Genomic DNA, 115,343 nt, shown 5'->3' with positions numbered 1-115,343 from the left:
CTGGCTCATTTCGTTTTCCAAAAACAACAGGAACAACCCACAGAATTATTGCAGAGTTAATAGATCTTGGCGTAGAAAATACCGTAATTCCAACATTATTATTTGATAACAGCTCCTACAATCGTCTGCAATTACTGGGAAGAGCATTGCAAAATATGAAAGTAATGATGGATCACAAAACATCATACACCTCATTGACGCAAGAGGAATTAAATTCATTTGATTATATAAAAGGAGATACTGAAGGCATTGTCAATTATGGATTAAGTATAAAAGGCATTGTATTTACTGCTATTTTTATCGAAAACAAGGAAGAAGGAATTATTAAAATTTCATTCCGTTCTCAAGGTAATTTTGACGTCAACCAGTTTGCCAGAGACCATTTTCAAGGTGGAGGGCACAGTAATGCTGCAGGAGGAAAATCTGAAGTTTCTATGGAAGAAACTTTAACTAAATTTGAAAGTTTAGTACACAATTTAAAAATAGAATAGCCCATGAAAATTTTTAAAATCTTAGTAATTCTAATTTTTACAACCTTGTTTTTTTCGAGTTGTAAACAACAACAAGAAGCCAGAAGACCTATATCGCAATCATCAGGAAGCTTTATGAAGCAATCAATTGCCCGAAACAAGAAAATGATTGCTGGAGAAGAAGATCAAATTCAAGCCATTATAAAAAGTAACCCAAAAATACAATATGTAGCATCCAAAAAAGGGTATTGGTATTACTATGAATCTAGAAATTTAACAGATAGTCTAACTCCTAAAAAAGGTGATATTGCTTTTTTTGATTACGAAATAAAAGACTTACAAGGTAATATCATTTACTCTCAAGAAGAATTAGAACCGCAAATTTACAAAGTAGACAAGCAAGAAATCATGATGGGATTGAGAGATGGAATAAAATTAATGCGAAAAACAGAAAAAGTAAACTTTCTTTTTACCTCACATATGGGATATGGTTATCATGGCGACAACAACAAAATAGGCACGAACCAACCTTTAATTTGCACTGTAACGCTAAATGATTTCATGCCTGAATCTAAGTATACTGAGCAAATCCAAACCAATACTGTAGCAAAAATCAATACTCCTATTAAAGTAAAAGCTATAAAAAAAGACACCATAACTAACTAATAAGAATAAAAAACTAATAGTAACTAAACATGAAAAAGAATATTTTATTTGCACTACTACTAATTACATCATTCTTCTCTTGCAACAAAGAACACAGCAATTTACCTGACGGGTTATATGCCGAAATAGAAACAAATAAAGGAAGTATTTTATTAGCATTAGATTATAAAAAAGCGCCAGTAACGGTAGCTAACTTCATAACATTAGCTGAAGGTGAAAATAATTTTATTGTAAATGACACTTTAAAAGACAAACCTTTTTATAATGGATTGAAATTTCACAGAGTTATCAAAGATTTTATGATTCAAGGAGGAGACCCTTTAGGTACAGGATCAGGAGATACTGGTTATAAATTCAAAGATGAGATAACTGATTTAAGATTTGACAAAGGTGGTATTTTGGCTATGGCCAATAATGGACCTGGAACCAATAGTAGTCAATTTTTCATAACCCATTTAGAAACACCTTGGCTTGATGGTAAGCATACAATTTTTGGCCATGTAGTCGATTATAATCTTGACGTAGTAAATAAAATAGAACAAGATGATTTTATAAAAAGTGTAACTATCATTAGAAATGGAGAAGAAGCTAAAAAATTTAACGCTAAAAAAGTTTTTTCAGACTATTTCAAAATAGAATCGGAAAGCCAAAGACAAAAAGTAGAAGCTGAAGCATTGGCAAAAAAAGAATACGAAGCCAAATACAAAGCAGTTTGTGAAGAAAAAGTAGCCTATTACAATTCTATAAAAGGAAAATCTATTAAAACTTCAACTGGCCTTCAATATGTAATCACCAAAAAATCAGGCAGCAAAAAGCCTTCTATAGGATCAACTATATACATTCATTATGCTGGATTCTTAGAAAATGGAACATTATTTGATTCCAGTCTTGAAGATGTTTCCAAAACTTTTGGAAAATTTGACCCAGCACGAGCAGCTGCAAACCAATATATCCCAATTCCTTTTCAGGCTGGAAAAAAAGATGGACTGATACCCGGTTTTATTGAGGGAATAGAAAAAATGGCAATCGGAGACAAAGCAGTTTTATTTATCCCATCCCATCTTGCCTATGGAGAAGCTGGAGCTGGAGATGTAATTCCTCCAAATTCAAATATTATTTTTGAAATTGAATTATTGGATAAAATGCCTAATTAATGCAACGAGGCTAATAAACTAATAATCTTAATGTCTATTTAACATCAAAAATGAACCCATTAAATTTTAAAAAAAATGAAATCTAAATTCGTATTATTACTCTTTTTAGGGCTATTTAATTTACATGCACAAAATGCGAAGAAAACCGTAACTGCAAAAAAACCGAGCACAAGCCTTAAAGCCACTGTTGCAGATGGAATTTTTGCAACAATCGCTACCAATAAAGGCAACATTACTATTCAATTATTTTATACAAAAGCACCTATTACAGTTGCCAATTTCATAAGCTTAGCAGAGGGTAAAAATCCATTTGTAACAGTTGAAAGATTAAAAGGAAAACCTTTTTTTGATGGTTTAAAATTCCATAGAGTTATAAAAGACTTTATGATACAAGGTGGAGACCCAGACGGCAATGGATCTGGTGGACCAGGTTATGCTTTTAAAGATGAATTTAACGATTCTAAATTTGATAAAGCTGGAATTCTTGCCATGGCCAACTCAGGTCCTGCTACCAATGGAAGTCAATTTTTTATTACTCATAAAGACACACCTTGGTTGAATGGAAAGCACACAATTTACGGACAAGTAACTCAAGGAATGTCAGTTGTAAACAGCATTGCTCAAGATGACGTTATCACAAAAATCACTATTGTAAGAAAAGGCGAAGCCGCTAAAAAATTTAATGCTGCAAAAGTTTTTACTGATTATTACGCTAATAAAGCAACTGAAGAAAAAGCCAAATTAGAGAAAGAAGACAAAGAAAGATTAGCTGCAAATGAAATTGCACTAAAAGAATTTGTAAACGGACAAACAACTACAAGTGGTTTAAAATATATTGTTTTAAAAGAAGGTACTGGTGCGATCCCATCTTTAACAAGCAATGTAAAAGTACATTATACAGGAACCTTTACAAACGGAACTATTTTTGACAGCAGTGTTAAACGCGGAGAACCAATTGATTTTAATTTAAACCAAGTAATTAAAGGTTGGACAGAAGGCCTTCAATTGATGAAAGAAGGCTCTAAATACAAATTTTACATACCTTATACTTTGGCTTATGGAGAACGAGGCTACCCTGGTGCAATTCCTCCAAAAAGCGATTTACTTTTTGAAGTGGAATTGATTAAAATAAATCAATAAATACAAAAAAACAAACCCTTTCAGAGTTTAAAACTGTGAAAGGGTTTTTTATAGGAAATAAAAGGAATGACTACTTTTTAAACTTCCAGTCAAATTCATCTTTGGCATTTATTATAGCTCCAATTTCGAATTTAACAACTTCTTCAAATTCTGTTTGTAGAATTATCCAATTTTCTTCATTGAAATAATTTTCAAAAGTATCAAACTCTTCTTGAGTAAATTTAGTTATGCCTTTTTGAGCCAAATCTTTTTTTACTTCTGTAATTTTTCTATTGATTACTTTATTATCAAACAATTCTAAATCTGGGCTTGACGCAACAAGATATCCCAATTTCAACTCTTCCTCTTTATAGAATGTCAAACGAATTTTAAGCGCATTGTAAGCAAAAATCACATTATCATCTTCGTCTTTGTAGTTTCTATTGGGTTTACCATAAATGGCAATAACATCATTTTGTTTCATTCCAAAAATGAGTTTATCAATACCGTTTTTAGGATTTATTTTCATTGTGTACTTTTTTCTAGTTACTTTATTATTTCAGCAAAGGTATTCTTTTTTTAAATAAAATATATTCTTAAACTTGCTCGTTACCATTCAATTTTAAAATCCAATTACAGCCAATCTAATTATTTAAAAAACAAGATTAAAGTTTATGAAGCTTCAATAATTAAACCAGAAAGAGAAAAATTCCATTTCAACCCAGATTTCAAAAAAGGCAGCTATCATTTGTCAAGGATACTGACTTTCTTGAAATCTAGGTTTAAAAAATAACTATACTTACTATTAAATTACAAAGAATATACAATTAAGAAATTAGCATAAGGAAAGATCAAAATAGTAGTCTATTAAAAAAATTTAAAACCCTAAATTTATAATTAAAATACCAAAAGCAGAAAAAAATAATATCAACATAAACAATGCTATATTAAGATATTAAACACATAATCTTATAAAAAAAAATTCAAGATAAAGTGAAAAATTACAAAAAAGTAATTTAAAACAAACTAAACAGAAAATTAGGATTTAAATTATAAAGAATAAATTATAAGCATAAAAATATAGATAATTTGATCAAAAAATGAGGAGGACAAATGTTCTACTTTTATATTAATTTTAAACATGCTATTTCATAAATTAGTGTATTTTTGAAAAAAATATAATTAATGATTCAAAAAATTACCCTAATATTCCTTTTCACTTTCCTGTTTATCATTACTCAAGCCCAAAGTCAAAATACTAACACCAAGACAATTGATTCTTTAAAATTAGAATTAAAAAAAACAAATAGTATTTCAAAAAAAACAGATTTATTATTATCTATTTCTTCCTATCCTGATTATATTGATACTGATGAATCATTAAATTATGCAAAAGATGCACTTATTTATGCAAAAAAAGGCAATAATCTATTAAAAATGGGAGATGCCTATAGTAAAATGGGCATTGCTTATGAAATCAAATCTGATTTTGTTAGTGCATTAAAAAACTTTTATAAAGCACAAGTTATTTTTGAAAAATTAAATGACACAAAAAGACTTGTCGGTTTATACAATAACATTGGACTGATATATGTTGATCTCAAAAATTACAATCAGGGCCTTTATTTTTATGACAAAGCACTTCAACTAAGCTACAAATCAAAAGTTCACCGTAACATTTCTTTATTATTAAATAATATTGGTGATGTTAATTTACAGAAAAAACAATATAATAAAGCGCTTAATTATTTTTACAAAGCGCTAATTATGAATAAAAAATTGAATGATATTGAGGGTATAAGCTTAAATCTGACTAACATCGGTATTTGTTATGTAAATTTGAAAAAATACGATAAAGGATTGGAAATGATAAATCAATCTGTTTTGACATACACGGATAAAAACAATTTTTATACAACCTATAATACTTACGAACTTGGTAGAGTTTATTACTTCAAGTCGCTAAAAGAACAGAATAAAGTTGACAAAAAAAAATACATTGAAAAATCTATTGGCTTCTTTAATCAAACACTAGTCAATTTTAAAAAATATAAATCTTTAAAAGACATTCAAGACACCTACTTTTATTTAGCTAAAGTGAATAAAGAATATGGCAATCCAGTTATTGCATTAGACTATTATGAAAAATATTTTGCCATAAAAGACTCTTTGTTTTCAAAAGAAAGTGAAAAAAGACTAGCTAATCTAGAGTTTCAAAGAGAAATTGATTTAAGAGACAATCAAATTGAAATTCAGAAACTAAAAATAAATAGAAATTCCAGACAAGTTTATTTTCTTATTACAATAACAATTTCAGTACTGTTACTTTTGATATTGCTATTATGGCTGTATTTATCTAAAAGGAAAGCAAATAAAATAATTTCGAATATTAATACACAAAAAGACCGGTTTTTCTCCATAATTGCACATGATTTAAGAGGTCCTTTTAATGGTTTTCTGGGTTTAACCGAATTAATGGCTGAAGAAATTGAGAATATGTCTTCAGAAGAAATAAAATTTGCCGCAATAAATATGAGAAGTTCTGCCAAGAATCTTTTTAACCTGTTAGAAAATTTATTGGAATGGTCTCGTATGGAACAGAATTTAATTCCATTTGATCCAAAAAATTTAGAATTAATCCCTCTTTTATCTGAAAGTATACTAACAATGTATGACAATGCTTTTAAAAAAGAAATAACCATAAATACTGATATTGAAACCGTTAAAACAATTCATGCAGATAAAAATATGTTTCAAGCATTAATTCGCAACATTGTAATGAATGCTATAAAATTTACGCCTAAAAAAGGGAGTATTGATATTTACACAAAAGAAAACTTTACTGACACCATTATCTGTATTAAAGATTCTGGAATTGGTATGAATCCGAAAATATTACATAATTTATTTAAACTAGATATTCAAAACAATCGAATAGGGACAGAAGAAGAACCAAGTACAGGGTTAGGATTGATTTTATGCAAAGAATATATTGAAAAACATAAAGGAAAAATCTGGGCTGAAAGTATAGAAGGAAAAGGAAGTACTTTTTATATTAGCTTTCCAAAAAAGTAATAAATCAAGATTTTGATTCCATTTCACTTCATGCTATAACTTTCGTTTTAAATTTTCTTTTACCTCATCAAACCATTCTTTTTTGAGGATACTCAATACAATACTATCTCTACGAATATCACTATCTAGCGTTGGCATGTGACTTCGAAGAACTCCTTCGATTTTGCAACCAATACTTTTCATTGCCGCAATACTTCGCTGATTGTTGTTATCGGCACGAAACTCTACGCGCTCCATTCCAAGGGTTTCAAATGCAAATTGTAACAATAGGAATTTGCAATGTTTATTAAGACCAGTTCCCCTAAAGTCTTTTCCGTACCAAGTATATCCCAACTGCAAGGTTTTAAATTCCAAATTAATATCATAAAACCGAGTACTTCCAGCATATTTTTGCGATTTTTTATCAAAAACAATAAAAGGGAATTCCGTTTGATTCTCTTTATTTTTTATGGCTAACTGAATATAGTTTTCTAGATTTTCTTTCCCATTGGCGCGAACTAAAGAGTATTCCCAAGTTTCGGGCTCATGAAGTGAAATATCCAGAAGATTATTGACATCCGTTATTTGAAGTGGACGAAGCAAAACCATTTCGTCTTCGAGTATAGTATCTTGAATGAAAGGAGAAGTTGTCATTATTCTTTTTTGGGCTAATGTATAAAAATAAAGACAAATCACAGCCTTTTTTGCTATTGTTCACTGATGCCATAGCCCAGATAAAAATGGAAAGCCCACAGTATAAAACACTAATTTTTCTTGTTATAAAAGAGCGACCAAAGGAAGCTCCTTTTATGACATAGAAAAATAGTGTTTTATACGCGGACTTGTAATGGATAGCTGGATAAGCTCCTGAAAATATTATTCACTCATTTCATCATAACGCTCGGGAACTTGAGGGTCATATAGCGGGCATTTGAATTCGGCCATGGTATCTACAAGAAGATTCATGGTTTTTCCTTCGGTCCCGTAACAATCTATTTTGATGCTTTGTGGTGTTGTTTTTATTTGAAAAGCGCCTTTGCCGCTGGTGTTTTTCCAACTATTGTCATCTACTTTTTCCCATTTTGAAAAAACGGTATTGAATCTATTAAGAATTACCTCAATTGGAAGTATTTCCAGACCTTCAACTTCTAGTTGCTCATCGATGGCTTCATACACTTCATGATGGTTTAAGTACACTTCTTCTAAGTATTTCCAAAATAGTAATTCGTACATTTTAAAAAAGTTTAATGGTTTAAAAGTTTAAATCGTTTAATCTATAATACAGTTAAACCTTTAAACGATTTAACAACTAAGCAATTTAATATTTTTTAATACTCAAAAGTACCGTATTCACTTGTAATTGTAAGTTTTTTTGAATCACAAGCTTCTACCCTACCTACTATTTGTGCCTCTACATTGAATGATTTTGAGATAGCAATAATGTCCTGAGCAATGGATTCCGGTACATAAATTTCCATACGATGACCACAGTTGAAAACTTGATACATTTCTTTCCAATCAGTTTTGGACTGTTCTTGTATCAATTGAAACAAAGGCGGAACTGGAAATAAATTATCTTTTATGATATGCAGATTTTGTACAAAATGCAAAATTTTGGTTTGAGCACCACCACTGCAATGTACCATTCCGTGAATATCTTTGGACGTATATTTATCTAAAATTTTCTTGATTATTGGTGCATAAGTCCTGGTTGGAGAAAGCACTAATTGGCCTGCATCAATAGGTGAATTTTCAACAGCATCGGTCAATTTTACTTGTCCGGAATAAATTAATTCACTAGGAACTGCCGCATCAAAACTTTCTGGATATTTGGTTGCTAAATATTTTGAAAAAACGTCATGGCGAGCAGAAGTTAATCCGTTACTTCCCATTCCGCCATTATATCCTTTTTCGTAAGTTGCTTGACCAAAAGAAGCCAATCCTACGATGACGTCTCCTGCTTTTATATTTGCATTATCAATTACTTTGGAACGTTTCATTCTAGCTGTTACGGTAGAATCTACGATGATCGTTCTGACCAAGTCGCCCACATCGGCAGTTTCACCACCTGTGGAATGAATGGTAACGCCAAAAGAATTTAACTCTTGGATCAATTCTTCGGTTCCGTTGATAATTGCTGACAAAACTTCACCGGGAATAACATTTTTATTTCTTCCAATAGTTGAAGAAAGCAAAATATTATCAGTTGCTCCTACACACAATAAGTCATCAATATTCATAATTAAAGCATCTTGAGCAATACCTTTCCAAACCGAAATATCTCCAGTTTCTTTCCAATACATATATGCTAAAGAGGATTTGGTACCAGCGCCATCGGCATGCATAATCAAGCAATAATTTTCATCCTGCGTTAAATAATCAGGAACAATTTTACAAAATGCTTGAGGAAATAATCCTTTGTCTATATTTTTGATGGCATTGTGTACATCTTCTTTGGATGCCGAAACACCGCGTTGTGCATATCTTTTTGAAGTATCTGAACTCATTTTTATGTTGTGTAGTTGTGGGACAAAGATAATTTTAATGTGACAATTAAACAATTATAAAAGGAATCAATTTCAATGGCAATTATTATACCAATTTCAAAAGTATAATTTATGAAATCTTAATTCCACTATCTAAGATTCTGCAATCTGAAAATTTCTTCTAATTGGCTAAGATTTCAATCTCAACTCGACGATTTGATTCCCGTTCCGGCTCTGATTTTTCGGGCAAAGGAAACAATGGTTTTGAGCTTCCAAAACCTATAAATGTCATTCTACTTTTATCAATTCCGTTGAATTCTAAAAACTTATAAATGGCTTTAGCTCTTTGGGTACTTAAATCCCGAATATCTTTTTGTACACAGCAAATATGTCCTTGAATTTGAATTTTTAAATCGGGACAACTTTTCATTACGGTCAATAATTCGAACATAACCGACCTGGATTGGGGCATAATGGCAAAAGTATCAACAAAAAAGTTCATACTCTCCAATTTAAGTTTCTCCCCAACATTGGCAACGCTAACCTTTTTCATAAAAACAGTGTCGATTTTTATATTTAATAGTGATCCGTCTGGATTTTCATAAACATAAACATCTGAGAATTTAACTTTAGGTCTTATCTTTTCAACTACAACTTCTTTCTTTTTTGCAATTATTTTTTCTTCATTTACAAAATCTTTTGGCTGAATGAAGTAAAGTGTAACTTTTCTATTTTCAGCTTTAACAGCGGAGGAAGTATGCAGTTCCCCAAAATTTATTGTTTTGAAATCTGATCTAATTTTCACTCTGTTTTTTATGATACCAAAAACGTAATCGATTCGTTTTTTGGCCAAAGTATCATTGTACCCAACGGATCCTTCTTCATCACAAAAACCATATACACCTATTACTTTAATGTCTTTATTAACAGTCAACCATTTGTTTAATTTTGATAATTCTTCTTTTTGCAATACAAACTTATTACTTTCAAAAAAATACGAAACTTGTTCTTGTGCCATAACACAAGAAACCGAAAAGCAAACGAACAAAGCGATAAAAAACTTCATAATTTGAGTATATTTTACTCAAATTTACAATAAAATTAATTGAAAAATAATTGGCCATAATAAAATTCAATTTTAGCTCTATTACTAACCAAAAAAGAAATACGTCTAAATTATTCTTGACTGCACAAGAAAAACTCAAACGTATTCCAACCTTTATATTCTAATAATTTAAACTATATTTACTTCCATTCCGGCATAGATCCTCCTGTAAAAAGTGTCGTTCTACTGTTACTTGTATTCCCACTACTGGAAGTTGATGTTTTCAAAATATTTTTTATGGATATTCCGTCATTCGATGTGTTTGTAAAAATGACTTCGGCTTCATTTGGCGAAAACTTCACATCCAAATCATTATATCCATTTGCTTTACTGCTATTTAATTCCGTTGATGTATTTGTTGCTTTATCATAGATAAAAATCCTTGAATCAAACCTTCTGTAGGTTGAATTTTCATTACCCGAAACATCTCGTGTATACACAATTTTCTGCATATTAAAAGACATATTCAAGCCACTTACGGCACCCGTTATTCCTGACAATACACTATATAAAACTTGACCATTCCACTTAATTACATAAATTTCTACATTATAACCTGATATATCATTTACTTTTAATACAATTTCTTTACCATCTTGACTCCAATCACATTCTGAAATAAATTTACCATTTGGTGTTTTAAACATTTCAATTAAACCACCACCATCAATATTTATTCGGTATAATTTATCAAAATTGGGATAAATAATCTGACTTCCATTCGTACTCCAACAAAAGTTAATATTCTCCATATTGAAGCCTGCGATAGGAACCGTATTTGTAATTTTCTTTACACCAGAACCATCAAGTTCCATGGTATAAATTTGATTTTGAGATCCATCGGAACTGATATATGCAATTTTATTGGTTTGCAAATTTTTTCTTGGTCTATAACTATTTACAGAAGACGAAGTCAATTGCAATTCATTACCTGCTTCATCAGCTGTAAAAATCACATTATTAGTGTTTACTTTTTTGATATATAAAAACCTAGGGTTTGGAAAAGGTAAAGTTGTAAAAGAACTTGTGAGACTATTAGTTGGAGTATTTATCGCATCAGATGAAGCTACTTGCCAATAATATTTGGTACTGTATTTTAGGTCTTTCAATTCCAAACTTCTTGTTGTTAAATCTTTATACGTTTTAATTTCGTCTGTAGTTCCATTTTTAACTGTAACTACATAGGTTAATGAATCTTTATCCACATCGGTTGCAGTCCAAGTTAACTTTAGATTTATGGCTTGATTTTTTGATAAATCTGTTGGCGAAGTCAAAACTGGAATATCTGGCGGCCTATTATCGGCAGTAGAAACTTTCAATTCAAATATAATTTGATTGGTTTTATTCAACTCTACAGTTGCAGCTTCAAACTTAGCAATGTATTTATCTTTTCTGGCTTCAAATGTGTATTTTCCAATTGCTATTTTATCAAAAGTAAAATAGCCATCTTTATCTGTAAAATAGGTACTTGTTGAAGGATTTGAAGAAATCCTTGCATTCTCAATAGGTGCAAAAGTAACAGCATCAACTACTCTTCCTTTTACAGTACCAGTTCCGCCATCTGAAATTTTTTCTTCAGAACAGGAAGTTACGATAATTAAGCATATTAAAATTCCAATTTTTAACTTTTCCATTTGTAGGCTTTTTATAAATAGTATAGACTTCACTATAATCGAATTACAATCACTTTACTTAAAAATTCTATTTGCTTATCCTTTTGCTAATTCGCTGCGGTAAATAATAGCTCAACCCTAATCCGAAACAATAAAAATAATCGTCTCTTTTGCCAGCTTTCATATAATCAACATTGTCTGAAAAACACATATTAAACTCGCTATATGCATTAATACCTAAATTATTTGTAATTAAATATTCCAAACCTAATCCACCTTGTATTTTGCCTTGTATATTTTCGTAAGCACTATTAAAAAAAGTACCAGTTCCTACATAAACAAAAGGACTAAAACTATCAAAAGGGAGAATTAAAAAATTTAGGTTAATGTCAATTGAACCATAACCAACATCCAATCTGTCTTTATTTCCAACACGAAAAACACTGGCAGCTCCATTAATGCTAAAGTTTGGGGTAAAAAAATATTTGACACTTGCTTTTACTAATGGTTTAGGAACAGGATTAACATAATCACCATCGATATAGGCAGTACCTCCATCAATTTCGAATCCTACTTTACCTCTTTTTTCATAACGATCACGGCCATAAAGTAATGCCAAATCTGCAGCTTCTTTTTCTTTTTCATACGCTGTTAAAAAATCTGTAACTTCTTTATTTGTAGCTTTAACTTCCCAAATTTTATCTTTTATACCATCAACAACTAGTCCTTCAACCGCTTTTTCTATAGCTTCAGTCACTGCAAGTTGAACCGGTTCATTTCTGGTAAATCCAGTTTCAACTTCTAAAAGCCTATTGAGATTTACATATCGAAACAAACTAGCATCAATACTTTGGGAAAGTATAGTCTTAGAAACATACACAGTGTTAAGAATTTTACCGTTTGATGTTGATACTAATCGAAGATAAATAGAAACTCGATCTTGCCTGTATTGTGTAGAAGCTCCCGCGCCAAAATATCGTGCTCCATATCCCCCCGTAATAATATTGGAATCATAGGATATAATTCCTCCTTCCAATAGTACTCCCGCAAATAATAGAGGTGTTAACGGTGCATCTTTTGTATTGGCATCTGTTGCATATTCTTGACGAGTAGACCGAATTATATTTCTCTCATTTAAGAGATTACTCAAATTCTCTCGCTCAATAGGAACAAACCAATTTGAATCCTGAAGGGCTTTAATTAATATCGAAGTCGCTCCTTGAGTTACTGCTGTACTAAAGGTGCTTCCTATCTCTGTAGGTTTATATTGACCCGTTTGATCTTTAAACTTATAGACACCAACAACTACTTGTTCTTTTGGTGGTGGTAAATTTTTTAAAGTAATTGTTGCCGGAGTGTTTTCTCCAAAAACAGCTTTTTGAACTCCAACAGGCTGATTAAAGTAAGCACCACAACTTGTTAAAAGAAGTACATAAAAATACAGTATAATAATTTTTTGTTTCATGAATAAGGCTATTAAAAATGAGGCTATAGAACAGTATCTTAAATATTCATAAATTAAAAAATCAATTACCAGGAACAATCACCTGTGTTTGTTCTCCCGTTTCTATGTCTAGAATATCCACAATCAATCCTAGATTTGAAGGATAAACATCAACAGATAATGTTCCAAAATCATAGGTTCCTACGGAAATTCCATTACTTCCAAACTGTTCATCAAATAAAGAATTTGAAATTTTATTCAACAACTGATTGTTTAAATTTTCTTTGAATCGTTCCAATTGCGTGGGCTGTTTGAATCCAGAATTTGCGGTTTCTTTAAAATCATTCTGAGCTTCAGCCGAACTCATTAACATTTGATAATTAAATGTATCACCTCCAAAATTTGGATTCATCGGTTTATACACTAAAGCTTGAGCATTTACATTAAAATAGAATCCTAGAATACAAACTAAAAATAAATATGCTTTCATGATATTCTGATTAAGTAATTAAAACAATACTAGTTTTTATATGTGAGTTACTATTTTTCAATACCTCATTATCATTTTATTTTGTTTCTCAATATTTTTAAAATATTTAAAAACATCAGAAGAAACTGTTTCCGCCATGTACTTCAAGTAATCTTCATCAGGTCTTGAAATAAACTCATTGATAACTTCACCATCCACCAAAACCATTATTTTTGTAGTTCTACCAAATGTTAATTCTTCCTGAACAGCCACTATTTTACTTGAATTTAGCTTTAGCTTTGTGTATTCTTTATAAAATAATTCATAAAAATCATTCCCTAATTTTGTCTTAGTGTCATTGGACACAATACCCATCATTTCTAAACCATCTTTAGGCTTAGTTTCTCCAACTTTAGATTCATCATCAATTCCTATTTCAATTCTATCTTTCCCAACAATCGCATTATTCTCATCATAGATAATCAACAGTATAATAATTTGATCGTCTTTACTTTCATTTATTTGTGTTTTTGATAATGTTACTTTTTGTTGCGGATCTAAAATTACTCTCCCATCTTGAGCATTTTTCGAACTATTTGAATTGAGTTTGTTTTTTTTAAACACGGTCAACTTATAAGATATACTCTTATAAACAGTTTTTAAATTCTCTGCAGTTCCACGTATAAAAAGAATATTTTCAATTTTTTCTACTTCAATTTTGGCTTTAACTTCTTTATAAACAACTTGAGAATAACTAAATTGGCAGCAAAATAGTAAAGCGAATAAAAAATATTTTACTTCAAAAAGTTTCATCTTTTATCTATTATAAATGTAAACCGTTCCAGAATTTCCTGTTTGATTGATTTGCAAGTTTTTAGAAATTGAATTGGACCCATTACTAATAATGGTCAAATTATTACCTTCTTGATTGTATGTGGTATTTATTGGATCTTCTGAATACATAGAAAAATCACTAATAAAATTATTGTTACCGGTTTGAATAATATTTTCATTTAATTCATATGCATTTTTATAGACAGATGCATAATTATTGTTACCAAATTGATTGACATCCACACTCCCATTATAGGTACGGACACTTATATCAGCATAATTGTAATTACCAATTTGTTTGATTTGAACTAAATTATTATTTTGAAGAAATTGGTTGGTATTTTGAGACTTATCTAAGTATATTTTATTTTGATTATCCAAGTATTCTTTTGTAATCAAATTTGTTTCGTTTAATGAAGTACGAATAATTTCTTCTTGTGCATTTATTTGAAATGTACAAAAAGCTAAAAGAAAAAATAAGATTATTTTACATTTTAATCTCATGACTTTTTATTTATCTAACAGTTTTTATTTATGATTTAAAAAAAACCACAAGCTTTATATTATTATTTTAAAGTATTCTTCAAACATTGTATACTGTAAATATTTATTAAAATCCTGTTTTATCTGTTTTTATAAAATTATTAAAAACAAAAAAAGGTAGAACCTATACAATTCTACCTTTTTTCTACAATTTTAAATTAGTTTGATTGATAAACCAATGCATAATTACCTTCACCAACTTGAGTAATAGTACTTACATGACAATCTCCATATTGAAGTGTCAAAGCATTATTATCCATTCCCCACTGAGTAACTTCAGAAAAGTTGTCAGTACCAAATTGACCAGTACCTGCTCCATTATCTTCTCCAGTTTGAGAGATGTTTGATGTATTAAACCAATCTCCTTGCAAAGAATAAGCATAATTACCATCACCATCTTGTACTATTGTAGAAGAGTTTCCTACCCAAAATTGTAATGAAGTTGCATCATTATCATTTCCAGTTTGAGTAATAGAAGAATAGTTAAAACCTCCTAATTGGCCTATAACTGCATCATTGCCTGTACCAGTTTGATCAATCATTGCTAAGTTTGCCAATCCTAATTGTCCTACATAAGCATCATTTGAAGTTCCATCTTGAAAAACTGCAGCTGCATTAAACAGACCACCTTGATTAATGTCGGTTTCATTTGAATCTCCAGTTTGATCGACCAATGCTAAATTTGCAAGCCCCATTTGCAATATATCAGAATCATTCATAGTTCCTACTTGAGAAACTGCTGCTCCGTTAATAAAGCCATACTGACTCACATTACTTACGTTTGCTTGTGCAAAACCTACTACTGAAACGAGCATCGCGGAGATGCTTAAAATAACTTTTTTCATAATAAATATATTTAATTGGTTGTTAATACAAATTATTATGTAGGTTTTTATATAATAAAAATTGGGTAATTTTATTATAATACAAGTAGGTTTATGAACAATGAAATTGGGTTTTTCACTATGGTAATCTTAACTATAAAATTGCTTTTATCGAATTATTACATGACAAATTTATAAAATGTTTTGAATAAAAAGAAAAGATAATATGCTATTTAATAGATAGTTATTACTTTTTCGATGAAGTGCAAAACTAAACCGATGAAGGGTTAAAGCATCAAAAATAAAAGTAATCATTACCTTGTTAATGCATTTGGTTTGCAAAAATAAAAAAAGAGGCATTTCTAAAAACACCTCTTTAAAATTATAAATAGAAATTATTTAGTCAATAATAGTTCTCGGTATTTTGTTAATGTCCACAATTCATTATCTACCAATAATTCTAGTTTATCACAATGGTTTCTAATAATTTCGAAATATGGTTTAACATTATTGCAATACGCTTCGGCCATTGCTTGAGCATCAGTCAAATTATTGGCTTTTTTTCTTTCTTCAGTCATTTCTTCTACTTTAGAATTGATGCCTTCTATATGTCCTGAGATTTCTTTAATCAATACAATTTGCTCTTTGGCAATAGATTCAAATTCAGAACCAAAAATATCTTTTAATCCTTTTACGTTTTCAATCAATGTATTTTGATATTTGATTGCCGTTGGAATTACATGATTTTTAGATATATCACCAAGAACTCTACCTTCAATTTGAATTTTCTTAGTGTATTCTTCCAATTCAATTTCATATCTCGCTTCAACTTCAATATGATTCATAATACCCATTTCACTAAACAAATCGATAGCTTGTTTAGATGCTCTTGCCTTCAATGCTTCAGGAGTGGTTTTAAAGTTGCTCAGTCCTCTTTTGGCTGCTTCCTTTTGCCAAGCTTCGCTGTATCCATCTCCTTCAAATAAGATTTTCTTTGATACTTTTATATATTCTCTTAAAACATTAAAAATAGCATCATCTTTTTTCATGTCTTTAGATTCAATCAATTCATCAACTGCCACTTTAAAATCTCTTAATTGTTTTGCAACGATAGTATTCAAAGTAGTCATGGCGTTCGAACAGTTGGCAGAAGAACCAACAGCTCTAAACTCAAATTTATTACCGGTAAATGCAAATGGCGAAGTTCTGTTTCTATCGGTATTGTCCAAAAGAACATCTGGAATTTTACCTACTACATTTAGTTTCAAATCTGTTTTTTCTTCTGGGGATAACTTCCCAGTTGAAACACCTTCTAGTTCTGCCAATACTTTTGTTAATTGTTCTCCAATAAAAACAGAAATAATTGCTGGCGGAGCTTCATTGGCTCCCAATCTGTGGTCATTACTTGCTGTGGCAATAGAACCTCGCAACAAAGCTTCATAATCATTTACCGCTTTTATCGTATTGATAAAGAATGTCAAAAACTGCAAATTAGTCATTGGTGTTTTGCTTGGACTTAACAAATTAACCCCAGTATCCGTAGCCAATGACCAGTTATTGTGTTTTCCTGAACCATTTACACCTTTGAAAGGCTTTTCATGAAGTAAAACTTTTAGATCATGACGCTCAGCTACTTTTTGCATGATATCCATTAACAAACAATTATGATCTACTGCCAAATTGGTTTCTTCAAAAATAGGGGCAAATTCAAATTGGTTTGGAGCCACTTCGTTGTGACGCGTTTTTACAGGAATTCCCAATAACATACATTCTTGTTCCAAATCTCTCATATAAGTTAAAGCCCGAGTTGGAATTGAACCAAAATAGTGATCATCAAGTTGTTGCCCTTTTGCAGAAGTATGCCCTAACAATGTTCTTCCTGTCATTACAATATCGGGACGAGAATTTGCCAATGATTTATCAATAAGAAAATATTCTTGTTCCCATCCTAAAGTAGCTGTCACTTTTTTGACATTTTTATCAAAATATTTACAAACCTCTGTTGCAGCCTCATCCATTGCAGATAAAGCTCTTAACAATGGAATCTTATTATCTAATGCTTCACCGGTATACGAAATAAAAATTGTAGGTATACACAAAGTTGTTCCAAATATAAACGCAGGAGATGTAGGATCCCATGCCGTATATCCACGCGCTTCGAAAGTATTTCGAATACCTCCATTAGGAAAACTGGAAGCATCTGGTTCTTGTTGAACCAATTGAGCTCCACCAAATTTCTCCAATGGATCGCTCCCATCATAAGAAGTCTCAAAAAAGGCATCATGCTTTTCTGCCGTAGTTCCGGTCAGTGGCTGAAACCAATGTGTATAATGAGTCACACCTTTAGACAATGCCCACTCTTTCATCCCCATGGCAATATAGTCTGCTAATTTTCTATCAATTTTAGTACCATGTTGTACTGCACCTTGTACTCCTTTAAAAGCATCTGAAGTCAAATAATGCTTCATTGCTTTATCATTAAAAACATTATTCCCAAAAAGAATTGATTTTCTACCTGATTCATGAAAATCGATTAACTTTCTATTGGAAGCTTCTTTTAAAGCTTGAAAACGAATTGACGACATAATTATATAATTTTTAATTAATACAAATTTCAAATACCCTCACAAATATAATTCATTCTTTTTATAAATAATGACACTTTGAAATAACTCAAACTTAGTTTTTTAAAACTAAAGCGGAATAACATTTAAACACCATTAAAAAGCACAACTCAAATAAATTAGCAATACAAATCTTAACTTTTTATTAATATATAAAAATTTACTATTATGAATTTAATTTTATAACCCCTCTAAAATTATATTTTTTTACAATATACCCCACCTAAAATGCAGTAATGTCAAAAATAACAAAGAGTATAATAAAAATCACCCCCTAATTTCTAGACCTAAACAAAATATTTTATATTTGCAAAAGAAAAAAAATCAAAAAACAATTTATAATATTATGGCTAAAATAAAATTAGAATACCTTTGGTTAGATGGTTACGAACCAACACAAAATTTAAGAAGCAAAACTAAAGTTGAAGAGCATGAAAATTTTCAAGGAACTTTAGCAGAAATAGGAAACTGGTCTTTTGACGGTTCTTCTACAAGACAAGCAGAAGGTGGTTCATCTGATTGTTTATTAGTTCCAGTTGCTATTTATCCAGATCCAACTCGTATCAATGGTTACCTAGTAATGACTGAAGTTATGAATGCAGATGGTACTCCGCACCCTTCAAACGGTAGAGCAACTATCGAAGATGATGGAGATTTCTGGTTTGGATTCGAACAAGAGTATTTCATCATGGATACTAAAACTTTATTGCCATTAGGATTCCCAATTGGAGGCTACCCAGCACCACAAGGAATGTACTACTGTTCAGTAGGTGGAAAAAACACACACGGAAGAAAATTAGTTGAAGAGCATGCAGATTTATGTATCGCAGCAGGAATCAACTTTGAAGGAATAAATCAAGAGGTTGCTTGTGGACAATGGGAATTCCAATTATTCGCACAAGGAGCTAAAAAAGCGGGTGACGAAATCTGGGTTGCTAGATATTTATTAGACCGTTTGACTGAAAAATATGGCTACTATATTGAGTACCACCCAAAACCACTAGGAGATACTGATTGGAATGGTTCTGGAATGCACGCTAACTTCTCTAACAATGTATTAAGAACTTGTGGTTCTCAAGAAATTTATGAGAAAATATGTGAAGCTTTCCGTCCAGTTACTGCAGAACACATTGCAGTTTATGGTGCATACAACGACCAACGTTTGACTGGTAAACACGAAACTGCTTCTATTCATGATTTCTCTTACGGAGTATCTGATAGAGGATGTTCAATCCGTATTCCATTAATGACTGTTCAAAAAGGATGGAAAGGATGGTTAGAAGACAGAAGACCAGCATCTAATGGTGATCCATACAAAATTGCTGCAAGAATCATCAAAACTGTAAATTCTGCATTATAATTGTAATCAAACAATACTAAAAGTGCCTTCCAAAAAGAAGGCACTTTTTTTATACAAATAAATCTATCAAATCTTTACTCATTTCTATAGTAATTTAGAAAATCAAATCTACATTTGCACTACATATATAAAAAATACAATTATGACAGTTTGGATCTTATTTATAGTTTTAATTTTAATTTTTCTAGCCTTAGATTTAGGAGTATTCAACAAAGACCCTCATATTATAAGCTCCAAAGAAGCCAGTAAATGGACTGCCATTTGGTTTACCTTATCCATGCTATTTTCAGGCGTAGTGTATTGGCTTTATTCAACAGATTATGTTTTAAATCCAACGCAAATAAAGCCATCTGTAGCTGCGATGAAGTTTATAACTGGATATCTTATAGAATTGTCTTTAAGTATTGACAATATATTTGTTATAGCATTAATTTTTGCTTCATTTAAAATTCCAAAAAAATACCAACATCGCGTTTTATTTTGGGGTATATTGGGAGCGATAGTCTTTAGAGGATTAATGATTTATTTTGGCGTTTTAATCATTAATAAATTTACATGGGCAACCTATATATTCGGAGCGTTCTTGTTATTTACCGCCATAAAAATGCTTTTCACAAAAGATGATGATGAATTTGACCCAAAAAAATCTATAGTATATAAGATCCTAGGAAAAATAATTCCAATCTCGACACATACAGAAAAGGAACATTTTTTTACAAAAACAGAAAGAGGCAATGCAGCCACCCCTCTATTTGTTGCTTTAATAATTATTGAAGTAATGGACGTAGTTTTTGCGGTAGATAGTGTGCCTGCTATTTTAGCCATCACCTCTGATCCTTTTATTGTATTTAGTTCTAATATCTTTGCAATTTTAGGATTGCGTTCCTTATATTTCTTTTTAGCTAATATGCTAGAGAAATTCAGTCATTTAGAGTATAGCTTAATTGCTATTTTGAGTTTTGTGGGCTTGAAAATGATATTCCACGATTACATTGAAGTTCCCGAATGGGCTTCATTGGGTTTTATTGCTTTGTCCCTTATTATCGGAGTAGTTGTTTCTTTACAAATTAGTAAAAGCGAAAATAACTTAGAATAGGAAATTGTTTGAAATCTAATCTATATGCATTTTATAAAAAAAAGGAAATCTCTCGATTTCCTTTTTTTTATTCTAAAAATCGGGTATTATAGATCAATTTTTTGAATTTGACTTTCACTTATTTTTAAAACTGACATCACTTCATTATAATTATTTTTATTAACAGCTGCTGCTAAATTAGAAGGAATGATTACAACTCTAAAAGTTTGATTATTTATATAACTTGGAGTATTCAACAAATTATAATTCCCCCTAGCGGTAATTATAAAATCTACTTTACTAAAATCATAATCATAATCCAATTCATCACCATTACTAAAATAAATTGTTCTTGGAATCAATTGCCAAATCGGGGTATTTGAATTAATAAGACCTGTTAGTCTGTATACCAAAACTGTTTCATCATCAAATAAATTTCCTCCAATTTCAAATTGAAAAGTACTTTTTAAATTATACTCATTATCAGCAACCTTCCCTAAATTAAGATTTTTAATTTCGAAAGCTTCTGGCACTAATGCATCCGATCCCGGAGGCCCTTCTGGTCCCTCACAACCTTGAAAACCAAACATTCCTATAACCGCTAAAAGTGTAATTATTTTTTTCATCTTATTTATATTTTAAAGTTCTATAAAGGTATTTCAAAAATCAAGCCAAAAAAATTATTTTTTAGAATTTCATTCAAAATAATTCAATATTTTTTTATTTATAAATACAATAATGAGTCAAAACCTAGAATTAATTATGAAAATGGTTTTTGGTAAAACTCCTTTTTTATTTGTAACTAATTCATATTTAACATTTTAAAATACAAAACTATGAAAAATTATGCTTTTCAAAAAGTAACTTCTTAATTAACAACAACTCCATTACTTTTTAAAATTTTTTTGATTGTCCGTAATCACTCATAATTAATAAAAAGTGTTATATTTGATAAAAAAAAGCGATGAATTTATTCAGTTTTACAGCAAATTTCGGGAGTGAAGAATCTTGTAGACTTCATTTTAAAGAGGAAAGAGATAAAATCGGAGTTCAATGTAAATGCGGATGCAAAGAACATTTTTGGATAAAAAGCAGATGGAGTTATGAGTGTAAAAAATGTAGAAGTAGAATATCATTACGAAGTGGTACGATAATGCAAAGCTCTAATTTGTCATTTTTGATTTGGTACAAAACCATGTTCTTATTAACGGCAACTAAAAAAGGTTTTTCAAGTAAAGAAATTCAAAAACAATTGGGATTGAAGCGATACGAACCGGTTTGGTCTATGGTTCATAAGTTGCGAAAAGCAATGGGCAATAGAGATGCGCGTTATACTTTGGAAGGGATGATTGAATTTGATGAAGGATATTTTACAATTGAATCTACCGAAATAGAACAAGAAAAAGGAATTCGTGGACGTGGTGCTGTTGGTAAATCTAACGTTGCAATTATGGCTGAGTCGACTGTTTTAGAAGATATTGAAACTGGTAAAAAATCAAATCAATGCAGGTATTTTAAAGCAAAAGTTTTGACTGATCACACATCAGAACTGATAAATCAAACAATTCAGGAATCCATTTCGGAAAAAAGTATTCTTTTTACAGACAAAAGCACATCATATATAGATATTGCAGATTACGTGGAAATTCATATTACTGAAAAATCGAATAAAGAAACAACTACGGAAACTTTAAAGTGGGTGCATATTGCAATTAGTAATGCTAAAAGGAATTTTCTAGGAAATTATCATAAAATTAAAGGCAAATATCTTCAACTGTACCTAAATGAGTTCGTCTACAAGCTTAATAGAAGATATTTTGAGGAACAATTATTCGATAGGCTAGTAATAGCAAGTATTACAGGGTTATGACTAAAAACGGACAATCAAAAAAATTTTACTAAAAAACAAAACTTGATAGGACAACGCATTTTCCCAATATTCCCAAGTGTGTACCCCAGGGCGCTCTGTGTAATCATGAGGAACCTTGTTATACACTAATCTTCTATGCAACTCTCTATTGGACTCAATAAGAAAATCATCAACTCCACAATCGATAATCAATGCTAGTTTATTGTTCTTAATTTTATCAATCATGCCAAGTACAGCATTTTGTGTATACAAATCTTGATTTGTGCTTTGCTCGCCAAAGACTGGCTGCATTAATTTTACAACTTGGTCGTTTGGCTCTCTACCCAACATTGTTCCCATATCCACAGCTCCACTCATGCTTCCTGCTGCGCAAAACAATTCGGGGTGTTTAGCAGAAAGAGACAAAGCGCCATGACCTCCCATAGAAAGTCCAGCAATGACGCGACCTTTTCTATCATTTACCGTTCGATACGTCTTGTCAATCTTTTGGATGACTTCTTCTGTTATATAGGTTTCAAACTGACTTCCTTTATTTACAGGACTATTGAGATAAAAACTAAACGTTTCTCCTTCAGGCATCACAATAATAATATTATATTGGTCGGAAAGATTTTTTACGGTATTCTTATTTGGAGTACTTGACAACCAATCCGAAAAATGTCCATAAGCACCATGCAAAAGATAAAGTACAGGGTATGTTGCCTTTCCCTTTACATATGAATTAGGAAGTACTACCGCAGCCTTATAGGTTTTATTCATGGCAATACTAGGAATTTGCAAAGTATCAACTGTTGAAGCGTAAGACAATATTGTATTGCAAAATAAAAATGCAACACACACAATTAGTATTTTTTTCATAACAATCATTTATATTGATGAATTGTAAATATACAATTTCAAAAAATGAAAAGATAGCATACTCCTTTTTTGATTTCAAAACAAAAAAACAGTAACATTCTAAATTACAACACCTTCCTTTAAAATTGATTTGTTTTTGTAGTATAAAAAATTTGAAACCTAAATTCTATTTCATTTTAAGCTTTTCCTAAAAAACATATTAGATTAACCCAATGTGGTGCAATTATTTTTTAACACCTATAATTTTTAGTATTTAAAAGAATAAAATATGGATATAACAATTCACATAGCTACTCCATGTAAGAAAAAAAGCTTATTCCCTATTTATTCTTTACATTTTTAGATTAAATCTATACTCCTATGTTATTTCATTTTTTTTTTAATTTCAACGAACGTGTTATGTTACTACAAAATTAGTTCATAAAAGTTTTCAATTCTTGTCTGTATTGAGAAGCGCTTTTACCGGTATACGCTTTAAACGATTTATTAAAATGACTAAAATTATTAAATCCGCTTTCAAAACAAATTTCAGTTATACTTTTTTTATTCTCTGCCAAAAGTTTTGAAGCATGAACCAAACGGTATTCATTGACAAAAGTGGTAAATGTTTTTTTTGTGATTTTTTTAAAATAGCGACAAAAAGAAGGGGAAGTCATACTCACCATTTCCGATACTTCATCCAAATGAATGGGTTCTTGAAAATGGTCTTTTACATGATTAAAAATAACATTAATTCGATCATTATCCTGGACTTGCAATTCCAAAGAAAACCCATCTGCGTTCAAAATAGTATATTCGTTGGTTGTTTCTAAGGTATTGAGCACTCTAATCATTCTCAATAATCTATCAAAATGAGATTGATTTTCCATGTCTTCCATTAAAGTTGCTACAAGCTTTTTGGTATTAGGTCCAAAAGCAATTCCACCTTTAGCTTTTATTAATAGATTTTGAATGTTTTTTAATTCTGGGATACTCAAAAAATCATTTCCTAGAAAATCAGGAGGCATCTGAATTACGGTTTCATTTTTATTACCCGTTTGCTCATTTGTAAATCCACAATGTGGCAAATTACTCCCAATAAGCACTAAATCACCATCTGAATAATAAGAGATATGACTACCTATTTGACGTTTTCCCGAGCCGCCATTTACAAAAACCAATTCGATTTCAGGATGGTAATGCCATAAATCGGATTTGCAATTGGAGTTTTCGACAAACCTTGAAAAAGAAAATGAACTCCCAAAAGTAGGAGTAATAACTTCGAGTGTTGGATTCATTTTTTTCATTTGCACAATTTTAAAACTATTCAAATTTAGCTAAAATAGAATCTATATTATCATATTTTAACATACAACGTTTTCGTAAAGACAAAATAACACATAAATAGGAAAAAACAGTTGTGTTATCAATTGAATATAGTCTCTAAGTTTGTATCAGAAATTTAAATACAAATTTAAAACAACAGTATTATGAAAACGATCTTAAAATTAAGTCTAGCAGTATTAGTAGGATTGACTTCTATTAATGCTTTTGCAATCAACGGTGATTTTTTACTAAACGTAAAAAACGGAGCAAACAACGAAATTAGTTTTTCAGTAAATGAAATTCAAAAAGCTAATATAACTATCACAGATAAATTTCATAATGTAATTTATACTGAAATAGCAACTGGAAAAGGCGGAATATTAAAAACATATAGCCTTGAAGAATTTCCAGAAGGAGTTTACTTTTTGGAAGTAGAAACAAATTCAAAAAAAGTAACACACGAAATTGTTGTATCTAAAGAAAAATCAATATTATCAAGAAAATCTGTAGCTGAAGTACAAAAAACAGATTTAAAAATGAAAAATCAAAACGTAGTTATCAACTAATAAAATATTTTCCACTTACTAATTCAGGAATATTTATAGTTATTAAAACAGCTCCAATAACGGAGCTGTTTTTTTTTATACAGTATTGAAAATTTTAATATTTAAAAAAAATAACACCAAAAAACAGTCTTAAAAATTACTAGCCCATAAAAAAACACATTCAGTCAACCATTAGTCAACCAAATGTGTTTTTTGAATATAATTTCGATCCCATAAAGTAACAAACATTACTTTATCATATAAATAATCAATTTTACATATTCCTTCTGTACTGCCCTCCTACTTCAAACAAAGCTTCGGTGATTTGCCCCAAAGAACAAACTTTAGTTGCTTCCATCAAGTGTTCAAATAGATTTTCGTTTTTAATGGCTGCTTCCTGTAAAGTATTCAAATGTTCAATCACTAAATCCTGATTGGCTTTATGCAAATGATCCAACATTGTAATTTGGTATTGTTTTTCTTCTTCGGTGGCGCGAATTACTTCGGCTGGAATAACCGTTGGTGAGCCTTTTGAACTCAAAAAAGTATTTACACCTACAATTGGGAATTCCCCAGTATGTTTTAATGTTTCGTAGTACAAACTTTCTTCTTGAATTTTAGAACGTTGATACATCGTTTCCATGGCACCAAGAACTCCACCTCTTTCTGTAATTCTGTCGAATTCCAATAAAACTGCTGCTTCAACCAAATCTGTCAATTCTTCTATAATGAAAGAACCTTGAATAGGATTCTCGTTTTTGGCAAGCCCCAATTCTTTATTGATAATCAACTGAATCGCCATAGCTCTTCGAACAGACTCTTCTGTTGGAGTTGTAATCGCTTCATCATACGCATTGGTATGCAATGAATTACAGTTGTCATAAATTGCATATAACGCTTGCAAAGTGGTGCGAATATCATTGAAATCAATTTCCTGTGCATGCAAAGAACGTCCCGAAGTTTGAATATGGTATTTCAACATTTGGGCTCTTTCATTAGCGCCGTATTTATTTTTCATGGCTTTCGCCCAAATTTTACGAGCTACACGACCAATAACGGCATATTCAGGATCGACACCATTCGAGAAAAAGAAGGATAAATTTGGTCCAAAATCATTGATATCCATTCCACGACTCAAATAATATTCCACATAAGTGAAACCGTTGGAGAGTGTAAATGCCAATTGTGTGATTGGATTAGCACCCGCCTCTGCAATATGGTATCCTGAAATAGAAACCGAATAAAAGTTTCTTACTTTTTTGTCAATAAAATATTCCTGAACATCTCCCATTAATCGCAAAGCAAATTCGGTAGAAAAAATACAAGTATTTTGAGCTTGGTCTTCCTTTAAAATATCGGCTTGAACCGTTCCTCGAACTTGCGAAAGTGTTCTAGCCTTGATATCATTATAAATGTCAAGAGGCAAAACTTGATCACCAGTCACTCCCAGTAGAAACAATCCCATACCATTATTCCCCTCAGGTAATTCACCTTGATAATGTGGTCTTTCAACACCTTTTTTCTTGTAGATTTGATTGATCTTTTCAGAAACCTCATCTTCTAGATTGTTTTCTTTTATATAATATTCACACTGCTGATCAATGGCTGCATTCATAAAAAAACCAAGCAACATAGGTGCTGGGCCATTAATTGTCATACTTACCGAAGTCATGGCATGAACCAAATCGAAACCGGAATATAGTTTTTTGGCATCGTCCAAGCAGCAGATAGAAACTCCTGCATTTCCGATTTTTCCATAAATATCAGGACGAATGTGAGGATCATTTCCGTATAAAGTCACACTATCAAAAGCGGTTGACAATCTTTTGGCTGGTAATCCTGCACTTACATAATGAAAACGCTTGTTGGTTCTTTCTGGACCGCCCTCACCTGCAAACATTCGTGATGGATCTTCTCCTTCTCTTTTAAAAGGATACAAACCAGAAGCATAAGGAAATTCACCAGGAACATTTTCTTGTAAACACCAACGTAAGATATCACCCCAAGCTTTATACTTTGGCATGGCTACTTTTGGAATTTGAGAATGCGAAAGTGACTCGGTATGCGTTGCCATCTTAATTTCTCGATCACGAACTTTAAACGTATAAACTGGATTTTTATATTTATTAACTTTTTCATCCCAAGTTAAAATCATTTCCCAATTATAAGGATCCAAATCCATTTTTACTTTATCGAATTGATTCAGTAAAAGATTTAAAAAGATTTTATTCTCAGCTGCACCTTGCTTTTCTAATTCTAAAGCATTTGGCAAAACCGAATCTTCATCAATACCCGCTTTAGTAATCACAGGAATTTTTCCAGAAACACTTTCTATGGTTTTGAAGATTCCGTAAAGTTTTTGAGCCACTTGTTCTTGACCCAAAGCCGTAGCATCGTATTTTCTGTTGCTTTCGGCAATCTCAGATAAATAACGTGTTCTATGTGGCGGAATAACGTAAATTTTCTCACTCATTTCACGAGTGATCTGAAAAGTTGATTTCAAATCAGAATCCGTTTTCTCCACAATTTTATCCATAATAGATTTATACAACGTATTCATCCCGGGATCATTGAATTGAGAGGCAATGGTTCCAAAAACTGGCATTTCATCTGGATTGACATCCCAAAGATTATGATTGCGCTGGTATTGTTTTTTTACATCCCGAATAGCATCGAGAGCACCACGTTTGTCAAATTTGTTTAAGGCTACCAAATCGGCAAAATCAAGCATGTCAATTTTCTCCAATTGGGTTGCGGCACCAAACTCCGGAGTCATTACGTATAAAGAAACATCGGAGTGATCCATAATCTCCGTATCGGATTGACCTATACCTGAAGTTTCAAGGATGATGATATCGTATTTAGCCGCTTTTAAAACCTGAATGGCTTCCGCTACGTATTTTGACAAAGCCAAATTGGATTGGCGAGTTGCCAACGAACGCATATAAACTCTAGGATTATTAATAGCATTCATACGAATTCTATCACCAAGTAATGCTCCACCTGTTTTACGTTTTGATGGATCGACTGAAATCAATCCGATGGTTTTTTCAGGGAAATCAATCAAGAAACGACGCACCAGTTCATCAACCAATGATGATTTTCCTGCGCCACCAGTTCCTGTAATTCCAAGAACTGGAGCCCCGACAGCCCCCCCCGCCCCCGAAGGGGGAGCTGCTGATAGTGGTGTAAAAAATTTATGGAAATCTTCTGGATTGTTTTCTGCTAATGAAATTAATCTTGCAATTGTATTTACGTCTTTTTTAAGTAAATTATCCGCAATCTGAGAAACTCCCCCTTCGGGGGCTGGGGGGCTGGTATCAGCTCTTTGTACCAAATCATTGATCATTCCTTGCAATCCCATCGCGCGACCATCATCTGGCGCATAAATTCTGGTGATTCCGTACCCTTGCAATTCGGCTATTTCCGAAGGCAGGATTACTCCTCCACCTCCACCGAAAATCTTGATATGACCCGCTCCTTTTTCTTGAAGTAAATCATACATGTATTTAAAGTATTCATTGTGTCCGCCTTGATAGGAAGTCATAGCAATGGCATTGGCGTCTTCTTGAATGGCGGTATTGACCACTTCTTCGACACTTCTGTCATGACCCAAATGAATTACCTCAACTCCTGTGGACTGAATAATTCTTCTCATTATGTTAATTGCTGCATCGTGACCATCAAATAGCGATGCGGCAGTTACAATTCGAACTTTATTTATGGGTACATACGGTTTTACTAATTCCATTTTATGAATATGATAATTTATGGGTGCAATTTACATAATTTTTAAAATAAAAATCACTAATAACAACATAAAACACAAAATATGATAATGATGTTTTTTATGTTAAAAATAAGCTTAGTTTTCATAAAAATTTGGTATTTTCGAGGAATAGCCCCGATGGAAACGAAAAGCCCGGAATGGGTAAAATTAATTTTTCTTGGACCAAAAAAGCGACTAAAAGAAGCTCTTTTTGGGGCTTAGAAAAATAGTTTTACCCATGAGGACTTGCAGTGTACAGCGGGATAAAGCTCCTAATTATTTTTTAGAAAACTTAAACAAATGCAAAAGATTACGATACTTATCCATTGTGAAGACAAAAAAGCAATTATTGCCTCGGTGACCAATTATATTGCTTCAATAGATGGAAATATTATTTACCTAGACCAACATGTGGATGCTGATGAAAATGTGTTTTTTATGCGATTGGAATGTGAATTCAGTAAAGCCACTTGGAATCTAGAAGCCATAAAAGAACATTTTCAGGCCAATCTTGCAACTCCCTTTAATATGACTTGGGCAATGTATCCACAAGCACAAAAACCAAAGATGGCGTTGTTTATCTCGAAATATGACCATTGTTTGTATGATATTTTGGGACGATATTGCGCAGGTGAATTACCTCTTGAAATCCCTTTAATTATAAGCAATCACGAAGATTTGAAACCGATTGCTGAGCGTTTTGATATTCCGTTTTTTCATGTTCCTTTTACCAAAGACAACAAAGAAGAAGGCGAAAAAACCCAAATTGAATTATTAAAAAAATACGACATCGATTTTATTGTTTTGGCGCGCTATATGCAAATTATCACGCCCAATTTGATAGCGCTTTACCAAAACAAAATCATCAATATTCACCATTCTTTTTTACCGGCTTTTCCAGGAGCCAAGCCCTATCATTCAGCTTTCAAGCGTGGAGTAAAAATTATTGGTGCTACTAGTCATTATGTTACAGAGGGTCTAGATGAAGGACCAATTATTGAGCAAGATATTTCGAGAGTTTCGCACAGCCATTCGATAGAAGATTTTATTATGAAAGGGCGCGATCTCGAACGTATGGTTTTGGCAAGAGCAATAAAACTGCATGCAGAGCGAAAAACGATGGTGTACAATAACAAAACGGTTGTATTTTCTTAGGGATATGGCCGTTTATTTTGTCCGATTCCGTAAAAAACTGAAAAACATTTGCATTTTTTTGGGAAAATTTCAAATAGACAGAACCCTTCATTTCCCTACTTTTGAAAAAAATTAAAACCCAAAATGAAAAAAGCCTTAATCCTACTCCTTATTCTTCCTGCAATAAGCAATGCACAATTCAAAAGCATTCTGACAAAAGCTAGCGAAAAAATCAATTCGGTTTCAAAATCCAATAGTAGTCTAGATATTGCAGCTGGATTAAAAGAAGCACTTAACAAAGGAATCACCGAGCAAGTTTCCAAACTAACCGCCACCGATGGATTTTACAAAAATGAAGCCGTGAAGATCCTAATGCCCGAAGAATTAGCCAAAGTCGACAAAACCCTTCGAAAAATAGGAATGTCAAAATTGGCCGATGAAGGCATATTAGCATTGAATAGAGCCGCAGAAGACGCTGTAAAAGAAGCAACACCCATATTTGTATCGGCTATCAAAAACATAACAATAACGGATGCCAAAAGCATTTTGCTTGGAAAAGAGAATGCCGCAACAGCATATTTGCAAACAGCAACCACAACACCTCTTTATGCAAAATTCAGTCCTGTAGTCCAACAATCCATTGGAAAAGTTGGAGCCGATGTGGTTTGGACAACAATTATCAAACAATACAATACAATTCCTTTTGTATCCAAAGTAAATCCAGACATAACCGATTATGTTACAAACAAAGCACTGGATGGTGTCTTTAAAATGATTACCGTGGAAGAAAAAAACATCAGAACCAACTTGAATGCCAGAACATCGGATGTTTTAAAGAAAGTTTTTGCGATGCAGGATAAGAAATAAAAGGAGAACCCATTTTTAATACCAATTTCCAATCTTTAGGAAACACAATAAAGGACCGAAAAAAGAATAAACAACTATCAATCAAACAATTAAGCAATCATATATCTAAATGTTAAAATTGATTTGCAAAACTTAACTTTTTTCAAATAACTAATAACAATTCCTTAACAACAAAAATTAAACATTATGCTGATCTTTGCAATGTAATAAACTGGTTATTTATTACTTTGGTTTTGGTTAGTTATAAAAATGCCTGCTATCGTTAAGATGCAGGCATTTTTTAGTTGGTGTAAATTGTATTTATTTAGTGGTATGTATAAAAGATAAAACAGCCGAATTAAAAGCATTGGGTTGCTCCACATTGACTACATGTCCACAGTTTTCAATTACAAATAACTTTGATGATTTATAATGACTCTCCACCACTTTGCGAACTGAAGGCAAAAACATATAATCTTCTTCTCCCATGACATAAAGCGTAGGGATGTTCAGCTCTACTTGTCGGAACCATTTTAATACTGGGTTAATCTCTGCTGTGAGTTTAAACCATTTGATAAATTCTTTTTGATATAATTTTTTGGCTTCGTTTATAAAAAGTGAGCGGGATTGTTTGTGACTTTTTTTGGGCATGATCACAAAAGCGAAAAACTTGTATAAAACCAAATAAGGCAATACATATTTGAACGTATTTCCCAAACGCATTAATATTTGAGATCTAAAATTCATTTTCAGGATAGCCCCTCCCAATATCATACTTTGCACTCTGTTTGGATACATTTCTGCCAATTGTCGGATAAGAATGGTACCTAATGAAATTCCAACAAAATGTGATTTTTCAATTTTAAGATGATCCAAAACCTCCAGAATATCATTGGCAAGAGCCGAAAAAGTATACTTTTGTTTGAAGGCCGTTTTCAAAGTCGCTTTGGATTCTCCATGTCCTCTTAAATCCAATAACAAAATATTGTAACTTTTTTTAAAATCTCTAATTTGTTTGAACCAAATAGATGAACTTCCACCTGCGCCATGCACAAAAGTGACCCATTCCGTACTATTTTCGTTCTTATATATTGTGTAATTAATCACTTAGCTTTTTTTTATTCGACAAATATAGTTTTTTTTCAGACTTAATATCGACTTCTTCGTTTTTTAGACTTTAGGATTTGATTGACTAACTATCAATATTTGATTCACTTTTTTGCTATTTCCAATATTAAATACTCGTATGCAAATATTTAAAATAATCAAAAGCTTTGAGCAGCCTACTTCCATACCAAGAAAACATTTCACCATCTACTAGAATCGTTCGGGTATTATTTGTGTAACTGGCAATTTCATAACCGTCATCGGCTTTAAAAGGATACGGTTCTGAGGAAAGTAAAATTAAATCCAAAACACTTTCATCATCCATTTTTTCAAGATCAATTTCAGGATAGCGCTCTTGGTTTGAAAAGTGGTTTTGAAAATGATTCAATCGTAATAATTCGTCAATAAAAGTCCCCGAACCAGCCGCCATATATGGATTTTTCCAAATAAAATAAGCAACTTTCTTAACTGGAATGTCTTTGATAAAATGTTTAAAATCGCTCAGGGCAAAAGTCAATTTGTCGTTCCATTTTCGAGCTTCAATTCGCTTATCAAAAAGCTGACCGAAGTCGGTTATCATTTGGAAATTATCCTCGAGAGTAAAAATATCGGTTACCCAAACTGGACAAATTTTACGCAACTCTTCTACTATTTCCTGTGTGTTTTCTTCTTTATTGCAAATGATAATATCGGGTTCTAGCAAACGGATTTTATCATAATTAACCTTCTTGGTCCCTCCTACTATTTTCTTGGTTGACTTGAGATGGTAGGGATGCACACAAAATTTAGTGATCCCCACTATATTTTCTTCTAAGCCTAAATCGTATAACAATTCGGTTTGGGATGGCACAAGAGAAATAATTCGCTGAGGCGAAGATTCAAAAGAATGCGAAGTTCCAAGTTGATCTATAAATAGTTTCATTTTTTTTTACCGCAAAGAGCGCAAAGGTTTTACGCAAAGTTCACAAAGCTTTAAATTATTTCGTTTAAAATTCAATACAGAACTACTTTAAACAATTTAAATTCTTAAAACTTTAAACCCGTTAAAATCTCCTCCATCTCCTTTTGCATTTTCAAGGCTTCGGCTCTCGCTACTTCGGCATAATCGGTTCCATTGGAAGCATAAATAATCGCTCTTGAAGAATTAATCAACAAACCTACAGTATCATTCATACCATATTTACACACTTCCTGAAGACTTCCTCCTTGCGCTCCAACTCCCGGAACAAGCAAGAAACTATCCGGAACAATTTTACGAACTTCGGTAAAATATTCGGCTTTGGTCGCACCAACCACATACATTAGATTTTCGGAATTTTTCCAAGTTTTGGATGTTTCTAGTACCTGTTTGTACAATTCTTTACCATTCACTTGTAACGTTTGAAAATCAAAAGCACCTTCATTTGAAGTTAAAGCCAACATAATGGTATGTTTATTTTCGAATGCCAAAAATGGCTCCACTGAATCTTTTCCCATATAAGGAGCGACAGTTACGCTATCAAAGTTTAAGTCTTCAAAAAAAGCTTTCGCGTACATTGACGAAGTGTTTCCAATATCTCCACGTTTAGCATCGGCAATGGTGAAAATCTCTGGATATTTTTCATTGATATAGTTAATGGTCTTTTGCAATGACATCCATCCTTTTATCCCATAGGCTTCAAAAAATGCAATATTGGGTTTATAAGCAACCGCCAAATCATGTGTGGCATCAATAATAGCTTTGTTAAACTCAAAGATTGGATCTTCAGTTGCTAATAAATACTGTGGAATTTTATTTAAATCTACATCTAAACCAACGCATAGAAATGATTTTTTTATTTTAATTTGATCGATTAATTGTTGTGTAGTCATTTCTATATATGTTAAATGCTATTATTTTACGAGAATTGGTTCTCTTTTTGAAAGCATGCAAAAATAAAAAAAGCCATTCAATAATGAATGGCTTTTTTTTAGAATTAAAAACAAATTTACAATTTGCCTTCATATATAGTTCCTACGTGTATCACTTCGGTTCTTCTGTTTTGGGCTCTTCCTTCGGCAGTTTTATTATCTGCCACCGGCTTAGTTTCTCCATAACCAACATAGGTTAAATTTGCTGGGTTAACTCCTTTGGCTACTAAAGCGTCCATTACCACTTTGGCTCTAGCTTCAGAAAGTTTTTGATTTGCCTTGTCATTTCCTACACTGTCGGTATGCCCTTCAATAGAGAATTTTGCATTTGGATAATTTTTGATAATATCTTTAATTGCATCCAATCTACCATCTGTTTCTCCTTTGTCAGCCGTTTTCAAAATTGCTTTTCCAGTTACAAAGAATACAGCTCTTGCCTGAATCTTAAGTTCTTTCAACACTTCTTGAGTTACTTCGGGACAACCTTTATTACTTACAGGACCAGGAACAGTAGGACATTCATCCTCTTTGTCTACTACACCATCTTTGTCTGCATCATTTTCTGGACAACCAAAATTAGCTACCAATCCTTTTTCGTTTGGACATTTATCGTCTTTATCCAAAACCGTATCTCCATCCGTATCTGGCCATGGGCATCCTTTGTTTTCAACTGGCCCTGCAACAGTTGGACAGGCATCAACATTATCCATCACAGTATCTTTGTCGGCATCTCCCCAAGGACAACCTTTGTTCTCAACTGGACCAGCAACGGTTGGACATGCATCATCTTTATCAACTACAGTATCCGCATCGGTATCTGGCCATGGACAACCTTTGTTTTCAATAGGTCCTGCAACTTTTGGGCAATCATCATCACTATCCAAAATACCATCCTCATCGGTATCTTTAAATTTATGCTGATATACTGGGATTTTCAAACCAAAATACACATCTGCTCCTTTTGATTCTTTCGAAAGCCAGTTGGTAATTACAGAGCTTGAACCCACAAACATTGGTCCAAATCGCAAACCTGTCCCTACTTGCATTCCGCTATATTCCATGTAATTTACTGGAAGCGAAAACGTAAACCATTTGGTTTCGTATCTTGGTGTTAAAATATAAGTATTTGCTGAACTGGTTTTACCCATAGCTGATTTGTCTACCATACTAATATTCCCATTCAAGTTCAAATAGAATTTTTTGTACATATTCCAATCTGCATCCAAATGCAATACGGTTGGCAAATTGGCTTTTATATTTTTATAAACCGTTACAGGAGTTCCATAATGAAGTTCCAGAAAATCACCAAGATTATCTGCGTCATCAATTTCTTGTTGAGTAACCACCCCATTAATAGTATACAAATCTTCTTTCGAATTTTTATATGTAATAGAACCAATATCTGTAATAGACAAACCAAAACGCAATTTGTATTTGTTTAGGTCTTTAAAATTATTGTCTACCGCTTTGGCATTATTCAAATCATACGATGCATAATCCGGTCTCCATTCGTAAATAAAACCCAAATCAGCTCCGAAACCAGTTGAGTTTGTATCAAATTTATAATCTGCATCTCCAACAATAACATCCTGACTGCTTCCTATTGTAAGAGTCCCTGTTGTAGCCAAAAAACTTGTCAAAGGATTGCTTGTCTGAACAAATGCTGATGTTACATTACTCCCTTTTACATACGAATTAAAGCCACCGATCAAATATTTCGCAGTCAAACCACCTTTTAGAAAATGTTGATTATTTTGCCATAGAACAGCTGCATAAGAAGCACCAACCTCACCCCATGTTTGACCTGCCGTATTTGGGCTTCCTACATTAATATTAAAGCTATTGGCATCATCCAAACCATCTTTTAATTGATTGTATAGATCCCCATTGATATCCGTTGCATTCACTACTGCTCTAGCTCTAGTAAAAAAAACAATCGCATGTTTTGGCGCAATATTAAACATGAAAGAAGGTCCCATCACATCTGAATACAAAATTCCTCCATTTTTTTTCAAAGGCGTTTGAACACCGTCTTTATTGGCATCATAACTGCTTTTTGACAAATCAAATAAGCTTAGCCCATAAAAATCATTGTTTAAGGAACCGCTAACAGAAAAAATATTAATGTCGGTTTTAAAACGAGAATCTACAATAGACGCTGGGTTAAAAAGTACGCCTTGCACTCCAGCATAATTATCCGTAATATAACCCATATACGACTGGGCATTTATTTGCAAAACTGAAAATAGAACGATTAAAAAAAGTAATGATTTTTTCATCAAGTTGATTTTAGGTTAATTTAGATTTAATTTTGTAATTTATTTAGTAGGAATTTATACAAAATGAACAAAAAAAACACTTAATTGATTTTTTCTTCAATTAAGTGTTTGGTTTGAATACGGCTTAGCATTAAAAAACTTCGCTCGCTTCTTTTAATTTTTCCATGTTGTTCACCAGTTGTAATTCGTCAACAATTTTCTGAATATCACCATTCATGATGTTACCCAAATCATATAATGTCAATCCTACACGGTGATCTGTTACACGACCTTGCGCATAATTATAGGTACGAATTTTAGCCGAACGGTCACCAGAACTTACTTGCGAAGTACGTTTTGTGGCATCTTCTGCTTGTTTCTTGGCTAATTCTTGTTCGTATAAACGGGAACGCAATACACCAAAAGCCTTGTCTTTGTTTTTGTGTTGCGATTTTTGATCTTGACATTGTGCCACCAAACCAGTTGGAATGTGTGTCAATCGTACTGCCGATTTCGTAGTATTTACCGATTGTCCACCAGGTCCAGACGAACAAAAGAAATCCACACGTACATCATTCATATCAATTTGTACATCAAATTCCTCTGCTTCCGGAAGCACCATAACCGTTGCTGCCGAGGTATGTACACGCCCTTGCGTTTCCGTTTGAGGCACACGTTGCACACGGTGCACACCAGCTTCAAACTTCAACGTACCGTATACATCTTCTCCTGTAACCTCAAAGATCACCTCTTTGAAACCACCAGATGTTCCTTCGTTCATATCCACAACCGAAGTTCTCCATCCTCTGCCTTCACAATATTTAGTGTACATTCTAAATAAATCTCCCGCAAAAATACTTGCCTCATCGCCACCAGTACCTGCACGAATCTCTACCATCACGTTTTTAGCATCTTCCGCATCTTTAGGAATCAACATAAATTTGATTTCTTCTTCCAATTTTGGCAAACGTTCTTTGGCTTCTTCCAATTGCATTTTGGCCATTTCGGTCATATCCGCATCACTACCATCGGCAATAATTTCGTTGGCTTCGTCAATATTGGCCAGTAACAAAATGTATTCTTCTCTTTTATCTACTAATGCCTTAATACTTTTGTATTCTTGGTTGAGTAGTACATAACGTTTTTGATCCGCGATCACATCAGGCTGAATAATCAAATCTGATATCTCGTCGAAACGTTGTTTTGCATATTGAAGTCTATCTAACATCTTTATAAATCTTTATTTCTTCTAAAATATATTTTTTTAGCCAAAAGGCTGAAGGAACCTCGAATAGGATTTTCTTATATTCATTACATAAAAAACCCTAATTCAGTTCGGACTGCAAAAGTACAAAAAAAAGCTTTCCTTTTATAGTGTTCTTTTCTGGAAATTTAGCAGGCCAAAACACCCCACTTTTTTTAAAGCTCAAGACAGGAAACCGTTTGCCATTCCTATAAAATCTGTTGCAATTTCAATTTCAAAATCACATAAAAAACAACTTAAAACCGCAACTTCTCATTCCGCACATCACATAACTAAAAATTAAAACACCCTTTTTTCGACACAATCAATACCAAAACAACAATAAGGAGCTTTTTCCCATCATCCGTTGCAAGCTTTTCGGTTTCAAACCCTTTTTCTAGGCGCTGGCAGGAGCTTCCGTTGGTCGCTCTGCCACCACCAGAAAAAAGTGGTTTTCAACTCTCAAAGGCTTTCCACTACTACTGGGGCTAGGCATTTTTGGTCAAAAACAACATTTTAAAAATATCAAAATCAGAAAATTTAAAAGGTGCTGTCTAAAAAAAACAAATGAACCCCTTTAGACAATCGTCATTAAATTATACCTTTGGAGCAATGCAAAAATTTTAAAATTTAGTGATCGTAAAACAATTAAACTCAACATCATTATTTTACAATTAAACTCAACATCATTTTAATAAAAGGCAATCCAAATCAAGAAAAAACAAACAGGAAGTGAAAAAGGTAAAAAATTCAGCCACAAGCTGGACTATTTGTCCCGAATGTCAGGGACGCGGCAAAAAAAGTCGAGGACTCAGCAGCAAAGCACGCCGCCAATACCAGATAGCATTCGAGCAATTTGAAAAATCGAATGGCGAAGGAACTGCACCCGTTCGTCCAAAAGGACACCTGCACACCTGCACAAACTGCTCCGGATCTGGATTGATTCCTACCGATAATCCCACACTGGCAGACAAAGAAAACTACCCACACATTGCCATCATTGGTGGCGGCATCGGAGGAGTAGCTTTGGCTGTGGCTTGTTTGCACCGCGGAATCCCTTTTACCCTTTATGAACGCGATACCCATTTTGAGGCTCGATCTCAAGGCTACGGACTTACTTTGCAACAGGCCAGTAAAGCAATCGAGGAATTGGGAATTTTTTCGCTTGAAGAAGGAGTCATTTCGACAAGGCACGTAGTTCATACAACAGAAGGAAAAGTAATTGGGGAATGGGGAATCCGAAAATGGATACAGTCGGAAGTAAAACCAGCTCCCAAACGCACAAACATACATATCGCTCGGCAGTCCTTGCGTTTAGCTTTGCTGGAGCAACTCGGCGGGCATACCGCAGTACAATGGGGACATCAACTACTCGGTTTTGAGGAACGGAAGGGTGACGGTGTTGATTTGAGTTTTCAAGTCAACGGTACAATAAAGAGCGCCAAAGCAGATCTTGTGGTGGGTGCCGACGGTATTCGGAGTTCGGTGCGAAAATTACTGATTGGTGATGACAGCACCCCATTACGTTACCTAGGATGTATTGTGATTTTGGGTATTTGCCCATTGCAAGCGCTTGAAGAATTTTCTAGTTCTTTACTGGATTCGGCCACTGTATTTCAAACGGCCAATGGCCATGAGCGCATCTACATTATGCCTTACACGTCAGACACAGTGATGTGGCAACTGAGTTTCCCAATGCCAGAAAAAGAGGCCAAAGCCTTAAGCGCCAAAGGCCCTCGAGCACTCAAGGAAGAAGCATGTCGGAGAACGCAATGGCACGAGCCTATCCCGGCCATTTTGACCGCAACTTTAGAAGCCCAAATTTCGGGCTATCCGGTGTACGATCGCAAATTACTGACTACCGATTTATTGGCAACAGCAGGACAAGTGACTCTGATTGGTGATGCGGCTCACCCAATGAGCCCCTTCAAAGGTCAGGGAGCAAATCAAGCATTGCTGGACGCGCTCTCACTGGCTCGTGAAATTTCAAAAGGATGCAACTCTTCATCGCATTGGCGATTGTCCGGAATACGAAAAAGTGTCTTAACCACATTTGAATCCGAAATGGTCGAGCGTTCTGCTTCAAAAGTAAAAGGTTCAGCAGAAGCCGCCGCATTCCTGCATTCCGAAATCGTGCTATATGAAGGTGACGAACCCAGAGGACGCTGCATCACGAAAAATGAAAATGAATAAGGCTATAAAACTACTACTACAGTTTCCCGTAATCTCCTTAGAACAAAAGGACTGATTTTTTTAAAAAAACAATTCAGTATTTCCCACACTGGTATTCGTTCGCAACTCGGATACTTTGTCCTAAAATTTAATACGTTCAGTTTTTTTTATATTTAGAATATAATGTTATAAAAAAACTAGAGTATTGTTTTTAAAACACTTAAACTGTAGTGAACTGCTTTGCAAACACTACAATTTATCTTTACAATTTATACAGGTACTCTCTGCACAAGTCACCAGAAAAAAAGAACAAAAGATTACTAGTCTGAAGTATATCATTCTGAATTTATATGAAAAACATTTTTTATAGCATATTCTTATTGTAAAAATGTATTTTTAAGTTAGCCAAAAATAAAAAGGTACTCGTATTAAACGAGTACCTGAGTGAGCTTAATAAAATTGCAGTGTAATTAATCCAATTCAAAAGTGATTTTTAGATTTACACGAAATTCAGTTACTTTTCCATTTTTAACTGAAGCACTTTGATCTTGTACATAAACAGAGCGGATGTTTTTTACAGTTTTTGATGCTTTTTCAACTGCTGTTCTAGTTGCATCTTCCCAGCTTTTTTCTGAACTAGAAAGTACTTCGATAACTTTTAATACTGACATAACTTTTTGATTTAGAATTAGAACATTAAATTTAAATAAAAAAAATAAATTATTAGCATTTTTTCAACCTAAATAACTACTATTCAATACGATGCGTTTACCCCTGCTGCTGCAACGGATACCTATTTCAATTAAAAGTTAAATCATTATATTAATAAAGTGGATCGCTAAAATAGAAGTGTTTTTAATAACTATGCTTCTATTTGTCATTTTTTCATAAATACTACATTTAAAATAAGACAATATTAGAGAACATAGCACTTTTGCTCCAAATTAAATATCTGGAGAATACCAAGATTAGCATACAAAAGGAAATTGCTATTCTGTAAAAACGAACAGTAGAGGAAGAATTAAATTTTCCCTAAATAAGATAGTCCTTTTTTAAGGCAAAAATTTACGTTGACTCAGCATCCAATTGTAAATTTTGTCTTCTCTAAAAAAACGTTCTACACTACCGTGATTACCGCCTTTAACAATGGTAAAAGTAAGGTTAGCATCGGGCTTGCAGGTCTGAATCGCTTTGACCATTTTTTTGGATGCCGAAATTGGTACTATGTAATCTCTGTTACCGTGAATCACCCACAAAGGAAGTGTGGCCAGATTGCAAGCATCTTTTGTGTTACCGCCTCCACAAATTGCGACTGCAGCAGTAATTTTGTCGGGATATTTCCCTGCAAAATCAAAAGTACCGTAACCACCCAAACTCATTCCGCATACATAAACGCGAGACAAATCGGTATTGTAGTTGTTCTGCACATATTCTAAAAGTTTCAAAAGCTTGTCTGGATTCCAAGCTCCCGACGACACTTGTGGAGCAACGACTATAGCAGGAATTTCTTTTCCGCTTTCGATGGCTCGAATGACCCCGTACCGTTTTACACGATTCAAATTTGTGCCAGACAAACTTTTCCCGTGCAAAAATAAAATGATAGGCGCTTTGTTATCCAAAACCTCCTGATTGGGCAAGTTAATCCAAAAAGGATAATCGGTCTTATCTGTAATTGCTTGTAATTGCGCTTGGACTGTAGGAATGGAACCAAGGATAAATAGGTAAAATAAAAAATAAAATCGCATTAATTTGGGTTGTTATTTTGGTTTGGGTGCGCAAATTAAGTTTTTATAATCAATGGCACCAATTTTTTTGAAATTTAATCCGGATAAACAGCGTATACCATCGCTAATTTTTCCAAAGGTGGTGTCTAATTTTATACATAGTTGTATTTAAACATTGTAATGTTTGAGTTTGATTTATTGCATTTCCTATCCCAATTATAACGTGCCGCTTCTCAAAATATAATTTATCCAATCGATTTCATATTGTGGATTATCGCTTTTTGAGGACTATAAGATTTGATATCAAAGACCAACAATTATTTTATCTTTAAAAAAATATTTACTTATCCCCGTTCATAACTCCATTAAATTTCATTTCAATACCAATTTCTAAATTCCTAATTTGCGGCTTCAAATAAGAAGTAAAAAATGAAGGTCTGTATTGCCGAAAAACCAAGTGTAGCACGCGAAATCGCATCCGTTTTGGGAGCCAATACCAAACACGATGGCTATTACGAAGGCAATGGCTATCAGGTCACTTATACTTTTGGGCATCTTTGTACCTTAAAAGAACCGAACGATTACAAACCCCACTGGAAAAGCTGGGACTTGAACAACCTGCCCATGCTTCCCGACAAATTTGAAACCAAAGTTGTCGAAAATTCAGGAATACAAAAGCAATTCAGAATTGTAAAATCTTTATTTGATAAAGCCGAATTGGTTATTAACTGCGGGGATGCTGGACAAGAAGGAGAACTCATTCAGCGCTGGGTTATGAATGAAGCGAATTACAAAGGGGAAGTAAAACGCTTGTGGATTTCATCCTTAACCACCGAAGCCATCAAAGAAGGTTTTGACAACCTAAAACCATCTGCCAACTACGATAATTTATACTATGCAGGGTTTTCCAGAGCCATTGGCGACTGGTTATTGGGTATGAACGCCACGCGTTTGTATACCGTAAAACATGGTGGATACAAACAAGTGCTGTCTATCGGACGGGTGCAAACGCCAACCTTAGCCATGGTGGTAGACCGCTTTTTGGCCATTGAAAATTTCAAACCTCAACCCTACTGGGAATTACAAACTTTATACAGAGAAACACTTTTTAGTTATGAGGAAGGTCGTTTTCTAAATAAAGAAGATGGTGAACTTCTCGCCGATAAAGTTAAAGAAAGTGACTTTGAAATTGTTACTGTCGAAAAAAAGAATGGTAATGAGTATGCCCCTAAATTATTCGATTTAACAGGTTTACAAGTATATTGCAATACCAAATTTGGTTTTACAGCAGATGAAACACTAAAAATCGTTCAGACATTGTATGAACAAAAAGTAGTCACTTACCCGAGAGTCGATACCACGTTTTTACCAAACGATATCTATCCAAAAGTACCTGGTATTCTGCAAAATTTAACCAATTATGCCGCATTAACGCAGCCACTTTTGGGAAAAAAGATTAAAAAATCGCCTAAGATTTTCAACGACAAAAAAGTAACCGATCACCATGCAATTATCCCGACTGGCATACAATCCAATTTGCAATACAATCAGCAGCAAGTGTATGATATTATTACAAAACGTTTTATTGCGGTCTTTTATGATGATTGTTTAGTAGCCAACACTACTGTAACTGGAAAAGCAGCCGATGTATTATTTAAAACCACCGGAAAAGAAATCTTAAAAAAAGGATTTCGAATTGTCTTTGAAGACCCAAACGCCAAAGAAAAAGAAGCCGATATTCTGCCAAGTTTTGTTGTGGGTGAAAAAGGACCACACGAACCCTCCTTTTTAGAAAAAGAAACCAAACCACCCAATCAGTTTACCGAGGCTACCCTATTGCGTGCCATGGAAACTGCTGGCAAGCAAGTCGATGATGAAGATTTGCGTGAACTAATGAAAGAAAACGGTATTGGACGACCATCTACACGGGCCAATATTATTGAAACTCTTTTTAGACGCCAATACATCATTCGAAACAAAAAACAAGTTTTACCAACACCAACAGGGATTCAGTTGATTGAAACCATTCAAAATGAATTAATAAAGTCGGCAGAGCTTACTGGTTCTTGGGAAAAACAATTGAAAGATATTGAAAAAGGGGAGTTTACCGCTGGTGCATTCATAAACAATATGAAACAGATGGTAGAAGCCTTGGTATACGAAGTACGAAGTGAAACTAAGCGTGCCAATATTTCGCATGCAGGAAGTATTCAAAAACAAGTTGCCACCATAGAGAAAAAGAAAGCGGCCGGAATTCTGGCGGAAATCTGTCCGAAATGCAAAAAAGGAAGCTTGATAAAAGGGAAATCGGCTTATGGTTGCAGTGAATACAAAGCGGATTGTAGTTTTGTATTGCCGTATAGTTTTGCCGAGAAAAAAATATCAGAGAATCAATATTTGAGATTGCTTCAAAAAGGTTCTACCGTAAATTTAAAAGATTTCAAAACCGATATCGGCACTGTGGAAGGTTTGCTCCGTTTTGATGAAAATTTCAAATTGATATTAGAACCAAAGAAAACTGCCCTAAAACCAACACCTGATGAATTAACGTGTCCGAAATGCAAAAAAGGAACAGTTCTAAAAGGAAAAACGGCTTATGGCTGCGGCGATTATAAATTGGGATGTGATTTTAAAGTGACTTTTGATGTAGTTAGAGAAAAACTGAAAGACCAAAAACCAACTAAAGAACTGGTTTACAAAATTTTAATAGACAACATTTAAAACATATAAGCCATATAAGTAAAAAACAAGTTTGTTAGATTATCCAAAAGAAAATAGAAGTGAATACCTTGATTGTAATAGGTAACTTTTATTAAATGAACTGTTTTTACCTTTATTCTATTCAAATTAAAAACTTATATGACTTATAGAGTAAGCCTTTGATTCAAAAATTTAAAGACATCACTAATCTATTTTTTCTTAATTTAGCCTTTCTAACAACATTAAATAGTTACTCAAATGTTTCAAAAAATAACCCTTATATTGCTTTTATTAGCCATTGTTTCCTGTAAAAACTCGGAATCAAATGAAAAAGACAAAATAAAATCGGCCAACTGGTTGCTTGGAAAATGGGAAACCAAAACCGCTGATGGCACGCTTTCCGAAAGCTGGAAACAACTCAATGACAGCACTTTTCAAGGAGAATCTTTTTTTATCAAAAACAAAGATACTTTGCATTTAGAGACAATAAAATTGCAACAAAAAAGAGAAGAATTATTTTATTACGCCAAGGTAAAAGGACAAGACAATGATAAACCTGTTCCTTTTAAAATGACAATTGCAACCGAAAAACAACTGGTTTTTGAAAATCCTAAACACGATTATCCGCAAAAAATCAACTATAACCAAATAACAAAAGACAGCATGATTGCTGAAATTTCTGGAGTTCAACTCGGGAAACCAACTTCGGAAAAATTTGGAATGAAGAAAATAGAATAAAAGACAACTTTTTAATCCAGTACCAAAACGCAACTACAAAACACTGTTTTTTTTTATAAATAAAATTAAAAAGACGTTTATGTATGCTTTTTTATTTTTTTTAAAACCTTTTAAAATACCTTCTTATTTTAAATCACTTGTTTTTAGTTAAAATTAACTCGTTGGGTGTAATTCATAAAATTTTTATAAAACACATAAAAACATAGACTTTATTTTAAAAAAGAATATCAAAAAGAAATATATTTCTTACGCATAGATCACTATGTGTGTTTAAAATAAGTGAAACGCCTCTTTTTTGAACTTAGAAAATCTAAGTTTCTAAGTGTTTAAAATAATTGCACCCAACGGGTTAAACTTAGCTTTCATTAATGACAAACAAAAAATGCAAAAATTGTTTTTAAAATAATTAATAAAGAACAACCAAATTACCAATAATTCCATTACAACTTTAAACCTTTTTATTTTTTAGTAGTCCAAAACAAAAAATTAAACCCATAAAACAATTGTCAATGTATTATTTATTTTTACATTTGTATTATTTTTATTTATTCTAAATAAGAATATTATCGATTTAATTTTTTTCAAACAAAGAAGAAAACCCATTATATGAGCTATCTCAATTAAGGGCAATTCTTCAAAAAAAATAACTCTTATGAAAAATATTTTTTTAATTTCTTTTTCCATTTTCATCGTTGTATTTGCAAATGCGCAACAAAAAAATACGCTTTTGGAACAATCCTTTTGGAAAACGTCCCCGGATGTTGCAACAGTACAAACTGAAATCGCAAAGGGCAACAATCCTTCTGCATTAAATGACAGATCCTTTGATGCAGTAGTCATGGCAATTAACAACGATGCTCCTAACGCCACTATAAAATTCTTATTGGAACAACCTGGAAATGGAGTCAATAAATCGACACACGATAATCGTATTTACTTGCACTGGGCCTCTGGAAAAGGAAATCTAGAAATCATAGAATACCTTATCGCCAAAGGTTCAGATCTTACTTTAGAAGACAGTCACGGTGCCTTGCCAATAACTTCCGCAGCAAATAATGGCGTAAACACTACCGCTGTTTATGAAGCTTTTTTTAAAGCTGGGGTAGACCCAAAGAAAAAATACGCCAATGGAACCAATTTGTTACTAATGGCTATTCCTTTTGACAAAGACTTAACACTTTCCAACTATTTCGTTTCCAAAGGAATGTCTTTCAAAGATATAGACCAAGATGGCAGTACAGCATTTGATTGTGCTGCAAGAACTGGAAACTTAACTTTATTAAAATTAATTTTAGAAAAAGGGGTTCAACCAACCGATAATGCAATACTATTTGCTGCTCAAGGTTCACGAAGAGATGCTAATACATTAGAAACCTACAAATACCTGATTGAAGACTTAAAACTTAAGCCAACTGTTACTAACAATGACGGACAAAATGCACTTCATTTTTTAGTAACAAAAGCCAAACAAACAGAAATCATCAATTACTTTCTAGCAAAAGGAATTGATGCAAACAAACCTGATAACGATGGCAACACACCGTTAATGATTGCCGCTTCGGGAAGAGATTACAATGGAACTTTAGAGCAATTCCTACCGATTATAAAAAATATAAATGCACAAAACAAAAAAGGAGAATCGGCTTTAACTAAAGCCATTCAAACTGGAACTCCTGAAAACGCATCGCTACTTTTGGATAAGGGTGCAGTTATAAATGTTTTGGACAAAAACGGTAATAATTTAGCCTTTTATCTGATTGATTCGTATCGACCACAAATGGGAATGGGCCGAGGTCCTGAAACTAGTAATGGTCAAAAGCAAGATCCTTTTACTTCCAAAATAAAACTACTTCAAGATAAAGGATTAAACTTGGCAACTCCACAAAAAGATGGCAATACATTATACCATTTTGCAATTATCAAAAATGATATAAATTTACTTATAAAAATAGCTGATCTAAATATAGATGTAAATGCCAAAAACAAAGATGGTTTAACCGCATTGCACAAAGCTGCAATGATTTCTAAAGATGATAGCATTCTAAAATACCTACTAACTATTGGAGCAAAAAAAGAAATTAAGACCGAGTTTGACGAAAGTGTATATACTTTAGCAAAAGAAAATGAATCCCTTACAAAAAATAAAATCGATTTAGAATTTTTAAAATAACAATGAAAAAGTACTAAATAAAAAATACGTTCCAAACTCAAAATCCATAATTCAAAACATAAATGAAATCAATACTAAAAATAAGCCTAATTGCATTAATCTGCATTTCATCTTTCCAAGCCTCAGCACAAACCAGCAAATACAAATGCATGCTACAAATGTCTAATTATATGGGGGAAGGAGCCTATATCGTGGTTTCAATTGTTAATGCCAAAGGCGAATACGACAAAACCCTTTATGTAATGGGGGATAACAAAAAATGGTATAAAACCCTTAAGGAATGGCATAAATTCTATTCTAAAAAACCAACGGATATCAGTGCGAAAACTGGCGCCTCTGTTACTGGTGGTGACCGTAGCATTACAACTCTGGAAATTGAAGACAACAAAATTAACAAAGGATATAAATTACGCTTTGAAACAGCAGTAGAAGACAATAAATACTACACATCGGATCTTGAAATCCCATTAACTACCGAAGGAATTGCGGCAAAGACCGAAGGCAAAGGATACATCCGATACGTAAGATTGAATAAAATATAAATGTTAAACTTTTTTATCTGCTAAAATTTGCTAAATCTGAGTGTTATTGTTTTTACTAAGATTTAATAGATTTTAGCAGATTTTTTTTCCAACCAATAATTCCTAAAACACAATTTATCAATGACTCTTTCTTTTTGGCGTTATTCACACTTGGCTTTGGCTTTGTTTTCATCTTTGTTTTTGATATTGGCATCCATTACAGGAACCTTGCTTGCGCTAGATGCTATTCAGGAGAAAACACTACCCTACAAAGTTGAAAATTTCGAAAAAATAACACTTGGTGAAACCTTACCGATACTGCGCAAAACCTATCCAGAAATAACCGAATTAAGCATTGACCACAATCATTTTGTTACACTTCAAGCCATTGATCAAAACGACAATGATGTAAATGCATATATTGACCCAAGAACTGGCAAAATAATAGGCAGTCCCATAAAAAAAAGTGAATTTATCCATTGGGTTACAGCACTACATCGTTCTTTATTCCTCAAAGAAACTGGGCGGTTTATTGTCGGGGTTATTTCGTTTCTGTTAGCTCTCATTTCTATTTCGGGATTTGCATTACTACTTAACCGACAAAGAACTATTCGCGGGTTTTTCTCAAAAATCATAAAAGAAAACTTTGCTCAATATTTTCATATCATTTTAGGAAGATTATCTCTTATTCCTATTCTGATACTTGCCCTTTCGGGAACATATTTAACCCTAGAAAAGTTTAATTTCTTTATCGAAAAAAAAGAAACCAATTCAGAAGTCAAAACTATTGATTTAAAAGAGGCTCCTGTTCTCAATAGTATCTTATTGGCAGATATCCAGAAAATAGAATTTCCTTTTTCAGACGATCCCGAAGAGTATTATAATATTAAATTAAATGACCGTGAAATCGAAGTCAATCAAATCACTGGGATAATCATTAGGAAAACAACATCTCCCATTACAACTCAATTATCAAACTTGAGCCTTGATTTACATACAGGTAGAGCCAGTATTTTATGGGCTATACTTTTAGGAATAGCGAGTTTAAATATTCTCTTTTTTATCTACTCCGGTTTTGCCATGACCCTAAAACGAAGGTCGAATCGCATTAAAAACAAGTTCAAAGCCGAAGAAAGCAAATTCATTTTATTGGTTGGTTCAGAAAACGGCATTACACTTCGATTTGCAAATGCCATTCAAAAACAATTACTGGCCTATGGAGAAAAAGCTTTTATTGCGGAGTTAAATGCTTATTCGTCTTTTCCAAAAGCAGAACATCTTCTCCTATTTACCTCGACACATGGATCGGGAGACGCGCCTTCGAATGCAAGTAAATTTTCAGAATTGCTTAACAAAATTGAACAAAAGCAAAAAATCAAAGTTTCAGTGATTGGTTTTGGTTCAAAAGCCTATCCTGATTTTTGCGGTTATGCTCGTGAAATTGACAACTTGTTGGCTAAACAAATTTGGACCGAACGCATTTTAGAATTACAAACGATAAACGATAAATCGGCTGTAGAATTTGTAAGGTGGGTTAAATTATGGAGTGCCAAAACTGGAATTTCACTTTCTACTACCCCGTCAATATACAATGATGTTCCGAAAGATTTGGAAAAATTGGTGGTACTAGAAAAAACAACTATTGCAAGTAACGGATTTACCTTTATACTAACTCTTAAAACGAATAGAAATACAAAATTTGAATCAGGTGACTTACTGGCTATTTATCCAGAAAATGACTCCCGAGAGCGTCTCTATTCCATCGGAAAGAGCAATGGCAACATACAATTGGCAGTCAAACTGCATCCTTCTGGTATAGGTTCTGGCTATTTATACAATCTCGAACCCGGTGAAGTCATAAAAGCTAGAATCATCAAAAACCCCACTTTTCATTTCCCAAAAAAAGTTACCAAAGTAGCGTTGATTTCAAACGGTACTGGCATCGCACCATTTTTAGGAATGATTGATCAAAACAAGAAAAAAACAGAAATTCATTTGTATTCTGGGTTTCGAAAAGCAACTGAAACCGTTTTAGGGTATAAAAAGTTCGCCAATAAAATGATTGAAAAACAGCAACTCAAAAGTTTTAATTTGGCTTTATCCCGAGAAGAAGAACATCACTATGTAATGGATTTAATAAGACGAGATACCCAATTTTTTATCGATTTGTTAATGAATGGTGGTATTGTAATGCTTTGCGGATCGCTTGCTATGCAAAAGGATGTGGAATCTGTACTTGATGAATTGTGTTTAGCCAAATCAAATACTGGAATTGCATATTATAAATCAAATGGACAAGTGCTATCGGACTGTTATTAGTTTTAAAAATATTGCCACAGATTTAAAATATACTTTATGTCAGTCAAACACCAATTTCTATGTCTTTTTTTAATCCTTTGCTCCTTCACAAGCAACTGCCAAGTCTTACGTAAAAGAACTACCTTACTCATGGGCGGACGATTCGACATTACGATTGTAGCCCAAGATTCGCTTTCGGCAGAACAAAATATAGACGAAGTTATTGCCGAAATCACCCGAATTGAATATGTAATATCCGATTGGAAATCGACCACCCAAATATCCGAAGTAAATCAAAATGCGGGAATTCGTCCTGTGAAAGTAGATCGAGAAGTTTTTGAATTAACACAAAGAGCCATTCATTTTTCTGAAATTACAAATGGAGGCTTCGACATCAGCTTTGCGGCAATGGACCAAATCTGGAAATTTGATGGCTCGATGACCGAAATGCCTTCTGCGGAAGCGATTCAAAAATCGATTGAAAAAGTGGGATATAAAAACATCATATTGGACAGTGATCATTCTACTATTTTTTTAAAATTAAAAGGCATGAAAATTGGATTTGGCGCCTTAGGAGAAGGATATGCAACTGATAAATGCAGAGCTATCATGCGGGAAAAAGGAATCAAAGCCGGAATTATAAATGGATCTGGAGACATGAGCACTTGGGGAAAACAGCCTAATGGAAAAGATTGGAATATTGGCATTACAAATCCCTTTAAAACTGATAAACTTATTGCTATTGTTCCAATAAATAATGGTGCAGTTACCACCTCAGGAAACTATGAAAAATTTGTGGTTCTTGATGGGAAACGCTATTCTCATATTATCAATCCAGCAACTGGCTACCCAGCAACAGGCCTATGTAGTGTGACAGTTATTGGTCCAAATGCTGAAACAGCAAATGGCTTAAGTACTTCAATAATGGTATTGGGGAAAACTGCAGGTTTGGAATTACTCAACCAATTTCCAGATTATAGTTGTGTAATGATTACAGATGATGGAAAAGTAGTAAAATCAAAAAACTTCCGCATCAAGAAATTTAAGGCAAAACTTTAATATTCGCTTTATCTACTTTCTGTTTTATAGCTTATACTGAATCAAAGATTAAACTAAAATAATCTTATTGTTCAATCTCAATAGAACACCTTTAAAAAATCCTTTTGGTCTTCAGTAAAACCCAGAAGTCACATCCTAACCTTTGATAGGTATTATTCACTTTTTTTTATTGAAAATCATATAAAAAAAGTCTATCTATTAGTAACTACTTTCCTTAAATATTAGAGTTTTGAAAGTAAAACTCCAAAAAATAAAATGGCCAAATATTGAAATTCAACAATACAATTTCAATCACACCTCTCATATCCTTGAATTCAAAGCTCAAAAAAAAACACAATATCCTGTTTTTCAGTAAACTAAATAATTTATAAAATATTATTAATATTTAGTCTAAATAAGTTTGCTGAATTAAAATGTAGGTTTTATATTTGCATTATTATTTTTACTTATTCCAAATAAACGATATGAAATATATTTTACTACACACCATTTTAATACTTTTTAGCTTTTCTCTACAAGCCCAAGAAGTAGCAAATAATACTTCCAAATCCAATGATAATGAATTGTATTATTTCTCAAATGATAGTTTAAAATCAATTAATGATACTGTAAAAAACAAAAAAGGAAATCAATTAAAAGAAGTTATAGTTACAGCAAACAAACTACCAAAACCAGTTAGCGCAATTCGTTCCGGTTTAAAACCAATGGACACACCACAAAGCGTACAAGTAATTGGATCCGAAATTATCGAACAACAGCAATCTATCCGCTTGAGTGAAGTTTTAAAAAATGCCAATGGAGTTTATGTTGGTTCCGCACGTGGTGGTGCTCAAGAATCATTTTTTTCAAGAGGCTACGACATGACTGCTAACAACATGTTCAAAAATGGTTTCCGATATAATGCAGGGTCTATTCCAGAAGTTTCTTCCCTTGACAAAGTAGAATTTCTAAAAGGGAGTTCGGCTTTATTATATGGAAATGTTGCTCCGGGAGGCATCTTGAATTTGGTTACCAAAACACCTTCTTTCAAAAGTGGTGGCGAAATTACAATGCAGTCAGGAAGCTATGCTTATTACAAACCTTCAGTAGATTTTTATGGTCCTTTAAATAAAAATATTGCATACCGTTTTACGGGTTCATACGAAAATGCAGAAAGTTTTAGAGATGTTGTCAAAAGTGAGCGTATCTATTTTAATCCTTCATTTCTTTTTAATATTAGTAAAAAAACACAAATTACATTGCAAGGTGATTATTTAGATGCCGATTGGACACCTGATTTTGGAACTGGAATTATTGGAAAAGAAATTTTAGATTTACCAAGATCAAATTTTTACGGAGCGCTTTGGTCAAATGGAAAAACTAAATCATCAAGTGCATCAGTATTGTTAAATCATGATTTTAATAAAAACTGGAAACTAAATTTTAATAGTTCTTTTCAAAATTACGATAGACAATCAAAATCGACGGCACAATTATCTGGTCTAGAAACTTATCCAACCCCAGGTGACTGGAACAGATCATTAGTTCAGAATAAAAACTTAGAAAAAATATTTGGTAACCAATTAAGCTTACAAGGCACATTCAAAACTGGAGGTATAAATCACCAAGTATTTACTGGTGTTGATTATGAAAATTCATTTGCTACTGCTTATACTTTTCTTTTTGATGAAAAAGCAGTAATGGTTAATGGAAAATATGTTGCCAATCTTTATGACACCATTAATCTTTATACTTTCGATCCTTCAACACAAAGAAACGATATTCCAAATGCTAGAGTTTCAGCAATAGCAAACACAAACACAGATCGTTTTGGTATTTATTTTCAAGATTTAATTTCTTTTTCTGAGCAAATCAAACTTTTAGCTGGTATTCGTTGGTCTTGGCAAGAATCTCAAGTAATTACAGATACCTATACTATCAATCCAACTTCTGTAAAGACTGTAGAGGCTGAAAAGCGAAAAGACCAAGCCTTTACTCCAAAATTAGGATTGGTATATCAACCTACTAAAGAGTTATCATTGTTTGCAAGTTATTCTAGCTCTTTTACCCCAAATACAGGGCTTACAGTTGATGGTGATGTAATAGAAGCTTCAATAATTGACCAATTTGAAATCGGAATAAAAAAAGATTTCTGGAAAGGTATAGTAAGCACCAACGTTACAGTATATCAAATTAACAACAATAATCTAGCACAAACCGCACCTTTTTTGGCTGATGGAGTAACGGTAAACACAAATTCTGCAATTAAACTTTTAGGAGGAGAAACCAAAAGCAAAGGAGTTGAAATTGACATTACAGCCAGACCAATTGAAGGATTTGATATAGTGGCAGGATATAGTTATAATGACATGCGATACACCAAAACTTCAGGAACGAGCGGAAGTTTTGTCGAAGGAGATCGCGTAGCAAGAACGCCAAAAAATACCGCAAATTTAAGTTTCTTCTATACGCTACCATCAGGTATGTTAAAAGGTCTTTCATTTGGAGCCATTGGGAATTATATCGGTGACCGATTAGGTGGTTGGAATGACGATTATCTTTGGACAGAAAATAAACCATCAACTAACCCAAAAACCTATACAGTAACAATCAGAGACCGTGATATTCCCCTTCAAGGATATGCTACAATAGATGCAACTTTAGGATATACTTGGAAAAACATCTCTATCCTATGTAAGTTATCAAATATCACAAATGAATTGAATTATACCGTTCATGAAAATTACAGTGTAAACCCAATTGCACCACGTCAGTTTTTAACAAGTTTGCGATATAGGTTCTAAAACCTCAAGTTTAGTTATATTTTTTTTTAAACTTTTTCTGTCCCTTTCATTTTTTTGAAACACAGAAAAAGTTTTTTTTTAATATTATTTTAAAATGATTTACAATTCTCAAAGCTCAGATTCTAGATTAGACTTAACAGACAAAACTAAATTATTCAATAAATGCAATAGCTAACGGACTATTTAAAAAAAAGAAACAAAGTTCATCGAAAAGCCAATAAATTAAACCACTATAAACTTAAAGTCCATAGATTGGCTTGGCCAACTGAAAGTCTGCGATGTTGAAAAGTAAAATCCACCGCAAATTCGCAAATGTAAAGACTTTGAAAGAAAAAAAATTGCGAATTTGCGGTGGATATTTTTATAACCTGAAAGGAAAATACACTAAAGTACATAGTTTCAACTATTTTTGAGACCAATAAAAACTAATGTGTTATTACAATTGCTTTTTGAAATTAAAAACTTAATTTTGAATAATGCATCGAAGATTCCTTTTGACTAAATAAAAAAGCAAATAATTCAGTTGCAATAGATTTCCAATACAGTTCTGTATTTAATCCATAGCAGATTATAAGCCAAAAAAAATCCCAATCCTGAAAATATTCAGCATTGGGATTTTAAGTTTTAAAAAAATATAGCAACTATTTCAATCCAGCTAAACTATGCTCGATTGTCTCAATTTTTGAAAGGGCATCTGCTTCTTTTTGTCTTTCGTTTGCCAAAACTTTCTCTGGCGCACCAGCCACAAATTTCTCATTTGAAAGTTTATTTTGAACGGATTTTAAGAATCCTTGCGTATAAACCAACTCAGCAGTAAGTTTTGCAATTTCTTCTTCTACATTGATATTTCCTGTAATAGGTATAAAATATTCATTCGATTTTACTCTAAACGATAATGCTCCATCCACTTTATCCGCTACATATTCCAATGAAGTAATGTTCCCTAATTTGGTGACAACCGAATCAAAATAAGTTGAAACTTTATCGTTGTTCATCACTTTCAATTCGATAGTATCTTTAAATGGAATGTTCTTGTCCTTACGAATCGTTCTAATTCCAGAAATCACCTCGATTGTATTTTCAAAATCAGTAATTAATTGCGCATCAAACGGTTTCATTTCTGGCCAAGTCGAAACAATTAATGCTTCCTCTGTTGTTCGTTCTGCCAATATTTGCCATATTTCCTCTGTTAAGAATGGCATAAATGGATGCAATAATTTTAGATTATTTTCTAACATTTCTATCGCTTTCGCAAATGTTACACTGTCAATTGGCTGTTGGTATGCTGGTTTAATCATTTCTAAAAACCAAGAACAGAAATCATCCCAAACTAATTTGTAAATCCCCATTAAAGCATCGGAAATTCTGTATTTTTCAAAATTATCTTCAATCTCCAAAAGAGTCTGTTGCAATTTTGCTTCGTACCATTCGATAGCTACTTTTGAAGACTCCGGTTGAGAAATAGTTGCAGATACTTCCCAACCTTTTATCAATTTGAAAGCATTCCATATTTTATTGGTAAACCCTTTTCCTTGGTTACACAATTCTTCGTCAAACATAATATCATTTCCGGCAGAAGCACTCAAAAGCAACCCAACACGAACTCCATCGGCTCCAAACTTTTCGATTAACTCTAATGGTTCAGGTGAATTCCCTAAAGATTTAGACATTTTTCGACGTTGTTTGTCACGAACTAATCCGGTCAAATACACATTCGTAAAAGGTTTTTTTCCAGTATATTCATATCCTGCAATAATCATTCGCGCCACCCAGAAAAACAAAATATCCGGACCAGTCACTAAATCATTGGTTGGATAATAGTATTTAAAATCTTCACTCTCCGGATCCATAATTCCTCCAAAAACGGACATTGGCCATAACCAAGATGAAAACCAAGTATCTAATGCATCCACATCTTGTCTTAAATCAGAAACTTGAAGTTGAGAATTAGAAGTTTTCAATTTCGCTAAAACCAAAGCTTCATCAATAGTTTCTGCAACCACAAAATCTTCTTTTCCATCTCCATAGAAATAAGCAGGAATTTGTTGTCCCCACCACAATTGACGAGAAATATTCCAATCACGAATATTATTTAACCAGTGTGCATACGTATTGTTAAAACGAGCAGGATGCAATTTAACATCGCCATCTACCAATACGGATTTAATGGCCGGTTTTACTAATTCCTCCATTTTCAAAAACCACTGATCAGACAAACGTGGTTCAATCACTGCTTTGGTTCTTTCTGAAGTACCTACTTTATTTAGATGTGTTTCAGTTTTTGCCAAAGCACCACTATTTTCTAATTCTTGAGTAATCTCGGCACGAACCACAAAACGGTCTTTTCCTTGATAGTGCAGTCCAAAACTATTTAAAGTCGCATCTTCATTAAAAATATCGATAATCTCCAAATTGTGCTTCTCTCCTAGTGTCTTATCATTCATATCATGAGCTGGAGTCACCTTTAAACATCCAGTTCCAAACTCAACATCTACATATTCGTCCTCGATAATCGGAATCACTCTTCCACAAATAGGAACAATCGCTTTTTTTCCTTTCAAATGAGCAAAACGCTCATCATTTGGATTGATACAAATAGCTGTATCCCCAAAAATAGTCTCTGGACGAGTCGTTGCAACTGTCAAAAAATCTTCGCTTCCTTCAATTTTATATTTTAGGAAATATAATTTTCCTTGTTGTTCTTCATAAATAACTTCTTCGTCAGACAAAGTCGTTTTAGCTTCGGGATCCCAATTTACCATTCTATATCCACGATAAATCAACCCTTTATTGTATAAATCCACAAAAGATCGAATTACAGAAGCCGACATATCTGGATCCATAGTGAACTTAGTGCGTTCCCAATCACAAGAACATCCCAATTGTTTCAGTTGATCTAAAATAACTCCACCGTATTTATCCGTCCACTCCCAAGCATGTGCTAAGAATTCCTCACGAGTTAAGTCATTTTTATTAATTCCTTCGGCTTTTAATTTGGCTACAACTTTTGCTTCTGTAGCAATAGAAGCATGATCCGTTCCAGGAACCCAACAAGCGTTAAATCCTTTCAAACGGGCTCTTCGAATCAAAACATCTTGAATGGTATTGTTCAACATGTGTCCCATATGCAATACACCTGTCACATTGGGTGGCGGAATTACAATAGTATATGGTGTTCTATGATCAGGCTCCGAATGGAAATAGTTATTTTTCATCCAGTAGTCATACCACTTATTTTCAATAGTTTTAGCGTCAAATTGTGCAGGAATTGTCATAAAAAAGCAACTTTTAAAACCAAAATTATACTTTGGTTCGATTTTTGTTATTCATATAGAGGACAAAAGTAAATAATTAAGTACAGTATAAAAAGAGAAATAAAAGATTGTGTATTAATTAAAAGATACTATATTTACTTAGCCCACAAAAAACAACAAAATGAAAAAAATAACAGCTTTTATCGTATTGCTATTTTCAAGTAGCTTTATCTTTGCTCAAAGTGGACCAAAAATTGACATTCATCAATCTGAAAACACAGTTGACTATGGAAAAGTGTACAAGTCTAATGACAATGGAATTCGAAACTTTACTTTTACAAATACAGGAGATGCTCCATTGAACATCACTGGAATTCAGTCAACCGCTAGTTGTACCATATTATACAAACCAACTCAAGCCATTGCTCCTGGTAAATCAGATCGAATTGAAATAAAATACAATATGGTTCCGGGGCCAATTCGTAAAACTATTACAGTCGAAACTAACGCTGTGAATTACGAAGAAGGGCGTGTACCTTTAAAAATCAAAGGAGAAGTACTTACAAACTAAAAAAAAGTAAAAAACGTTTTTCAAACTAATTGAAAAACGTTTTTTTTACAACACATCTTTCAATTGAAAAGAAAATTTCAAAACTTGATTATTCCTTTCCACTTCTAAATAAATCCATTTATCCTCTTCTGTTTTAAATAACTCATTAATTTTAGACAAGGAATACAGGTAAGTTGGTTTTTTATTTATTGAAATAATAACATCCCCCACTTTTAAACCACTACTGTCTGCTGGAGAATTTTTCCGGACTTGTGCAACCTCATATATAGGTTTTAAGACAAATTTATACTTGAACTCATTGGTTATATTTTTACCTGTATTATCAAAAGTAATTCCTTTATCAACAGCTACTGTTTGCATTTGAACCGTTTCTTTTACCCACTGCAAACCATTATGTTGTATTTCGACACCACTTTCATTATAGGTAAATGGATCATTGTAATTAGCATTTTTCTTTAAATAAAGTTGTTCGTTTTCATAATCAAAAACTACAGAAAACCTTCTTAAAATTTCACCCCCAACAGAGCCAATTCGATCCTTAACCATTCTCACACTTTTAATAGAACTGGAATCTGGAAAAGCAACAATTGGCAAAATAAATTGATTATTATCAAATGAAAAACGTTTTATTCTCGCCCTTTTCCCTTCTATATCACCACTGAAACCTTTTCCCAAAAAATCATCAAAATTCTTTGTCGGTACAACAATATTTGAGGAAATATTTTGAAACAACCAAATAGAATCACTATTTCCAATATCAATTAATAACTTTACAGAAACAACTTTATCATTTAATAACACCTCCCCTTCCAAATAGGGTTTAAATCGTTCAATTTTGATTGGTGTTTTTTTAAATTTTTTATCTAACTTTTTTCGAATATCAATACCGCTTTTATAAACCACTAACTTTTTACTGGAATAATCAATTCGAATCAAATTATTTTTAAAAAATTGATATCCTATAATGCCATTCACGGGAATTCCAATATGGGACGACAGATTAAAACTTTGATCCAAAATAACATAAACGACCTGTTTTATCGACTTAACACCTGGCAATTCCAATATATTATTTGTTGTTTTCAAACCTTCGATAGCAACATCACTACCTAAGCCTTTTAAAAATATTTTTTCGGAATTGTAAAATTTAACATCCGGATTATCATTTAAACTAAAAAGAATCGTTTCCTCAACTCCAGTATCCAATAAAAAATTCAATTCTACTCCATTTACTTTTATTGGTATAAAAACTAAATTATTGATTAAGATCAGAGGAACAGTTACTTTTTCAATTCCTTTGTCAAATACAAATCCATCTTGCCCAAATACAGGGACAATTGTTAGTATTAAAAGATAAAACACACATTTTATTTTCATTTAGTTATATTTCGATAATATTACCCAATTATACGATAATAATGGATGAAAAACAACAAAATAGATACATTGTTTACAGTGATTTTCAAAAATAAATTGCAAATTTGCACCTCAAATTTTACAATCATGCCTGAAATTTCAATCAGAGGTCGAAGAATGCCGGAATCGCCAATCCGAAAATTGGCTCCTTACGCAGACATAGCTAAAAAAAAGGGTCATAAAGTCTATCATTTAAACATTGGTCAACCCGATATAAAAAGCCCAGAAATTGCAATCAAAGCGATAAAAAATATTGATTTAAGCATCATAGAATATGGTCCTTCCGAAGGATACGAAAGTTATCGAAAAAAACTAGCTGATTTTTACACCAAACAAGATGTAAAAGTAGGCTTTGAAGATATAATGATTACTACTGGCGGTTCTGAAGCCCTTTTGTTTGCTCTTGGAAGCATCATGGATCCCGGAGATGAAGTCATAATTCCAGAACCTTTTTATGCCAATTACAGTGCTTTCTCAGAAGAATCTAGTGCAAAAGTAGTACCTGTAATTTCTACTATTGAAAGTGGATTTACACTCCCTACTATTGAAGAATTTGAAAAAGCAATTACACCAAAAACAAAAGCCATCTTAATTTGCAACCCAAATAATCCAACAGGGTATTTGTATTCAGAATCTGAAATTAAACAACTGGGAGAATTGGTCAAAAAACATGATTTGTTTTTAATTGCAGACGAAGTGTATCGTGAATTTATATATGACGAAAGAGACCTTCACTTTTCTGTGATGAATCTAAAAGGAATTGAACAAAATGTAATCATGATTGATTCGGTTTCTAAAAGATATAGTATGTGTGGCGCTCGAATTGGTTGTATGGTAACAAAAAACAGAGACGTTATTGCTGCTGCAATGAAATTTGCACAAGCGCGTTTATGTCCACCAACAATCGAACAAATAGCTTGTGAAGCGGCAATTGACACCCCTCAAAGTTATTTTGACGAAGTAATAGCAGAATACAAAGAACGAAGAGATATTTTAATTAGCGAATTGAATAAAATCGAAGGCGTGGTTGTAAAGACCCCAAAAGCGGCTTTTTATTGTATTGCACAATTGCCTATTAAAAATGCCGATGATTTTGCGCAATGGCTTTTAGAACAATATGAATTAAATGGTGAAACGGTAATGATAGCACCTGCTGCAGGATTTTACTCGACGCCTGGAGTTGGTTTGAATCAAGTTCGTATTGCTTATGTACTAAAGAAAGAAGATTTAATCAGTGCCGTTCGAATTTTGAAAGAAGCATTGACAGCATACAATTCAAAATAAAGAATAAAATTCACAATTATCAAAAGGCAATATCATTTTTAAGGTATTGCCTTTTTTGATTTGATATCAATTTAATTAATCTTTTCATCAATTATTGCAATAATTAAAAGGCGAAACGATAGAAAATGTTTCCTTTTTATTAATTATCTTTACCCCTTAAAAATAGACACCCATTATAATAGTATCTTTTAATGATAAACAACGAAGAATTTCAAGACGAAATAGGAAACAATCATATTAGTACGAATGCTCAAAATCCAGTAAGAGAGGATGCTTTTGACATTACAGATGAAGAAAAGATTGAAAAAATAAAAAAAGACGTTGAAAACATCCTGCAAACATTGGGAATGGATTTGAATGATGATAGTATAAAAGGAACGCCAAATCGTGTAGCCAAAATGTTTGTAAAAGAAATATTTGGCGGATTGAATCCAGACAAAAAACCAAAAGCTTCTACTTTTGAAAACAATTACAAATATGGAGAAATGTTGGTTGAAAAAAACATTACCCTCTACTCTACTTGCGAACACCATTTATTGCCCATAATCGGGAGAGCACATGTTGCTTATATTTCGAGTGGAAGAGTTATTGGTTTATCAAAAATGAATCGAATCGTTGAACATTATGCAAAAAGACCTCAAGTACAAGAGCGCTTAACAATGCAGATTGTTCAAGAATTGCAATTAGCATTAGGAACAGAAGATGTAGCCTGTGTTATTGATGCCAAACATCTTTGCGTAAATTCTAGAGGAATACAAGACATTGAAAGCAGTACAGTAACCTCTGAATTTGGCGGTAAATTCAAAGATCCTCAAACCAAAAGAGAATTTTTGGATTATATCAAATTGGAAACTAAATTTTAATATTTAGAAAAAATCTCATTATTACCCTAAGGCTCTAGCCCTGATTGAAGTGAAAATCCTTTTTTATCGTTTTTTTCTAACGATAAAAAAGATTGAAATGGAAAGCAGGATAAAGCTCCAAAAAAATAAATTTTATGTCTTTATATAAAAGTCAAACCTTAAAAATATACAATTCTCTTTCGGGAGAAAAAGAAACATTTACACCAATCAACGAAGGAAATGTGGGGATGTATGTTTGTGGACCCACTGTTTACAGCAATGTACATCTTGGAAATGTGAGAACTTTTATGTCATTTGATGTAATTTTCAGATACTTATTGCATTTGGATTACAAAGTGCGTTACGTCCGTAATATTACAGATGTGGGGCATATTGTGGATGATGTTGATGAAGGGGAAGACAAAATTGCCAAAAAAGCACGTTTGGAACAATTGGAACCTATGGAAGTGGTGCAACGCTACACCGTAGATTTTCATGATATTTTGAATGCTTTTAACTTTTTGCCACCGAGTATTGAACCCACAGCAACGGGACATATTATTGAGCAAATTGAAATCATCAAAACCATTATTGATAAAGGAATTGGTTATGAAGCTAATGGATCGGTTTATTTTGATGTAGTCAAGTTTAATGAAACCAATCATTATGGTGTATTAAGTGGCCGTAATATAGAAGATATGCTTTCTAACTCTCGTGATCTTGACGGACAATCGGATAAAAGAAATCCGCAAGATTTTGCCCTATGGAAAAAAGCCGAACCGCAACATATTATGCGTTGGCCTTCGCCATGGAGCGATGGTTTCCCAGGTTGGCACTTAGAATGTACCGCTATGAGTACCAAATATCTTGGGAATCATTTTGATATTCACGGAGGTGGAATGGATTTGAAATTTCCACATCATGAATGTGAAATTGCACAAAATGAAGCTTGTACTGGACATACTCCCGTAAATTATTGGATGCATGCCAATATGTTGACTTTGAATGGCAAAAAAATGGCAAAATCGACTGGAAACAATATCTTGCCAGGTGAAATTTTGACTGGAGACAATGCTTTTTTAAGCAAAGCTTTTTCAGCATCAGTAGCTCGCTTTTTTATGTTGCAAGCGCATTACAGAAGCATTCTGGATTTCTCTGACGAAGCAATTGTGGCAGCCGAAAAAGGTTATAAAAGATTGATGGAAGCAATGGATTCGATAAAAGGGCTTTCTACAAGCACAACTAGTTCGTTAGACATTGCTAGTTGGAAACAATTGTGTTATGATGCCATGAATGATGATTTCAATACGCCAATTCTAATTGCGCAATTGTTTGAAGGAGTGCGTTTTGTTAATTTATTAAAAGACGAAAAAGAAACCTTAAATACAACCGATTTAAAATTACTCACAACAACGATGGAAGCTTTCGTTTTTGATGTATTGGGATTGGAAGAAGAAAAAACCAATGGCAACACTGATAAACTAGAAGGTGTGGTAAATATGCTAATTGGTATGCGCAAGCAAGCCAGAGACAATAAAGATTTTGCATTGTCTGATCAAATTCGGGATCAATTAATAGCTTTAGGCATTCAATTGAAAGACGGAAAAGAAGGAACAACATTTAGTGTTCAGTAGTCAGTTTTTAGTATTCAGACTGAACACTAAAAACTGAACACTGATCATTTATAAAATATGTTAAACAAAATCCTCATCTATCCATTTGTATTACTCGTTCGGTTTTATCAGGGAGCTATTTCCCCTTTTACTCCAGCAGCTTGCCGATTTGAACCTACTTGTTCGAGTTATATGATTCAAGCATTGCAAATTCATGGATTATTTTACGGAGGTTATTTAGGCATAAAAAGGATTTTGAGTTGTCATCCTTGGGGCCGAAAAGGCTACGATCCTGTTCCTGAAAAAAAATGCGATCACAATCAATAAAAAGTGAATTCTTACCTTTTAGTTAACACAATTACTCAAATCAAAATAGTATTTTCACAAAAAATAAAAAATAAATGACACACGCTTTAAACATTGTTTGGAATCCTTCTGAAGGAATTGATTTAGGTTTTTTCATTATTCGCTTTTACAGTTTGATGTTCGTAATTGCTTTTGGTTTGGGTTGGTACATTATGAAACATATTTTTGAAAGAGAAAATGTTTCGATTGATAAATTGGATTCTTTATTTGTTTGGACCGTACTAGCCACATTAATTGGAGCTCGTTTGGGACATGTTTTCTTTTACGATTGGGAATATTACCGCAACAATTTAGCCGAAATTATTTTACCTTTCCGATTCAGTCCTAGTTTTAAATTTACAGGATACCAAGGATTAGCAAGTCACGGAGCAGCAATTTCGATCATTATCGCGATGTACTTCTTTAGTAAAAAAGTACTTAACAAACCGTTATTGTGGATTTTGGACCGAGTGGTAATTCCAGTAGCCAGTGGCGCTATTTTTGTGAGATTAGGTAATTTTTTCAACTCAGAAATTGTGGGTAAAGAGACGACCTCTCCATTTGGAATACGTTTTGTGAGAGATCAATTTACTCCAAACGAAGCTGTGAATGCAACACAATTAGCTACTCCAAAAGAAGCCTATAATGCTATAGCCACCAATCCTCAATATGCTAATTTACTAGAACAAGTTCCTGCTAAACATCCAGCTCAATTGTACGAAGCTTTTTGCTACATATTTGTTTTTGCAATATTATTTTTCTTGTATTGGAAAACGGATGCTAGAAAAAAAGCAGGCTATTTATTTGGTTTATTTTTAGTGCTATTATTCACAGTCCGTATCGTTGTTGAATCAGTAAAAGAAAGTCAAGGAGGATTTGAAAGCGATTTAGGAAACATATTATCAACCGGACAATGGTTGAGTATTCCTTTTATAATCGTGGGATTGTATTTTGCTATTACTGCAAAGAAAACAAGTGAATTATAAATTAAACATTCATAATACAAAAAAAAATAGCCACTGAAAATTATCAGTGGCTATTTTTTTAACCTATCCTTGAAGTCTTATATATCGTTGGTTTTTCTTCTAAGAAAAGATCAGTCTTTTGAATAAATTCCAGCAAATAAGGTTGCCTATTATGCAGATCCAGTCCTTCTTTATTTTTCCAAACCTCGTGAAAAATAAAAATATTTGGGTCATCACTATTTTGATGTAAATCATACTGTAGACATGCAGTTTCTTTTCTAGATTGGCCAACTAAGTTTACCAAAATCAACTCCAATTCTGCTCGATATTCTGATTTACTTTGAATAATTACTGTCAAATTTATTTTCATAATTAACTTAAAAATAATTGGGTTAAATGATTTTCATACAATTTTAAATCATTAATAACATCGGCGTTTTTTTCAATATCATGAAAATGCATACTTTTTAATGGAGTCATTCCGGTAAAAGCATTCATACGATGAAATCCAAATAAAGGACCATTGTCAACATTGGTTTCACCAAAGAACTCGCCAGGCAATGTAAATGCTTCTTTGGGAGCATTCCATGAAGTTGTAACCATATATTTTGTTCCGTGCAACATTCCTCCAGTCCCATAATTAATTGCTGGGTTCTTAGAGGAACGCCCATCACTTTTGTAAATACCTTTGTCATGACCTTCGGTAAATACGACATCTATGTATTTTTTAAAACCGTGAGGCAATTGAAACCACCAAATTGGAGTATGATAAATTACCACATCAGCCCAAACAAATTTTTCAACTTCTAGCGCTGGATCATATTCATCATTAATATCTGTACTTTTTACTTCAAACCCATCTTTGCTTTTAAAAAACTCAACAGTAGCATTTGTTATAGTTTGATTGAATCTTCCTCCAGAATGACCAAATTTTTGACCTCCGTTTATTATAAATATCTTTTTCATTTCTATTAGTTTAATTTGATGAGGCAAAATTACAACAGAAATCATTATTATTAAAATAACATAATTCATACCTTTGTATCATAATTATAATACTTAAATACAATGGTAAATTTAGAATGGTACCGGACTTTTAAATACATATACAAAACTGGAACCTTAACGGGTGCGGCAGAAGCATTATTTATCTCTCAACCAGGTGTTAGTTTACATTTAAGCTCTTTAGAAAGCTATGTCGGATATAAATTATTTGACAGAACCAGCCGAAAAATGATTCCAACAGAAAAGGGAAAAGTGTTGTATAATTTCATTACAGAAGCCCTCAGCAAACTAGAAGAAGCTGAAAAAAATTTCCAACGCAGCACAGAGAAAGATACACCAACAATTAGTATCGGAATGTGTTTTGAAACTTTTCAAATTACTTTAGAACCTTTTTTATCAACGTTTCCTTTTAATGTAATTATTCAATTCGGAGAATATCCAGAAATGATTGAAAACCTAGACAAAGGAATTTTAGATTTAATTATAACCCCTCAAATGATCATTAAAAATTCAATCGATTATCAAGCTTTTTCTTCAGAAACAATAGTTCTTATTGGAGGAAATGAAATAGATTCTGAAATATTTTATAATTTAGAAAAGCAAAATAACTTTGCAGCAATGGAACTTTGGCTAAAAGAGCAAAAATGGTATGGAACAACTGGAGACATGGAGCATTTGAGACGCTTTTGGCAGCTAAATTTCAACAAATATGCTGATTTCAGACCGAATTACATTGTTCCAAATTTAAACTCTATAGTGCGCTGTTTAAGCAACAGCAAAGGATTAGCAGTCTTACCAGACTTTTTGTGTAAAAATGAATTAGAAAGTGGAAAAATAAAACTTTTATGGAAGGGTAAAACTCCATTAAAGAATACCCTTTATTTTGCAAATAAAAAGAAAACTATCTATACCAATCAAATACAGTTAATAAAAGACACCTTTATAAAAATAATGTAATTTTCAACTTTTCAAATTAATCCAATTTGGTATAAAAAATGCAAATACTAAAATAAACTCTTCCAGTTATTATATATAAAAAAAAGATCCAACTTTCGTTGAATCTTTTTTTTTGACCTATTGCCAATTACTAGCTTTCTTGATGTTTTATTTCAACATTTTTCTTTTCTTCTCTAGAAATGGTATCCACCAATACTGGAGTAGCAATAAACAATGAAGAGTAAGTACCAATGATAATACCAATAAGCATAGCAAAGATAAATCCTCTAATAGATTCTCCACCAAATACAAACATTATTAATAATACCATAATCATAGTCAAAGAGGTATTAATCGTTCTAGACATGGTAGAGTTAATAGATTTATTAACAATTTCAGAGAATGAACCTTTAGTTTTACCATCCAAGAATTCACGTACTCTATCATATACAATTACAGTATCATTCATAGAATAACCAATAACAGTTAAGATAGCCGCAATAAAGTGCTGATCAATCTCCATACCGAAAGGCATATATTTCCAAAGCAAAGAGTAAACTCCTAATACGAAGATAACGTCATGCGCAACCGCTGCGATTGCACCTAAACTATATTGCCATTTTCTAAAACTAATTACTAAATATAAACCAACAATAAGCATAGCACCTAAAACAGCCCAGTATGCATTTGTTTTAATATCTTCAGCCACAGTTGGACCAACTTTTGAAGCCTGTACAATACCTAGTTTTTTACCATCGTAAGCATTTACAAACTTATCATAAGTCATATCAGAACCATAATGTTTTTTCAAGCTTTGAAACAGCATTTTGTTAACTTCTTCATCTGCAGCTCCACCAGTTTCTTGTATTTTATATTTTGTAGTGATTTTCAATTGATTGTCTTCACCAAAAATTTTAACCTCAGCACTTCCAAAAACAGCAGTTAATTCTTCTTTAATCTCTTCAGGTTTCATTGATTTGTCAAAACGAACTTGAAAAGTTCTACCTCCCACAAAATCAACACCTTGATCAAATCCATGTGTTGCAATCGATGCGATACTTACAATTGTAACTACAATAGAAAAAAGATACGTCCATTTTTTAATTCCTAAGAAATCAAAATGGAAATTAGTAAAGAAATTTTTAGAAAATTTAGTTACAAAAGATAAATCATTTTTACCAGCGATATTTTTGTCAATAAAAATTCTAGCAATAAAGATAGAAGTAAATAAAGAGGTAATAATACCAATTAACAAAGTAGTTGCAAAACCTTTGATTGGTCCAGATCCGAAAATAAATAATACAGCCCCCGTTAAAATGTGAGTTACATTCGCATCAACAATGGAACGCATTGCTCCAGTCCAGCTGTAAGAAGCTTTTACTGCTTCATCCAAAGTTTTACCTGCTCTTAATTCTTCCTTTGCTCTTTCATAAATAATGATATTGGCATCAACCGCAGTACCCATCGTTAAAACGATACCTGCAATACCAGGCAAAGTAAGTACAGCACCTAAGCTTGCCAAAATACCAAACATAAACAATAAGTTGACTGCTAAAGCAATATTGGCATACCAACCCGCTTTACCATAATAGATCATCATCCAAAGTGCAACTAAAAGCAATCCAATAACAGCCGAATTTGTACCATGATCAATTGCTTCTTGACCAAGGGATGGTCCTACCACTTCTGATTGGATTATTTCTGCAGCAGCTGGCAATTTACCTGCTCTTAAAACGTTAGCTAAATCTTTAGTTTCAGTAACATCAAAAGAACCAGAAATTTCAGATCTACCTCCAGCAATTGGTCCACTTGAAACTCCAGGAGCAGAATATACAATATCATCAAGAACGATAGCAATATTACTTTTTTGAGTATAAGCTCTACCTGTTAATTCTTCCCATTCTTTTGCACCAATGTTATTCATTTGCATAGAAACAGCTGGCTTACCCAATTGATCAAATGTATCACTAGCATCTGTTACAACACCACCACCCATTGAAGCAACATTATCTCTATTTCCTTTTAAAGCATACAATTCTACAACTTCAACTTCTTTTTGTTTTGCATCTTTAATAGTAGTTGGTTTTCCCCATACAAATTTTACATAACGTTGATCACCTGCTAATAAAATTCTGATGTCTGCCCTTTTAAAATAAGAATTAATTACAGCAGTATCTTTTGGAGAGAAAAGACCTAAAACTGGTCCACCACCTTGAGCAACAATTTTGTCAATAATAGGATTATTTCCTTTTTTAGTTGCTGTAGAATCTTTTCCGTCAGTTAACAAAGCACTTAATGAATCCTTTGCTACAGTTTTAGTTTCAACTTTAGCTATTTCAGTTTTTTTCAAAGCCTCATTAGCAGACATGATGAAATTCCCAATTTCTTCAACTTTATAAGTTTCCCAAAATTCTAATTGAGCAGTACTTTGCAATAATTTTTTGATTCTATCGATATCTTTTGCACCTGGAAGTTCTACAAGAATTTGTCCAGACTCTCCTAATTTTTGTATATTAGGTTGAGTTACACCAAATTTATCGATACGTTTTCTCAATACACCAAAAGCACTTTCAACTGATTCGTCAACTTTTCTTTTGATTACTTTTTGAACTTGAGCATCTGTCATTTGAAAAGTAACACCACCTTCACCTTGCAAACTTCTGTTAGCAAAAATATCAGGAGACGCCAATTTCACTGTTCCATTTGAATTTGCTTCAAATGCTTCGAAGAAAGCATCAAGATAGGCTTGATTTCCTTTTTTATTTGAAGTGGCATCAGCCAAAGATTTATTAAAAACTGGATTTTTCGAATTATTTGATAACCCTTTCAAAATGTCTTTTACAGAGATTTGAAGAGTCACATTGATTCCTCCTTCTAAGTCAAGACCTTTGTTAATTTGTTTATCTTTTACTTCATTAAATGTAAAATCAGTAAACCCTAAGCTAAACACTTTTTCTTTACCAATTGAATCTAAATATTTTACTTCTTTTTCTGGATTGTTACCAGCGAAAGTTTTTGCATCATTTTTCACTTTGCTAGAAACAAAAGTGAATGAAAGTTGGTAAATACTTACCAATGCAAATAGAATTGCGAAAAATTTAATAAGTCCTTTATTCTGCATTATTACTAAAAATTAATTATTTTTATTTATTTATTTTTGTTTTAAACCCTATAAAATAAGCCATTACATCATTTTTGAAAAACAAAAAAGAACTGCACGATCTATATCATTTTTTTTAAACCGAGCAAATATATAATTAACGGAAAGATTAACCAATTTATTTATTAATTAAAATCAAAAAAAAGACTGCAGAAATTGCAGTCTTCTTTCTTTATACGCAAATTATTATGCTAAAACAGTTTTCAAATCAGCATTCATGCTTTTTACAGCCTCTGCACTTTTTGCAAAAGCAGCTTTTTCAGCATCATTTAATTTAATATCAACTATTTGTTCTACTCCGTTTTTACCAATGATACAAGGCACTCCAATACAAATATCGTTTTGACCGTATTCACCGTCTAACATAACGGAACAAGCAATCATTTTCTTTTGATCATTCAAAATACTATCTACTAAATAAGCAACAGAAGCTCCTGGAGCATACCAAGCTGAAGTCCCCAATAAACCTGTTAAAGTTGCTCCTCCTACCATAGTGGCTGCTGCAACTTTTTCTAATTCTTCTTGAGATAAAAACTCAGAAACTGGGATACCATTATAAGCTGCCAATCTAGTTAAAGGGATCATGGTAGTATCTCCATGCCCTCCAATAACCATCGCAGAGATATCATTTTGTGGTTTATTCAATGCTTTAGATAAATAATATCTAAAACGTGAGCTATCTAAAGCCCCACCCATACCAATAATTCTATTTTTAGGCAATCCAGTTGATTTCAATGCCAAATAAGTCATTGTATCCATTGGATTTGAAACTACAACTACAATACAATTTGGTGAATGTGCTAATACATTCTCAGCAACTGTTTTAACAATTCCAGCATTAATTCCTATTAATTCTTCTCTTGTCATTCCTGGTTTTCTAGGAATTCCTGAAGTGATCACAACCACATCACTGTTTGCTGTTTTAGAATAATCATTTGTAACTCCAGATAAATTTGTATTAAACCCAGTATTTGTAGCACACTGCATAATATCCATTGCTTTACCTTCGGCAAAACCTTCTTTAATATCTAATAATACTACTTCACTTGCAATTCCTCTATAAGAAATTGAATCTGCACAGGATGCTCCCACATTTCCTGCTCCAACAATGGTAACTTTCATTTTTATTTGTTTTTATTAATTTCAAATTAAAAAAGAAAAATACAGTTCCTTTAATAAATTACGCATCGATATTTGCGTAAACTGCATTTTTCTCGATAAAATCTCTTCTTGGCGGTACCTCATCGCCCATTAACATAGAGAAAACTCTATCTGCCTCTGCTAAACTATCAATATTCACTTGACGTAATGTTCTGAATGACGGGTCCATTGTAGTTTCCCACAATTGCTCTGCGTTCATCTCTCCAAGACCTTTATAACGCTGTATACCAGCACTACCACCCATTCTATCATTTGCTTGATCACGCTGAACATCATTCCAAGCATATTCTTTTTTATTTCCTTTTTTAACTAAATACAAAGGAGGCGCCGCAATATAAACATGTCCTTCTTCTATTAACTCTTTCATAAAACGGAAAAAGAAAGTCAATATTAAAGTAGAGATATGACTACCATCGACATCGGCATCACACATAATAATTACTTTATGGTATCGTAATTTTGAAATATTCAATGCCTTACTGTCTTCATCAGTTCCAACAGTTACTCCAAGTGCTGTAAAAATATTTCGAATTTCTTCGTTTTCAAACACTTTATGATGCATTGCTTTTTCAACATTTAGAATCTTACCCCTCAAAGGCAAAATGGCTTGAAATGCACGATCACGACCTTGTTTTGCCGTACCCCCTGCGGAATCTCCCTCGACAAGATATACTTCACATTTTGCAGGATCTTGTTCCGAACAATCGGATAATTTTCCAGGCAATCCTCCGCCACCCATAACGGTTTTGCGTTGCACCATTTCGCGTGCTTTTTTAGCGGCATGACGTGCTTGTGCTGCAAGAATTACTTTTTGAACAATAATGCGAGCATCATTTGGATTTTCTTCCAAATAGTTCTCGATCATTTCACTTACCGCTTGACTCACTGGAGATACTACCTCACGGTTTCCAAGCTTAGTTTTGGTTTGCCCCTCAAATTGAGGTTCAGCTACTTTTACAGAAATAATTGCTGTTAGTCCTTCACGGAAATCATCTCCAGAGATATCAAACTTCAATTTATCCAACATTCCAGAAGCATCTGCATATTTCTTCAACGATCTTGTTAGACCCGTCCTAAAACCTTGTAGATGTGTTCCTCCTTCGTGAGTATTAATATTATTTACATAAGAAAAAATATTCTCCGAGTAACTTGTATTATATATCAAAGCTACCTCAACTGGAATTTCTCCTTTTTCATTATCCATCGAGATTACGTGCGCTATAATTGGCTCACGATTTCCATCAAGGTAACGAATATATTCTTTTAATCCTTCAGAAGAATGGAATATTTCAGAAACGAAATTTCCATCTTTATCCACTTCTCTTTTATCAGTGAAAGTAATTGTAATCCCTTTATTCAAATAAGACAACTCACGCATACGAGATGACAAAGTATCATAAGAATACTCTATTGTCTGAGTAAAAATCGAAGGATCTGGGTAGAAAGTTACTATTGTACCTCTTTTGGTTGTTTCGCCAATTTGTTTTACTGGATAAAGCGCTTTTCCTTTTTCATATTCCTGTTCATATACTTTACCATCACTACTATGAACAGTTGCTCTTAAATGATTTGACAAAGCATTTACCACCGAAACCCCCACACCGTGAAGTCCTCCAGAAACTTTATATGAATCTTTATCGAATTTACCTCCAGCACCAATTTTAGTCATTACAACTTCTAATGCGGAAACACCTTCTTTTTTATGAATTCCTACTGGAATACCACGTCCATTATCTTCTACAGTAATAGAACCATCTTCATTAATATCTACCCTTATCGTATCACAATGGCCTCCCATTGCCTCATCGATTGAGTTATCTACTACTTCATAAACTAAATGATGTAACCCTCTTACACCAACATCTCCAATGTACATCGATGGACGCATTCTCACATGCTCCATTCCTTCTAAAGCCTGAATACTGTCTGCTGAATAATTGTCCTTCTTGATTTCTTCGCTCATATATTTTAATCTAAAAAAATGTGGTTTTCGTCTAACACGCAAATATAGAAAATTGTTACCTATTTAACCTCTTAATTCTCGTTTTAAGCTCTTAAGTTATTAACATTTATGGTTTATATCCAACAAAAAAACGCCTTCAAAATAGAAGACGTTTTTATCATTATTTATTAAAATTAATTTCTAATTATTCGAACATTCATTTCTTCTACCTTTTTATCAGATAAAAGTGAGGGCGCACCAAATAATAAATCTTCGCTAGTTCCAGTTTTCGGGAAAGCCATCACTTCTCTAATGGATGCTTTTTTCTCTAAAATCATCATTAAACGGTCAATTCCCCAAGCAATTCCTCCGTGTGGCGGTGCGCCGTATTGAAAAGCTTTATGCATCGTTCCTACACTTTTCATCATCTCTTCTTTGTTGTAGCCCATATTTCTATATGTCGCTTCCAGAATTTCCGATTTATGCGCACGAACTGATCCTCCTCCAATTTCGTAACCGTTTAAGATTATATCGTATTGTTGCGCTATAATGGTTCCAATTTCGTCATCATCCCCTTTCATGTGCTTTTGCAAATCATAAATCGCAGGCATCGAGAATGGATTGTGCGTAAAAGTCCATCTACCCTCATCTGTTCTTTCAAACATTGGAAAATCAATTACCCAAGCTGGACATAATTCCTTCGGATTAATTAAGTGCAATATTTTACCCATTTCTTGACGAACAGCATCCAAAGCTTTGTTGGCAGTGGCGTAATCTGCTGCTGAAAAGAAAACAATATCCCCAACTTGTGCGTCAGTTGCTTTTATAATTCCAGCCGCAATATCTTCACCTAAAAACTTAATAATTGGCGATTGCAATTCATCCTCATTCACAATAATATAAGCCAATCCGCCTAAGCCGTGCTGTTGAGCAATAGCGGTTAGGTTTTCGATCTGCCCTTTAGACATACGCTTGTTTCCTTGCTCTTTGGCCGAGACTTTAATACATTTTACAATTCCACCGTCTTCAATAGGCTTACTAAATACTTGAAAAGTGGTATCTTTTACAATATGGGTAATGTCTTGCATCTTTAAGCCGTAACGTAAATCGGGTCTATCACAACCGTAGAAATCCATCGCGTCTTTGTATGTAATTACTTCAAAAGGACGTAAAATCCACTTATTGCCATATATTTTCTTCACTACTTCATTAAACATTTTTGTGTTTAAATCTATAATCTGTTGCATACTCGCATAGGCCATTTCCATATCCAATTGTGTAAATTCCGGTTGACGATCTCCACGAGAATCTTCATCTCTAAAACAACGCGCAATTTGGAAATACTTTTCATACCCACTCACCATCAACATTTGTTTGAACTGTTGCGGCGCTTGCGGCAAAGTATAAAAGAAACCAGCTTGTTTACGTGTAGGAACAATAAATTCTCGTGCACCTTCATCGGTTCCTGCACTTAAAATTGGGGTTTCAATTTCTAAAAATTCTTCTTCATCCAAAATGTCACGCAATAATTTAATTACTTTATGACGGTTTACGATTGCTCGTCGCACTTCTTCATTTCTATGATCTAAGAACTTGTATTGAAAACGAATTGCTTCGTTTGTTTTTGCCGCTCTCTTGATTTCAAAAGGTAACGTCTTCGATAAGTTTAAAATCTCTAATACTGAAGTTTCCAATTCTATTTTACCAGTACGCAATCCTGCATTATAATCATCTTCATTACGACCTACTACTTTACCTGTCACTGAAATTACCGATTCCGGTTTTAATTTCACCAACTCATCTATATTAGGGAATGATTCCCTGCTGATTCGCACTTGAAAAATTTCATAACTGGAATCACGCAAATCAATAAACATCAATTCTCCGTGGTCACGAACACTGGCAACCCAACCAGACAAAATCACTTCTTGCTGGATGTTTTCTTCGGATAATTGTGAAATTTTATGTGTTCTATACGTATCCTTTATAATAATAGGAATTTCAGGAAGCGATTCTTCTTGACTTTCTTTATTTTCTGCAATAATTTCTTTGGAAACTTTTTCGGAGGCTTCTTTCTTCTCTAAAATAGCGGCAGCACCCAATTTATCTAAAATAATCTGACGAATTACTTTACCATTCGCTCCTTTTCCAATAATTCCTAAAACTTTACCAACTAAAATACCCGCTTTTCCTTGGTCTCCAGCTTTAATATCATTGGCAACAGCCTCATTTTCTGAAATTACTTTAGCAATAACTTCTTGTACTTTATCTTCCGAAATGGTATTTTCTTCAAAGTACTTGTTGTAGTCAAAAGTTCGATCTTTCAAATAACCTGTAATCGCATTTTGAACTAAAACTGCCGTAATTTTTTCAGCTTTAAATAATTTAAAAATATCCGTTAAATGGGCAATACTATGGATTTCCGAGTAATCTTCTGCCTTAATATTGTTCGCCAAAGTTTTAGCAACAAACGAAGGATCTTTAATTTCATTATTTATTTCTACAAATATTTGCGAACGCAACTTATCTGCCGTAAAAAACTTAGCGTCTTGCGGTAAAACGCCTCCATTAATTAAAATAGACTCAACAGCATAAGGCAAAGCGCTAGTATCGACTTTAATAGCTTCAATTTCACTTTTAATATTTACAAAAGGCAAATCCGGTTCCGAAATAAAACGGTAATCGGCTTCAAATTCTTTTTTACGCATTACTTTGGTTTGCTTTAAATCAGCATCCCACAAAACCGTAGTTTGATCCGGTCTAAATTCTTTGTGTTCTATATAATAATTGAACTGTTTTTCTACTTCTTCTTTCAATGCTTCCACCATAAACTTAAACGAGTTCAAGTTTTTGATTTCCGTTCTTGGATTTAATTCGTAACTGTGTTTTTTACGTAAAGACACCGAAACATCCGATTTAAACTCTCCTTTTTCTAAATTCGCTTCAGAGATTCCTAAGTTTTGTACAATACGCTGAATGTACTGAGCATAGGTCGAAGCATCTTCAATATTACGAATACAAGGTTCTGTAACAATTTCAATCAACGGAACACCCGCTTTGTTAAAATCAACTAACGAAATTTTCTTTTCGTGCATCAATTTTGCGGCATCTTCTTCAATATGAACCTGAGTTAAATTCACGGTAAATTGAGAACCGTCATTTCTATAACAAGAAACTTGTCCGTCAGGAATTATTGGATTGTGAAATTGCGTTATTTGAATATTCTTTGGATTATCTGGATATTCGTAATGTTTTCTATCCCAAGATATCACTTCATTACTAAATGACGAACCAACGGCTTTTCCAAAATAAATTGCTTTTGTAATCGCTTCTTTGTTTAAAGCTGGTAAAACGCCCATTTGTCCCGTACAAACGGAACATATATTTTCGTTAGGTGTTTCTATTTCTTGATTTGGACAAGAACAAAACAACTTGGTTTTGGTATTCAATCGAACGTGAGTTTCAAGTCCAACTACCAATTCTAAATCGTGGGCTTTTATAGCCGCAGTTAATTGCTCCAATTCCATTATATTGTATCTTTTAAGAAGTTAGCAAACTTCAACACTAATTCATCATTATTTTTTGCTGCAGTAATTTGCAATCCGGTGCTTGTTCCTTGTGGCACGGTCAAAGTTGGCAATTGTCCCAAACTAAAACCAACAGTATAAGCATCCGATAAATACATCGCCAAAGGATCTTTCAAACTGTCTCCAATTTTAGGCGGAGTACTTGGTGTAACTGGCGATAAGATAATATCAACTTCTTGAAAATCTTTACTGAAGTTTTCAGAAATTTGGTCTCTTAAAGCCAATCCTTTTAAATATATTTCATCCGAAAAACCTTGAGACAGCACTTGGTTTCCTCCAACAATTCTGCGTTTTGTTTCTTCTGAAAAGTTTTCAGAACGAGTAACAGCGTAGGTTTCAATTAAATTCTCTGCTTCGATACGGTTTCCATAATTCGTTCCGTCTAAACGAGATAAATTGGAAGCGGTTTCAGCCATTGCCAACGTATAATAAGTTGAAACTAAAATATCCGATTTAAAGAAATCCAATTCTTTTACCGCAATTCCTTTGGCTTTCAGTTTTTCGATAGTAGCTAAGAAATCGGCTTTTATTTGAATATCAATCGCATCATTTTCAATAAAGTTTTTAAAATACCCAATTTTACCCAAACCTTTCAGAGTTTTAAACTCTGAAAGGGATTTTATTGCATCTTCACTAATTTCTGTTGAAGTGATGGAAGTTTGATCTTTTAGATCTTTCCCGCTCATTACGTTTAACACAATTCGGATATCCTCAATTGATTTAGCCAATGGACCAACACAATCTGTTGAGGACGCATAAGCCATAAGTCCAAATCTCGAGATTCGTCCGTAAGTTGGTTTGAAACCGTAAATATGATTATACCCAGCAGGCTGACGAATCGAACCTCCGGTATCGCCACCAATTGAAAACGCAGTATATTCTTTTGCTACGTTTACAGCAGATCCTCCGCTTGAACCTCCTGCAACCAATGTTGGATCAATTGCGTTTTTTACAGCACCAAAAATCGTGTTTTCGCTAGAAGAACCGTGACCAAAACTATCACAGTTTTCTTTTACTAATGGAATAGCGCCAGCATCCAATAATTTTTGAATTGCAGTGGCAGTGTAAGGTGATTTATATTTTTTTAACAAATCAGAACTTGCAGTAGCGTATGTTCCTTGCAACATATACACATCTTTTATACCAAAAGGAATTCCTTCTAACAAACCTATTGTTTCTCCATTTGCAATTTTAGCATCTACTTTAGCAGCTAAATCTAAAGCCAAAGTATCTAACAAAGAATTTACTGAATTATAGGTATTTTGTTTAAGTAAGTCTAATTTTTCTTGTACCAAAGCCGTACAAGTTATTTGTTTTGACACCAATTGTTGGTGTATTTTTTTTATCTGAGAATCCATTTTTTATCCTTCTATAACTTTAGCAACTACTAAAAAACCATTTTTCTTGTTCGGGAAGTTTTCTAAAATTATTTGTTTCTCAATAGCCGAACTCTCTATCACAACATCTTCTCTTAAATTATTTACAGACACACAATTACGATTGACATTATTTGCAGTATTGTTATTTGAAGGAAGTGCATTTTTAATTACATCAAATAATTTGTTCACGCTCTCGGAAGGCTGTGCTCCTTTAATACTCGACAATATGTCGACTGTCATCGTTTTGCTCATAATTTTATTTCGTTTTAAAATCAAACTTTTAAGGTGGCGAATTTACAAAAGTTTTATTTGGGAATCCCATTTTTTTCAATGATTTCGATAGTTTTCAGTTAAAGAACCTTACTATTTAACATTATGTTAGAATTAAATGTATTTTGTAGCACTATTGTGAAATGAACCGATGGAATGATAAAAAAATATAACAAATAAGCCGTTGAGTGTAATTATTCTCAACCTATAATGCTAAAATTTTATACCCTTAAAAATTATTTCACTTTTACTCCTTTCAAAAACACCTGACTCGGTTTTAATTTTACCATTTGCTTTTCATCAATTTTCATCAAATCCTGATCAAACAGAACAAAATCAGCCCATTTACCCACCTCAAGACTTCCTTTTTCTTTTTCTTCAAAATTGGAAAAAGCTGCCCAAATGGTCATTCCTCTAAGTGTTTCTTCTCTAGTCAAAGCATTTTCCATCTGAAAACCTACCGTTGGATAATTCTTGCTGTCCTTTCTCACCACAGCGGCATGAAAAGTGAGCATTGGATTAACCTCCTCAATAGGAAAGTCGGTACCTAATGCAACGATGCCGGCCTTTTGAAGTAATTTTTTATAAGCATACGCATTTTTCAATCGATCACTCCCTAATCGTCCTCCCGCCCAATACATATCAGACGTAGCATGTGTTGGTTGTACCGAAGGAATAATACCAGTTTTAAAATAATCGAAATCGGCTTCCTGTATTACTTGCGCATGTTCTATTTTCCATCTTCGGTCTTTTTTACCAGTCAACACTTCTTTGTATATTTTCAATAAAACAGTATTGGCAGAATCGCCAATTGCATGAGAATTCAATTGAAAAGGAGAATTGGCAATTTGCTTGGCAGTCTTTTTTAATTCTTCCACTGAAGAAAGCATCGCTCCATATTTCTTTGGACTATCCGAATACGGTTTGTGCAAACAAGCACCGCGAGAACCCAATGCACCATCTCCATACATTTTAAAAGAACACACATTTAAATTATCTGTTTTGTAAATTCCTTTTTTTAGATACAAATCAATATTCTTCTGATTAGCCGTAATCATGGCATAAATATTAATTTTCAAAACTTTTACTTTTTGCAGACTATCCATTAAATTAATAATGTCTGGATCCAAACCTGCATCATTCACTGTTGTCAACCCGTATTGAAACATCACTTTTTCCGCATCTAATAATGCAGCAATTTGTTTTTTACGATTAGGCTTCGGTATTATTTTAAAAACCAATTCCATTGGATTATCAACTAAAACACCAGTAGGTTCTCCATTTTTCAAAACAATTTCGCCACCAACGGCTTTTGTCTTTTTTGTAATTCCTGCCAATTTCAAAGCCACACTATTTACAACAATAGCATGACCATCGATGCGATTTAAAACCACAGGAATAGTTGGAAAAGCTGCATCTAAATCTTCTTTGGTTGGAAATTTGGCCACTTGCCAATCGTTTTGATCCCATCCGTTACCAACAATAAAATCAGGATTTTTTTCATTCTGAAATTTCTTTATTCGATCGATAACTTCTGCCATGCTTTTCGTTCCGCGCAAATCAACCTCTTGCAAACTTAATCCATAACTATAAAAATGACAATGTGCATCATACAAACCAGGGTAGATAAATTTCCCTTTTGCATCAATAGTATTTTTGGAATCATAGCCTTTTGCGATTTCATCATTGGAACCAATAGCAACAATTTTACCCGATTGAATTGCCATAGCCGAAGCTTTGCCAAAATCATTGTTTACGGTATAAATAGTAGCATCAGTGATAATAGTGTCTACAGTAATTTTATTTTTTTGATTACAGGAAACCAATAAAACCAAAGAAAACAGAAAAGAAAATTTCTTCATAATAAACAGTTTAATTATTGAAGCTAATATAAAAAAAAGAGCTCCAATAAACTGTAAATTTTAGAATGAATTATTTTAAAGATTAGACTACAAAATTTCTTCTATTATATATGTAGTAGTATTAATTTCAAAAGTAAAGTCCACTTGATTTCCCATCAATTTATTTCCCAAAGGAGATTGAGGCGACAAAGCAATAACATTAATACCCTCAACATTAATTTTTGGAAGTGCAAGACTCAGGTACAAATAAATCCCATTGGCTTTGACCAAACTTCCTAAAACAATAGTTTCGGCAACTATGGAAGCGTCTATTTTATCCAAGACTGCTTTTTGTGTCAATACTTCTTTGAGTTTTGTATTGAGTTTTTCTTGTTCAATATGCATCATCGACAACGCGGTCTCATGCTTATCCCCTGCCGAACCTTTGGCATCATTCTTTGAATCCTCGGTCAAAGCTACAATCATGTCTTTGAAAACATCGATTCTATCTTGAACTAATTGATGGTATTGTTGGTATATTTTTTGTTTGAAAGTCATGGGAAGGGTTTAACCGCAAAGTTCGCAAAGATTTACGCACGGTTCGCAAAGCTAATTTAAAATTTAATAAAAAAATCCATAAATACCGTTTCCATGTATGCTTAGCCTCAAAAAAAGACAAAAAAACATAGCGCCCTTTGCGTAATTCTTTGCGAACTTTGCGGTTAATCAAATCTAGAAATCAAATTTATAATTTCCTCCCAACATCACTTGAAAACCTTGAACAGGATAATTCAACCATTTTTCATAGCCATTATTCATAATGTTATTGGCTTTTAAAAAGGTGGTAAATCTTTCGCTGTATTTGTAACGAATATTGGCATTCAAATCGAAATAACCGTCTAGAGTGATTGGTCCTGGAGCAGTAACATAAACAATATCGGTATTCAACTGTTGGTCTTTGCGTTCCCCCACATAAAACAAATTGATCCCAGCAAACCATTTGTAGGTAACGGCAAAATCAACTTTAGAATTCAATTGAAGCTCTGGTAAATTCCAGGCTTCTGATTGTGTTTTATTGGTATAACTGCTAATCGTTGCATCGGCCTCCACAGTTACTCCTTTCATTAAATCCGCTTTTATTTCTCCATAAAGACGCATAATTTTCATGTCATCATAAATCACCTGAAATGAATTCCCGAAAGCATAATTGGCATTCGTATTTTTTTCATTGTAGTCATTACTCTTGAACAATGCTTTATTTTCGTCATATATATAAGACGCTTTTACATCATAACTCACAGTGCTCGCCAATTTCCCTTTTAATCCTGCGTGAACATCATACAATTCATTTGTTGGTTTAATATATAATGTTGGCGACACGAATGTATTTCCATCCACAAAAGTTTGATAAGTATTTTGTTGTAAATTCCCAATTGCACTTGCATAAAATATCATCAAATCACCCACTACTTTATAAGAAGCGGTTACCGATGGATAGATATAAAATTTATTGGTGTTATTTTCTTTCCCCATACTATACACCAAGCCTGCTCCAATATCAATGGTCCAATCGTCACGTTTCATTACAAAACTGGGTACTATTCCCAAGTTTGTAAATCCATATTTAACATCGACAGTATTGGTTTCTAGATAATTTTTCTTAAAACTGCCATAAAGGTAATCAACTATTAATTTGGTTTTTATAGCTTCGTCCATCACGTCAAATTTAAATGTTGGTGTTAGCAAAAAACGATTCTCACTAGAACTAAAAGCATCTGTAAAATGAGTAAGCTCAAGATTAGCCTCTTTTACAATTCCTTCTTCAAACGCAAGATTTCCCCCAGCCGTAATCGTATTATACGATTGTTGTGGATTAATACCATTTACTAATGCCATACTCGCTGGAAGCGTTAATGAATTTCCAAAACCAGCAGGTAAACCATACCAATTGTAAATTTGATTTTGATAACCCAACTTTACATTCCAATTCATTTGTTGCTCATTAGACCCATAAATCAAATCGATTTTGGTATCATAAAATGAATCGGCAAGATTAACTCCTTTTATTCCGCCTTGAGAAGAATTATGTCGAAACATCCCACCTACATATTCATTATTATTAAGGTCTTCGGTAATATTCAATTCAGCGTTCAAAGCACCGTAATTTCCAACACCAAGAGTTGCATAATTTTTGAATAAACGATCTTGTTTTGTCTTTTCAACCCCTTGCGCATTTCCTTTGGAAGGAGAAAAAGTGGATGCCACTGGAAAAGGCAAAATAGAGTATTTCACAATCTCTTTTTTGGTATTTTCATCTGTTGTAATTATTGGAGCTTCTTTTACTTTGAAAGCATCAGAAATTGTTGGAGTATACGGCTTCACCACATTTACCACCTCGGTTCCAATATTATCTTTTTTGTCTTGGGCAAATGAAAATTGAGAAAATAGCAAAAGAAAAACCCCCACTATAATCCCCACCCCAACCCTCCCCGAAGGGGAGGGAGCCGAAGTCGAAAATTGCTTATTTACGAATGCTTTTATGTTTATGATTATCATCTTTGTTTTTTCTCTATTTTCTGACTTCTAATTTCTAATTTCTAACCTCTATTCTCTGCCCTCTCCTCTACACTTCCCATTCTCCTTTTGCAATAAATTGCGTTTTTCCACCAATCTTTATATCAAAATTACCCTCGGACAATTTTCCTTCAAAATAAATCCTAGAAGGTCTATTAATAAAGTCTCCTTGATGATTAACCATTTTAATTTCAGGTGAATGGTATTTCAAAAGATAGGCTTGCAAACAAGTACTTGCACTCCCAGTGGCTGCATCTTCAATCAATTGATTGTGCTCTATGCAAAACATTCTACTGTAAAGATTTCCTTTTTCAAAACAATAAAAATACAAAGCTCTATGGCTCGTTTTACAATGCCACTGTAACCATTCATTCATTTCACTCAATTCAAAACGTAAACTTTCTAAAGCCTTTATACTATTCAAAGGAACAATTACGAATGCACTTCCAGTAGTTACTTCTTGAATAGAAAATGTATCATCAAAATCAGAAAGGTTTAAATTACTAAAAGATAAAAAATCGGATTTTGAAAAAATATCCAAAAAACGAGGCTGAGCTGATTGCAACCAAACTAAATCTTCTGATTGCTGAATTGGAATTTCACCAATTGGAACTGACAATGTAAAATGCTGAACTTGATTTTCACTCATTTTATTCATCAAAACCCACGAAGTCCCAATAATAGGGTGACCTGCAAACTGCATTTCCTGAGCAGGAGTAAAAATCCTTATAGTTGCGCAATTCTTTTCAGGTTGAATCTGAGTTATAAAAGTACTTTCGGCAAAATTAATTTCGCGCGCTATTTTTTGCATCTCTTCCGTACTCAAACCATCTGAATCCCTAAAAACGGCCAATTGATTTCCAGCATATTTTTTCTCTGCAAAAACATCAACTATATAAAAAGGTATTATCATTGTATTTTCTATTTTGTTATTGATGAATTTGTTTTAGACTCTTCTAGTTTTATTCTATTCAATTCGGTTTTAGCTTCTTCCACCACATCCGAATAATCCGTGAAATTTTCGATTACATTTTCTAAAACATAAGTCGCTTGATAACTGTCTTTCAATCCGTAATAGTTTTTCGCCATTAGAATCAAACCTTTGGCACCAAAATAACGATAACTCGAATAGTTTTTGGCTAATTTCTGTATTGCGGCATTCGAAATCTCAAATTTTCCGTCTTTGTTTTTAAAGTAAGCGTCATAATATAATGCTTCCGCTGCCAATTCTCCTTTGCTTACTGTTAATAATTTTGCGTAGGCAACTTTGGCTTTGGCTTCATCACCCGATTGCATGGCAGAACGGGCAACGATAATTTGAGCATCGCTTTTTACATTCTCCTCTGCTTTGGGATTGGCCAAAACTTTATCGGCATACACCACCGAATTGGAATAATCCTTTGTTTCATAATAACATTTCATTAAATTGGCTTGTGCAAATGTTTTATTTTGGGCAAAATCAGCTTCATTTTCTAATCGAACTAAATTTGGAATTGCTTTGTCACAATTTTTATCTTTCAAAAATATCTGAGTCAATCGAACCAAGGATTGTTCTGTATATTCACATCGAGGTTGAGCAATAACATATTCATAATTCGGAACCGATTTACTTTCTGAGCCTTCTCCGTAGTACAATTGTGCCAACTGAAAATTAGCCTTAAGAATATGAACACCGTTTGAAAATTTAGTAACATAATTACTGTATCCTGAAATAGCCTGCTTGGTATTATTTAATTCTAATTGTTTTTCGGCAGCTTCAAAAGTATCATTGTCTAAGTCCAAATCGGTAACGGCTACAAAATCCAATGTGCGTACCCAAGTAGCATATTCATCTACTTTTCCATTGTCAACATAAATTAGTCGAGCAGTTGATACTGCTTCATATGCTTCGGGAGTTTTAGGGAAATCAGAAGCTACTTTTTTAAACTTAGTTATTGCCAAATCATCACGATCTGAATTATAATAAACCAATCCTTGACGCAAAATAGCCCTTGAAGTATATGAACTGTTTTTGAAGCCAATTACTAATTTATCATAGGCTTTTATAGCCAAATCTTGTTTGTTTTCGGCTACATACGTATTTCCTAATTCAAACAAAACATCGTCTTGGTAATCTGATTTTGGATACAATGTCAAAAACGCATTGAGTTCTTCAATTTTTTTGCTGTTCTTGGAAAGAAATCCATAACAAAGCGCTTTTTGGAAATAAGCATAATCAGCGTCTACACTTTTGGATTCTATTACCTTTATATAGGCATCTAAAGCAGATTGATATTTGGTTGTTACAAATCGGCAATCAGCCAAACGCAAGTAAGAATCATTCAGTCGAAATTTATCTATTTTATTATTATCAATCTGATTTTGAAAAGAATTTCCAGCAGAATCGTATTCTTTCAACTTGAAATTGGCGTAAGCAATATTATAATTGATGTTTTTAAATTCAACCGTTTCTTTGGCTTTTGCCAAATCTAAAAACTGCTGATAACTCAACAAAGCTTCTTTAAAATCATCTAAATTATATTGGGATTCTGCTTTCCAAAAAGTAGCTCGGGTAGTAATAGTAGCTTCTTTTGATTCTTTTACGGCTTTTTCAAACAATGACAATGACTCGTTATAATTTCCCTCATTATACAATTCTAAGCCTCTATAAAAAACCACTTTTTGATAAACAATTCTATTTTCTGGGGTTTTGTTTTTTTCTAATAAAACCAAAGCTTCTTTATAATTTTTGGATGAAATATAAGAATCAATCAACAATTTTTCGATAACATCGTTATTTGGATTCGTTGGATATTTAGCGATGAAACCCAACAACACTTCAGGTACACTTTGATAGGAATTCCCAATTTCGTAGCTCAATTTAGCATAATTAAAACTGGCGTCTTCTTGCAATTTTAAGTTAAAATTCATTTCGGAAGCGTTCTTAAAAGCATTCAAAGCCTGTTGTTTTTTACCCGATTCCAAATAACTTTCACCCAAATGATAATAGGCATTTTGGGATATAAAGTCGTTCCCCTCAATAATTTTATTGAATTGTGAAATGGCATTTTCGAAGTCTTTTTGAATATAATAGGCATATCCCAATTGATAAAAATCGGTATTGTTCCATTTTCCTTTTTTCCCTTTATATTCAACTAAATAAGGAATAGCTTTGTCGTATTGTTTTAAATTAAAGTAGCTTTCACCAATAATTTTATTCAATTCTGATTTTTCCTCAAGGGTTGAATTCGGCATTGCTTTTATTCCTAAATCAATGGCTTTTTGAAAATCCCCAGATTTAAAACTCATATCTGATTTGAAATAGGATAATTTCTCTGCATATTTTTGATTACCGGAAACTTGATCAAATTGCTTGTTTGCTTCGGTATAATCGTCAGATTCATAAGCCATAAAACCCATGTAATACTTGCTTTGGGTTCCGTATTCTGCTGACTTAGATACTTTACTAAAATATCTTTTTGCTTCTTGAAGTTTTTTAGCATTAAAATAAGTGTAGCCCTTTTGAAAATTAAATTTATCCCGATTGCTTTCTACTAATACGCTTTCATCAACTTTATCAAACCATTCCAATGCTGATTTATAATCCCCATGATCAAAATAATAGTAAGCTACGTCAATGAAAGCCTGATTTTGTTTCCGACTGGCAGGATAATTTTCTACAAAAGCATTGATAAGTTCTTCGGCATTTTCCTGTTCGGTACGAATGGCACAATTGGCAATATAATAGGCACAATCCGAGAGTAAACCATCAGTTGTAGCTGTTTTTTCAACTTGCATAAAAAGAGTTTGTGCCGATGAATATTGCTTGTCTTCGTATAAAGAAAGCGCTTTATCAAAATCTTTTAAAGAATAAGTGTTAATCGAAGATTGTTGAGAATAAAGGGACGTAAATTGAACAGTAAAAAGGAATAAAAAAAGCCCAGAAAGTTTACACATTGTTGTTTTTATTTTATGTTCAAATATATTTAATCTGACTCTATAACGAAAGGCTCGTTGCATTTATTATGATTTATTTTTAAACTAACTTCTGATCAACAAGTACTATTCAAAGAACAGGATAGACTGAATTAGAATTTGAAATTTAATTTTTGCATTTTACTTTTGAATTTGGATTTTATCTTTTTACTTTTACCCAATAAACAATTTCTATTATGTCACAATCAGTTCTGTCTTTAAAAAACGTAAACATATACCAAGAAGGAAAAATTATTTTATCTGATGTTAATTTAGAAGTCAACCATGGCGAATTCATTTACATCATAGGAAAAACAGGTTCTGGAAAAAGTAGTTTGTTAAAAACTTTATATGCTGATTTACCATTGACAGAAGGAGAAGGCAAAATTGTAGAATTTGATTTGGCTACTTTAAAAGAGGATGACATTCCTTTTTTGAGAAGAAAAATTGGAATTGTTTTCCAAGATTTTAAATTATTACCGGATCGTACCGTAAAAGACAATATGCTTTTTGTTTTGAAAGCAACGGGTTGGGTTGATAAAGAAGAAATGGATGCCAAAATTGAAGAAGTACTTTCTAAAGTAAACATGAAAGATTTTGCCAATAAAATGCCACACCAACTTTCTGGAGGAGAACAACAAAGAGTTGCTATAGCAAGAGCTTTATTGAACGATCCAGAATTTATTCTTGCAGACGAACCAACGGGAAATCTTGACCCTCAGACAAGTATTGAAGTGCTTGAGGTTTTAAGAAAAATCAATGCAAATGGTAAAACGGTTATTATGGCAACTCACGATTATGCCTTGCTGATGAAGTTCCCAAATAAAACCTTAAAATGTGAAGATGCTACCATTTTTGAAGTGGTACAAAGAACGGTGTAATGCTATCGATTCTTATTCCTACGTACAATTACAATGTATATCCGCTTGTATTAGAATTACATAAGCAATGTTTAGATTGTGGAATTGAGTTCGAAATTTTGTGTCAGGATGATGCATCGAATTCAAATTGGAATATAGATAATCAAAAAATAGAATTCATAAATGATTGTTCTTTTTTTATAAATAATTCCAACCTAGGAAGAGGAGAGAACATCAATTCATTAGTCAAAAAATCGAAATTCGACTGGTTGCTCATCATGGATTGCGATACTTTTCCAACCCAAAATAATTTTATTCAAAAATATTGTGCAGTCATTCCAAATACATCAGTTGTTTTTGGCGGAATTCAATATGTGAATGAAAAACCCAGCAAAGAAGAACTTTTACGTTGGGTTTACGGTAAGAAAAGAGAATCACTTTCTGTTGAATTTAGAAATAAAAATTCCAATTTCAGGGCATTAACTTCTAATTTATTGATCAAAAAAGAAATTATAGAACAAAATCCTTTTGAAGCAACTATTACAAAATATGGTTATGAAGATCTTTGTTTTTTATCCGAATTAGAAACCAAGAATATTAAAATTGCTCATATTGACAATCCAACTTTTCATTTGAATTTAGAAACTTCTATTCTTTTTTTAGAGAAAACAAGAACAGCTATTGAAAATCTAGTTTACATTGTCAATTCAGATAAATTTTCTACTATTGACAGCAAGATCAATTCGGCTTATATTATTTTAAAAAAGTTAAAATTAGTTACGATAACAACTTTCATTTTCAAGAAAACAGAATCAAAGATAATTGTTAATTTACTTTCTAAAAATCCGTCTCTTTTTCTATTTGATCTATATAAATTGGGGTACTATTGCAGTATGCAGTCCAAGTAATTATTGCTTTACCAAACTTTCAAAAAGCATTTTCCATTGTTTCATTATAATCTCTAAATCATATTTTCTTACACTCTCTTTCGCATTTTTACCCATTTTTATTCTCCAATTTTCATCATCAATAAGCAGTTCCAGTTTCTTAACGAATGAATCAACATTTCCATCTTCAATCAAAAAACCATTTTCTCCTTCATTTATAATTGCTCTTGGACCAATTGGGCAGTCATAAGCAAGGCAAGGCAATCCTGAAGCCATTGCTTCAAGCAAAACCATTGGAAATCCCTCGGAACGTGAAGTCATAACAAATAGTGCCGAAGACAAGTATTCTTCTGAAATATTTTTTACAGGTTCGATTAAATTCACATTAAATTCCAATCCTTGTTCTAAAATTGTTTGCTTTAAATCCGTCACCGAACCTCCATAAATATCCAAAATCCAATCGAAATGTTTATCTATCACTTTTTTCCAAATAATTAGTAATCGATCGAGTCCTTTCTCATAAGAATTCCGGGCAACTGCAATTACTTTTTTAGACTTTAAATCTGATAACTCTCCGTTTTGTATCCACGATGGATTAGAAATAACCAAACTATTATTCACATTCCATTCCAGCAAACCTTCATTGGACAACGCTACTAATTTCGAAAATTTATTAGCACTAAAATCTTTGAATTTATACTTGAGCGAACTTTTAAATCTTGAAATTAAATTCGACTTTAATGGTCTTTCTTCAATGTATTTTGAGCCGTGACATTCCAAAACAATTGGGATTTTAGCAAATAGAAAAAATGGAATTGTAAAGGCTTTTAAACCATTATCAGAAACAATAATGACATCGGGTTGAATGGTTTGAATTTTCGATTTTAAAGAGTTCCGATAAGAATTAAAGAAATTAAAAATCGTTCCCTCCAGCATCATATCATGAAAAACAATATTTTCGTTGAAAGAATAGAATAATGGAAAGTTCCCATGATTTTGGGTAAGAACATGAACTTCATACCCAAAATTCTCGATAAGGTAATTTAGTTTTAAAGACAAAACTCTGGCGACCCCACCTTCATTATTTAATTTAGGAACTATATACAGCAACTTCATTTTTTGGAAATCAAGAATTCATCAAAGTCTCTTATATAATCCTCTTCCAAAAAATCATCCGAAGCCAAAACCAAACACACAGCACCCGAAGAGAAATTCTCCAATTCACGCCAAATGCCCGTAGGAATCAATAGGCCAACATTCGGTTTATTCAACAAATAACGCTTCTCTTCAATTCCGTCATTTACGGTTACTTCAAAACTACCACTCAAAGCGATTAGTACTTCCTGTTGATTGATATGAGCATGTCCTCCTCTAAAAGCAGTACTTGGCACATCAAAAAGATAATAAACCCGCTTGAATTCAAAGGGCAAAAAATCACTTTGAATGATTCCTAAATTCCCTCTTACATCTTCAACAACCGGTATTTTTAATACTTGAATCTCATTTATCGTTTCCATACTAAATTGTCTTGATTTGCATTAAATCCAACCATTGTTTTCCTATTGTATCCAACAAAAAGGGAGTTACACTTTCTTTTGCATTTTGTTTACAATGTTGATATACTATTTCATTCTCCACCAATACATTCATTGCTTCGGTTAGTTTTTCTGTATTTTGGTCTTCTACGAGAATTCCATTTTTATAATTAATAATCATTTCACCTGGTCCACAAGGACAATCAAACGAAACAACTGGAGTACCGCAGGCCAATGATTCCAATATAACATTTGGCAAGCCCTCATTTTTACTACTCAAAACTAAAAATCGAGCGTTTTTTAAATAGTTGAAAGGATTATTTTGGTACCCTAAAAAGTGAACAAAATCAACCACATTAGATTCTTTTGCTACTTTTTTCAATCCTTCACTATCTCCTTCGCCCACTATTACAAGATGAATTTGTTTGTTCTTTAAAACAGAATTGGCATAACTCAAGATCAATTTGTCAAACTGTTTTATATTATTTTCATATTGTCCAATTGCAATTATAAAGTCAAAATCTACAGCAATTGGTTCATCATACTTTTCATAAATTTCGTTTGTATTAACTGGATTCGGAATGGTACTTACGTTATTTAATTGATGCTTCTTGACAATCAAATCATGCATTTTATTGGTTAGTGTCACATTGGCAAAACAATGATTGTACATTAATCGTGTTAACCATGAATTATTAGGCATATAATGGTCAATCAAAAAACTGTGAACTGTAAAAATTGTTTTAGCATTATAAATAAATCTAGCCAAAACCAATTCCTGAATGACTTTGGTTCGAAATCGAAAATCAATTATAAAATCAAAATCATTTTCTTTAAGATACTTTCTCAAGGAATCCAATCGTTTCATCTTATTGAAAAAGCCATTACTTTTATTCTTCAACAAACCCAAATTGACCAATTTCCCAGAATACGGATACGAAACTTCATCCAAAACAATGATAACATGAACATCAATATTGTTTTTAGCAAAGAAAACAGACAAATTCGCCATCACTTTATCACTGCCGCCACCACTTAATCGATAACCGATTAATGCAATTTTATGTTTTTTGTGCCGCAATATCATTTTCGTTTTGTTATTTTCGTTTCAAATATAACTATTTTAAAAAATAATGCAGAACAATCCACTCGTTACTATTATTTGTTTGTGCTACAACCACGAATCTTACGTAGTTGAGACTTTGAATTCTGTCATTAACCAATTGTATCCTTCTATTGAACTTATTATTGTTGATGATTGCAGTAGCGATAACTCAAAAACAATTATTACAACTTGGCTTGAAAAAATTCCTGAAATTCAGTTTATCGCCAATGAAACCAATTTAGGAAATACAAAATCATTCAACAAAGCGCTAAAACTAGCCAAAGGAGAATATGTAATTGACTTGGCTGCTGATGATGTGCTATTGCCTAATTGTGTGGCGTTGCAAATTAATGCTTTCAAAAATAGTCAATACACAAACCTTGGAGTTGTTTACGGTAATGTTGAATTAATTTCGGAAAAGGGAACCTTTGACTCTTATTATTTCCCTGTAAACAATCAAAAAAAAGCAATAGAAAACCGAATTACGGGAGACATTTATCAATCGGTTCTTTCTGGTGGTAATAGTATTTGTTCGGTATCGGCAATGATTAAGAAAACCGTATTCGATCGTTTACAAGGTTATGATGAAACACTTGCATATGAAGATTTGGATTTTTGGATACGGGCTTCTCGTGTTTATGAATTTGATTTTATCGACGAAGATCTTGTTCAAAAACGAATAGTTGCTAATTCACTTGGAAGTGATTTCTTTAAAAAAAGGGATAACCGAGCCAGAAAAATAAATCATTCTACTTACTTAATCCTAAAAAAAGCAATAGCACTAAACCAAACCAGAACTGAAGATTTGGCTATTCAAAAAAGAGTTCATCACGAAATTATTCACACCTTACGAATCAATGATTTTGGCTTGTTTCTAAAGCTTATCGGATTGCGGATTTTGTTGATGAAGAGGAAGTTTGTTATTTATTAGTTTGTTATTTTCAAAACAAACTTAAGAGATTATTCTTTATCTGTTTTTGTCTGATTTTTTTAAAATTAATTTCAGAAAAGAGATAAATAATAAAAAGACTATGACAATACTTTTGATAATAATTCTTGTTTGCATATTGAAATAATTAAAAACAACAGATAAAAAAATTAAAACTATAAAAAATTATTCATCAAATAAATCATAGAAACTAAATATAGATTATTTATTAAAAAAAATATTCTGACAACAAAAAAAGCTACCTAAACAATCAATATTTCATCCAAAGCACTTCTTTCCCCTTCCCAATCTCTTGAAATATTTTTTCTAATTAATTTTGCAGGAATTCCTCCAATTAGAATATTGGTTCCCCCTTTAGAATAATCTGAATTGCACAAACTATTAGAAGCAATTGTACAATAATCTGGTGTTTGGGTTTTTGACATTATAGAAACTCGATTCCCGAAATAATTGTAATTCCCTAAACTAATTGGAGCTGTAATCGGGAATCTTTCGCCTGTAAGTGCATCTATCATTTGATGGAAATTGGTGTCCATTATTTGTGACTCGGAACCAATACGGCAATAATCCCCTAAGACTATTTTTTCGATACAAATCAATTTACCATTGGAACCTAAAGACGACATATGCCCAAGTTCACAAGAAGCTTTTTCTCCTACGTAAACAAAATAATCTTTCCCAAATTGCACATGACCCTTAAAAATCATTTTCCCCTCAATAAAAACTTCGGCAATTCCTTTATGCAAGGTATTCATTTCATAAGGCTGACCAAAACCTATCATTCCACGTTTCACATTTCCTTGGATTATAATTTCTCCTTTTATTGAACTGAATTTTACTCTCCCATAGAAAAAAACTGGAAGCTTTTTTGCAATTGAAAAAGGGAATTTTTTCCAATTGAAATAAAGCGTTTTCATCCAATTTACTTTAAAATAAAACTTGATTTTATGATAAATCGTTCGCAGTTTTCGATATTTATTTTTAGCAAAATCAATCATTTTTTCTCTTAGTTATCGAATTAAATAAAAATTTAAAACCTATTTTTTTATTCAAATGATATAAAACAAATCCTAAAGACAGTAATATCATTACTGCCATCAAGCTATATTTTAAAATTGGATTTGGAATAAATCGCATAAAAAAAGTGGCAACACACATGATGATGCAAATCAAATAAGCACAATAAAATTCAGCATCAAAATAGAAATCATACCTCATCTTTGTAATTATTTTTATGGCAATTAAGTGTATCAAGTAGTAAATCAAAAAACTAAACCCCAATCCTTCTAATCCATAAAAATAATACCCAAGCATATTTAAAATAACAGACAAAAAATTAAATCCAACAGCGGTTTTAATAAATACATTCGAATCACCTTTGGCGATTAATATATAACCCATTGACCATGAAACAGCCCGAAACAACATCGCCAGTATTCCAAAACACACCATCGGTATAATCGAAACAAACTTTGAAGTGTATAAAATTTTTATGATAAGCGGAACAAAAGTCAAAAATAGAATTATTATTGGAGTTATGATAAAGATGGACATGTAAGATTGTTCCATTACGCTAACTCTGATTTTTTTGTTATCGTTACAAATTGAAGATAATTTTGGAAAATAATCGGTACTCATAACTGTAAAAACAATTCCGACATACGAATTCAGTAATGTAAAACCCGCATTATAAAAACCGACTTCTTTCAATCCTCCACTCTTTCCAATATAAATCTGAATGAGGTATGATGCCAATAAAGTCAATAATCCGCTTAATGTCAGCATTATTCCGAGTTTGATAATGCTTTTTCCCTCAACGAATAATTGAGCATTAGAAATAGCTGTTTTCTCAATTTTAATCTTTCTCGAATAATAAAAAGACACCAACAAAGAAGAAACAGAAGTTACCACAATCGTTGGCACAATAGCGTCAATTCTATAAAAGTAAAACAACGGGATGGAGAACAACAATCCTATCAAATTTCCATAAAAATTAGCTTTCGCTAATATTTTTAACTTGCGCAATCCTTGAAAGACCACCATTTGTCCAACAGACAACTGCTTAAACAACAAAGTTATTGACAAATAAATAAACAAATAGGTATAATTTGAATTCCCAAAAGTAAGCTCACTCAAACAGCTTGAAAACAATGCAACCGCCAAGGCTCCTATAATCCCAGTTACAAATGCAATTTTTTTAACTATTGCAATTATTGGCGAAACACTGTTTATATCGGCTGAATTATACTGTTCTGAAATATGTTTTATGGCGCTGGTTTCAATTCCTAAACCAGTAACACCGCTGACCATATTCAATGCCGAATTCAACAACGAAATAATTCCCATTCCTGCCGGACCAATAAATATCGCAATCAGTTTTGTCCTAACAATTGAAATAATAATATTTAAAAATTGCATTCCACCAAAAATAGAGGTTGCTTTTACAATTTGCAGGTATGAAGATTTACTTTCCGTCAAAATTTTAATATTTATTTAAAATTGTGACAACGTAACTCACCTCATCCATTGTCAAAACAGGACTTATTGGCAAACTCAAAACTTCCCGATGTATTTTTTCGGTTATGGGAAAAGACAAATCATTCCAAGATTCCATTGCCTTTTGCTGGTGTGGCGGAATGGGATAATGAATCATGGTTTCGATATTGTTATCTGCCAAATACTTTTGTAAATCCTCTCTGTTTTGGGTTCGAATAACAAAAAGATGAAAAACATGATTGCTGCTTAAATCCCAAAAAGGCAACATAATTTTATCATTTTTCACTTCAGACAAATAACGTTTGGCTATAATTCTACGCTTTTGATTATCGGAATCCAAATTGGGTAATTTCAAGTTTAAAAAAGCGGCTTGCAATTCATCGAGCCTAGAATTTACGCCAATAAAATCATTGTGATATTTAATTTCTGAGCCATAATTACGAAGTCCTTTTATTGATTTGGCAAGATCGGCATCATTTGTCACTACTGCTCCACCATCGCCAAGAGCTCCAAGATTTTTTCCGGGATAAAAACTATAGGCAGCAGCCCCCCCCGCCCCCGAAGGGGGAGCTTTTCTAAACTTTTCCATTCCTGCTTTGGGGGTTAGGTGGCTATTTGCTCCAGCCGATTGCGCAGCATCTTCGACTACAATTAAATTATTTTGAATGGCTATTTCGTTTATGGCATCCATTTCGGCCAATTGACCATACAGATGAACGGCTAGAATGGCTTTGGTTCTCTGTGTTATTTTATTTTGAATTAAACTTGGGTCAATGTTGTAAGTCTCCAACTTTGGCTCGACTAAAACTGGCACTAAATCGGCTTGAATAATGGCGAGTATGCTGGCAATATACGTGTTAGCGGGCACAATCACTTCGTCTCCTTTCTGTAGTTTACCCAGTTGAATATAGGCTTTAAAAATCAGTGTTAGTGCATCCAAACCATTCCCAACTCCAATGCAAAATTGAGCTCCACAATATTGAGCAAAATTGGTTTCAAATACCTGAACTTCTTTTCCTAAAATATACCAACCACTGGCTAAAACCGATTTCAATTTTTCTTGAAAAGCGGTTTCATAGGGTTCGTTTATTTTTTTTAAGTCTAAGAATTGTATCATTTTATGGCGCTCTCGAGTTTACTATAGTTTTTTGTGCTAATTTTTATAAAATTTTGTATCATCGATTTTGCTCCAAAACTTTCTTTCCAATAGGCCAAACCTGTATTTAAAAAACATCCGTTTTCTTCAGAACAATTTCCGAAACTTATGTATTTTTTATCAGAATATTTTTGAATAATAAAATTAAAAAGCGCATCCAAAGAGGCGGTATCATTCCGATCTTCATCACCAGAACTATATTGAAAATGAACTACGTTTTCCATTACGAAAACAACAACTCCTGCTTTTATAATTCCTGATAAGTAAGCATTGTATAATTTGATTTGATTAGGAAATAATGCTGCTAGAAGACTTATTTCAGTAAGTGTATGAACTGGTGCAACATTATACCGTGCCTTTAAATTCGGTATTAAAATTTGATTCCAAAAATGTTCATAGTCATTTTCCAATCGAACTTCGATTCCCTTTTCATTTGCTACTTTTAAAGCACGTAATCTATTTCTATTCGGTTTATAACCTTGCTCGTTATCTATTACCATATGCAAATCGGAACGATAAATTTCTCCTTTCATTAAATAAGTAACATAATCAAATTCCTCAGAAAAAGCTTTATTATAAATTTTTGGCAATTGTTTCAAATAAATAGACTCTATTTCATTTGAATTTAAAAACCGCATCAAAGTCGCTACAAGAATCAAATACTCATTTATTTTGATATTTTTTTTTATCACAATTGAACCATAACTCAAACCCTGATGGGAATAAATAACCTTACCAACTCTATTGGCTGGCAAAACCGCAACTAACTTTTTTTCCTCAAAAACCATTAGGGAATAATCCTCAAAACGGTCATTATGATAATCCATGAAATCACGATGAAACAAAAACGTAGCATTCTTGGCTCGACTGATAAAATCATTCCAAATGCTATAGTGTTCCTTTTGGTATCGTTTTACGATGTAGTTTTTCACAGGTAAAGTTTAAAGACTGGAAAAGTACACAATTAGGGTAATATTTTGAATAGGAAAAGTAAAAAACTACTTTCTAAGCACAAAATTTCTTGTTTACTTGCGAGAGGGATAGCGCCAAATTACCGAAGTAATGGCAATAGCCCAACCGCATTAAGGAAAGTGGCCGAATAAGCGGCTTGTATATTGGGCCACTGTCCTTAATGTGGTCTCGCCCAAACGTTTTTTATCGTTTATGATTTATAGGTGATAATTGCCATTTGTATTTTTTGGCTAATAAACGAACCATGATGATGAACAAAGAGGTGATTATATAAAGAATGTCATTATCTATATTCATAGTTCTGAGGGTAAAAAAAACAATTCCACCAAGAATACAGATGGTAGCATATACTTCTTTGCGAAAAATAACTGGGATTTCTGTACACAATATATCTCGAATTACGCCCCCAAAACAAGCTGTTAGGGTTCCTAATGCTATACAAATTACAGGATGAAGATTGTATTCTATTCCTTTTTGTATGCCGATAAGTGTAAAAACGCCCAATCCGATGGTATCGAATAATGCGAGCGATTTGCGTAATTTATCCAATCTTTTTCGGAAAATTATGGTCAAAAGAAAACCCAAAGTAATGACGTAAACATAATTTAGATCTCGCATCCAGCCAACTGGAGTTCGGCCAATCAAAACATCACGTAGCGTTCCTCCTCCAACTGCAGTTACAAATGCAATTATAAAAACACCAAAAGGATCTAATTTTTTGTTCATTGCTGTTAAAGCGCCTGACATAGCAAACGCCATAGTTCCTATGATGTCAAGTAGATAAAACATGGATATTTCTGTTTATAGATTGCAAATTTTGTTTTAACAAATTGTTTTTTTTTAATTATAAAAATCTGTTACATATTTTGGGTATAAAAATTATAATCTTTTAAAATTGTTTTTATAAATGCAATTTGATTTGTTGTTTGCATTTTGATACCTGTTACACTTTGGATTTTATTGGATAATTTTTGAATGGTTTCTAAATCGCCATTTTTTTCTGCAATTAAAAAAGTTTCTTTTATTATTCGCATATCGTTATCTGAAAGTTTTATCACTAATGGATAAACGGGCTGATAGGCATCTCCTATTTCTTCAAGAATTGTATTATCGATTGTCACATTATTTTTTAATGTAATCACTGCTGTACCTGCTGCAATATCACCCATACGACGTGTTTTGTCATTGACTATCATCGCTACTAATCCTATTAGTCCTCCTAGCATATTATTTTCTATAATTCTAAAAAGCCAACGAATAAGATAATCTCCAAAACTGGCTTGATAGCCTTCTATTTTTACAACTTTTATTTTTAATAATTTTTTACCGATGGTTTGCCCTTCAAAAATGCTTTCGAGGGTTACCGAATAAATCATTACTGGAAAGAAAAAAATGATAATCACCGCCATTCTAGACCACATGTCAACAGAATCCAATAATTTGGAAAAGCCCAACAAATTAAAGAAAAAATAAATAACAACAATACAATAGGCCACCTTAATGAAAAAATCCAACATACTAGCCGACATTCTTTCACCAACAGAAGCGGCTTTAAAATTTATAGCAACATTTTGTGTAGTACTTATGGTTAATTCTGACATATTTCCTATTTTAGCCTTTCTATGAGAGAAATTGCATTTATTAAAACTAACAAAAACAAATGGCTTGAATTTGAACAAGCTATTTTTGGTAAAGCTAAAAAAAATCCAGATGAAATGGCAAATTTATACATTCAATTAATGAATGATTTGTCTTATGCTCAAACCTATTACTCCAAAAGCAAAACAGTAGTTTATTTAAATTTCTTAGCATCAAGTATTTATCAAAAAATATACAAAACTAAACGAACGGAAAGTAATCGTTTGCTTTTTTTCTTCAAAACCGAAGTCCCTTTAATTGTTTATGAATATCGAAGGTATTTAGTTTATGCATTTACACTGTTTTTTGTAACCGTTTGTATTGGTATTATCTCTGCAAAATATGACGAAAATTTTGTCAGATTAATATTAGGTGATGGGTATGTAAACGAAACATTAGAGAACATCAAGGGAGGAAACCCAGTAGCAATTTATAAATCAGGAAGTAATTGGGGAAGTTTTATTGGTATTACTTTCAATAATTTGAAAGTTGGTATGACTTGCTACATTTTTGGAATATTTGGTGGTATTGGTACCTTTTATATTTCGCTGCAAAATGCTATTATGTTGGGATCCTTTCAATATTTTTTCTACCAATCAGGTGTTTTTTGGAAAAGTGTCAGAGGCATTTGGATTCACGGTTCTATGGAAATTTTCGGCATCGTGATCGAAACGGCTGCAGGATATATACTAGGAGCTTCTATCCTTTTCCCTAGAACCTATTCTAGATTTAACTCTTTTAAAATTGGTTTTAAAAATAGCTTCAAAATTCTGTTAAGCACCATTCCTTTTACAATTGCGGCAGGCTTTCTAGAAGGATTCATCACCAGATATTCTATTGATATGCCCAACTGGCTAAGCAGTTTTATAATTTTATTTACCCTAGCTATTATTTCCTTTTACTATTTAATTTATCCTTTCATTGTTTACAAAAAAAACCAATCTGCCTAATGTTTGAACTTTACAAAGAGCGTGACTTAAGCGCCAATATCTCTGACACCGTTACTTTTTTTAAATCGTTTGGAAAACACTTTTTTAAAAACTTTTTTATCATTAATGGAATATTCTTAATGATTCTAATGATTTTGATCTATTTTATTTCAAAAATATACATGGAAGTGCTTTTTTCAGGCGCCAATAACCTCAATAACAATCCAAATTATTTTTCCAATTACATCAGTGAGAATATTACTCTTGTGGTAGGAGGTTTTTTAACAGCTATTATAGTCATCGCTATTTTATCAATGCTCAACATTACTTTTCCAATTGTTTATTTGAAATTATTTGAAAAAGAAAACAATACTAATTTTTCTACTCAAGATATCAGCAAAGAACTAAAGAAAAACATTGGCAAAATGTTCGTTTTTTTATTAGGAATTACATGTATCATTATGCCTTTGGCTTTTATTGTTTTTGGAATCCTAGTTGTTCTTTGTTTTATACTCATCGGATTCCCATTGTTTATCATTATCGGAATTGCTTTTTTTTCGTGGGTAATGCTATCCTACCATGATTATATTCTAAATGATGTGGGCTTTTTCAAAGCGTTGTCAAATGGATATTACTTACTCAAACTAAAATTCTGGACTATTGTTGGTACGACTTTTTTGATGTTGATGTTAATTCAGATTATTCAAGGAATTATCACAATTATCCCTTATTTATTTACAATTGGTTCTATGCTAGTATCTACTCAAGATGGAAGTTCACAAACGGATAACTATTCTACTTTTGGTATTGTTATGGCTGTTATAATGGTCCTTTCGGTATTGATAAGCTACATCTTTAATAATTTTATTGTCATCAATCAAGGGCTTATTTATTACAGTTTACATGAAGACACCGAAAATTTTACCACAAATAACCAAATCGATTTAATTGGTACCGAAATTGAATAAATTCATAATCCTTATACTCTTTTTCTTTTGTTCCAAAATTGGAGCGCAAGACACTTTGGTTGAAACTAAAAAAGAAAAAGCAATAATAGCTCAAAAAGATATTAAAATCGATACCGCTTTTGTGGAATTGAAACCTTTTGCAAAAAATTTTAAAACAAAATATACTAGCACTCCTTTTATTTATGAATTTAAAACTCCTAAAAAAAACGCTTGGGATCGATTTAAAGAATGGTTGGCTAATTTTTTTAGTAAATTATTCGAATTCAAAAACAACAAAGCAGCATCTGATTTTGTAAACGTTTTACTTAAAATCATAGCTATTAGTATAGTTGTTGCAGTAATTTATATGATTGTAAAAGCCATTATGAATAAAGAAGGCCAATGGGTATTTGGAAAAAACTCTGATAAAAAAATCATTAATTACGATGAAATTGAAAAAAACATCCATTTAGTAGATTTTGAAAAACTAATCAACCAAAGCTTGCAATCTGACGAAAAGAGACTTACGATACGGTATTATTATCTTTGGTTGCTCAAAAAAATGTCTGAAAAACAAATCATTATCTGGGATATCGAAAAAACAAACTCAGATTATCTTTATGAAATAAAAAATCCTGTGCAAAAAGAAGATTTCGCATACGCATCTTACCTCTACAACAACATTTGGTATGGCGAATTTGAATTGAACGATGCCATTTTTGCCAAAACTCGAAAGACTTTTGAAAAATCAATACAAACAATATCTAAGACTTAATGAATAGAACACTGCAAATTTACATCTCCATTTTGGTGTTACTTCTAGTGACTATTGTAGTTATTGATAGTAATCGTCCCAAACCTATTGATTGGACACCAACCTATTCGCTCAAAGATAAAATCCCTTTTGGACTCTATGTTTTGGACAACGAAATTGGATCACTTTTGAAGAATCAAAAAATAGAAAAATTTAATAGTACTCCTTATGAATTTTTTCAAAACAATTCTTCTTATGATGATAATCAAGAACAGGGTACGTTTTTGAGTATTTCAAAAATAGACCACTTTGACAAACAGTCGGTTAACGAAATTTGTTCGTATGTCGGCGAAGGAAATACGGCTTTTATAAGCGCCGAAACGTTGCCAAATGAATTATTGGATAGTTTGAATTTAAAAATGGATAATGAATACAAGTACGCTGACAGCATATACAACTGGGTGACAAACAAGAGACTTGGCAATAAAAAATACAAAATAATTGAAGGGGTAAACAATAATTATTTTTCAAAAATTGACTCTCAAAACACCACTGTTTTAGGATGTCAAAATGGGGACAGCACTAGGGTAAATTTTGTAAAAGTAAATTACAAATCCGGTTCCTTTTATCTTCACACTCAGCCGGTGGCATTTACTAATTTTCACTTATTAAAAGGAAATCATTATGAATATGCCCAAAAAGTATTGTCTTATATCCCAATGGGGAAAGTCTTTTGGTGTATCAATGAGCAAAATGGCGAAGTGATTTCGCAATCTCCTATGCGGTATATTTTAAGTCAACCCGCTCTAAAATGGGCTTGGTATGTATTTTTAATCGGAATGATTCTTTTTATATTATTTAATGCCAAAAGAAAACAACGAATTGTTCCTATAAAAATCCCGTTAGCCAACACTACAGTAGATTTTACAAAAACCATTGGAAACTTATATTATCAAGAAGGGGATCACAATACCATTATCGATAAAAAAATCATTTATTTTCTTGAAAAAATCAGAAACGAATACTTGATGGAAACGCTTAAATTAAATGACGATTTTATACAAAAACTTCACCTTAAATCTGGAAAGAAACGAGAAGATATCCAACACGTTGTTGCATTAATAAATGCTTACCGAAAAAACAGTTTTCATAGTGTCGAAGAAGACTTAATACAAATCAATAATGCGATCGAAAAGATTGTAAATTAACAAATTATAGAGCATATATAATTCGGATTAAAATACAAAAAACACCCTCTGAAGCCAAAAAAAAATTATTAAAAAATATGGAAGAAACTACCACTCTAGAAAACACAAACGAAAATGTAAATTTTCAATCCAGAATAAATTTAGAACCGCTTTTAGAAAGTATCAACGCCATAAAAGAAGAATTAGGCACTGTTATTGTAGGTCAAAGCAAAATGATTGATCAATTGCTTGTTGCTATTTTATCAAATGGTCACGTTTTGCTCGAAGGAGTTCCTGGAGTAGCCAAAACCATAACCGCCAAACTTTTGTCTAAAACCTTGAATATTGATTTCAGCCGAATTCAATTCACTCCAGATTTAATGCCTTCGGATATTTTAGGAACCTCCGTATTCGATTTAAAAAAATCAGAATTCGAATTCAAAAAAGGTCCAATTTTTTCCAACTTGGTCTTGATTGACGAAATTAATCGTGCTCCTGCAAAAACACAAGCCGCACTTTTTGAAGTTATGGAAGAACGTCAAATCACAATTGATGGCACGACTTATACATTAGACACTCCTTTCTTGGTAATTGCCACTCAAAACCCAATCGAACAAGAAGGAACCTATCGTTTACCCGAGGCACAATTGGATCGTTTTTTATTCAAAATATCAATTGATTACCCAAAAATAGACGAGGAAATCATGATTATTCAAAGAGAACATTCGTTACAGAGCCAAGGAAAACTAGACCATATAAAAACATTGCTTTCATCGGATCAAATCAAATACTACCAAACTTTGGTGAAACAAATCATAGTTGAACACAACTTGCTAGAATATATTGCGAAAATTGTGGTGAATACTCGAGAGAACGCTTTCTTATATTTGGGCGCTTCCCCACGTGCTTCAATTGCAATTCTGAATGCTGCCAAAGGTTTCGCAGCTATTCGTGGACGCGATTTTGTAACTCCAGAAGACATTAAAGAAGCAGCAATTCCTGTTTTGCAACACCGAATTATTGTTACTCCAGAACGCGAAATGGAAGGAATAAGTAGTATAGAAATTATTAAACAAATTCTCGAAAGCGTAGAAATTCCAAGATAATTTTAGTCCTCAGATTCCTAAAATATGAAACTATTCAAAAGTTTATACATCAATAATTTCTTTTTCTATTCCCTTTTAAGCATAGTGGGATTGTTCATCTGTGCTTTTATTTTCCCTGCACTTTACAATGGTACTTGGTATTTATTACTTATACTTTTGACTTTTGTATTCTTAGACATCTTAATTATATTTTTTACAAAAAGCGGAATCGAAGGAACTAGAATCCTGTCTGAAAAACTATCCAATGGAGATGACAATGAAATAAAAGTTAGTATTAAAAACTTTTATACTTTTCCAATAGCTGTTAAAATAATTGACGAAATTCCGTTTCAATTTCAAATTCGAAATTTTGAAATCAAGCAAAAAATAAAGGCTTCTTCAGAAAATGAAATCAATTATTTTTTGCGACCTACTGAACGAGGCGAATACCATTTTGGTAATTTGAATGTGTATGTTTCTTCACCATTACATTTAATATCCAGACGCTTCCAATTCGATCATAACAGAATGGTTCCCACATATCCATCTTATATTCAATTGCGAAAATACAGTTTGATGGCTTTTTCTAATACTTTATTTCAATATGGAATAAAGAAAATTAGAAAAATCGGTCACACTATGGAATTTGAACAAATCAAAGAATATACACAAGGCGATGACATTAGAACCTTAAACTGGAAAGCGACTGCCAAGAAAAATGCTCTTATGGTCAATCAATTTCAAGACGAAAAATCACAGTCCGTTTATATGATAATTGACAAAGGCAGAGTCATGAAAATGCCTTTTAACGGACTTAGTTTACTCGATTATGCCATCAATGCAACACTAGTATTATCAAGTGTAATCTTAAAAAAACAAGACAAAGCGGGAATGTTTGCTTTTTCTAAAAAAGTAGAAAATCGTGTTTTTGCCGAGAGACGTTCCTCTCAAATGCAAAAAATTCTAGATTCTTTATACAATATTAAAACCGATTATTATGAAAGTGATTTCAGCAGATTGTATACCGATATCAAAAAAAATATCAACCAAAGAAGTTTAATTATTTTATACACCAATTTTGAAACAATGGATGGTTTACATCGACAATTACCTTATTTAAAAGGAATTGCCAAAAATCATTTGTTAGTTGTTATTTTTTTCAACAATACAGAACTCAATGAAATCATAAACAACAAAGCCGAAAACATTCAAGAAGTTTATGATAAAGTAATTGCTGAAAAATTTGCCTTCGAAAAACGATTAATTGTCAATGAGCTCAAAAAATACGGCATCTATTCTGTACTTACACAACCTGAAAATTTAACATTGGATACCATAAATAAATACCTAGAGATCAAAGCTAGAGGTATTTTGTAATTTTTTTTATGGCGTCCCATTTTGTTTTCGAGATTGGATTTGAAAGAGTGAGATTAAAAAAAAGGTAGTAACTTTGCTTACTTCTAACATTTCAGATCTTAAAATGAAACAAATCACTTCCGTACAAAATCCTTTTATAAAATCCTTAGTGCTCTTGCAAGAAAAAGCAAAAGCCCGAAAACAATCGGGTACTTTTTTAATTGAAGGCAAAAGAGAAATCGAAATTGCGGTAAAAGGCGGATACGAAATAGAGACCCTTTTATTTTTGCCCGAAGTTTGTTCTGAAACTGAAACTAGAAAACTTTGGAATAATGCTGATTTGATAGAAATTAACAAAGAAGTCTATCAAAAATTGGCTTATAGAGATACAACAGAGGGCATTTTGGCTGTTGCCAAAGCAAAATCGATGCAACTATCCGATTTACAATTATCCAAAAATCCACTAATTCTTATAGCAGAAGCACCCGAAAAACCAGGAAACATAGGTGCTTTATTGCGTACAGCCGACGCTGCCAATCTGGATGCCGTTATTATTGCGAATCCAAAAAGCGATTTGTACAACCCAAATGTAGTTCGATCCAGCGTAGGTTGTTTGTTTACCAATCAAATAGCGACAGGATCAACAACTGAAATCATTGCTTTTTTGAAAGAAAGAAACATCAATTTTTATTGTGCTACACTACAAAACTCGACTTCCTACCACACTCAAGATTACACCACTCCAACGGCTTTAGTAGTAGGTACAGAAGCTACTGGATTAACACAAGAATGGCGAGACGCAGCGACTCAAAACATTATTATACCTATGCAAGGAGAAATAGACAGTATGAATGTATCCGTTGCCGCAGCGATTTTGATATTTGAAGCCAAAAGACAAAGAGGTTTTTGATGACAGATTACGTATTTCAGATTTTAAAACCTGTGGTCCTAAAATCTAAAATCCGAACATTAAAACCTTGTATATTCTTTAAAAATTTCTTATTTTTAAGAATTGAACCATGCCGTTATGATAGAAATCGATATAGAAAAAGAAAATAAAGCAATTGCTCAAGAATACAAAGAGCTATTACGCATCAGTTATCAAACTTTGACTACAGAGGATAAAAAACTGATACGCAAGGCTTTTGACGTGGCTGTTGATGCCCATAAAGACCAACGCCGTAAATCAGGAGAAGCCTATATTTTCCATCCCATTGCAGTAGCCAAAATTGTAGCTTCTGATATTGGTTTAGGTGCAACTTCAATCGCTGCGGCCTTAATGCACGACGTTGTAGAAGACACCCCAATTACAGTCAAAGACATTGAAAAAATGTTTAATCCCAAAATCGCTCAATTGGTTGAAGGATTAACCAAAATATCTTTGGTACAAAAAGACCTTAATGTTTCCATGCAAGCCGAGAATTTTCGTAGAATGCTTTTGACACTCAACGATGATGTTCGGGTAATCCTCATAAAAATAGCCGATAGATTGCATAACATGCTCACTATGGACTCTATGGAAGATCACAAACAAGTGAAACTAGCTTCTGAGACTTTATACATTTATGCTCCTTTGGCACATCGTTTAGGCCTTTATAAAATAAAAAACAAACTTGAAGATTTAGGTTTAAAATATACCGATCCTGAACGATACAATTCGATAGTTAGTAAAATTAGAGAAACCAAGGAAGAACAAGATCTTTATATCAAAGACATTTCTGAAGTACTCAAAAAAGCACTAAACGAAGAAAATATAGATTACATCATCAAAGGACGACCAAAATCTATTTATTCCATCAACAGAAAAATGTTGGCGCAAAATGTAAGTTTCGACGAAGTCTATGATAAATTTGCTTTACGTATCGTTTATAAATCCAATCCTCACGATGAAAAATTCCTAGCTTGGAAAATATATTCCATCGTAACAGACCATTATAGACCAAGTCCAAGCCGACTACGAGACTGGATTTCATCTCCAAAATCAACTGGTTACGAGGCTCTACACATTACCGTAATGGGACCAAAAGGACGTTGGGTCGAAGTACAAGTTCGAAGTGAGCGAATGGATGAAATTGCCGAAAAAGGGTATGCGGCACATTACAAATACAAAAACGGAGCCACCGAAGAAAATGGTCTCGACGTTTGGTTAAATCTTTTAAAAGAAGCCTTAGAAAATTCGGAAACAAGTGCAGTCGATTTTGTCGAAGATTTTAAAATGAATTTGTACTCCAAGGAAATTTACATTTTTACCCCAAAAGGAGAAATCAAATCTTTACCCAAAGGTGCGACCTCTCTTGATTTCGCTTTCAGTATTCACTCCGAAATTGGAATAAAAACAAGAGGAACCAGGGTCAACGGTAAACTAGTCCCCTTAAATTACGAATTAAAAAGTGGTGATCAAGTCGAAATAATAACGTCTCCCAATCAAAAACCTACCATCAACTGGCTGGATTATGTAACAACCTCAAGAGCCAAAAATAAAATTAGAAATGTCCTCAACGAGAACACCAAGAAAATTGCCGAAGACGGAAAAGAGCTTTTAACCCGCAAACTCAAACACCTAAAAATAACGCTAAACGAGCAATCAATAAACGAGCTGGTTAACTTTTTTAAATTAAAAACAAGTCTAGATTTATTTTACAGAGTTGGTGTTGGATCTATCGACAACCAACAATTAAAAGATTATGCTGCTCAAAAAAGCAACACCTTAATCAACTTTTTCAAAAATAAAATCAAGCGAAACAGTAGTACAGCCGACGAAGACATACACAAGCAAGTCATCAGTAGCAACTATGATATGCTTGTTTTTGGAAAAACCCAAGACAAACTCGATTACAAACTTTCAACGTGTTGCAATCCCATTCCAGGAGACGAAGTTTTTGGATTTGTAACAATAAATGAAGGTATAAAAATCCACAAAAAAGATTGCCCAAACGCCATTTCGCTACAATCCAATTATGCTTATCGCATCATGCAGGCCAAGTGGATTGACTCAACACAACAAGATTTTAAAGCCACCATAAATATCATGGGAATGGACACTTTGGGATTGACAAACGAATTGACAAAAGTAATTTCGAACAACATGAATGTCAACATTCAAAGCATATCGCTTAGTGGGGATGCCGGAATTTTCAAAGGGCAATTATCCGTTATTGTCCCAAACATCACTATTTTGAAAAAATTAATGGACAACATAAAGAAAATTGATGGAATTGACAAAGTAACTCGTGTGTACAAAACCAACAATCACAAATAAAACTTTTACACACAATATTGTTAAAATCACAATTAAATCAAATAGTTACAAAAATCATTTGGGCGTGACCCTGTTAAGCAATGGGGCTTACCTATAGCACCGCTCACAAAGCCCCTTTACTCAACAGGGTCGGGCTATATGCGCTACTTCGGTAGCCAGCGTCTATCCCTCACGCGGTCGGACAGAAAACACAATTCACAAAAAACAATATTTTTTTAATTAAAAAGTCAACAATAAATCAAATACCACATTAGAATTAAAACTCTAATTTTTTACACATTAAAAATAAAAATTTATCTTTGCAAGATATGACACTCATTTCCACAGATAACAACAAAAATCAAGAGATTGTAAAAAACGTTTTTACAATGTATCTTGAAAACAAAGGACACCGCAAAACACCCGAACGTTATGCTATCCTAAAAGAAATATACGAAAGCGAAGAACATTTTGATATTGAAAACTTATACCTCAAAATGAAAAACAAAAACTACCGTGTCAGTAGAGCAACTTTGTACAACACCATCGAATTACTATTAGACTGTGCTTTAGTTCGCAAACATCAATTTGGACAAAATCAAGCCCATTACGAAAAATCATATTTCGATAAACAACACGATCACATAATCATGACCGATACTGGAGAAGTAATTGAGTTTTGTGATCCAAGAATTCAAACCATCAAAAAAACAATTGAACAAATTTTTGATATCGAGATAACCAACCATTCCCTATACTTTTACGGAAACAAGAAAAAAGAAAACACAGAAAATACAATAGAAAATTAACTACAAATAAAACATAGAATGACTGTAGATTTATTATTAGGATTACAATGGGGAGATGAAGGAAAAGGAAAAATTGTTGACGTTCTTACCTCAAATTACGACATCATCGCTCGTTTTCAAGGCGGACCAAATGCCGGACATACTTTAGAATTTGACGGAATAAAACACGTCCTTAGAACCATTCCTTCTGGAATTTTTCATAAAACAGCCATAAACATTATTGGAAACGGAGTGGTAATTGACCCCGTAGTTTTTCAAAAAGAATTAGAAGGTTTAGAGAAATTTAATCTAGACATCAAAAGCAAATTAATTATCTCTAGAAAAGCACATTTAATATTACCAACGCACCGATTACTGGATGCCGCTTCTGAAGCATCAAAAGGAAAAGCAAAAATCGGATCTACACTTAAAGGTATTGGACCAACATACATGGACAAAACTGGAAGAAACGGTATTCGAGTTGGAGATATTGAACTAGAAGATTTTAAAGAACGCTACAGAGCATTGGCTGACAAACACGAAGAAATGATTAAATTCTACGATGTTAACATTCAATACAATCTAGCCGAAATGGAAATAGAATTCTTCGAATCTATTGAAGTATTAAAAACATTAGATTTTATTGATAGTGAAGAATATTTAAACCAAGCACAAAGAGCTGGAAAATCTATTCTTTGCGAAGGTGCTCAAGGTTCATTATTAGATGTTGACTTTGGAACCTATCCATTTGTTACTTCTTCAAATACTACTGCAGCAGGTGCTTGTACAGGTTTAGGAATTGCTCCAAACAGAATCAAAGAAGTATACGGAATTTTCAAAGCATACGTAACTCGTGTTGGTAGCGGTCCTTTTCCTACTGAACTTTTTGACGAAGATGGCGCAACAATGGCCAGCGTAGGAAATGAATTTGGTTCAGTAACCGGAAGACAAAGACGTTGCGGATGGTTGGATTTGGTAGCCTTAAAATATGCTGTTCAAATCAATGGCGTAACACAATTAATGATGATGAAAGGTGATGTCCTTTCTGGATTTGAAACCTTGAAAGTTTGTACAGACTACAACTACAAAGGAAAAGCAATCTCTCATTTCCCTTACAATATAGAACCAGAGAATGTTACTCCAATATTCAAAGAATTCAAAGGATGGCACCAAGATTTAACAGGAATGACGACTTATGAGGAATTACCTATTGAACTAAAAGAGTACATTGAATTTATAGAAAAAGAAGTTGAAGTACCAATCAAAATTGTTTCTGTGGGACCAGACAGAAAGCAAACTATATTAAAATAAAACACCAAACGCTCTGAAATTCAGAGCGTTTTTTTATACCCTTTAAAACAAAATAATGGACAATCCCAGATTCAAAATAAAAAAAACAGAATTACTGTCAGACAATTGGTACACTCTTAATAAAGTCACTATAGATTATCAAAAAAAAGATAATACATGGGCTATCCAAGAACGAGAAGTTTACGACAGAGGAAATGGTGCTGCAATTTTACTGTACAATACATTAAAAGGTACAGTTATTTTAACACGACAATTTAGACTTCCAACTTACTTAAACGGAAATAAAAGCGGACTTTTAATTGAAGTTTGCGCTGGTCTATTAGACGAAGACAACCCAGAAGCTTGCATCATCCGTGAAACTGAAGAAGAAACCGGATACCGCTTGCATTCCGTTAAAAAAATCTTTGAAGCATACATGTCTCCTGGAGCAGTTACAGAAATCCTGCACTACTTTATAGCAGAATACGATTCAAGCATGAAAGTGAGTTCTGGTGGCGGATTAGAGCACGAGCATGAAGAAATAGAGGTAATCGAAATCCCTTTTGCTCAAGCATATGTTATGATAGAAACTGGCGAAATAAAAGATGCCAAAACCATAATGTTATTACAATATGCCAAAATTCATAATTTAGTTTAATATGAAAGTAGTTTTTAAATCAATTGTAAAATTAAATACCAAAACAACAAAGTTATAAATGAAATTGGAATACCAAAACCAATCATCATAGTACTTAACCTTGGTTTCAATCCATAAGTAGAAGCCAATATACAGCCCGTAATCATCGGCGCCATAGCGGATTCTAATATTGAGACTTTGATTGCATCCGAATGTTGATGCAAAATTATAACGTATAAAAAAAAGATAATAGCTGGAGTAAGAATTAATTTGTAAAGCAAACCTAAACTAAGAAATCCCCAATGCATACTTCTCTTTTCAAATTTTAATTGCAGTCCAACTGAAAGCAATGCCAAAGGTGTTACCCCACTTCCGATAGTCTTAAAAAATAATTGTACCCAATTACTAAAATCGAATTGGAAAACATTCATCAAACAAGCAACACAAAAAGTAATAAAAGGAGGAAAAAATGCAATCTTTTTGGCAATTTGAAAACCACTTAAATTCCCTTTAGAATAGACCGTAGCCACAAGAATTCCGAGTGTAGACAATACTACAAAAGAACCTGGCTGATCAACTAAAAGTGCTGTTTTCATACCTTCTTCCCCATACAAAGCTTCAATTATTGGAAAACCTAAAAAAGATGTATTTCCTAGTCCTGCACAAATAATCAAACAACCTGTCAGTTTTCTGGACCAACCCAATCTTTTACCCAAATAATCAAAAAAGAAACACGAAATAATAAATCCTATCCAAGCGACTCCAATAGGATACAACAATTGATTGTCCCATTTAATTTTCGGAATATGATATAATGCCAAGGCAGGAAGGCAAATATAAATGACAATCCAATTTAAAATTTTATGGGTGTTTTTGGGTATTTGCTTTATATTTTGCAAAATAAAACCAAAAAATAAAAATACAAAAATGAGAATAAAGTTGTTCATCGTATAAAATAGAAAACAAAAATACCACTAAAAAAAAATTAAACCCCAAAACCAATAGATTAAATCAATAAAACCAACAACAAAAATATCCAACCAAATAAATACATCAATTCAAAAATAAATTCTATATTTGCAATATATTTTATTACAGTATGATTTCAGGTAAGTTTGCCATAACAATACATATTCTCACATTACTTTCTAAATTTCCTGATGAGTATTTATCATCCGATTTTATAGCAGGAAGCATGAACTTGCACCCTGTTTTGGTCCGCAAGGAAATAGCAAATCTTAAAAAAAATCATATTGTAGAAAGTAAAGAGGGGAAAAATGGTGGAACCCGACTATTGAAAGCGTCATCAAAAATAACTTTGGATGCTATTTTTAAAATGACTTTTGATACCGTTACCTTAGGCTATTCAAAGAATGTGCCTAACCCAAATTGTCCTGTTGGCAAACAAATCAATAAAAACTTAGATAATTTATACAAAGACATTAATCAAACCATCAGCTTGCAGTTGAGCGACATTACATTGGAAGATTTTTCAAATAAGTTCTAATCTATTTTTTTAAACCAAACTGTAACTTTTTTTATTACTTTTAAATATAACAATTATGAAAATCGCACTTATCGGAGCCACAGGATTTGTAGGTTCCAACATTTTAAATGAATTAGCAAACAGAAATCACGAAATTACAGCCATTGCAAGAAATCCAAAAACGGGATCAAATGCAAATTGGATTGCAGCGGATATCTTTGACACAGATGCATTAGCCGAAATTTTAAAAGGGAATGACATTGTAATAAGCGCCTATAATCCGGGTTGGACAAATCCAAACATCTATGAAGATTTCATCAAAGGTTCAAAATCAATCCAGCAAGCAGTCAAAAAATCTGGAGTAAAACGATTCATCACTATTGGTGGCGCGGGAAGTTTGTTTGTTGCGCCAAATTTACAAGCAGTTGACACACCCGATTTTCCAAAAGAGTATCATGCTGGCGCAACAGCTGCAAGAGATTATTTGAACATCCTTAAAGAAGAAAAAGAACTGGATTGGGCATTTTTTAGTCCTGCATTCGAAATGCACCAAGGAATTACAACTGGAAGAACAGGTAAATACAGATTAGGCTTAGAAAATCCCGTTTTTGACGAAAATCAACGAAGTATTTTGTCTGGCGAAGATCTAGCCGTAGTCATAGTTGACGAAGCAGAAAATCCAAAACACCATCAAATTCGATTTACTGCAGCTTATTAAAAGTACAAATCTATTTGTAATAAACAGTTTCAAAGATTCGTCTTTTGAAACTGTTTTTGTTTTGATTACTTTTACTTTCAAAAATAAATATTTTGTCTGTCAAAAAAACAAATAAAAGTGCTTTAAATGAAAAAGTTGGTATTTCGCCTCCCGAAATAATCAGTTCAAGCGGTATGCAACACATCAAAGAATCCAGAAAGAAGCAACCCTCTGCACAAGAATTAATTGACGGTATTTTGGCTGGAAACATAACATCTTTAAGTCGTTCCATTACTTTAATCGAAAGTACAAATAGCAATCATTTAGCGAAAGCAAATGAAGTCATCAATAATTGTTTACCATTTGCCAATAAGTCTATTCGAATAGGAATAACAGGGGTACCAGGAGTTGGAAAAAGTACTTTTATTGAAGCTTTTGGAAAACACTTAACTAATTTGGGCAAAAAAGTAGCCGTTCTTGCTGTAGATCCAAGCAGTACGATTTCGCATGGAAGTATTCTTGGTGACAAAACCCGAATGGAAGAATTAGTAAAAGACAAAAATGCATTTATTAGACCATCAGCATCAGGAGAAACTTTAGGTGGTGTAGCTCGAAAAACTCGAGAAACCATAACACTTTGTGAAGCTTCAGGTTTTGATGTCATTCTAATCGAAACCGTTGGTGTGGGCCAGAGCGAAACAGCGGTTCACAGTATGGTCGATTTCTTTTTACTACTAAAAATTGCAGGTGCCGGCGACGAACTTCAAGGTATCAAACGTGGTATTATGGAAATGGCAGATGCTATAATAATCAATAAAGCTGATGGTGATAACATCAAAAAAGCACAGTTGGCAAAAGTAGAATTCAACAGAGCCTTACATTTATTTCCCGCAAAAAAATCAGGTTGGATTCCAACAACTGCAACTTGCAGCGCAATAACACAAGAAGGAATTGGCACCGTCTGGCAAACTATATCGAACTATATCGAATTGGTCAAATCAAATGATTATTTTTTTGAAAAACGAAAAGAACAAAATCAATTTTGGATGATGGAAACCATAAACGAGCAATTGAAAACTCATTTTTACAATCAACCAAGCATCATTGATTTGTTGGAAAAAACAAAAAAAGCGGTACAAAATAATGAATTATCACCTTTTGTTGCCGCTCAAATTTTACTGGACAGTTATTTTAAAAAATAATATTGTTTTTATAAATTGCTATAAAAAATTATCCTGATACCATTGCACCTGTTCTTTCAAACCTTCATACAAACTGGTTTTCGGGTTGTAACCTAATAATCTTCGAGCTTTTTCAATTACAGCTTTGGTTCTTAATTGGTCTCCAGTTCTAGCATCGACAATTTGTAAGTCTATTTTTTTATTTAAAATTTGCTCTACAATTTCAATTCCTTGTTGGGTTGTATTTTCTTCTTCGGTACCCAAATTGATGATTTCATTGTTGACTAAATCTGCTTTACCAATAACACTAACCACTCCATCAACAATATCCTGAACATAAGTAAAACTTCTCAAATGATTTTCACTTCCCTTAAACAACGGAAAAGGCACATTATTGAAAGCATTTGCAATTAGTTTTGTATATAACTTTTCTGGTCTTTCACGAGGGCCATAAACGGAATACAAACGTAATGAACATGCCTTTAATTGCCCTAACCTACTGCTTGCCAAAATTAATTGCTCGGCTGCTAATTTAGTCACCCCATAAAATGAAGCAGGTGATGGAACCACAGTTTCATCAAAAGTAGCATGAATTCCATAAATGGATGAAGTCGCTATATTTACAAAAAGAGCTAACTCTTTATTTTTTAATGCAAAATCAAGCAAATTCTTGGTTCCAATAACATTGTTTGACAAATAATCTTCAAAACTAGAAGTAGCAGAAATTCCAGGTTGAGCAGCAAAATGAAAAATATAATCAAAATCAACTGGCAATGTTTGAAGCTGCGCTACATCCCTCAAATCGATAGTATTAATTTTAATTCCTTTTACATTCAATGCATTGGCATTCATTTGTTTCAAAGAAACGTCATAATAATCTGAAAAATTATCTAAACCAACAACTTCATGACCAAGGGAATATAAGCGTTCTGCAGTATGAGAAGCAATGTACCCTGCGGCACCAGTAACTAATATTTTCATGTTCGAATATTTACGGTTCAAAAATAGAAATAAAAAACCCCAAATTCTAAAAGTCATCAAAAATTTTAATCCTATTTTAAGCAATTTCTTCTCAAAATGAAATACTTTTGCGTAAATTTTACCAAACTATGAGTTTTGAATTAACAATTATAATACCCGTCTATAACGAGGAAGACAATCTAAATCGTGTACATCAAGAAATGAAACAATACTTGAGTATTGCTAAAAAAAAGACAAAAATCCTATTTGTCAATGACGGTTCCAAAGACAATAGTCAATCCCTTATTGAAAATATCTGCAAAGACAACGACGAATTTACTTTTATTTCTTTTGAAAAAAATGCTGGTTTAAGCGCTGCCATTAAAGCAGGTTTTGATTACGCAGATACTACTTGGGTAGGCTACATTGATGCCGATTTACAAACAGCTCCTGAAGATTTTAATATTTTGATAGAATTTGCTGGAGAATATGATCTTGTAACTGGAGTACGTTCGAATCGAAAAGATTCTTTTACTAAAAATATGTCTTCAACTATTGCTAATGGCATTAGAAGAGCTTTTACTCATGACGGAATGGATGACACTGGTTGTCCCTTAAAAATTATCCGTACAGATATGGCCAAGAGAATACCAATGTTCAACGGTTTACACCGATTTTTACCGGCCATGATTTTATTACAAAACGGCAAAATCAAACAAACACCTGTAAGACATTTCCCTAGAATAGCAGGCCTTTCAAAGTTTAATCTTTGGAATCGATTATTAGGCCCTCTACAAGATTGCTTTGCTTATTTGTGGATGAAGAAAAAATACATCAATTATAGCGTAGCAAAACAAGGTTAATGAACAACATCATCATTTATTCGATAGGTTTTATTGCTCAAATTTTGTTTTCCAGCAGAATGATTTTGCAGTGGATTATTTCTGAAAAAAACAAAAAAGTTTTGACGCCCGTTTTATTTTGGGAAATCAGTTTGTTTGCATCCTTTTTACTGTTTGTTTATGGCTATTTTAGACACGATTTCTCAATCATGCTTGGACAAACGATTACCTACTATATTTACATTCGAAACATACAATTGCAAAATGATTGGAAAAAATTGCACGTACTAATAAGATGGTTTGTACTACTTTTTCCCTTTTTCATAATTGGTTACGGTTACAATAACAACGTCTATGATTTAGACAACCTATTGCGAAACGAAGCGATTCCTAAATGGTTGCTTTGGACAGGTATAATTGGGCAAGTTCTATTTACATT

At 32.9% G+C, this 115,343-nt stretch carries 95 protein-coding genes (2 of these 95 only partly in view); 46 read left to right on the top strand and 49 right to left on the bottom strand.

The annotated features are described in order from the left end of the window. From OZP06_RS12720 to OZP06_RS12705, 4 genes are all read left to right on the top strand, one after another. Nucleotides 1-491, top strand: the 3' end of a protein-coding gene (locus tag OZP06_RS12720; RefSeq protein ID WP_281323792.1) for a bifunctional oligoribonuclease/PAP phosphatase NrnA. 517 nt of this gene lie to the left of the window's left edge; 491 of the gene's 1,008 nt are visible here — the last part of the coding sequence; its start codon lies beyond the left edge, outside the window; it ends in the stop codon at nt 489-491. A gap of 3 nt (nt 492-494) precedes the next feature. Next, nucleotides 495-1,136 (top strand): gliding motility-associated peptidyl-prolyl isomerase GldI, encoded by a 642-nt coding sequence (gene gldI / locus OZP06_RS12715; RefSeq protein ID WP_269222177.1) that lies wholly within the window; start codon nt 495-497, stop codon nt 1,134-1,136. Nucleotides 1,137-1,165: 29 nt separating this feature from the next. Then, nucleotides 1,166-2,290, top strand: a complete 1,125-nt coding sequence (locus OZP06_RS12710; protein WP_269222176.1) for a peptidylprolyl isomerase — start codon at nt 1,166-1,168, stop codon at nt 2,288-2,290. Between the two features lie 75 nt (nt 2,291-2,365). Then, a complete protein-coding gene (locus OZP06_RS12705; RefSeq protein ID WP_269222175.1) occupies nt 2,366-3,430 on the top strand; it encodes a peptidylprolyl isomerase in 1,065 nt (354 codons plus the stop codon). 70 nt (nt 3,431-3,500) lie between these two features. On the opposite strand, the gene OZP06_RS12700 is transcribed toward OZP06_RS12705, so the two are convergent. After that, nucleotides 3,501-3,938 carry a hypothetical protein gene (locus OZP06_RS12700; RefSeq protein WP_269222174.1) on the bottom strand — a complete coding sequence of 146 codons (438 nt, stop codon included), beginning with the start codon at nt 3,936-3,938 and terminating at the stop codon, nt 3,501-3,503. 656 nt (nt 3,939-4,594) lie between these two features. Between OZP06_RS12700 and OZP06_RS12695 the strand changes: the two genes are divergently transcribed. Then, nucleotides 4,595-6,484, top strand: a complete 1,890-nt coding sequence (locus tag OZP06_RS12695; protein WP_281323791.1) for a tetratricopeptide repeat-containing sensor histidine kinase — start codon at nt 4,595-4,597, stop codon at nt 6,482-6,484. A 33-nt stretch (nt 6,485-6,517) separates the two neighbouring features. On the opposite strand, the gene OZP06_RS12690 is transcribed toward OZP06_RS12695, so the two are convergent. The 11 genes from OZP06_RS12690 to OZP06_RS12640 form a co-directional block, all read right to left on the bottom strand. Then, nucleotides 6,518-7,117: a GNAT family N-acetyltransferase gene (locus OZP06_RS12690; RefSeq protein WP_269222171.1), complete on the bottom strand. Its 600-nt coding sequence runs from the start codon at nt 7,115-7,117 to the stop codon at nt 6,518-6,520. Nucleotides 7,118-7,339: 222 nt separating this feature from the next. Beyond that, nucleotides 7,340-7,696, bottom strand: coding sequence for a hypothetical protein (locus OZP06_RS12685; protein WP_269222170.1), 357 nt, complete (start codon nt 7,694-7,696; stop codon nt 7,340-7,342). Between the two features lie 95 nt (nt 7,697-7,791). Further along, nucleotides 7,792-8,970 (bottom strand): AIR synthase related protein, encoded by a 1,179-nt coding sequence (locus OZP06_RS12680; protein WP_269222169.1) that lies wholly within the window; start codon nt 8,968-8,970, stop codon nt 7,792-7,794. Nucleotides 8,971-9,130: 160 nt separating this feature from the next. Further along, on the bottom strand, nt 9,131-10,015 hold the full coding sequence (locus OZP06_RS12675; RefSeq protein ID WP_269222168.1) for an OmpA family protein: 885 nt from the start codon (nt 10,013-10,015) through the stop codon (nt 9,131-9,133). Between the two features lie 179 nt (nt 10,016-10,194). Further along, a complete protein-coding gene (locus OZP06_RS12670; RefSeq protein WP_269222167.1) occupies nt 10,195-11,688 on the bottom strand; it encodes a carboxypeptidase regulatory-like domain-containing protein in 1,494 nt (497 codons plus the stop codon). A 67-nt stretch (nt 11,689-11,755) separates the two neighbouring features. Continuing rightward, nucleotides 11,756-13,132, bottom strand: coding sequence for a CsgG/HfaB family protein (locus tag OZP06_RS12665; RefSeq protein ID WP_281323790.1), 1,377 nt, complete (start codon nt 13,130-13,132; stop codon nt 11,756-11,758). 61 nt (nt 13,133-13,193) lie between these two features. Next, nucleotides 13,194-13,601 carry a curli production assembly/transport component CsgF gene (locus OZP06_RS12660; RefSeq protein WP_269222166.1) on the bottom strand — a complete coding sequence of 136 codons (408 nt, stop codon included), beginning with the start codon at nt 13,599-13,601 and terminating at the stop codon, nt 13,194-13,196. A 57-nt stretch (nt 13,602-13,658) separates the two neighbouring features. Next, nucleotides 13,659-14,393, bottom strand: coding sequence for a CsgE family curli-type amyloid fiber assembly protein (locus OZP06_RS12655; RefSeq protein WP_281323789.1), 735 nt, complete (start codon nt 14,391-14,393; stop codon nt 13,659-13,661). Nucleotides 14,394-14,396: 3 nt separating this feature from the next. Then, nucleotides 14,397-14,918, bottom strand: coding sequence for a hypothetical protein (locus tag OZP06_RS12650; protein ID WP_269222164.1), 522 nt, complete (start codon nt 14,916-14,918; stop codon nt 14,397-14,399). 197 nt (nt 14,919-15,115) lie between these two features. Beyond that, on the bottom strand, nt 15,116-15,802 hold the full coding sequence (locus tag OZP06_RS12645; protein WP_269222163.1) for a hypothetical protein: 687 nt from the start codon (nt 15,800-15,802) through the stop codon (nt 15,116-15,118). Between the two features lie 374 nt (nt 15,803-16,176). Beyond that, nucleotides 16,177-18,366 (bottom strand): glutamine synthetase III, encoded by a 2,190-nt coding sequence (locus OZP06_RS12640; RefSeq protein WP_269222162.1) that lies wholly within the window; start codon nt 18,364-18,366, stop codon nt 16,177-16,179. Nucleotides 18,367-18,751: 385 nt separating this feature from the next. Here OZP06_RS12640 and OZP06_RS12635 point away from each other — a divergent pair, with 385 nt between their 5' ends. Together OZP06_RS12635 and OZP06_RS12630 are read left to right on the top strand one after the other, a co-directional pair. After that, on the top strand, nt 18,752-19,765 hold the full coding sequence (locus tag OZP06_RS12635) for a glutamine synthetase beta-grasp domain-containing protein (RefSeq protein ID WP_077377029.1): 1,014 nt from the start codon (nt 18,752-18,754) through the stop codon (nt 19,763-19,765). Nucleotides 19,766-19,907: 142 nt separating this feature from the next. Next, nucleotides 19,908-20,861: a TerC family protein gene (locus tag OZP06_RS12630; RefSeq protein ID WP_269222161.1), complete on the top strand. Its 954-nt coding sequence runs from the start codon at nt 19,908-19,910 to the stop codon at nt 20,859-20,861. 86 nt (nt 20,862-20,947) lie between these two features. On the opposite strand, the gene OZP06_RS12625 is transcribed toward OZP06_RS12630, so the two are convergent. Beyond that, complete coding sequence (locus OZP06_RS12625) at nt 20,948-21,466, bottom strand: hypothetical protein (protein WP_281323788.1); 519 nt, start codon at nt 21,464-21,466, stop codon at nt 20,948-20,950. Nucleotides 21,467-21,804: 338 nt separating this feature from the next. On the opposite strand from OZP06_RS12625, the gene OZP06_RS12620 reads away from it, so the two are divergent. Next, nucleotides 21,805-22,710, top strand: coding sequence for an IS1595 family transposase (locus OZP06_RS12620; protein WP_269222159.1), 906 nt, complete (start codon nt 21,805-21,807; stop codon nt 22,708-22,710). Here OZP06_RS12620 and OZP06_RS12615 read toward each other — a convergent pair whose 3' ends face one another. Next, nucleotides 22,711-23,568 (bottom strand): alpha/beta hydrolase family protein, encoded by an 858-nt coding sequence (locus OZP06_RS12615; RefSeq protein WP_269222158.1) that lies wholly within the window; start codon nt 23,566-23,568, stop codon nt 22,711-22,713. 413 nt (nt 23,569-23,981) lie between these two features. Continuing rightward, the gene (locus OZP06_RS12610; protein ID WP_269222157.1) at nt 23,982-24,854 is read right to left on the bottom strand and encodes an AraC family transcriptional regulator; all 873 of its coding nucleotides are present in this window, start codon (nt 24,852-24,854) and stop codon (nt 23,982-23,984) included. 183 nt (nt 24,855-25,037) lie between these two features. On the opposite strand from OZP06_RS12610, the gene OZP06_RS12605 reads away from it, so the two are divergent. Next, on the top strand, nt 25,038-25,439 hold the full coding sequence (locus OZP06_RS12605; RefSeq protein WP_269222156.1) for a secretion protein: 402 nt from the start codon (nt 25,038-25,040) through the stop codon (nt 25,437-25,439). A gap of 253 nt (nt 25,440-25,692) precedes the next feature. On the opposite strand, the gene OZP06_RS12600 is transcribed toward OZP06_RS12605, so the two are convergent. Continuing rightward, complete coding sequence (locus OZP06_RS12600) at nt 25,693-29,169, bottom strand: methylmalonyl-CoA mutase family protein (RefSeq protein ID WP_281323787.1); 3,477 nt, start codon at nt 29,167-29,169, stop codon at nt 25,693-25,695. 318 nt (nt 29,170-29,487) lie between these two features. On the opposite strand from OZP06_RS12600, the gene purU reads away from it, so the two are divergent. Further along, entirely contained in the window at nt 29,488-30,342 is an 855-nt protein-coding gene (gene purU, locus OZP06_RS12595; RefSeq protein WP_269222155.1) for a formyltetrahydrofolate deformylase, read from the top strand. Nucleotides 30,343-30,465: 123 nt separating this feature from the next. Further along, on the top strand, nt 30,466-31,188 hold the full coding sequence (locus tag OZP06_RS12590) for a DUF4197 domain-containing protein (RefSeq protein WP_281240311.1): 723 nt from the start codon (nt 30,466-30,468) through the stop codon (nt 31,186-31,188). 300 nt (nt 31,189-31,488) lie between these two features. Here the strand turns inward: OZP06_RS12590 and OZP06_RS12585 are convergent, their stop codons facing one another. From OZP06_RS12585 to prfA, 5 genes are all read right to left on the bottom strand, one after another. After that, entirely contained in the window at nt 31,489-32,274 is a 786-nt protein-coding gene (locus OZP06_RS12585; protein ID WP_269222154.1) for an alpha/beta hydrolase, read from the bottom strand. A 127-nt stretch (nt 32,275-32,401) separates the two neighbouring features. After that, nucleotides 32,402-33,196, bottom strand: coding sequence for a helical backbone metal receptor (locus OZP06_RS12580; protein ID WP_269222153.1), 795 nt, complete (start codon nt 33,194-33,196; stop codon nt 32,402-32,404). 104 nt (nt 33,197-33,300) lie between these two features. Beyond that, nucleotides 33,301-34,125 (bottom strand): orotidine-5'-phosphate decarboxylase, encoded by an 825-nt coding sequence (pyrF, locus tag OZP06_RS12575; RefSeq protein WP_281323786.1) that lies wholly within the window; start codon nt 34,123-34,125, stop codon nt 33,301-33,303. Nucleotides 34,126-34,241: 116 nt separating this feature from the next. Continuing rightward, the gene (locus OZP06_RS12570) at nt 34,242-36,443 is read right to left on the bottom strand and encodes a DUF5723 family protein (protein WP_281323785.1); all 2,202 of its coding nucleotides are present in this window, start codon (nt 36,441-36,443) and stop codon (nt 34,242-34,244) included. 130 nt (nt 36,444-36,573) lie between these two features. Continuing rightward, nucleotides 36,574-37,650 carry a peptide chain release factor 1 gene (prfA, locus tag OZP06_RS12565; RefSeq protein ID WP_269222150.1) on the bottom strand — a complete coding sequence of 359 codons (1,077 nt, stop codon included), beginning with the start codon at nt 37,648-37,650 and terminating at the stop codon, nt 36,574-36,576. A gap of 747 nt (nt 37,651-38,397) precedes the next feature. Between prfA and OZP06_RS12560 the strand changes: the two genes are divergently transcribed. Beyond that, nucleotides 38,398-39,858: an NAD(P)/FAD-dependent oxidoreductase gene (locus tag OZP06_RS12560; RefSeq protein WP_269222149.1), complete on the top strand. Its 1,461-nt coding sequence runs from the start codon at nt 38,398-38,400 to the stop codon at nt 39,856-39,858. A gap of 449 nt (nt 39,859-40,307) precedes the next feature. Here the strand turns inward: OZP06_RS12560 and OZP06_RS12555 are convergent, their stop codons facing one another. Both OZP06_RS12555 and OZP06_RS12550 read right to left on the bottom strand, forming a co-directional pair. Next, complete coding sequence (locus OZP06_RS12555) at nt 40,308-40,508, bottom strand: dodecin family protein (protein ID WP_269222148.1); 201 nt, start codon at nt 40,506-40,508, stop codon at nt 40,308-40,310. Between the two features lie 381 nt (nt 40,509-40,889). Further along, a complete protein-coding gene (locus OZP06_RS12550) occupies nt 40,890-41,582 on the bottom strand; it encodes a dienelactone hydrolase family protein (RefSeq protein ID WP_281323784.1) in 693 nt (230 codons plus the stop codon). A 408-nt stretch (nt 41,583-41,990) separates the two neighbouring features. Between OZP06_RS12550 and OZP06_RS12545 the strand changes: the two genes are divergently transcribed. The 8 genes from OZP06_RS12545 to OZP06_RS12510 all read left to right on the top strand — a co-directional run bounded on the left by OZP06_RS12545 (nt 41,991) and on the right by OZP06_RS12510 (nt 53,830). Then, nucleotides 41,991-44,282 carry a DNA topoisomerase 3 gene (locus OZP06_RS12545; RefSeq protein ID WP_281323783.1) on the top strand — a complete coding sequence of 764 codons (2,292 nt, stop codon included), beginning with the start codon at nt 41,991-41,993 and terminating at the stop codon, nt 44,280-44,282. A 237-nt stretch (nt 44,283-44,519) separates the two neighbouring features. Beyond that, entirely contained in the window at nt 44,520-44,999 is a 480-nt protein-coding gene (locus tag OZP06_RS12540; protein WP_269222147.1) for a DUF6265 family protein, read from the top strand. A 652-nt stretch (nt 45,000-45,651) separates the two neighbouring features. Beyond that, a complete protein-coding gene (locus OZP06_RS12535) occupies nt 45,652-47,169 on the top strand; it encodes an ankyrin repeat domain-containing protein (protein WP_269222146.1) in 1,518 nt (505 codons plus the stop codon). A gap of 62 nt (nt 47,170-47,231) precedes the next feature. Further along, the gene (locus tag OZP06_RS12530) at nt 47,232-47,711 is read left to right on the top strand and encodes a DUF2271 domain-containing protein (protein WP_269222145.1); all 480 of its coding nucleotides are present in this window, start codon (nt 47,232-47,234) and stop codon (nt 47,709-47,711) included. A gap of 120 nt (nt 47,712-47,831) precedes the next feature. Then, nucleotides 47,832-50,009, top strand: coding sequence for a PepSY domain-containing protein (locus tag OZP06_RS12525; protein ID WP_281323782.1), 2,178 nt, complete (start codon nt 47,832-47,834; stop codon nt 50,007-50,009). A 36-nt stretch (nt 50,010-50,045) separates the two neighbouring features. Further along, on the top strand, nt 50,046-51,047 hold the full coding sequence (locus tag OZP06_RS12520; protein ID WP_269222142.1) for an FAD:protein FMN transferase: 1,002 nt from the start codon (nt 50,046-50,048) through the stop codon (nt 51,045-51,047). Between the two features lie 229 nt (nt 51,048-51,276). Next, entirely contained in the window at nt 51,277-51,402 is a 126-nt protein-coding gene (locus OZP06_RS12515) for a hypothetical protein (RefSeq protein WP_281323781.1), read from the top strand. A gap of 109 nt (nt 51,403-51,511) precedes the next feature. Beyond that, the gene (locus OZP06_RS12510; RefSeq protein WP_269222141.1) at nt 51,512-53,830 is read left to right on the top strand and encodes a TonB-dependent siderophore receptor; all 2,319 of its coding nucleotides are present in this window, start codon (nt 51,512-51,514) and stop codon (nt 53,828-53,830) included. Between the two features lie 641 nt (nt 53,831-54,471). On the opposite strand, the gene OZP06_RS12505 is transcribed toward OZP06_RS12510, so the two are convergent. Next, on the bottom strand, nt 54,472-57,105 hold the full coding sequence (locus OZP06_RS12505) for a valine--tRNA ligase (RefSeq protein ID WP_269222140.1): 2,634 nt from the start codon (nt 57,103-57,105) through the stop codon (nt 54,472-54,474). Between the two features lie 160 nt (nt 57,106-57,265). Here OZP06_RS12505 and OZP06_RS12500 point away from each other — a divergent pair, with 160 nt between their 5' ends. After that, nucleotides 57,266-57,655, top strand: a complete 390-nt coding sequence (locus tag OZP06_RS12500; protein ID WP_281240325.1) for a DUF1573 domain-containing protein — start codon at nt 57,266-57,268, stop codon at nt 57,653-57,655. Nucleotides 57,656-57,700: 45 nt separating this feature from the next. Here OZP06_RS12500 and OZP06_RS12495 read toward each other — a convergent pair whose 3' ends face one another. Then, complete coding sequence (locus tag OZP06_RS12495) at nt 57,701-59,032, bottom strand: PDZ domain-containing protein (protein WP_269222139.1); 1,332 nt, start codon at nt 59,030-59,032, stop codon at nt 57,701-57,703. A gap of 126 nt (nt 59,033-59,158) precedes the next feature. Between OZP06_RS12495 and OZP06_RS12490 the strand changes: the two genes are divergently transcribed. The 5 genes from OZP06_RS12490 (at nt 59,159) to lgt (ending at nt 64,141) form a co-directional block, all read left to right on the top strand. Next, nucleotides 59,159-60,355 (top strand): pyridoxal phosphate-dependent aminotransferase, encoded by a 1,197-nt coding sequence (locus OZP06_RS12490; RefSeq protein ID WP_269222138.1) that lies wholly within the window; start codon nt 59,159-59,161, stop codon nt 60,353-60,355. Between the two features lie 191 nt (nt 60,356-60,546). Then, nucleotides 60,547-61,218, top strand: coding sequence for a GTP cyclohydrolase I FolE (folE, locus tag OZP06_RS12485; RefSeq protein ID WP_269222137.1), 672 nt, complete (start codon nt 60,547-60,549; stop codon nt 61,216-61,218). 134 nt (nt 61,219-61,352) lie between these two features. Next, nucleotides 61,353-62,831 (top strand): cysteine--tRNA ligase, encoded by a 1,479-nt coding sequence (gene cysS / locus OZP06_RS12480; protein ID WP_269222136.1) that lies wholly within the window; start codon nt 61,353-61,355, stop codon nt 62,829-62,831. Between the two features lie 57 nt (nt 62,832-62,888). Further along, nucleotides 62,889-63,137, top strand: a complete 249-nt coding sequence (yidD, locus tag OZP06_RS12475; RefSeq protein ID WP_281323780.1) for a membrane protein insertion efficiency factor YidD — start codon at nt 62,889-62,891, stop codon at nt 63,135-63,137. Between the two features lie 74 nt (nt 63,138-63,211). Continuing rightward, entirely contained in the window at nt 63,212-64,141 is a 930-nt protein-coding gene (lgt, locus tag OZP06_RS12470) for a prolipoprotein diacylglyceryl transferase (protein ID WP_269222134.1), read from the top strand. A gap of 58 nt (nt 64,142-64,199) precedes the next feature. Here lgt and OZP06_RS12465 read toward each other — a convergent pair whose 3' ends face one another. Continuing rightward, on the bottom strand, nt 64,200-64,490 hold the full coding sequence (locus OZP06_RS12465) for a putative quinol monooxygenase (RefSeq protein WP_281323779.1): 291 nt from the start codon (nt 64,488-64,490) through the stop codon (nt 64,200-64,202). Nucleotides 64,491-64,492: 2 nt separating this feature from the next. Then, a complete protein-coding gene (locus OZP06_RS12460; RefSeq protein ID WP_269222132.1) occupies nt 64,493-65,086 on the bottom strand; it encodes an NAD(P)H-dependent oxidoreductase in 594 nt (197 codons plus the stop codon). Nucleotides 65,087-65,188: 102 nt separating this feature from the next. Between OZP06_RS12460 and OZP06_RS12455 the strand changes: the two genes are divergently transcribed. Next, nucleotides 65,189-66,082 (top strand): LysR family transcriptional regulator, encoded by an 894-nt coding sequence (locus OZP06_RS12455; RefSeq protein WP_269222131.1) that lies wholly within the window; start codon nt 65,189-65,191, stop codon nt 66,080-66,082. Nucleotides 66,083-66,212: 130 nt separating this feature from the next. Here the strand turns inward: OZP06_RS12455 and secDF are convergent, their stop codons facing one another. The 11 genes from secDF to OZP06_RS12400 form a co-directional block, all read right to left on the bottom strand. Beyond that, nucleotides 66,213-69,182 (bottom strand): protein translocase subunit SecDF, encoded by a 2,970-nt coding sequence (gene secDF / locus OZP06_RS12450; RefSeq protein WP_269222130.1) that lies wholly within the window; start codon nt 69,180-69,182, stop codon nt 66,213-66,215. A 225-nt stretch (nt 69,183-69,407) separates the two neighbouring features. Then, nucleotides 69,408-70,343, bottom strand: coding sequence for a malate dehydrogenase (locus tag OZP06_RS12445; protein ID WP_269222129.1), 936 nt, complete (start codon nt 70,341-70,343; stop codon nt 69,408-69,410). Between the two features lie 58 nt (nt 70,344-70,401). Further along, nucleotides 70,402-72,345: a DNA topoisomerase (ATP-hydrolyzing) subunit B gene (gene gyrB, locus OZP06_RS12440; RefSeq protein ID WP_281240333.1), complete on the bottom strand. Its 1,944-nt coding sequence runs from the start codon at nt 72,343-72,345 to the stop codon at nt 70,402-70,404. A 173-nt stretch (nt 72,346-72,518) separates the two neighbouring features. Next, complete coding sequence (gene gatB/aspS / locus OZP06_RS12435; RefSeq protein ID WP_269222128.1) at nt 72,519-75,851, bottom strand: bifunctional amidotransferase subunit GatB/aspartate--tRNA ligase AspS; 3,333 nt, start codon at nt 75,849-75,851, stop codon at nt 72,519-72,521. Further along, complete coding sequence (locus tag OZP06_RS12430) at nt 75,851-77,269, bottom strand: amidase (protein WP_269222127.1); 1,419 nt, start codon at nt 77,267-77,269, stop codon at nt 75,851-75,853. The genes gatB/aspS and OZP06_RS12430 overlap by 1 nt, the downstream gene beginning before the upstream one ends. 3 nt (nt 77,270-77,272) lie before the next feature. Continuing rightward, nucleotides 77,273-77,542 carry a hypothetical protein gene (locus OZP06_RS12425; RefSeq protein ID WP_264565168.1) on the bottom strand — a complete coding sequence of 90 codons (270 nt, stop codon included), beginning with the start codon at nt 77,540-77,542 and terminating at the stop codon, nt 77,273-77,275. Between the two features lie 254 nt (nt 77,543-77,796). Then, complete coding sequence (locus OZP06_RS12420; RefSeq protein ID WP_269222126.1) at nt 77,797-79,422, bottom strand: amidohydrolase; 1,626 nt, start codon at nt 79,420-79,422, stop codon at nt 77,797-77,799. A gap of 87 nt (nt 79,423-79,509) precedes the next feature. Continuing rightward, entirely contained in the window at nt 79,510-79,959 is a 450-nt protein-coding gene (locus OZP06_RS12415) for a hypothetical protein (RefSeq protein WP_269222125.1), read from the bottom strand. Nucleotides 79,960-80,133: 174 nt separating this feature from the next. Beyond that, nucleotides 80,134-81,957: a TonB-dependent receptor gene (locus OZP06_RS12410; protein ID WP_269222124.1), complete on the bottom strand. Its 1,824-nt coding sequence runs from the start codon at nt 81,955-81,957 to the stop codon at nt 80,134-80,136. 67 nt (nt 81,958-82,024) lie between these two features. Then, entirely contained in the window at nt 82,025-82,888 is an 864-nt protein-coding gene (locus OZP06_RS12405; protein ID WP_269222123.1) for a PhzF family phenazine biosynthesis protein, read from the bottom strand. Nucleotides 82,889-82,896: 8 nt separating this feature from the next. Beyond that, complete coding sequence (locus OZP06_RS12400; protein ID WP_281323778.1) at nt 82,897-85,911, bottom strand: tetratricopeptide repeat protein; 3,015 nt, start codon at nt 85,909-85,911, stop codon at nt 82,897-82,899. Between the two features lie 215 nt (nt 85,912-86,126). Between OZP06_RS12400 and OZP06_RS12395 the strand changes: the two genes are divergently transcribed. Continuing rightward, the gene (locus OZP06_RS12395; RefSeq protein WP_269222122.1) at nt 86,127-86,810 is read left to right on the top strand and encodes an ATP-binding cassette domain-containing protein; all 684 of its coding nucleotides are present in this window, start codon (nt 86,127-86,129) and stop codon (nt 86,808-86,810) included. Beyond that, nucleotides 86,810-87,697 carry a glycosyltransferase gene (locus OZP06_RS12390; protein ID WP_269222121.1) on the top strand — a complete coding sequence of 296 codons (888 nt, stop codon included), beginning with the start codon at nt 86,810-86,812 and terminating at the stop codon, nt 87,695-87,697. The genes OZP06_RS12395 and OZP06_RS12390 overlap by 1 nt, the downstream gene beginning before the upstream one ends. Here the strand turns inward: OZP06_RS12390 and OZP06_RS12385 are convergent, their stop codons facing one another. Genes OZP06_RS12385 through OZP06_RS12375 form a run of 3 tightly spaced genes read right to left on the bottom strand, consistent with a single transcriptional unit; the run spans nt 87,698 to nt 90,298 of the window. Beyond that, on the bottom strand, nt 87,698-88,792 hold the full coding sequence (locus tag OZP06_RS12385; RefSeq protein ID WP_281323777.1) for a glycosyltransferase family 4 protein: 1,095 nt from the start codon (nt 88,790-88,792) through the stop codon (nt 87,698-87,700). Continuing rightward, on the bottom strand, nt 88,789-89,193 hold the full coding sequence (locus OZP06_RS12380) for an FdtA/QdtA family cupin domain-containing protein (protein ID WP_269222118.1): 405 nt from the start codon (nt 89,191-89,193) through the stop codon (nt 88,789-88,791). The genes OZP06_RS12385 and OZP06_RS12380 overlap by 4 nt, the downstream gene beginning before the upstream one ends. Nucleotide 89,194: 1 nt before the next feature. Then, complete coding sequence (locus tag OZP06_RS12375) at nt 89,195-90,298, bottom strand: glycosyltransferase (RefSeq protein ID WP_269222117.1); 1,104 nt, start codon at nt 90,296-90,298, stop codon at nt 89,195-89,197. 46 nt (nt 90,299-90,344) lie between these two features. Between OZP06_RS12375 and OZP06_RS12370 the strand changes: the two genes are divergently transcribed. Beyond that, nucleotides 90,345-91,247 carry a glycosyltransferase gene (locus OZP06_RS12370; RefSeq protein WP_281323776.1) on the top strand — a complete coding sequence of 301 codons (903 nt, stop codon included), beginning with the start codon at nt 90,345-90,347 and terminating at the stop codon, nt 91,245-91,247. A gap of 260 nt (nt 91,248-91,507) precedes the next feature. Here OZP06_RS12370 and OZP06_RS12365 read toward each other — a convergent pair whose 3' ends face one another. The 6 genes from OZP06_RS12365 to OZP06_RS12340 form a co-directional block, all read right to left on the bottom strand. Continuing rightward, nucleotides 91,508-92,182, bottom strand: coding sequence for a transferase (locus OZP06_RS12365; RefSeq protein WP_269222114.1), 675 nt, complete (start codon nt 92,180-92,182; stop codon nt 91,508-91,510). 73 nt (nt 92,183-92,255) lie between these two features. Beyond that, complete coding sequence (locus tag OZP06_RS12360; protein WP_269222113.1) at nt 92,256-93,743, bottom strand: oligosaccharide flippase family protein; 1,488 nt, start codon at nt 93,741-93,743, stop codon at nt 92,256-92,258. Nucleotides 93,744-93,747: 4 nt separating this feature from the next. Continuing rightward, a complete protein-coding gene (locus tag OZP06_RS12355) occupies nt 93,748-94,878 on the bottom strand; it encodes a DegT/DnrJ/EryC1/StrS family aminotransferase (RefSeq protein WP_281323775.1) in 1,131 nt (376 codons plus the stop codon). Further along, nucleotides 94,875-95,849 (bottom strand): GNAT family N-acetyltransferase, encoded by a 975-nt coding sequence (locus tag OZP06_RS12350; protein WP_281323774.1) that lies wholly within the window; start codon nt 95,847-95,849, stop codon nt 94,875-94,877. Before OZP06_RS12350 ends, OZP06_RS12355 begins: the two co-directional genes overlap by 4 nt. Before the next feature lie 223 nt (nt 95,850-96,072). Next, complete coding sequence (locus OZP06_RS12345) at nt 96,073-96,678, bottom strand: trimeric intracellular cation channel family protein (RefSeq protein WP_269222109.1); 606 nt, start codon at nt 96,676-96,678, stop codon at nt 96,073-96,075. Between the two features lie 68 nt (nt 96,679-96,746). Continuing rightward, nucleotides 96,747-97,490 (bottom strand): RDD family protein, encoded by a 744-nt coding sequence (locus OZP06_RS12340; RefSeq protein ID WP_269222108.1) that lies wholly within the window; start codon nt 97,488-97,490, stop codon nt 96,747-96,749. A 21-nt stretch (nt 97,491-97,511) separates the two neighbouring features. Between OZP06_RS12340 and OZP06_RS12335 the strand changes: the two genes are divergently transcribed. The 11 genes from OZP06_RS12335 to nudK all read left to right on the top strand — a co-directional run bounded on the left by OZP06_RS12335 (nt 97,512) and on the right by nudK (nt 109,759). After that, nucleotides 97,512-98,477 carry a stage II sporulation protein M gene (locus OZP06_RS12335; RefSeq protein ID WP_281323773.1) on the top strand — a complete coding sequence of 322 codons (966 nt, stop codon included), beginning with the start codon at nt 97,512-97,514 and terminating at the stop codon, nt 98,475-98,477. After that, nucleotides 98,477-99,424 (top strand): hypothetical protein, encoded by a 948-nt coding sequence (locus tag OZP06_RS12330; RefSeq protein WP_281323772.1) that lies wholly within the window; start codon nt 98,477-98,479, stop codon nt 99,422-99,424. The genes OZP06_RS12335 and OZP06_RS12330 overlap by 1 nt, the downstream gene beginning before the upstream one ends. Continuing rightward, nucleotides 99,417-100,178, top strand: a complete 762-nt coding sequence (locus OZP06_RS12325) for a DUF4129 domain-containing protein (protein ID WP_269222105.1) — start codon at nt 99,417-99,419, stop codon at nt 100,176-100,178. The genes OZP06_RS12330 and OZP06_RS12325 overlap by 8 nt, the downstream gene beginning before the upstream one ends. Continuing rightward, nucleotides 100,178-101,365, top strand: coding sequence for a DUF4350 domain-containing protein (locus OZP06_RS12320; protein ID WP_269222104.1), 1,188 nt, complete (start codon nt 100,178-100,180; stop codon nt 101,363-101,365). Before OZP06_RS12325 ends, OZP06_RS12320 begins: the two co-directional genes overlap by 1 nt. A gap of 77 nt (nt 101,366-101,442) precedes the next feature. Further along, the gene (locus tag OZP06_RS12315; protein WP_269222103.1) at nt 101,443-102,450 is read left to right on the top strand and encodes a MoxR family ATPase; all 1,008 of its coding nucleotides are present in this window, start codon (nt 101,443-101,445) and stop codon (nt 102,448-102,450) included. Between the two features lie 24 nt (nt 102,451-102,474). Then, on the top strand, nt 102,475-103,806 hold the full coding sequence (locus OZP06_RS12310; protein ID WP_281323771.1) for a DUF58 domain-containing protein: 1,332 nt from the start codon (nt 102,475-102,477) through the stop codon (nt 103,804-103,806). Nucleotides 103,807-103,909: 103 nt separating this feature from the next. Then, nucleotides 103,910-104,695, top strand: a complete 786-nt coding sequence (locus tag OZP06_RS12305) for an RNA methyltransferase (RefSeq protein WP_269222102.1) — start codon at nt 103,910-103,912, stop codon at nt 104,693-104,695. Between the two features lie 117 nt (nt 104,696-104,812). After that, on the top strand, nt 104,813-107,044 hold the full coding sequence (locus OZP06_RS12300) for a RelA/SpoT family protein (RefSeq protein WP_269222101.1): 2,232 nt from the start codon (nt 104,813-104,815) through the stop codon (nt 107,042-107,044). 308 nt (nt 107,045-107,352) lie between these two features. Continuing rightward, complete coding sequence (locus tag OZP06_RS12295; RefSeq protein WP_269222100.1) at nt 107,353-107,832, top strand: transcriptional repressor; 480 nt, start codon at nt 107,353-107,355, stop codon at nt 107,830-107,832. A gap of 18 nt (nt 107,833-107,850) precedes the next feature. Further along, a complete protein-coding gene (locus OZP06_RS12290; RefSeq protein WP_269222099.1) occupies nt 107,851-109,122 on the top strand; it encodes an adenylosuccinate synthase in 1,272 nt (423 codons plus the stop codon). A gap of 55 nt (nt 109,123-109,177) precedes the next feature. After that, complete coding sequence (gene nudK, locus OZP06_RS12285) at nt 109,178-109,759, top strand: GDP-mannose pyrophosphatase NudK (protein ID WP_281323770.1); 582 nt, start codon at nt 109,178-109,180, stop codon at nt 109,757-109,759. A gap of 14 nt (nt 109,760-109,773) precedes the next feature. Here nudK and OZP06_RS12280 read toward each other — a convergent pair whose 3' ends face one another. Further along, nucleotides 109,774-110,685 carry an AEC family transporter gene (locus tag OZP06_RS12280; protein WP_281323769.1) on the bottom strand — a complete coding sequence of 304 codons (912 nt, stop codon included), beginning with the start codon at nt 110,683-110,685 and terminating at the stop codon, nt 109,774-109,776. Between the two features lie 152 nt (nt 110,686-110,837). Here OZP06_RS12280 and OZP06_RS12275 point away from each other — a divergent pair, with 152 nt between their 5' ends. The 3 genes from OZP06_RS12275 (at nt 110,838) to meaB (ending at nt 113,123) form a co-directional block, all read left to right on the top strand. Beyond that, nucleotides 110,838-111,245, top strand: coding sequence for an Rrf2 family transcriptional regulator (locus OZP06_RS12275; RefSeq protein WP_269222098.1), 408 nt, complete (start codon nt 110,838-110,840; stop codon nt 111,243-111,245). A gap of 55 nt (nt 111,246-111,300) precedes the next feature. Then, nucleotides 111,301-111,942 carry an NAD(P)H-binding protein gene (locus OZP06_RS12270; protein ID WP_269222097.1) on the top strand — a complete coding sequence of 214 codons (642 nt, stop codon included), beginning with the start codon at nt 111,301-111,303 and terminating at the stop codon, nt 111,940-111,942. A gap of 92 nt (nt 111,943-112,034) precedes the next feature. After that, nucleotides 112,035-113,123 (top strand): methylmalonyl Co-A mutase-associated GTPase MeaB, encoded by a 1,089-nt coding sequence (gene meaB / locus OZP06_RS12265; RefSeq protein ID WP_269222096.1) that lies wholly within the window; start codon nt 112,035-112,037, stop codon nt 113,121-113,123. 18 nt (nt 113,124-113,141) lie between these two features. On the opposite strand, the gene OZP06_RS12260 is transcribed toward meaB, so the two are convergent. Further along, nucleotides 113,142-114,083 carry an NAD-dependent epimerase/dehydratase family protein gene (locus tag OZP06_RS12260; protein WP_269222095.1) on the bottom strand — a complete coding sequence of 314 codons (942 nt, stop codon included), beginning with the start codon at nt 114,081-114,083 and terminating at the stop codon, nt 113,142-113,144. Between the two features lie 128 nt (nt 114,084-114,211). Between OZP06_RS12260 and OZP06_RS12255 the strand changes: the two genes are divergently transcribed. Together OZP06_RS12255 and OZP06_RS12250 are read left to right on the top strand one after the other, a co-directional pair. Next, nucleotides 114,212-114,925: a glycosyltransferase family 2 protein gene (locus OZP06_RS12255; RefSeq protein WP_281323768.1), complete on the top strand. Its 714-nt coding sequence runs from the start codon at nt 114,212-114,214 to the stop codon at nt 114,923-114,925. Continuing rightward, a protein-coding gene (locus tag OZP06_RS12250; RefSeq protein ID WP_269222094.1) for a lipid-A-disaccharide synthase N-terminal domain-containing protein crosses the window boundary here: on the top strand, nt 114,925-115,343 show its 5' portion. The gene runs 214 nt beyond the window's last position; 419 of the gene's 633 nt are visible here — the first part of the coding sequence; it begins with the start codon at nt 114,925-114,927; its stop codon lies off the right edge, out of view. Before OZP06_RS12255 ends, OZP06_RS12250 begins: the two co-directional genes overlap by 1 nt.

The sequence above is a fragment of the Flavobacterium sp. IMCC34518 genome (assembly GCF_027111095.2).
Lineage (GTDB): Bacteria > Bacteroidota > Bacteroidia > Flavobacteriales > Flavobacteriaceae > Flavobacterium > Flavobacterium praedii.
Note: the sequence above shows the minus strand (reverse complement) of the source record. Positions and strands in the feature narration are given on the sequence as shown.

Excerpts from the sequence above, each read along its gene's own strand:
- OZP06_RS12365 (WP_269222114.1), bottom strand. The coding sequence starts at position 92,182 with ATGAAAACGCTTTATTTCAATTGGAAAAAATTCCCTTTTTCAATTGCA.
- OZP06_RS12300 (WP_269222101.1), top strand. The coding sequence starts at position 104,813 with ATGATAGAAATCGATATAGAAAAAGAAAATAAAGCAATTGCTCAAGAA.
- OZP06_RS12255 (WP_281323768.1), top strand. The coding sequence starts at position 114,212 with ATGAGTTTTGAATTAACAATTATAATACCCGTCTATAACGAGGAAGAC.
- OZP06_RS12335 (WP_281323773.1), top strand. The coding sequence starts at position 97,512 with ATGAGAGAAATTGCATTTATTAAAACTAACAAAAACAAATGGCTTGAA.
- OZP06_RS12420 (WP_269222126.1), bottom strand. The coding sequence starts at position 79,422 with ATGAAGAAATTTTCTTTTCTGTTTTCTTTGGTTTTATTGGTTTCCTGT.
- OZP06_RS12615 (WP_269222158.1), bottom strand. The coding sequence starts at position 23,568 with ATGAAAAAAATACTAATTGTGTGTGTTGCATTTTTATTTTGCAATACA.
- OZP06_RS12445 (WP_269222129.1), bottom strand. The coding sequence starts at position 70,343 with ATGAAAGTTACCATTGTTGGAGCAGGAAATGTGGGAGCATCCTGTGCA.
- OZP06_RS12605 (WP_269222156.1), top strand. The coding sequence starts at position 25,038 with ATGAAAACGATCTTAAAATTAAGTCTAGCAGTATTAGTAGGATTGACT.
- OZP06_RS12405 (WP_269222123.1), bottom strand. The coding sequence starts at position 82,888 with ATGATAATACCTTTTTATATAGTTGATGTTTTTGCAGAGAAAAAATAT.
- OZP06_RS12660 (WP_269222166.1), bottom strand. The coding sequence starts at position 13,601 with ATGAAAGCATATTTATTTTTAGTTTGTATTCTAGGATTCTATTTTAAT.
- cysS (WP_269222136.1), top strand. The coding sequence starts at position 61,353 with ATGTCTTTATATAAAAGTCAAACCTTAAAAATATACAATTCTCTTTCG.
- nudK (WP_281323770.1), top strand. The coding sequence starts at position 109,178 with ATGGACAATCCCAGATTCAAAATAAAAAAAACAGAATTACTGTCAGAC.
- OZP06_RS12510 (WP_269222141.1), top strand. The coding sequence starts at position 51,512 with ATGAAATATATTTTACTACACACCATTTTAATACTTTTTAGCTTTTCT.
- OZP06_RS12505 (WP_269222140.1), bottom strand. The coding sequence starts at position 57,105 with ATGACAATTCCTGCACAATTTGACGCTAAAACTATTGAAAATAAGTGG.
- gldI (WP_269222177.1), top strand. The coding sequence starts at position 495 with ATGAAAATTTTTAAAATCTTAGTAATTCTAATTTTTACAACCTTGTTT.
- OZP06_RS12295 (WP_269222100.1), top strand. The coding sequence starts at position 107,353 with ATGACACTCATTTCCACAGATAACAACAAAAATCAAGAGATTGTAAAA.
- purU (WP_269222155.1), top strand. The coding sequence starts at position 29,488 with ATGCAAAAGATTACGATACTTATCCATTGTGAAGACAAAAAAGCAATT.
- OZP06_RS12260 (WP_269222095.1), bottom strand. The coding sequence starts at position 114,083 with ATGAAAATATTAGTTACTGGTGCCGCAGGGTACATTGCTTCTCATACT.
- OZP06_RS12540 (WP_269222147.1), top strand. The coding sequence starts at position 44,520 with ATGTTTCAAAAAATAACCCTTATATTGCTTTTATTAGCCATTGTTTCC.
- OZP06_RS12330 (WP_281323772.1), top strand. The coding sequence starts at position 98,477 with ATGTTTGAACTTTACAAAGAGCGTGACTTAAGCGCCAATATCTCTGAC.
- OZP06_RS12400 (WP_281323778.1), bottom strand. The coding sequence starts at position 85,911 with ATGTGTAAACTTTCTGGGCTTTTTTTATTCCTTTTTACTGTTCAATTT.
- OZP06_RS12695 (WP_281323791.1), top strand. The coding sequence starts at position 4,595 with ATGATTCAAAAAATTACCCTAATATTCCTTTTCACTTTCCTGTTTATC.
- prfA (WP_269222150.1), bottom strand. The coding sequence starts at position 37,650 with ATGTTAGATAGACTTCAATATGCAAAACAACGTTTCGACGAGATATCA.
- yidD (WP_281323780.1), top strand. The coding sequence starts at position 62,889 with ATGTTAAACAAAATCCTCATCTATCCATTTGTATTACTCGTTCGGTTT.
- OZP06_RS12680 (WP_269222169.1), bottom strand. The coding sequence starts at position 8,970 with ATGAGTTCAGATACTTCAAAAAGATATGCACAACGCGGTGTTTCGGCA.
- OZP06_RS12620 (WP_269222159.1), top strand. The coding sequence starts at position 21,805 with ATGAATTTATTCAGTTTTACAGCAAATTTCGGGAGTGAAGAATCTTGT.
- OZP06_RS12490 (WP_269222138.1), top strand. The coding sequence starts at position 59,159 with ATGCCTGAAATTTCAATCAGAGGTCGAAGAATGCCGGAATCGCCAATC.
- OZP06_RS12410 (WP_269222124.1), bottom strand. The coding sequence starts at position 81,957 with ATGATAATCATAAACATAAAAGCATTCGTAAATAAGCAATTTTCGACT.
- OZP06_RS12340 (WP_269222108.1), bottom strand. The coding sequence starts at position 97,490 with ATGTCAGAATTAACCATAAGTACTACACAAAATGTTGCTATAAATTTT.
- OZP06_RS12665 (WP_281323790.1), bottom strand. The coding sequence starts at position 13,132 with ATGAAACAAAAAATTATTATACTGTATTTTTATGTACTTCTTTTAACA.
- secDF (WP_269222130.1), bottom strand. The coding sequence starts at position 69,182 with ATGCAGAATAAAGGACTTATTAAATTTTTCGCAATTCTATTTGCATTG.
- OZP06_RS12700 (WP_269222174.1), bottom strand. The coding sequence starts at position 3,938 with ATGAAAATAAATCCTAAAAACGGTATTGATAAACTCATTTTTGGAATG.
- OZP06_RS12415 (WP_269222125.1), bottom strand. The coding sequence starts at position 79,959 with ATGACTTTCAAACAAAAAATATACCAACAATACCATCAATTAGTTCAA.
- OZP06_RS12460 (WP_269222132.1), bottom strand. The coding sequence starts at position 65,086 with ATGAAAAAGATATTTATAATAAACGGAGGTCAAAAATTTGGTCATTCT.
- OZP06_RS12355 (WP_281323775.1), bottom strand. The coding sequence starts at position 94,878 with ATGATACAATTCTTAGACTTAAAAAAAATAAACGAACCCTATGAAACC.
- gatB/aspS (WP_269222128.1), bottom strand. The coding sequence starts at position 75,851 with ATGGAATTGGAGCAATTAACTGCGGCTATAAAAGCCCACGATTTAGAA.
- OZP06_RS12570 (WP_281323785.1), bottom strand. The coding sequence starts at position 36,443 with ATGAAAAAATCATTACTTTTTTTAATCGTTCTATTTTCAGTTTTGCAA.
- OZP06_RS12710 (WP_269222176.1), top strand. The coding sequence starts at position 1,166 with ATGAAAAAGAATATTTTATTTGCACTACTACTAATTACATCATTCTTC.
- OZP06_RS12465 (WP_281323779.1), bottom strand. The coding sequence starts at position 64,490 with ATGAAAATAAATTTGACAGTAATTATTCAAAGTAAATCAGAATATCGA.
- lgt (WP_269222134.1), top strand. The coding sequence starts at position 63,212 with ATGACACACGCTTTAAACATTGTTTGGAATCCTTCTGAAGGAATTGAT.
- OZP06_RS12455 (WP_269222131.1), top strand. The coding sequence starts at position 65,189 with ATGGTAAATTTAGAATGGTACCGGACTTTTAAATACATATACAAAACT.
- OZP06_RS12590 (WP_281240311.1), top strand. The coding sequence starts at position 30,466 with ATGAAAAAAGCCTTAATCCTACTCCTTATTCTTCCTGCAATAAGCAAT.
- OZP06_RS12275 (WP_269222098.1), top strand. The coding sequence starts at position 110,838 with ATGATTTCAGGTAAGTTTGCCATAACAATACATATTCTCACATTACTT.
- OZP06_RS12685 (WP_269222170.1), bottom strand. The coding sequence starts at position 7,696 with ATGTACGAATTACTATTTTGGAAATACTTAGAAGAAGTGTACTTAAAC.
- OZP06_RS12310 (WP_281323771.1), top strand. The coding sequence starts at position 102,475 with ATGAAACTATTCAAAAGTTTATACATCAATAATTTCTTTTTCTATTCC.
- OZP06_RS12425 (WP_264565168.1), bottom strand. The coding sequence starts at position 77,542 with ATGAGCAAAACGATGACAGTCGACATATTGTCGAGTATTAAAGGAGCA.
- OZP06_RS12610 (WP_269222157.1), bottom strand. The coding sequence starts at position 24,854 with ATGAAAAAAATGAATCCAACACTCGAAGTTATTACTCCTACTTTTGGG.
- OZP06_RS12370 (WP_281323776.1), top strand. The coding sequence starts at position 90,345 with ATGCAGAACAATCCACTCGTTACTATTATTTGTTTGTGCTACAACCAC.
- OZP06_RS12600 (WP_281323787.1), bottom strand. The coding sequence starts at position 29,169 with ATGGAATTAGTAAAACCGTATGTACCCATAAATAAAGTTCGAATTGTA.
- OZP06_RS12655 (WP_281323789.1), bottom strand. The coding sequence starts at position 14,393 with ATGAAACTTTTTGAAGTAAAATATTTTTTATTCGCTTTACTATTTTGC.
- OZP06_RS12305 (WP_269222102.1), top strand. The coding sequence starts at position 103,910 with ATGAAACAAATCACTTCCGTACAAAATCCTTTTATAAAATCCTTAGTG.
- OZP06_RS12530 (WP_269222145.1), top strand. The coding sequence starts at position 47,232 with ATGAAATCAATACTAAAAATAAGCCTAATTGCATTAATCTGCATTTCA.
- OZP06_RS12270 (WP_269222097.1), top strand. The coding sequence starts at position 111,301 with ATGAAAATCGCACTTATCGGAGCCACAGGATTTGTAGGTTCCAACATT.
- gyrB (WP_281240333.1), bottom strand. The coding sequence starts at position 72,345 with ATGAGCGAAGAAATCAAGAAGGACAATTATTCAGCAGACAGTATTCAG.
- OZP06_RS12320 (WP_269222104.1), top strand. The coding sequence starts at position 100,178 with ATGAATAGAACACTGCAAATTTACATCTCCATTTTGGTGTTACTTCTA.
- OZP06_RS12625 (WP_281323788.1), bottom strand. The coding sequence starts at position 21,466 with ATGAAAAAAATAATTACACTTTTAGCGGTTATAGGAATGTTTGGTTTT.
- OZP06_RS12390 (WP_269222121.1), top strand. The coding sequence starts at position 86,810 with ATGCTATCGATTCTTATTCCTACGTACAATTACAATGTATATCCGCTT.
- OZP06_RS12395 (WP_269222122.1), top strand. The coding sequence starts at position 86,127 with ATGTCACAATCAGTTCTGTCTTTAAAAAACGTAAACATATACCAAGAA.
- OZP06_RS12635 (WP_077377029.1), top strand. The coding sequence starts at position 18,752 with ATGGCTAAAATAAAATTAGAATACCTTTGGTTAGATGGTTACGAACCA.
- OZP06_RS12385 (WP_281323777.1), bottom strand. The coding sequence starts at position 88,792 with ATGAAGTTGCTGTATATAGTTCCTAAATTAAATAATGAAGGTGGGGTC.
- OZP06_RS12520 (WP_269222142.1), top strand. The coding sequence starts at position 50,046 with ATGTCAGTCAAACACCAATTTCTATGTCTTTTTTTAATCCTTTGCTCC.
- OZP06_RS12500 (WP_281240325.1), top strand. The coding sequence starts at position 57,266 with ATGAAAAAAATAACAGCTTTTATCGTATTGCTATTTTCAAGTAGCTTT.
- OZP06_RS12645 (WP_269222163.1), bottom strand. The coding sequence starts at position 15,802 with ATGAAAAAAGTTATTTTAAGCATCTCCGCGATGCTCGTTTCAGTAGTA.
- OZP06_RS12675 (WP_269222168.1), bottom strand. The coding sequence starts at position 10,015 with ATGAAGTTTTTTATCGCTTTGTTCGTTTGCTTTTCGGTTTCTTGTGTT.
- OZP06_RS12545 (WP_281323783.1), top strand. The coding sequence starts at position 41,991 with ATGAAGGTCTGTATTGCCGAAAAACCAAGTGTAGCACGCGAAATCGCA.
- OZP06_RS12580 (WP_269222153.1), bottom strand. The coding sequence starts at position 33,196 with ATGAAACTATTTATAGATCAACTTGGAACTTCGCATTCTTTTGAATCT.
- OZP06_RS12535 (WP_269222146.1), top strand. The coding sequence starts at position 45,652 with ATGAAAAATATTTTTTTAATTTCTTTTTCCATTTTCATCGTTGTATTT.
- OZP06_RS12650 (WP_269222164.1), bottom strand. The coding sequence starts at position 14,918 with ATGAGATTAAAATGTAAAATAATCTTATTTTTTCTTTTAGCTTTTTGT.
- OZP06_RS12280 (WP_281323769.1), bottom strand. The coding sequence starts at position 110,685 with ATGAACAACTTTATTCTCATTTTTGTATTTTTATTTTTTGGTTTTATT.
- OZP06_RS12375 (WP_269222117.1), bottom strand. The coding sequence starts at position 90,298 with ATGATATTGCGGCACAAAAAACATAAAATTGCATTAATCGGTTATCGA.
- OZP06_RS12290 (WP_269222099.1), top strand. The coding sequence starts at position 107,851 with ATGACTGTAGATTTATTATTAGGATTACAATGGGGAGATGAAGGAAAA.
- OZP06_RS12640 (WP_269222162.1), bottom strand. The coding sequence starts at position 18,366 with ATGTCGTCAATTCGTTTTCAAGCTTTAAAAGAAGCTTCCAATAGAAAG.
- pyrF (WP_281323786.1), bottom strand. The coding sequence starts at position 34,125 with ATGACTACACAACAATTAATCGATCAAATTAAAATAAAAAAATCATTT.
- OZP06_RS12630 (WP_269222161.1), top strand. The coding sequence starts at position 19,908 with ATGACAGTTTGGATCTTATTTATAGTTTTAATTTTAATTTTTCTAGCC.
- OZP06_RS12555 (WP_269222148.1), bottom strand. The coding sequence starts at position 40,508 with ATGTCAGTATTAAAAGTTATCGAAGTACTTTCTAGTTCAGAAAAAAGC.
- OZP06_RS12315 (WP_269222103.1), top strand. The coding sequence starts at position 101,443 with ATGGAAGAAACTACCACTCTAGAAAACACAAACGAAAATGTAAATTTT.
- OZP06_RS12380 (WP_269222118.1), bottom strand. The coding sequence starts at position 89,193 with ATGGAAACGATAAATGAGATTCAAGTATTAAAAATACCGGTTGTTGAA.
- OZP06_RS12690 (WP_269222171.1), bottom strand. The coding sequence starts at position 7,117 with ATGACAACTTCTCCTTTCATTCAAGATACTATACTCGAAGACGAAATG.
- folE (WP_269222137.1), top strand. The coding sequence starts at position 60,547 with ATGATAAACAACGAAGAATTTCAAGACGAAATAGGAAACAATCATATT.
- OZP06_RS12670 (WP_269222167.1), bottom strand. The coding sequence starts at position 11,688 with ATGGAAAAGTTAAAAATTGGAATTTTAATATGCTTAATTATCGTAACT.
- OZP06_RS12525 (WP_281323782.1), top strand. The coding sequence starts at position 47,832 with ATGACTCTTTCTTTTTGGCGTTATTCACACTTGGCTTTGGCTTTGTTT.
- OZP06_RS12705 (WP_269222175.1), top strand. The coding sequence starts at position 2,366 with ATGAAATCTAAATTCGTATTATTACTCTTTTTAGGGCTATTTAATTTA.
- OZP06_RS12495 (WP_269222139.1), bottom strand. The coding sequence starts at position 59,032 with ATGAAAATAAAATGTGTGTTTTATCTTTTAATACTAACAATTGTCCCT.
- OZP06_RS12430 (WP_269222127.1), bottom strand. The coding sequence starts at position 77,269 with ATGGATTCTCAGATAAAAAAAATACACCAACAATTGGTGTCAAAACAA.
- OZP06_RS12345 (WP_269222109.1), bottom strand. The coding sequence starts at position 96,678 with ATGTTTTATCTACTTGACATCATAGGAACTATGGCGTTTGCTATGTCA.
- OZP06_RS12550 (WP_281323784.1), bottom strand. The coding sequence starts at position 41,582 with ATGCGATTTTATTTTTTATTTTACCTATTTATCCTTGGTTCCATTCCT.